This window comes from Paraburkholderia translucens (genome assembly GCF_020881035.1).
In the GTDB taxonomy this organism is placed as follows: Bacteria; Pseudomonadota; Gammaproteobacteria; order Burkholderiales; family Burkholderiaceae; genus Paraburkholderia; species Paraburkholderia translucens.
Genome location: NZ_JAJITC010000011.1, coordinates 57,028 through 169,087, shown reverse-complemented (window position 1 = coordinate 169,087; position 112,060 = coordinate 57,028). Strand labels below are relative to the sequence as shown.

106 protein-coding genes, 1 tRNA gene and 2 pseudogenes (1 of these 109 cut by a window edge) are annotated in these 112,060 nt (G+C 64.4%); 63 read left to right on the top strand and 46 right to left on the bottom strand.

The window, feature by feature from the left end; all coding sequences use genetic code 11:
- Positions 1–172: 172 nt before the first annotated feature.
- Entirely contained in the window at positions 173–1,756 is a 1,584-nt protein-coding gene (locus tag LJ655_RS20795; RefSeq protein WP_230563101.1) for a S41 family peptidase, read from the bottom strand.
- A gap of 198 nt (positions 1,757–1,954) precedes the next feature.
- Positions 1,955–2,701, bottom strand: a complete 747-nt coding sequence (gene gpmA / locus LJ655_RS20790; protein WP_230563100.1) for a 2,3-diphosphoglycerate-dependent phosphoglycerate mutase — start codon at positions 2,699–2,701, stop codon at positions 1,955–1,957.
- A 137-nt stretch (positions 2,702–2,838) separates the two neighbouring features.
- Here gpmA and LJ655_RS20785 point away from each other — a divergent pair, with 137 nt between their 5' ends.
- The 5 genes and pseudogenes from LJ655_RS20785 to LJ655_RS20765 form a co-directional block, all read left to right on the top strand.
- Positions 2,839–3,264: a rhodanese-like domain-containing protein gene (locus tag LJ655_RS20785; RefSeq protein ID WP_230563099.1), complete on the top strand. Its 426-nt coding sequence runs from the start codon at positions 2,839–2,841 to the stop codon at positions 3,262–3,264.
- Positions 3,261–3,521, top strand: a complete 261-nt coding sequence (gene grxC / locus LJ655_RS20780; protein WP_230563098.1) for a glutaredoxin 3 — start codon at positions 3,261–3,263, stop codon at positions 3,519–3,521. Before LJ655_RS20785 ends, grxC begins: the two co-directional genes overlap by 4 nt.
- A 150-nt stretch (positions 3,522–3,671) precedes the next feature.
- Complete coding sequence (gene secB, locus LJ655_RS20775) at positions 3,672–4,148, top strand: protein-export chaperone SecB (protein ID WP_230563097.1); 477 nt, start codon at positions 3,672–3,674, stop codon at positions 4,146–4,148.
- Positions 4,149–4,169: 21 nt separating this feature from the next.
- Complete coding sequence (locus tag LJ655_RS20770) at positions 4,170–5,168, top strand: NAD(P)H-dependent glycerol-3-phosphate dehydrogenase (RefSeq protein ID WP_230563096.1); 999 nt, start codon at positions 4,170–4,172, stop codon at positions 5,166–5,168.
- A 105-nt stretch (positions 5,169–5,273) separates the two neighbouring features.
- Positions 5,274–5,573: pseudogene (locus LJ655_RS20765) on the top strand (macro domain-containing protein); the annotation flags it as partial.
- On the opposite strand, the gene trmL reads toward LJ655_RS20765, so the two are convergent.
- On the bottom strand, positions 5,546–6,016 hold the full coding sequence (gene trmL / locus LJ655_RS20760; protein ID WP_230563095.1) for a tRNA (uridine(34)/cytosine(34)/5-carboxymethylaminomethyluridine(34)-2'-O)-methyltransferase TrmL: 471 nt from the start codon (positions 6,014–6,016) through the stop codon (positions 5,546–5,548). The pseudogene LJ655_RS20765 and the gene trmL sit on opposite strands and share 28 nt — an antisense overlap.
- An 18-nt stretch (positions 6,017–6,034) precedes the next feature.
- On the bottom strand, positions 6,035–6,736 hold the full coding sequence (locus LJ655_RS20755; RefSeq protein WP_268991603.1) for a phosphoribosyltransferase family protein: 702 nt from the start codon (positions 6,734–6,736) through the stop codon (positions 6,035–6,037).
- A 166-nt stretch (positions 6,737–6,902) separates the two neighbouring features.
- Here LJ655_RS20755 and LJ655_RS20750 point away from each other — a divergent pair, with 166 nt between their 5' ends.
- The 8 genes from LJ655_RS20750 to LJ655_RS20715 all read left to right on the top strand — a co-directional run bounded on the left by LJ655_RS20750 (position 6,903) and on the right by LJ655_RS20715 (position 14,237).
- On the top strand, positions 6,903–7,868 hold the full coding sequence (locus tag LJ655_RS20750) for a methyltransferase domain-containing protein (protein ID WP_230563093.1): 966 nt from the start codon (positions 6,903–6,905) through the stop codon (positions 7,866–7,868).
- Positions 7,869–8,262: 394 nt separating this feature from the next.
- Positions 8,263–8,739 (top strand): DUF2244 domain-containing protein, encoded by a 477-nt coding sequence (locus LJ655_RS20745; RefSeq protein WP_230563092.1) that lies wholly within the window; start codon positions 8,263–8,265, stop codon positions 8,737–8,739.
- 63 nt (positions 8,740–8,802) lie between these two features.
- Positions 8,803–10,410: a cytochrome c oxidase subunit II gene (coxB, locus tag LJ655_RS20740; protein ID WP_230563091.1), complete on the top strand. Its 1,608-nt coding sequence runs from the start codon at positions 8,803–8,805 to the stop codon at positions 10,408–10,410.
- A gap of 44 nt (positions 10,411–10,454) precedes the next feature.
- Positions 10,455–12,068, top strand: a complete 1,614-nt coding sequence (gene ctaD / locus LJ655_RS20735) for a cytochrome c oxidase subunit I (protein WP_230563090.1) — start codon at positions 10,455–10,457, stop codon at positions 12,066–12,068.
- 123 nt (positions 12,069–12,191) lie between these two features.
- Positions 12,192–12,326, top strand: a complete 135-nt coding sequence (locus tag LJ655_RS20730; RefSeq protein ID WP_217710909.1) for a cytochrome oxidase small assembly protein — start codon at positions 12,192–12,194, stop codon at positions 12,324–12,326.
- 42 nt (positions 12,327–12,368) lie between these two features.
- A complete protein-coding gene (locus LJ655_RS20725; RefSeq protein ID WP_230563089.1) occupies positions 12,369–12,995 on the top strand; it encodes a cytochrome c oxidase assembly protein in 627 nt (208 codons plus the stop codon).
- Between the two features lie 49 nt (positions 12,996–13,044).
- A complete protein-coding gene (locus LJ655_RS20720; protein ID WP_230563088.1) occupies positions 13,045–13,254 on the top strand; it encodes a DUF2970 domain-containing protein in 210 nt (69 codons plus the stop codon).
- 125 nt (positions 13,255–13,379) lie between these two features.
- Positions 13,380–14,237, top strand: a complete 858-nt coding sequence (locus LJ655_RS20715; protein ID WP_230563087.1) for a cytochrome c oxidase subunit 3 — start codon at positions 13,380–13,382, stop codon at positions 14,235–14,237.
- Positions 14,238–14,359: 122 nt separating this feature from the next.
- Here the strand turns inward: LJ655_RS20715 and LJ655_RS20710 are convergent, their stop codons facing one another.
- Positions 14,360–14,569, bottom strand: coding sequence for a twin transmembrane helix small protein (locus tag LJ655_RS20710; RefSeq protein WP_018434718.1), 210 nt, complete (start codon positions 14,567–14,569; stop codon positions 14,360–14,362).
- A gap of 111 nt (positions 14,570–14,680) precedes the next feature.
- Between LJ655_RS20710 and LJ655_RS20705 the strand changes: the two genes are divergently transcribed.
- The 5 genes from LJ655_RS20705 to LJ655_RS20685 are packed head-to-tail and all read left to right on the top strand — an operon-like array spanning position 14,681 to position 18,788.
- Complete coding sequence (locus LJ655_RS20705) at positions 14,681–15,397, top strand: SURF1 family protein (protein ID WP_230563086.1); 717 nt, start codon at positions 14,681–14,683, stop codon at positions 15,395–15,397.
- A 51-nt stretch (positions 15,398–15,448) separates the two neighbouring features.
- Complete coding sequence (locus LJ655_RS20700) at positions 15,449–16,123, top strand: SCO family protein (RefSeq protein ID WP_230563085.1); 675 nt, start codon at positions 15,449–15,451, stop codon at positions 16,121–16,123.
- A gap of 22 nt (positions 16,124–16,145) precedes the next feature.
- Positions 16,146–17,255 (top strand): COX15/CtaA family protein, encoded by a 1,110-nt coding sequence (locus LJ655_RS20695; protein WP_230563084.1) that lies wholly within the window; start codon positions 16,146–16,148, stop codon positions 17,253–17,255.
- Between the two features lie 5 nt (positions 17,256–17,260).
- Positions 17,261–18,166: a heme o synthase gene (gene cyoE / locus LJ655_RS20690; RefSeq protein WP_230563083.1), complete on the top strand. Its 906-nt coding sequence runs from the start codon at positions 17,261–17,263 to the stop codon at positions 18,164–18,166.
- 4 nt (positions 18,167–18,170) lie between these two features.
- Positions 18,171–18,788 carry an SCO family protein gene (locus LJ655_RS20685; RefSeq protein ID WP_230563082.1) on the top strand — a complete coding sequence of 206 codons (618 nt, stop codon included), beginning with the start codon at positions 18,171–18,173 and terminating at the stop codon, positions 18,786–18,788.
- Between the two features lie 44 nt (positions 18,789–18,832).
- Here the strand turns inward: LJ655_RS20685 and LJ655_RS20680 are convergent, their stop codons facing one another.
- On the bottom strand, positions 18,833–19,123 hold the full coding sequence (locus tag LJ655_RS20680) for a YciI family protein (RefSeq protein ID WP_230563081.1): 291 nt from the start codon (positions 19,121–19,123) through the stop codon (positions 18,833–18,835).
- A 259-nt stretch (positions 19,124–19,382) separates the two neighbouring features.
- Between LJ655_RS20680 and LJ655_RS20675 the strand changes: the two genes are divergently transcribed.
- The 6 genes from LJ655_RS20675 (at position 19,383) to nagE (ending at position 28,028) form a co-directional block, all read left to right on the top strand.
- Positions 19,383–20,195: a MetQ/NlpA family ABC transporter substrate-binding protein gene (locus LJ655_RS20675; RefSeq protein WP_230563080.1), complete on the top strand. Its 813-nt coding sequence runs from the start codon at positions 19,383–19,385 to the stop codon at positions 20,193–20,195.
- 388 nt (positions 20,196–20,583) lie between these two features.
- Entirely contained in the window at positions 20,584–21,318 is a 735-nt protein-coding gene (locus LJ655_RS20670; protein ID WP_230563079.1) for a GntR family transcriptional regulator, read from the top strand.
- A gap of 75 nt (positions 21,319–21,393) precedes the next feature.
- Positions 21,394–22,497, top strand: a complete 1,104-nt coding sequence (gene nagA / locus LJ655_RS20665) for an N-acetylglucosamine-6-phosphate deacetylase (RefSeq protein ID WP_230563078.1) — start codon at positions 21,394–21,396, stop codon at positions 22,495–22,497.
- A complete protein-coding gene (locus tag LJ655_RS20660) occupies positions 22,481–23,497 on the top strand; it encodes an SIS domain-containing protein (protein WP_230563077.1) in 1,017 nt (338 codons plus the stop codon). Before nagA ends, LJ655_RS20660 begins: the two co-directional genes overlap by 17 nt.
- Positions 23,498–23,535: 38 nt before the next feature.
- A complete protein-coding gene (ptsP, locus tag LJ655_RS20655) occupies positions 23,536–26,103 on the top strand; it encodes a phosphoenolpyruvate--protein phosphotransferase (protein WP_230563148.1) in 2,568 nt (855 codons plus the stop codon).
- Positions 26,104–26,234: 131 nt separating this feature from the next.
- Entirely contained in the window at positions 26,235–28,028 is a 1,794-nt protein-coding gene (nagE, locus tag LJ655_RS20650; RefSeq protein WP_230563076.1) for an N-acetylglucosamine-specific PTS transporter subunit IIBC, read from the top strand.
- Between the two features lie 122 nt (positions 28,029–28,150).
- Here the strand turns inward: nagE and cydB are convergent, their stop codons facing one another.
- From cydB to rpoH, 4 genes are all read right to left on the bottom strand, one after another.
- Positions 28,151–29,287 carry a cytochrome d ubiquinol oxidase subunit II gene (cydB, locus tag LJ655_RS20645; RefSeq protein WP_230563075.1) on the bottom strand — a complete coding sequence of 379 codons (1,137 nt, stop codon included), beginning with the start codon at positions 29,285–29,287 and terminating at the stop codon, positions 28,151–28,153.
- Between the two features lie 34 nt (positions 29,288–29,321).
- Positions 29,322–30,914: a cytochrome ubiquinol oxidase subunit I gene (locus LJ655_RS20640; RefSeq protein WP_230563074.1), complete on the bottom strand. Its 1,593-nt coding sequence runs from the start codon at positions 30,912–30,914 to the stop codon at positions 29,322–29,324.
- Entirely contained in the window at positions 30,904–31,164 is a 261-nt protein-coding gene (cydP, locus tag LJ655_RS20635; RefSeq protein ID WP_230563073.1) for a cytochrome oxidase putative small subunit CydP, read from the bottom strand. The genes LJ655_RS20640 and cydP overlap by 11 nt, the downstream gene beginning before the upstream one ends.
- Before the next feature lie 344 nt (positions 31,165–31,508).
- Positions 31,509–32,444, bottom strand: a complete 936-nt coding sequence (gene rpoH / locus LJ655_RS20630; RefSeq protein ID WP_230563072.1) for an RNA polymerase sigma factor RpoH — start codon at positions 32,442–32,444, stop codon at positions 31,509–31,511.
- Between the two features lie 353 nt (positions 32,445–32,797).
- On the opposite strand from rpoH, the gene LJ655_RS20625 reads away from it, so the two are divergent.
- On the top strand, positions 32,798–33,361 hold the full coding sequence (locus LJ655_RS20625) for an acyloxyacyl hydrolase (protein WP_230563071.1): 564 nt from the start codon (positions 32,798–32,800) through the stop codon (positions 33,359–33,361).
- 41 nt (positions 33,362–33,402) lie between these two features.
- Entirely contained in the window at positions 33,403–33,786 is a 384-nt protein-coding gene (locus LJ655_RS20620) for a nuclear transport factor 2 family protein (RefSeq protein ID WP_230563070.1), read from the top strand.
- 187 nt (positions 33,787–33,973) lie between these two features.
- On the opposite strand, the pseudogene LJ655_RS20615 reads toward LJ655_RS20620, so the two are convergent.
- Positions 33,974–34,954: pseudogene (locus LJ655_RS20615) on the bottom strand (2-isopropylmalate synthase); the annotation flags it as partial.
- A 379-nt stretch (positions 34,955–35,333) separates the two neighbouring features.
- Positions 35,334–36,305: a DNA-binding protein YbiB gene (gene ybiB / locus LJ655_RS20610; protein ID WP_230563069.1), complete on the bottom strand. Its 972-nt coding sequence runs from the start codon at positions 36,303–36,305 to the stop codon at positions 35,334–35,336.
- A gap of 221 nt (positions 36,306–36,526) precedes the next feature.
- On the opposite strand from ybiB, the gene LJ655_RS20605 reads away from it, so the two are divergent.
- Together LJ655_RS20605 and maiA are read left to right on the top strand one after the other, a co-directional pair.
- Positions 36,527–37,225 carry a fumarylacetoacetate hydrolase family protein gene (locus LJ655_RS20605; RefSeq protein WP_230563068.1) on the top strand — a complete coding sequence of 233 codons (699 nt, stop codon included), beginning with the start codon at positions 36,527–36,529 and terminating at the stop codon, positions 37,223–37,225.
- A gap of 34 nt (positions 37,226–37,259) precedes the next feature.
- Complete coding sequence (gene maiA, locus LJ655_RS20600) at positions 37,260–37,904, top strand: maleylacetoacetate isomerase (protein WP_230563067.1); 645 nt, start codon at positions 37,260–37,262, stop codon at positions 37,902–37,904.
- Positions 37,905–38,010: 106 nt separating this feature from the next.
- Here maiA and ftsY read toward each other — a convergent pair whose 3' ends face one another.
- A complete protein-coding gene (ftsY, locus tag LJ655_RS20595) occupies positions 38,011–39,147 on the bottom strand; it encodes a signal recognition particle-docking protein FtsY (RefSeq protein WP_230563066.1) in 1,137 nt (378 codons plus the stop codon).
- Positions 39,148–39,398: 251 nt separating this feature from the next.
- Here ftsY and rsmD point away from each other — a divergent pair, with 251 nt between their 5' ends.
- The 3 genes from rsmD (at position 39,399) to LJ655_RS20580 (ending at position 41,159) form a co-directional block, all read left to right on the top strand.
- A complete protein-coding gene (gene rsmD, locus LJ655_RS20590; protein WP_230563065.1) occupies positions 39,399–40,013 on the top strand; it encodes a 16S rRNA (guanine(966)-N(2))-methyltransferase RsmD in 615 nt (204 codons plus the stop codon).
- A gap of 109 nt (positions 40,014–40,122) precedes the next feature.
- Positions 40,123–40,632 (top strand): pantetheine-phosphate adenylyltransferase, encoded by a 510-nt coding sequence (gene coaD, locus LJ655_RS20585; protein ID WP_230563064.1) that lies wholly within the window; start codon positions 40,123–40,125, stop codon positions 40,630–40,632.
- Positions 40,633–40,901: 269 nt separating this feature from the next.
- Complete coding sequence (locus LJ655_RS20580; protein WP_230563063.1) at positions 40,902–41,159, top strand: YfhL family 4Fe-4S dicluster ferredoxin; 258 nt, start codon at positions 40,902–40,904, stop codon at positions 41,157–41,159.
- A gap of 78 nt (positions 41,160–41,237) precedes the next feature.
- On the opposite strand, the gene hisC is transcribed toward LJ655_RS20580, so the two are convergent.
- The 8 genes from hisC to LJ655_RS20540 all read right to left on the bottom strand — a co-directional run bounded on the left by hisC (position 41,238) and on the right by LJ655_RS20540 (position 48,501).
- Positions 41,238–42,317, bottom strand: coding sequence for a histidinol-phosphate transaminase (gene hisC / locus LJ655_RS20575; protein WP_230563062.1), 1,080 nt, complete (start codon positions 42,315–42,317; stop codon positions 41,238–41,240).
- A 50-nt stretch (positions 42,318–42,367) separates the two neighbouring features.
- Positions 42,368–42,973, bottom strand: coding sequence for an aminoacyl-tRNA hydrolase (gene pth, locus LJ655_RS20570; RefSeq protein ID WP_230563061.1), 606 nt, complete (start codon positions 42,971–42,973; stop codon positions 42,368–42,370).
- 150 nt (positions 42,974–43,123) lie between these two features.
- Positions 43,124–43,744 (bottom strand): 50S ribosomal protein L25/general stress protein Ctc, encoded by a 621-nt coding sequence (locus tag LJ655_RS20565; RefSeq protein ID WP_230563060.1) that lies wholly within the window; start codon positions 43,742–43,744, stop codon positions 43,124–43,126.
- Between the two features lie 163 nt (positions 43,745–43,907).
- On the bottom strand, positions 43,908–44,864 hold the full coding sequence (locus LJ655_RS20560) for a ribose-phosphate pyrophosphokinase (protein ID WP_230563059.1): 957 nt from the start codon (positions 44,862–44,864) through the stop codon (positions 43,908–43,910).
- A gap of 63 nt (positions 44,865–44,927) precedes the next feature.
- A tRNA-Gln gene (locus LJ655_RS20555) sits at positions 44,928–45,004 on the bottom strand.
- 52 nt (positions 45,005–45,056) lie between these two features.
- Complete coding sequence (ispE, locus tag LJ655_RS20550) at positions 45,057–45,938, bottom strand: 4-(cytidine 5'-diphospho)-2-C-methyl-D-erythritol kinase (protein ID WP_230563058.1); 882 nt, start codon at positions 45,936–45,938, stop codon at positions 45,057–45,059.
- Positions 45,939–46,027: 89 nt separating this feature from the next.
- Positions 46,028–46,660 (bottom strand): lipoprotein insertase outer membrane protein LolB, encoded by a 633-nt coding sequence (lolB, locus tag LJ655_RS20545; RefSeq protein ID WP_230563147.1) that lies wholly within the window; start codon positions 46,658–46,660, stop codon positions 46,028–46,030.
- A complete protein-coding gene (locus LJ655_RS20540; protein ID WP_230563057.1) occupies positions 46,660–48,501 on the bottom strand; it encodes a tetratricopeptide repeat protein in 1,842 nt (613 codons plus the stop codon). The genes lolB and LJ655_RS20540 overlap by 1 nt, the downstream gene beginning before the upstream one ends.
- A gap of 87 nt (positions 48,502–48,588) precedes the next feature.
- Here LJ655_RS20540 and mutM point away from each other — a divergent pair, with 87 nt between their 5' ends.
- Both mutM and mutY read left to right on the top strand, forming a co-directional pair.
- A complete protein-coding gene (gene mutM, locus LJ655_RS20535; protein WP_230563056.1) occupies positions 48,589–49,419 on the top strand; it encodes a bifunctional DNA-formamidopyrimidine glycosylase/DNA-(apurinic or apyrimidinic site) lyase in 831 nt (276 codons plus the stop codon).
- A gap of 7 nt (positions 49,420–49,426) precedes the next feature.
- Positions 49,427–50,560 (top strand): A/G-specific adenine glycosylase, encoded by a 1,134-nt coding sequence (mutY, locus tag LJ655_RS20530; protein WP_230563055.1) that lies wholly within the window; start codon positions 49,427–49,429, stop codon positions 50,558–50,560.
- A gap of 57 nt (positions 50,561–50,617) precedes the next feature.
- Here the strand turns inward: mutY and LJ655_RS20525 are convergent, their stop codons facing one another.
- The 11 genes from LJ655_RS20525 to kdsD all read right to left on the bottom strand — a co-directional run bounded on the left by LJ655_RS20525 (position 50,618) and on the right by kdsD (position 60,053).
- The gene (locus LJ655_RS20525) at positions 50,618–51,253 is read right to left on the bottom strand and encodes an LON peptidase substrate-binding domain-containing protein (RefSeq protein WP_230563054.1); all 636 of its coding nucleotides are present in this window, start codon (positions 51,251–51,253) and stop codon (positions 50,618–50,620) included.
- 39 nt (positions 51,254–51,292) lie between these two features.
- Positions 51,293–52,186 (bottom strand): RNase adapter RapZ, encoded by an 894-nt coding sequence (gene rapZ, locus LJ655_RS20520; RefSeq protein WP_230563053.1) that lies wholly within the window; start codon positions 52,184–52,186, stop codon positions 51,293–51,295.
- A gap of 98 nt (positions 52,187–52,284) precedes the next feature.
- On the bottom strand, positions 52,285–53,253 hold the full coding sequence (gene hprK, locus LJ655_RS20515) for an HPr(Ser) kinase/phosphatase (protein WP_008921706.1): 969 nt from the start codon (positions 53,251–53,253) through the stop codon (positions 52,285–52,287).
- A gap of 80 nt (positions 53,254–53,333) precedes the next feature.
- Complete coding sequence (locus LJ655_RS20510; protein ID WP_230563052.1) at positions 53,334–53,849, bottom strand: PTS sugar transporter subunit IIA; 516 nt, start codon at positions 53,847–53,849, stop codon at positions 53,334–53,336.
- Between the two features lie 341 nt (positions 53,850–54,190).
- Positions 54,191–54,547 (bottom strand): ribosome hibernation-promoting factor, HPF/YfiA family, encoded by a 357-nt coding sequence (gene hpf / locus LJ655_RS20505; protein ID WP_230563051.1) that lies wholly within the window; start codon positions 54,545–54,547, stop codon positions 54,191–54,193.
- 170 nt (positions 54,548–54,717) lie between these two features.
- A complete protein-coding gene (locus LJ655_RS20500) occupies positions 54,718–56,235 on the bottom strand; it encodes an RNA polymerase factor sigma-54 (protein WP_230563050.1) in 1,518 nt (505 codons plus the stop codon).
- A 185-nt stretch (positions 56,236–56,420) separates the two neighbouring features.
- Positions 56,421–57,197 carry an LPS export ABC transporter ATP-binding protein gene (lptB, locus tag LJ655_RS20495; protein ID WP_230563146.1) on the bottom strand — a complete coding sequence of 259 codons (777 nt, stop codon included), beginning with the start codon at positions 57,195–57,197 and terminating at the stop codon, positions 56,421–56,423.
- A gap of 17 nt (positions 57,198–57,214) precedes the next feature.
- Positions 57,215–57,886, bottom strand: coding sequence for a lipopolysaccharide transport periplasmic protein LptA (lptA, locus tag LJ655_RS20490; RefSeq protein ID WP_230563049.1), 672 nt, complete (start codon positions 57,884–57,886; stop codon positions 57,215–57,217).
- 39 nt (positions 57,887–57,925) lie between these two features.
- The gene (lptC, locus tag LJ655_RS20485; protein WP_230563048.1) at positions 57,926–58,513 is read right to left on the bottom strand and encodes an LPS export ABC transporter periplasmic protein LptC; all 588 of its coding nucleotides are present in this window, start codon (positions 58,511–58,513) and stop codon (positions 57,926–57,928) included.
- On the bottom strand, positions 58,510–59,070 hold the full coding sequence (locus LJ655_RS20480; RefSeq protein WP_230563047.1) for a KdsC family phosphatase: 561 nt from the start codon (positions 59,068–59,070) through the stop codon (positions 58,510–58,512). The genes lptC and LJ655_RS20480 overlap by 4 nt, the downstream gene beginning before the upstream one ends.
- Positions 59,070–60,053: an arabinose 5-phosphate isomerase KdsD gene (kdsD, locus tag LJ655_RS20475; RefSeq protein WP_230563046.1), complete on the bottom strand. Its 984-nt coding sequence runs from the start codon at positions 60,051–60,053 to the stop codon at positions 59,070–59,072. Before kdsD ends, LJ655_RS20480 begins: the two co-directional genes overlap by 1 nt.
- A gap of 216 nt (positions 60,054–60,269) precedes the next feature.
- Between kdsD and LJ655_RS20470 the strand changes: the two genes are divergently transcribed.
- From LJ655_RS20470 to purU, 5 genes are all read left to right on the top strand, one after another.
- Positions 60,270–62,267, top strand: a complete 1,998-nt coding sequence (locus LJ655_RS20470; RefSeq protein WP_230563145.1) for a monovalent cation:proton antiporter family protein — start codon at positions 60,270–60,272, stop codon at positions 62,265–62,267.
- Positions 62,268–62,347: 80 nt separating this feature from the next.
- Positions 62,348–62,914 (top strand): adenine phosphoribosyltransferase, encoded by a 567-nt coding sequence (locus LJ655_RS20465; protein WP_230563045.1) that lies wholly within the window; start codon positions 62,348–62,350, stop codon positions 62,912–62,914.
- Between the two features lie 75 nt (positions 62,915–62,989).
- Positions 62,990–63,604: a LysE family translocator gene (locus LJ655_RS20460; RefSeq protein ID WP_230563044.1), complete on the top strand. Its 615-nt coding sequence runs from the start codon at positions 62,990–62,992 to the stop codon at positions 63,602–63,604.
- A 72-nt stretch (positions 63,605–63,676) separates the two neighbouring features.
- Positions 63,677–64,543 (top strand): NUDIX hydrolase, encoded by an 867-nt coding sequence (locus LJ655_RS20455; RefSeq protein WP_230563043.1) that lies wholly within the window; start codon positions 63,677–63,679, stop codon positions 64,541–64,543.
- 69 nt (positions 64,544–64,612) lie between these two features.
- Complete coding sequence (purU, locus tag LJ655_RS20450) at positions 64,613–65,482, top strand: formyltetrahydrofolate deformylase (protein ID WP_230563042.1); 870 nt, start codon at positions 64,613–64,615, stop codon at positions 65,480–65,482.
- 276 nt (positions 65,483–65,758) lie between these two features.
- Here the strand turns inward: purU and LJ655_RS20445 are convergent, their stop codons facing one another.
- Both LJ655_RS20445 and uvrA read right to left on the bottom strand, forming a co-directional pair.
- The gene (locus LJ655_RS20445; protein ID WP_230563041.1) at positions 65,759–66,844 is read right to left on the bottom strand and encodes an AI-2E family transporter; all 1,086 of its coding nucleotides are present in this window, start codon (positions 66,842–66,844) and stop codon (positions 65,759–65,761) included.
- A gap of 34 nt (positions 66,845–66,878) precedes the next feature.
- Positions 66,879–69,752 carry an excinuclease ABC subunit UvrA gene (gene uvrA / locus LJ655_RS20440; protein ID WP_230563040.1) on the bottom strand — a complete coding sequence of 958 codons (2,874 nt, stop codon included), beginning with the start codon at positions 69,750–69,752 and terminating at the stop codon, positions 66,879–66,881.
- Between the two features lie 211 nt (positions 69,753–69,963).
- Between uvrA and LJ655_RS20435 the strand changes: the two genes are divergently transcribed.
- Positions 69,964–71,151, top strand: coding sequence for an MFS transporter (locus tag LJ655_RS20435; protein WP_230563039.1), 1,188 nt, complete (start codon positions 69,964–69,966; stop codon positions 71,149–71,151).
- 147 nt (positions 71,152–71,298) lie between these two features.
- On the top strand, positions 71,299–71,826 hold the full coding sequence (locus LJ655_RS20430; protein ID WP_230563038.1) for a single-stranded DNA-binding protein: 528 nt from the start codon (positions 71,299–71,301) through the stop codon (positions 71,824–71,826).
- A gap of 133 nt (positions 71,827–71,959) precedes the next feature.
- Here the strand turns inward: LJ655_RS20430 and LJ655_RS20425 are convergent, their stop codons facing one another.
- Positions 71,960–72,760, bottom strand: a complete 801-nt coding sequence (locus LJ655_RS20425) for a bestrophin-like domain (RefSeq protein ID WP_230563037.1) — start codon at positions 72,758–72,760, stop codon at positions 71,960–71,962.
- Between the two features lie 212 nt (positions 72,761–72,972).
- Here LJ655_RS20425 and LJ655_RS20420 point away from each other — a divergent pair, with 212 nt between their 5' ends.
- Complete coding sequence (locus tag LJ655_RS20420) at positions 72,973–74,619, top strand: methyl-accepting chemotaxis protein (RefSeq protein WP_230563036.1); 1,647 nt, start codon at positions 72,973–72,975, stop codon at positions 74,617–74,619.
- 36 nt (positions 74,620–74,655) lie between these two features.
- Here the strand turns inward: LJ655_RS20420 and LJ655_RS20415 are convergent, their stop codons facing one another.
- Genes LJ655_RS20415 through LJ655_RS20390 form a run of 6 tightly spaced genes read right to left on the bottom strand, consistent with a single transcriptional unit; the run spans position 74,656 to position 79,936 of the window.
- Positions 74,656–75,462, bottom strand: a complete 807-nt coding sequence (locus LJ655_RS20415) for a c-type cytochrome (protein WP_230563035.1) — start codon at positions 75,460–75,462, stop codon at positions 74,656–74,658.
- On the bottom strand, positions 75,459–77,084 hold the full coding sequence (locus LJ655_RS20410; protein ID WP_230563034.1) for a b(o/a)3-type cytochrome-c oxidase subunit 1: 1,626 nt from the start codon (positions 77,082–77,084) through the stop codon (positions 75,459–75,461). The genes LJ655_RS20415 and LJ655_RS20410 overlap by 4 nt, the downstream gene beginning before the upstream one ends.
- Positions 77,071–77,643, bottom strand: coding sequence for a cupredoxin domain-containing protein (locus tag LJ655_RS20405; RefSeq protein ID WP_230563033.1), 573 nt, complete (start codon positions 77,641–77,643; stop codon positions 77,071–77,073). Before LJ655_RS20405 ends, LJ655_RS20410 begins: the two co-directional genes overlap by 14 nt.
- A gap of 2 nt (positions 77,644–77,645) precedes the next feature.
- On the bottom strand, positions 77,646–77,822 hold the full coding sequence (locus tag LJ655_RS20400; protein WP_230563032.1) for a hypothetical protein: 177 nt from the start codon (positions 77,820–77,822) through the stop codon (positions 77,646–77,648).
- Between the two features lie 51 nt (positions 77,823–77,873).
- Positions 77,874–79,211 carry a c-type cytochrome gene (locus LJ655_RS20395; protein ID WP_230563031.1) on the bottom strand — a complete coding sequence of 446 codons (1,338 nt, stop codon included), beginning with the start codon at positions 79,209–79,211 and terminating at the stop codon, positions 77,874–77,876.
- Positions 79,208–79,936 carry a c-type cytochrome gene (locus tag LJ655_RS20390; RefSeq protein WP_230563030.1) on the bottom strand — a complete coding sequence of 243 codons (729 nt, stop codon included), beginning with the start codon at positions 79,934–79,936 and terminating at the stop codon, positions 79,208–79,210. The genes LJ655_RS20395 and LJ655_RS20390 overlap by 4 nt, the downstream gene beginning before the upstream one ends.
- Before the next feature lie 429 nt (positions 79,937–80,365).
- On the opposite strand from LJ655_RS20390, the gene LJ655_RS20385 reads away from it, so the two are divergent.
- The 7 genes from LJ655_RS20385 to LJ655_RS20355 all read left to right on the top strand — a co-directional run bounded on the left by LJ655_RS20385 (position 80,366) and on the right by LJ655_RS20355 (position 90,121).
- Positions 80,366–81,034: a response regulator gene (locus LJ655_RS20385; protein WP_230563029.1), complete on the top strand. Its 669-nt coding sequence runs from the start codon at positions 80,366–80,368 to the stop codon at positions 81,032–81,034.
- A 133-nt stretch (positions 81,035–81,167) separates the two neighbouring features.
- Positions 81,168–81,857, top strand: coding sequence for a response regulator (locus LJ655_RS20380; protein ID WP_230563028.1), 690 nt, complete (start codon positions 81,168–81,170; stop codon positions 81,855–81,857).
- Positions 81,858–81,963: 106 nt separating this feature from the next.
- The gene (locus tag LJ655_RS20375; RefSeq protein ID WP_230563027.1) at positions 81,964–82,608 is read left to right on the top strand and encodes a response regulator; all 645 of its coding nucleotides are present in this window, start codon (positions 81,964–81,966) and stop codon (positions 82,606–82,608) included.
- Between the two features lie 255 nt (positions 82,609–82,863).
- Entirely contained in the window at positions 82,864–83,610 is a 747-nt protein-coding gene (aqpZ, locus tag LJ655_RS20370; protein WP_230563026.1) for an aquaporin Z, read from the top strand.
- A gap of 32 nt (positions 83,611–83,642) precedes the next feature.
- On the top strand, positions 83,643–88,136 hold the full coding sequence (locus LJ655_RS20365) for an ATP-binding protein (protein WP_230563144.1): 4,494 nt from the start codon (positions 83,643–83,645) through the stop codon (positions 88,134–88,136).
- A gap of 450 nt (positions 88,137–88,586) precedes the next feature.
- Positions 88,587–89,021 (top strand): CHRD domain-containing protein, encoded by a 435-nt coding sequence (locus tag LJ655_RS20360; RefSeq protein ID WP_230563025.1) that lies wholly within the window; start codon positions 88,587–88,589, stop codon positions 89,019–89,021.
- Between the two features lie 131 nt (positions 89,022–89,152).
- Positions 89,153–90,121: an alpha/beta hydrolase gene (locus LJ655_RS20355; protein WP_230563024.1), complete on the top strand. Its 969-nt coding sequence runs from the start codon at positions 89,153–89,155 to the stop codon at positions 90,119–90,121.
- On the opposite strand, the gene LJ655_RS20350 is transcribed toward LJ655_RS20355, so the two are convergent.
- The gene (locus LJ655_RS20350) at positions 90,088–90,927 is read right to left on the bottom strand and encodes an EcsC family protein (RefSeq protein WP_230563023.1); all 840 of its coding nucleotides are present in this window, start codon (positions 90,925–90,927) and stop codon (positions 90,088–90,090) included. The two genes, LJ655_RS20355 and LJ655_RS20350, sit on opposite strands and share 34 nt — an antisense overlap.
- 141 nt (positions 90,928–91,068) lie before the next feature.
- Here LJ655_RS20350 and LJ655_RS20345 point away from each other — a divergent pair, with 141 nt between their 5' ends.
- The gene (locus tag LJ655_RS20345; RefSeq protein ID WP_230563022.1) at positions 91,069–92,664 is read left to right on the top strand and encodes an MDR family MFS transporter; all 1,596 of its coding nucleotides are present in this window, start codon (positions 91,069–91,071) and stop codon (positions 92,662–92,664) included.
- Between the two features lie 30 nt (positions 92,665–92,694).
- A complete protein-coding gene (locus tag LJ655_RS20340; RefSeq protein ID WP_230563021.1) occupies positions 92,695–93,198 on the top strand; it encodes a MarR family winged helix-turn-helix transcriptional regulator in 504 nt (167 codons plus the stop codon).
- A gap of 103 nt (positions 93,199–93,301) precedes the next feature.
- On the opposite strand, the gene LJ655_RS20335 is transcribed toward LJ655_RS20340, so the two are convergent.
- Complete coding sequence (locus LJ655_RS20335) at positions 93,302–94,579, bottom strand: amino acid deaminase (protein ID WP_230563020.1); 1,278 nt, start codon at positions 94,577–94,579, stop codon at positions 93,302–93,304.
- Between the two features lie 155 nt (positions 94,580–94,734).
- Here LJ655_RS20335 and LJ655_RS20330 point away from each other — a divergent pair, with 155 nt between their 5' ends.
- The 3 genes from LJ655_RS20330 (at position 94,735) to LJ655_RS20320 (ending at position 97,567) form a co-directional block, all read left to right on the top strand.
- Positions 94,735–95,625: a MurR/RpiR family transcriptional regulator gene (locus LJ655_RS20330; protein ID WP_230563019.1), complete on the top strand. Its 891-nt coding sequence runs from the start codon at positions 94,735–94,737 to the stop codon at positions 95,623–95,625.
- Between the two features lie 3 nt (positions 95,626–95,628).
- Positions 95,629–97,110 (top strand): N-acyl-D-amino-acid deacylase family protein, encoded by a 1,482-nt coding sequence (locus LJ655_RS20325; protein ID WP_230563018.1) that lies wholly within the window; start codon positions 95,629–95,631, stop codon positions 97,108–97,110.
- Positions 97,111–97,180: 70 nt separating this feature from the next.
- Positions 97,181–97,567: a RidA family protein gene (locus LJ655_RS20320; RefSeq protein WP_008923846.1), complete on the top strand. Its 387-nt coding sequence runs from the start codon at positions 97,181–97,183 to the stop codon at positions 97,565–97,567.
- A gap of 92 nt (positions 97,568–97,659) precedes the next feature.
- Here LJ655_RS20320 and queF read toward each other — a convergent pair whose 3' ends face one another.
- Genes queF through ilvA form a run of 3 tightly spaced genes read right to left on the bottom strand, consistent with a single transcriptional unit; the run spans position 97,660 to position 100,929 of the window.
- Positions 97,660–98,484, bottom strand: a complete 825-nt coding sequence (gene queF / locus LJ655_RS20315) for an NADPH-dependent 7-cyano-7-deazaguanine reductase QueF (RefSeq protein ID WP_230563017.1) — start codon at positions 98,482–98,484, stop codon at positions 97,660–97,662.
- The gene (locus LJ655_RS20310; protein WP_230563016.1) at positions 98,481–99,383 is read right to left on the bottom strand and encodes a 5'-nucleotidase; all 903 of its coding nucleotides are present in this window, start codon (positions 99,381–99,383) and stop codon (positions 98,481–98,483) included. The genes queF and LJ655_RS20310 overlap by 4 nt, the downstream gene beginning before the upstream one ends.
- A 22-nt stretch (positions 99,384–99,405) precedes the next feature.
- On the bottom strand, positions 99,406–100,929 hold the full coding sequence (gene ilvA, locus LJ655_RS20305) for a threonine ammonia-lyase, biosynthetic (protein ID WP_230563015.1): 1,524 nt from the start codon (positions 100,927–100,929) through the stop codon (positions 99,406–99,408).
- A gap of 542 nt (positions 100,930–101,471) precedes the next feature.
- Between ilvA and LJ655_RS20300 the strand changes: the two genes are divergently transcribed.
- The 10 genes from LJ655_RS20300 to LJ655_RS20255 all read left to right on the top strand — a co-directional run.
- Entirely contained in the window at positions 101,472–105,566 is a 4,095-nt protein-coding gene (locus LJ655_RS20300; RefSeq protein ID WP_230563014.1) for a DUF3683 domain-containing protein, read from the top strand.
- Positions 105,567–105,599: 33 nt separating this feature from the next.
- Positions 105,600–106,028 carry an HIT family protein gene (locus LJ655_RS20295; protein ID WP_230563013.1) on the top strand — a complete coding sequence of 143 codons (429 nt, stop codon included), beginning with the start codon at positions 105,600–105,602 and terminating at the stop codon, positions 106,026–106,028.
- A 95-nt stretch (positions 106,029–106,123) separates the two neighbouring features.
- Positions 106,124–106,537, top strand: coding sequence for a gamma-butyrobetaine hydroxylase family protein (locus tag LJ655_RS20290; RefSeq protein WP_230563012.1), 414 nt, complete (start codon positions 106,124–106,126; stop codon positions 106,535–106,537).
- A 66-nt stretch (positions 106,538–106,603) separates the two neighbouring features.
- The gene (ubiE, locus tag LJ655_RS20285; RefSeq protein ID WP_230563011.1) at positions 106,604–107,335 is read left to right on the top strand and encodes a bifunctional demethylmenaquinone methyltransferase/2-methoxy-6-polyprenyl-1,4-benzoquinol methylase UbiE; all 732 of its coding nucleotides are present in this window, start codon (positions 106,604–106,606) and stop codon (positions 107,333–107,335) included.
- Positions 107,336–107,372: 37 nt separating this feature from the next.
- On the top strand, positions 107,373–108,371 hold the full coding sequence (locus LJ655_RS20280; RefSeq protein ID WP_230563010.1) for a Tim44 domain-containing protein: 999 nt from the start codon (positions 107,373–107,375) through the stop codon (positions 108,369–108,371).
- Between the two features lie 174 nt (positions 108,372–108,545).
- A complete protein-coding gene (locus LJ655_RS20275) occupies positions 108,546–109,190 on the top strand; it encodes a ubiquinone biosynthesis accessory factor UbiJ (RefSeq protein ID WP_230563009.1) in 645 nt (214 codons plus the stop codon).
- A gap of 15 nt (positions 109,191–109,205) precedes the next feature.
- The gene (ubiB, locus tag LJ655_RS20270; protein ID WP_230563008.1) at positions 109,206–110,783 is read left to right on the top strand and encodes a ubiquinone biosynthesis regulatory protein kinase UbiB; all 1,578 of its coding nucleotides are present in this window, start codon (positions 109,206–109,208) and stop codon (positions 110,781–110,783) included.
- Positions 110,784–110,789: 6 nt separating this feature from the next.
- A complete protein-coding gene (locus LJ655_RS20265) occupies positions 110,790–111,413 on the top strand; it encodes a methyltransferase domain-containing protein (protein ID WP_230563007.1) in 624 nt (207 codons plus the stop codon).
- A gap of 171 nt (positions 111,414–111,584) precedes the next feature.
- The gene (locus tag LJ655_RS20260) at positions 111,585–111,905 is read left to right on the top strand and encodes an FmdB family zinc ribbon protein (RefSeq protein WP_230563006.1); all 321 of its coding nucleotides are present in this window, start codon (positions 111,585–111,587) and stop codon (positions 111,903–111,905) included.
- 75 nt (positions 111,906–111,980) lie between these two features.
- Positions 111,981–112,060, top strand: partial view of a DUF502 domain-containing protein gene (locus tag LJ655_RS20255; RefSeq protein WP_230563005.1) — the start only. The gene runs 577 nt beyond the window's last position; the window shows 80 of its 657 coding nt (coding positions 1–80); it begins with the start codon at positions 111,981–111,983; the stop codon falls past the right edge of the window.

The following is a 112,060-nucleotide window of genomic DNA, read 5'->3' as shown; positions in this document are numbered from 1 at the left end:
AGCCTGCGGCGCGTATTCGTGCTGATATTTTAATCGCGCGAGGAGGGGGCTTGCTGCGGCTCGGCGTGACATACCGCCGGCAATGCGGCGAATTGCGCCGAAACTGTTGCGGCGTGTCTTCGCAAACTATCGCGTTGCGAAGACACGCGCGGGTTAATGCTTATTCGGCTGCTTATTTGCCGGCAGGAGCCGATGCCGGTGCCGAAGCCGATACCGGTGCCGATGCGCCGGGCACCGGTTGCGTCGGCTTCACCGCGACCGGTGCGGAGGCCGATGTGCCCGGCTTGTTCTGCGCCAGACGGCGTTCCATCAACGACTTCGATTCCTGAACCGGCTTGCCTTCGAGCTTGCCGACCGCCTGTTGCAGCATGAAGTCGTCGGCCGAACCGAACTCGACCGGTTTGCGGTCGCGTTCCTTCTGGCGCTGTTCCGGCGTCTTCTTGTCGTTCTGCTCTTCGAGCTGACGCAGTTGCTCCATGCGCTCCTGTTCTCGTTGCTCGGCTTCCTTCTTCTCGTTCGGATCCTGCGTGTTCGCAAGGTGATTCGAGTAGTCGACTTCGCGGGTCACGAGTGCGTCGTCCGGATCGCCTTCTGCGTATTGATCGACCGGAAGGTCGGGGCGGATGCCCTTGTTCTGGATCGAACGGCCGCTCGGCGTGTAGTAGTACGCGGTGGTCAGGCGCAGCGCGGTTTCGGCCGTCATGGGCCGCACGGTTTGCACCGAGCCCTTGCCGAACGTCGTCTTGCCGAGGATCAGCGCGCGGTGCTGGTCCTGCAACGCCCCGGCGACGATTTCCGACGCCGACGCCGAGTACGCGTTGGTCAGCACGATCATCGGCACCGTCTTGAAGATGGCCGGGACGTCCTTCAACGGATCGCTGTCGAACGACTGCAGACGGTAGTTATCGTAGGTGTCGCGGTAGATCTGCTTCGAATCCGGAATCTGACCGTTGGTCGACACCACCACCGAATTGGGCGGCAGGAACGCGCCCGCGACGCCGACCGCGCTTTGCAGCAGACCACCGCCGTTATTCCGCAGATCGAGGATGAGGCCCTTCAGGTTCGGCTCCTGGCGCGCGAGATCCTGCAGCTTGGCCGCGAGATCGGGCGTGGTGCGCTCCTGGAAGCTCGTGATGCGCACGTAGGCGAAGCCCGGCGCAACGATCTTGCCCTTGACCGACTGCACCTTGATGATCGCGCGCGTCACGGTGAGCGGGAACGTGCGGTCATCGGTCTTGCGGAAGATGGTCAGCGTGACCTTGGTGCCGGGTTCGCCGCGCATCTGCTTGACCGCCTGGTCGAGCGTCATGCCACGCACGGGCTTGTCGTTGATACGCGTGATCAGGTCGCCCGGACGGATGCCGGCGCGGAACGCGGGCGTGTCTTCGATCGGCGAAATCACCTTGATCAGCCCGTCTTCCGACGAAATTTCGATGCCGAGGCCCGCGAAGCGGCCCTTGGTCTGCTCCTGCAGTTCCTCGTAATCGGTCTTGTCGAGGTACGACGAGTGCGGGTCGAGGCTAGACACCATGCCCTTGATCGCGGCGGTGAGGAGCTTCTTGTCGTCGACCGGTTCGACGTATTCGTGCTTGATCTGCCCGAACACTTCGGCAAAGAGCCTGAGCTGGTCTAGCGGCAGCGGGGCGGCCGCAGCGCTAGCGGGTTGCTGGGCCGAGGCGGAGAATTGCAGGGTGGCAAGGACACCGGTAGCAAGGCCCGCGGCGATCAGGCCGATATTTTTCAGGTTCTTTCGCATAGAGTCTGTTGCGGTCGGAAGCGCGTGGCAGCGTCGATAAAGATTGGACGGACAAGTATAACTGCACCCGCCCGCTGAGGGCGCGCTGCAGGCAATCGTGGTTCGACAGTACGGGAAGGTCCTGGTTCGTGCGATCCGGCTCGCATCGGGTGGCCCCGCCCGTTTTCGTGCCGCGGGGCCGCGCCTGGAAACGCGCTATCAGCCCGCCTTGCCCTGGCTGGCGACGGCGGCTTGCGCCTTCGCGATCGCGTCCTGGTCGCCGAGATAGTAGTGCTTGATCGGCTTGAGGTTTTCGTCGAGTTCATAGACGAGCGGCACGCCGTTCGGAATATTGAGGCCGACGATATCGCTATCCGAGATGTTGTCGAGGTACTTGACCAGTGCGCGGATCGAGTTGCCGTGAGCGGCGATCAGGATGCTGCGGCCCGACTTGATGGCCGGCGCGATCGATTCGTTCCACAGCGGCAGCACCCGGGCGACCGTGTCTTTCAGGCACTCGGTGAGCGGCAACTGCTCGCGCGGCACCTTGGCGTAGCGCGGATCGGCGTACGGCGCGCGCTCGTCGGTCGGCTCGAGAGCGGGCGGCGGCGTGTCGTAGCTGCGGCGCCAGATCAGCACCTGCTCGTCGCCGAACTTCGCGGCGGTTTCGGCCTTGTTCAGACCCGACAGCGCTCCGTAGTGGCGCTCGTTCAGGCGCCACGAATGCACGACGGGCAGGTACATCAGATCCATTTTGTCCTGCACGTGCCACAGCGTGCGGATCGCGCGCTTGAGCACCGACGTGTACGCGATGTCGAACGTGTAGCCGGATTCCTTGAGCAGCACGCCCGCCTGCTGTGCCTCGAGGTTGCCCTGCTCGGTGAGGTCGACGTCGACCCAGCCGGTAAAGCGGTTTTCCTTGTTCCACGTCGATTCGCCGTGGCGGATGAGAACGAGTTTGTACATGAGAATTGCCGGTCGGTAGTAAGGAAGCGGACTCGCGCTGCGCGGCGCCTCTAGCGGCGCGCCGCCATCGCGTCAAACGGTTATTTTATAATGGTCACGTTGACCTTTTCGATTTCTCTCTTTCCGGCGGATCCTCCGTGAAGTTTTTCACCGATTACACAAACCTTGTACTGATCGCAATCGTCCTTATCTCCGGTGGGTTGCTGCTGTGGCCGACCATCAGCCGGCGTGGACGTGGCGGCCTGTCCGCCGCTGAGGCCACCCAACTGATCAACCGGCGCAACGCGGTGGTCGTCGATCTGCGGCCGTCCGCCGATTACGCCAAGGGGCACCTGCCCTCGGCACGGCATTTCGAACTTGGGGAGTTGCAGGCGAAGGTCGCGCAACTCGCGAAGAACAAGAGCAACCCGGTGCTGCTGGTGTGTCAAACCGGCCAGCAGTCGAACAAGGCCGCGCGTATCGTGCAGGAAGCGGGATACGCGGAAGTCCATGTTCTCGAGGGCGGCGTCGACGCCTGGCAGAAGGCCGGTATGCCGGTCGTGAAACAAGGAGCAGCCAAGTGAATAAAGTGATCATGTACAGCACCCAGGTGTGCCCGTATTGCCAGATGGCCGAACGTCTTTTAAAGTCGCGCGGCGTCGAGCACGTCGAGAAAGTACTGATCGACAAGGACCCAGCCCGCCGTGAGGAGATGATGACCCGGACCGGTCGTCGCACGGTGCCGCAAGTGTTCATCGGCGAGACGCATGTCGGCGGCTATGATGACCTGTCCGCGCTCGATCGCGCGGGCGGTCTGACGCCGCTGCTCCAAGCAGCCTGAGTTCGCGCGTTTCGCGCCGCGCGAGCGGGCGGACCTCTCGACGAGCCGGCGCGTGCGCGTTCCTCGTGGAGTGCGCGAGCCGGCGCAACAATCCGGCGGCCCATGCGTGCATCGGCCGCCACCACGCATACCTATCAGGGAATCACCATCATGTCCGACGAGAATAACCAGCCGTTCTTCAACATCCAGCGCATCTATCTGAAGGACATGTCGCTCGAGCAGCCGAATTCACCGGCCATCTTCCTCGAGCAGGAAATGCCGTCGGTCGAAGTCGAAGTCGACGTGAAGGCCGAGCGCCTCGCCGAATCCGTGTTCGAAATTCTCGTGACGGGTACTGTTACGGCCAAGGTGTCGGACAAGGTTGCATTCCTCATCGAAGCAAAGCAGGCCGGAATTTTTGACATCCGTAACATTCCGGCCGAGCAGATCGATCCGCTCGTCGGCATCGCCTGCCCGACCATCCTGTTCCCGTACCTGCGCTCGAACATCGCCGACGCGATCACCCGCGCCGGCTTCCCGCCGATCCATCTCGCCGAGATCAATTTCCAGGCGCTCTACGAGCAGCGTCTCGCGCAAATGACCGCGGCCCAGCAGGACGGCGCCGCGCAAACCGGTGTCAAGCACTAAGTGCCGCAAGGAGTGCCGGCTATGAAGGTTGCCGTTCTCGGCGCCGGCGCATGGGGCACCGCTCTCGCCGGCCATCTGGCCTTAAGGCACGACACGGTGTTGTGGGCGCGCGAGTCCGCGCTCATCGCCGAGCTTTCCATTTCGCATGAAAACGCCCGCTATCTGGCGGGCATCGCGCTGCCGCCCGCGCTTCGCTACGAGGCGGATCTCGGCGCGGCGCTCGATCACGCGCTCGCCGACGACGCGCTGTGCGTGATCGCGACTCCCGTGGCCGGGCTGCGCGGTCTGTTGCGCGCGATGCGCGATGCGGGCAAAGTGCCCGCGCATATCGTGTGGCTGTGCAAGGGGTTCGAAGCCGATTCGCAGCTGTTGCCGCATCAGGCGGTCGGGGCGGAATTGCCCGAACATGCGAGCAACGGCGTGCTGTCCGGGCCGAGCTTCGCGCGCGAAGTCGCGCAGGGGCTGCCGGTTGCGTTGACGATCGCGAGCGCGTCGGCGGCCTGCCGCGAACGCACGGTCGCGGCGTTCCATCATGGCGCGATGCGCATCTATACCGGCGACGACGTCGTCGGCGTCGAAGTGGGCGGCGCGGTGAAGAACGTGCTGGCCATCGCCACGGGCATCGCCGATGGCCTCGGCCTCGGCCTCAACGCACGCGCGGCGCTGGTTACGCGCGGGCTCGCCGAAATGTCGCGCCTCGGCGTGACGCTTGGTGGTCGCGCGGAAACCTTTACCGGGCTGACCGGTCTCGGCGATCTGATCCTGACCGCAACTGGCGATCTGTCGCGCAACCGCACCGTGGGACTGCAACTCGCGACGGGCCGCACGCTCGACGACATCCTCGGCGGGCTCGGTCACGTGGCCGAAGGCGTGCGTTGTGCGCAGGCGGTACTCTCGATCGCACGCGCTCACGCGATCGAAATGCCGATCACGCAAGCGGTCTGCGCAGTCCTGTTCGACGGCGTCGCGCCGCGCGATGCAGTCAGTGCGCTACTGCGACGCGACTCGAAGGCCGAATAAAGCCTTTTCCCTCAGCCGTTTAGCGCCAATTCGCGTTGAACGGCTGCCTCGCCTGGCTGTCCACCTCGTTATCGAGGCTCGGATCAGCGGGGTACTCATGCCCATCCAGTGTGGCGCGGTGGCGCGCATGGCGAAGCCGACCTGCTCGCTTCGTGCTATCAGCGCTCGCTCGAAGTCGCGCACGATACGCGTTGCACGAGCATTGTCTTTCCAGCGATAAGCTGCGGCATCTACCGCTTCCCTGCCGATGCAGCGGTGTGCATCGCGGTCGCAACCGTGCTCGAAACGTTGCCGCGCACACCGGGCGTGAAGCATGTGACGTTCGCGTGTTTCGACGACGCGATGCTCGCGCGTTACGAGGCCGAACTCGAACGCCGTCAGGCGCCGCCTTCGAACCCGGCCTGACGCCACGCTTCGAACACCACGACCGCCACCGTGTTCGACAGATTGAGGCTGCGGTTGCCGGGACGCATCGGCAGGCGCACACGCTGTTCATTTGGAAAACGCTCGAGCACCGCGCCGGGCAGGCCGCGCGTTTCGGCACCGAACACGAACCAGTCGCCGGGGTGAAACGCATGGTCGTGAAAACGACCCGAGCCGCGCGTCGTGAACGCGAACATGCGCGATGGGTCGGGTGTTTCCTTTGCGATGAACGCGTCCCAATCGGCATGCACATTCATTTCCGCGTACTCGTGATAGTCGAGGCCCGCGCGCCGCATCCTGGCGTCGTCGAGTGGAAAGCCGAGCGGCTCGATCAGGTGCAGCCGGGCGCCGGTGTTCGCGCACAGGCGAATCACGTTGCCGGTGTTCGGCGGAATTTCGGGTTCGACGAGAACGACGTTGAACATAATGAGACCACATAAAAGCTAGTTTTTCGGAGTGCGCAGCGCGACGAAGTTCGTGACCCGCCGCGCGCCGGCGGCCTTCAGCGTCTGCGCTAGCGCTTCGAGCGTCGCGCCGCTCGTCATCACATCGTCGACGAGGCCGACGTGCAGGCCGCGCACCGTGCGCGTGACGCGAAACGCGCGGCTGACGTTCTGCCGGCGCGCATCGAGATGGAGGCGCGATTGCGGCGCGGTGTCGAGCGTTCGTTCGAGCAGCGTCGCGTCGCTGCGCACGCCGAGCGCACGAGCGAGCGGCCGCGCGATCTGCCAGGCCTGGTTGTAGCCGCGCTCGACGAGGCGGCGCCCGGCGAGCGGCACTGGCGCGATCACGTCGGGCCGCTCCGCCGCGTCGTGCCAGTTGTCCTCTGCGAGCCGTGCGAGTCGTTGCGCGAAGTCGCGCGCGAGCATCAGCCGCGCGCGAAATTTGAGGCCGACTGCGAGCGTATCGAGCGGCGCGCGATAGTCGGCGAGCGCGAAGCTCGCGTCGAACGACGGCGGCTCGGAAACGCAATCCGCGCAGCGATACAGCGCACCCGCGATCCAGCGTGAGGCCGGCAACGGCTCCGCGCAGACGGTACAGCGCAGGCGGTGCTCATTCCAGTAGGCCGCATCGCAACCATCGCACAAGGTCTTATGCGACAAATTGCCGCATAACGCGCACAGGTTCGGCAGCGCGGCGTTCAAGGCACGCTGCCATGCCGGATGCAGACCTCGCGCAAAGCGCGCGACCTGATTGCGACAGGACGAAGAAAATGACTGGAATCGCACGGGTGGGCGTGGGTAAAGGCCGTTCACGCTGAATGGCGGGGAGCGAACGAGTATACTTCGAGCTCACGCCAGCACGACACACATGTCCCCAACATCCGCTCAATCTGGCCGTCCGGCCTACGATTCACGGCGCCTCAGGCGCATTTTCGACCGTCGCGCCGCCACCTTCGACGAGGTTGCGTTCCTGCCGCGCGAGATCGCGCAGCGCATGCGCGAGCGTCTCGATTACATCAAGGTGGCACCCTCGAGCGTGCTCGACGCGGGTTGCGGCGCGGGCGAGGACGTCCCCGCATTGCGCGAGCGCTTTCCCGAAGCACCCGTGTTCGGCACCGACCTGTCGCACGGCATGCTCTCGCGTGCGCTGCGTCACGACGCCGGCGACACCAGTTGGCGGCGCTTTCTTCCTGCCTCGCTCGGCAAGGCGCTCGGCACACGCGGCCCGCGCTTCGCTCAGGCCGATTTCTCCGCGCTGCCGTTCGCGGCCGGCGCATTCGAATTCATCTGGTCCAACCTCGCGCTGCACTGGCACTCGCGCCCCGACCTCGTCTTTCCCGAATGGCAGCGCGTGCTGAAGGTCAACGGCCTGTTGATGTTCAGCACGCTCGGCCCCGATACCCTGAAGGAACTGCGCGGTGCCTACGCCGAGATCGAGGCCGCGCACGGCGTCGCGTCGCGCAAGCACGTGATCGACTTCGTCGACATGCACGATCTCGGCGACATGCTCGTCGAGGCGGGCTTCGAGATTCCGGTGATGGACCAGGAGACGCTCACGATTACCTACAAGTCGCCCGAGTCGCTGCTTGCGGACGTGCGCCGCTGGGGCGCGTATCCGTTCGAGCGCGACGCGCGCGACGGCGCGTTCGAACGCCGGTTGCACAAGGCCCTGCTTGCCGCGCTCGAAGCGCGTCGGCGCGCCGACGGCACGATCGCGCTGACCTTCGAGGTGATCTACGGACACGCGTGGAAGGCCGTGCCGCGCACCACGGCCGAAGGACATGGCATCGTGCGGCTCGAGGACATCGGGCGGGGTCGGGCGAAGCGTGGGTAGCAGATTGCGGCGGTGTCATCGGCTGCCTGTCGGGGGAACGATTGACGTGTTGCTGATGCGGTAAAGAGGACATCTGCCGTGCCTGGGATTTGCCCTCCAAAGGAGCCTCAAAACGCCCGGCAAAATGGCGCGAAGGCTTGTCGCATATGGCTTGCGGGCCGATCGGCGCTTGCTTGTCGATGCTATGGATCGCGCCTATAATGCGTCAGTTTGTCGCCCGAGTTTCCCTATCTGACATGGAAAACCCGAGGCGCAGGGCTGCAATATGAAGTGATGCGGTGGGAGTTGGCGCGGTCGCGAATGGTGCTGAAGGCAGGGGCACGAGCGACGGCCTCGAGATGCATCCGGAAGTAAAAGAAGGCAGGCCGGACGCGACGAATCGCAGGAGGCAGCGATGGGCGCATCAGATCATCTGCTGGCGGATTCAGAGCCGGTCCTCAGGGACTGGATCATGAAGCGCAACTGTGCGATATCGCCGCGGCAGTTCGTCTGCCTTTACGTGTCGCTTGCGTTGTTCCCGTTGGCAATTGCTTTCACGCTGGTTCTGGTCGGCGCCTGGCTGGTCTTGCCGTTCACCGGAATCGAGTTGCTGGCGGTAGGTATCGCGTTTGCAATTTATGCGCGTCATGCTGTCGATTACGAGCGCATCCGGTTGTTTCCGAACCGGCTCGTGATCGAGCAGGTCAGCGCCGAGCAGATTACACAGTTCGAATTCAATCCGCGCTGGGTGCGGATAGAGCCGGGTGCAACGCCGCGCGATCAGATCAAGCTGGTCTCGCGCGGGCAGACGATCATGATCGGGCAACATCTCGCGCAGAATCGGCGCGCGCAGTTCGCAGGCGAACTGCGTTTGTGGCTGGCACGTTGCTAGATGGTGCCGGACACGCGGCGTTCAAGGGGGCGCGCACGTTGCCAGCGGGGTCGAGGGGTTTGAATGGAAAATTTGGGTAAGGATGCTATGAAAACAATCAAGCGAGCGCTCATGAGCGTGCTGGCGACGAGCGGACTGCTTTTCGCCGGCGCCGCCCTGGCAGTGGGCGATGCTCCGGGCGGCCCTGCCGTCAACGCGATCAACCTTCAGCCGCCTGTAACGAAAATCGCCGAGGAGCTGTTCAACCTCCACATGTTCATGCTGGGCCTGTGCGCCGTGATCTTCGTCGGTGTGTTCGGTGTGATGTTCTATTCGATCTTCGCGCACCGCAGATCGAAGGGCCACAAGGCAGCCAATTTCCACGAAAGCACCACCGTCGAAATCATCTGGACGATCGTACCGTTCATCATCGTCGTGCTGATGGCGCTGCCCGCCACCAAGGCCGTCGTCGCGATGAAGGACACCTCGAACGCCGACCTCACGATCAAAGTCACCGGCTACCAGTGGAAGTGGGGCTACGACTACGTGAAGGGCCCGGGCGAGGGCATCGGCTTCCTGTCCACGCTCTCCACGCCGCGCGCGCAAACCGAAGGCCGCGAGCCGATCTCCACGCTCTATCTGCAGGAAGTCGACAACCCGCTCGTGGTGCCGGTCGACAAGAAAATCCGCATCATCACCACCGCGAACGACGTGGTCCACTCCTGGTACGTGCCGGCTTTCGGCGTGAAGCAGGACGCGATTCCGGGCTTCGTGCGCGACACGTGGTTCAAGGCTAACCGCACGGGCACGTTCCGCGGCTTCTGCACCGAACTGTGCGGCAAGGAACACGCGTTCATGCCGGTGGTCGTCGAGGTGCTGTCGACCGACGACTACGCGAAGTGGGTCGACGAGCAGAAGAAGAAAATGGCCGCCGGCCAGGACGATCCGAACAAGACCTACACGATGGCCGAGCTGATGGAGCGCGGCGGCAAAGTCTACGCGGCGAACTGCGCGGTCTGCCACCAGCCGACCGGCAAGGGCGCAGGCGCATTCCCGGCGCTCGACGGCAGCAAGATCGCCAATGGCCCGCTCGCGGGGCACGTGAGCCTCGTGCTGAAGGGCAAGAACGCGATGCCTTCGTGGGCGCCGACGCTGAACGACGTCGAGATTGCATCGGTGATTACGTACGAACGTAACTCGTGGGGCAACCACACGGGCGACATCCTCCAGCCGCGGCAGGTCGCTGACGCACGCAACGGCAAGCTGCCGGAAGGCGGCGATCATCTGGCCAACGCGGGTGCCGCGGCAAGCGGCGCCGCTGCGGGATCGGATGCGCAAGCGGCTGCCGCGCCGGCTGCGACCGACAACGCCGCGGCCACGCTGCCGGCGAGCATCTATTTCGATACCGGCAAGAGCACGCTGCCGGCCGACGCGAAAACGGCGGTCGACGCGGCCGCCGCCTACGCGAAGGCTCATCCGGATGCGAAATTCACGCTGTCGGGCTACACCGACGCAACCGGCTCCGCCGAGCTCAACGCGCAGCTCGCGAAGAGTCGTGCCGAAGCCGTGCGCGACGCGCTGAAAGCAGCCGGCATTGCCGAAGACCACATCATTTTGAAGAAGCCGGAAACGATCACCGGCGGCACGGACGCGAAGGAAGCCCGCCGCGTTCAGATCAGCCCGGCAGCCTGACGTGTTCAGGGTCAGCACCGCAGAATTCGCTCTAGGAGATTGTCATGTCTAGCATCGGACACGATGTAGTCGCGGGCCACGAACACGTGCACGGCGACCATGCCCACGCAACACCACATGGCTGGCGTCGCTGGCTGTTCGCGACCAACCACAAGGACATCGGTACGCTGTACCTGATCTTCTCGTTCACCATGTTCCTGTCCGGGGGCGTGATGGCGCTGATGATCCGTGCCGAACTGTTCGAGCCAGGTCTGCAGATCATGCGTCCGGAGTTCTTCAATCAGTTGACCACCATGCACGGGCTGATCATGGTGTTCGGCGCGATCATGCCGGCGTTCGTCGGCTTCGCGAACTGGATGGTGCCGCTGCAGATCGGCGCATCGGACATGGCTTTCGCGCGAATGAACAACTTCAGCTTCTGGCTGCTGCCGGTCGCGGCGGTGCTGCTGGTCGGTTCGTTCTTCTCGCCGGGCGGCGCGACCGCCGCGGGCTGGACGCTCTATGCGCCGCTCTCGACGCAGATGGGCCCCGGCATGGACTTCGCGATTTTCGCGGTCCACCTGATGGGTGCGTCATCGATCATGGGCGGTATCAACATCGTCGTGACGATCCTGAACATGCGCGCACCCGGCCTCACGCTGATGAAGATGCCGATGTTCGTGTGGACCTGGCTGATCACCGCATACCTGCTGATCGCCGTGATGCCGGTTCTCGCGGGCGCGATCACGATGGTGCTGTTCGATCGTCACTTCGGCACGTCGTTCTTCAACGCGGCGGGCGGCGGCGACCCAGTCATGTACCAGCACATCTTCTGGTTCTTCGGGCACCCCGAGGTGTACATCATGATCTTGCCGGCGTTCGGGATCGTCTCGCAGGTGATACCGGCGTTCTCGCGCAAGCCGCTGTTCGGCTATAGCTCGATGGTGTATGCAACGGCATCGATCGCGATCCTGTCGTTCATGGTCTGGGCGCACCACATGTTCGTGACCGGCATGCCGGTCACGGGCCAATTGTTCTTCATGTACGCGACGATGCTGATCGCGGTGCCGACGGGCGTGAAGGTGTTCAACTGGGTCGCGACCATGTGGCGCGGTTCGCTGTCCTTCGAAACGCCCATGCTGTTCGCGGTCGGCTTCCTGATCGTGTTCACGTTCGGTGGCCTCTCGGGTCTGATGCTCGCCATGGCGCCGCTCGACATCCAGTATCACGGAACCTATTTCGTGGTCGCGCACTTCCACTACGTTCTGGTGGCGGGGTCGCTGTTCGCGCTGTTCGCCGGGTGGTACTACTGGGCACCGAAGTGGACCGGCTGGATGTACAACGAAACGCGCGGCAAGATCCACTTCTGGGCGTCGATGTTCTTCTTCAACCTCGCGTTCCTGCCGATGCACTTCGTCGGTCTCGCGGGTATGCCGCGTCGCTATGCGGACTACCCGGCGCAGTTCACCGACTGGAACCAGGTGATCTCGATCGGCGCATTCGGCTTCGGTCTGTCGCAGGTCTACTTCCTGTTCGCGGTGGCCTTGCCGGCTTATCGCGGCGGCGGTGAACTCGTCGAAGCGGGCGACAAGCCGTGGGACGGCGCAATGGGCCTCGAGTGGACCGTGCCGAGCCCGGCTCCGTTCCATACGTTCGAGCATCCGCCGACCGTCGAGTAAGCCTCTCCCGACGAGGCGCCGGGTTCCGACGGCAGGAGATACCGCACCTGGAACCGGGCGCTTCGCGAGGCGACTGTCCCGAGGCGGCCTCGCCAGTCAAGAACAGTATTCAGAAAGTCGAGCATGACGCGCAATCCACAGGAAAGACGTACGCCAGAGCAGATTCGCGCGGGTAACCGGCGGATAGGGTTGGTGATGTTCGCGATTGCCGCGGTGTTTTTCGCGAGCGTCATTCTGAAGCAGTGCTGGTTCAGCTAACGCCGCCTTCGCAGTCTGTTTGCAGGTTTGTTAAGGATTCGGATGTCGACGCAACCGCCGGCCGGGGCCGACCGCTCTTTCAACCGTTCGATGCTGATCAAGCTGTGCGTCGTCGCTTTGATGATGTTCGGTTTCGGTTTCGCGCTGGTGCCGATGTATCGCGCCATCTGCCAGATCACCGGCGTCAACAATCTCGTGCAGCGCGACGTATCAGCGCGCGAGGCGAGGAATACGCAGGTCGACATGAACCGCACGATTTCGATCGAATTCGATGCGAACGCGCGCGGACTGTTGGGTTTCAAGCCGGAGCAGCGCAGTCTCGACGTGCATCCGGGCGAAGTGACGACGGTCATGTACGACGTCAGCAACGAGCGGTCGCGCCCGATCCGTGCGCAGGCCATTCCGAGCTACGCGCCGAAGCAGGCCACCGAGTACTTCAGGAAGATCGAGTGTTTCTGCTTCACGCAGCAGACGTTGAACGCGAACGAGACGAAGCGGATGCCGGTGGTGTTCGTGGTCGACCCGAAGTTGCCCAAGGACGTGAAGACGATCACGCTGTCGTACACTTTTTTCGAGTTGAACACGCCGGCGGCGGCGAGTGCGGATGACACGGGATCGAAGGCCAATGCAACGGCCAACGCGGCGGCGACTCCGGCGAAGCCGGCCTGAGGCGGGTTTGACGGCGCGAGCCGCGAACGACAGAGGAAGACGAAGCGAAATGAACGAGAACGGCGGCAGTCCGCGCAAGAGCAGTTTCGGTCAGTCGATGCGTGCGGTGTTCTGGTCGTTTTTCGGCGTGCGCAAGCGCCGCGATCTCGAAGCAGACGCCACGCAGCTCAACCCGCTGCATGTGATCGTGGCGGCGCTGATCGGCGCGGCGGTCCTGATCGGGGTGCTGATTCTGGTGGTGCGCCTCGTGGTAGGTTAGGGCAGTAGCGGGGCATGGCGGCAGGGCGGAGCCCACGAATTAGAGAGAAGCGGTGCGGTATCGACGCGTCGCCGAAGATACAGCCGGAGATTCCGGAACAACTGGACTGAAGTGGAGAATCAAGAATGAGCGGTCAAAACGAGAGCCCGTACTACTTCGTACCGCATCCGTCGCGGCATCCGATCAGCGCCGCTACCGGGTTGCTGGTCATGCTCGGATCGCTTGCGGCCTGGATCAACGACCACACGTGGGCGCCGCTCGGCGTGCTCGTCGGTCTGCTGTGGCTGCTCTTTACGCTGTGGCACTGGTTCGGCGACGCGATCGCCGAGTCGGAAGGCGGCATGTACGGCAAGAACGTCGACCGCTCGTACCGCTGGAGCATGAGCTGGTTCATCTTCTCCGAAGTGATGTTCTTCGGCGCATTCTTCGGCGCGCTGTTCTATGCGCGCGAAATCGCGATGCATCAGCTCGGCAGCCTCGACTACAAGCTGATCTGGCCGGACTTCACGGCGGTGTGGCCGAACAACGGCCCGGCCGAGCTGGTGGGCGTCTACAAGTCGATGCAGCCGTGGCCGGTGCCGACCATCAACACGGCGCTGCTGCTGTCGTCGGGCGCGACGCTGACGGTGTCGCACCACGCGCTGCGCGACAACCATCGCAGAAAGGCGATCGGGTGGCTCGCGGCGACGCTCGTGCTGGGGGTGTCCTTCCTGTTCCTGCAGGGCTTCGAGTACTTCCACGCGTACAAGGAGCTGAACCTGACGCTCGCTTCTGGCATCTACGGTTCGACGTTCTTTCTGCTGACCGGCTTCCACGGCTTTCACGTGTTCCTCGGCGGCACGATGCTCGCCGTCGTGATGGTGCGTCTGATCCGCGGCCACTTCACGCCGGAACATCACTTCGCGTTCGAAGGCGCGGCCTGGTACTGGCACTTCGTCGACGTCGTCTGGCTCGGTCTGTACGTCGTCGTGTACTGGCTGTAAAGCGCACGAGCAGCATGCAAGGCTGAATGCAGCGCCGCCCTCGACCTATCGGGGCGGCGTTTTATTTGGCGATGAGGAAAATTTGCCGCTGACGGTATCCGCCGGCGACTCATGCGCGAGCGTCAGCGCCCGTACGGAATCCCGGTCGACTGAATCCAGCCCATCCAGTACGCGAACAGGATGAACAGGAACAGGGAGATCGACAGGCCCACTCGCGTGGCGAGCGACCAGACCATCCGCTTGGTCTTGCCTTTGTCGTGCATCATGAAATACAGCGCCGACACCATGCTGGCGATGATCAGAGCAAAGGCGATGGGAACGATAATGTGCATGGAACCAACTGAAACCGGAATGCGCCGCGGCAACATGTTCATTATCGCACCGCGCGCGAGCGTCTGCCGTATGGTCTGGGGAACCCTGAACGCGATGCCGGAGCCCCTGCAATGAAGATTCGCCTGATTCCCGCGCTGCTGATCCTGCTGGTCGTCGTCGTGACGGTGCGGCTTGGTTTCTGGCAGCGCGATCGCGCGCATCAGAAGGAAGCTCTCGAGGCGCGCATGACCCAGTTCGAGAACGCGCCCGCGCTGCCGGTCAGCGCGGCGCCGCTCCCGCTGAAAGACGTCGAGTTTCATCGTGTGAAGGCGCGCGGGAGTTTCGTCGCGGACAAGGTGGTGTACCTCGACAATCGTCCATATAACGATCGGCCGGGCTTTTACGTCGTCATGCCCTTTAAACTCGCCGGCGGCGGGTACGTGCTCGTCAATCGCGGCTGGCTGCCGCGTAACCTGAGCAGTCGCGAGACCATCGCGCCGTACACGACGCCGTCGGGCGAGGTCGAAATCGAAGGGATTGCGCGCGCCGACGCGACGCGCGCGTTCGAGCTCGGAGAGGGTGGCTCGGCCCCGCATCGGCTGATCCGGCAGAATCTCGATGTCGCCGCGTACGCCGCCGAGACCGGGCTGCCGCTGCAGACGTTCGTAATCCAGCAAACCGGCGCCGCCGGCGACGGCCTGGTGCGCGACTGGCCCGCGCCGACCACAGGTGTCGAGCGCAACTACGGCTACATGCTGCAATGGTGGGGCATGGCCGCTGCCGCGCTCGGGTTCGGTCTGTATGCGGCACGCCGCGCGGGCAAAAGAGAACACGCGCCGGGCGCGTGAGGAAGCGAAGGCGCGGCGCGCCGCCGCCGAAACATTGATAGAGGTTCCGTAGTGTCGAATCAAACTCCCCGTTCGCCCGAAGTTGCCAAACCCACCGGTAAAGCCGCAGCGGCCAAAGCAATTCCCGGCCAGCCGAACGGCCCGGGCTCGTGGCGCCGCGGCCGCTGGGTGCTGCTGCTGCTCGCGGTGATCTGCGCAGCGCCGATCGCGATCTCGTACTTCATGTACTACGTCGTGAAACCGACCGGAGGCAGCACGAACTACGGCGCGCTGATCGAGCCGCAGCGGCCCATCCCCGGCTCGCTCGTGGTCACCGGCGCGGACGGCAAGCCGCTGAAGCTCGACTCGCTGCGCGGACGCTGGCTGATGATCTCGGTCGATAGCAGCGCGTGCGACAAAGCCTGCGCGACGAAGCTCTACTTCATGCGGCAAATCCGCGCAGCTCAGGGCCCGGAACGCGAGCGCGTCGTGGAAGTGTGGCTGCGCACCGATGCAGGCAAGGTCGCCGATGTGATAAAAACTGCCTACCCCAACACCGACATGCTGATCGCCGATCCGCAGCAGGTCGCCGCCTGGCTGCCGGCCGACACCGGCACGCAGATCACCGACCACATCTACCTGGTCGATCCGAACGGCAATCTGATGATGCGTTTCCCGAAAGACGCGGATCCGAGCAAGATCAAGGGCGACGTGACCAAGCTGCTCAAGTGGTCGACCATCGGCTGACGCCGCAACCTGGGTAAACAAGATGTTCGTATTGCAACTGGGCCTGATCGGCTTGTGTATCGCGTTGTTGCCGCTGTCCTACGTGTGGGTCAAGGCCGACGACAACAAATTCCGCAAGCTGGTCTGGCTCACCACCTTCCTGACACTCGATCTCGTGATGTTCGGCGGCTTTACGCGCCTCACCGACTCGGGCCTCGGCTGCCCGGACTGGCCCGGCTGCTATGGCACGTCGTCGCCGTTCATTGCGCACGCCGCGATCTCCGCCGCCTATCAGGCGATGCCGAGCGGCCCCGTCAGCATGACGAAGGCCTGGATCGAAATGATCCACCGCTATTTCGCGATGGCGATCGGCGTGCTGATCATCGCGCAGACGGTCATCGCGTGGACGGCGCGGATCAAGCGTCGGCCGCTGCACGTGTCGCCGTGGTGGCCGACCTCGCTGCTGCTGCTGATCGTCGTGCAGGGCGCGTTCGGCGCATGGACCGTGACGATGAAGCTGCAGCCGATCATCGTGACCACGCATCTGTTGCTCGGCCTCGCGCTGCTCGGCACGCTCGGCTGGCTCGCCGCGCGCTTGACGCCGCTTCCCGCCTACGAGCCCGAAACCGCGCGCTGGCGCGTCGCGGCGCTCGCGGGCCTTGCGCTGCTTGTGCTGCAGATCGCGCTCGGCGGCTGGGTCAGCACAAACTACGCGGTGCTCGCCTGCACCGACTTCCCGACCTGCAACGGTCAGTGGATCCCGCCGATGGACTTCGCGCACGGCTTCCATCTGTGGCGCGCGCTCGGCATGACCGGCGATGGCGACGTGATCACGCAGGACGCGCTGGTCGCGATTCACTGGACGCATCGCACGTTCGCGTTCGTCGTGATCGCCTACCTGGTGTGGTTCGCGTTGAAGATGCGCCGCTTCGAGTCGTTGCGCCGGCCCGCGAACGGGGTGCTGCTGGTGGTGCTGATCCAGTTCATCACCGGACTGTCGAATATCGTGCTGCAGTGGCCATTACCGATTGCGGTAGCCCACAACGGCGGGGCCGCGATCCTGCTGCTTCTGCTCGTTATGTTAAACTTTCGGATCGCTTATAGCCGTCCCGGCCACGCCGCGATTCCTGCGCGCGACGCCGCGCCAGCGTGACTCACATGGACAGCACCACACTCTCCCAGACGCCCGGAAGCCGGGTCTCCCAATATCTCGCCCTGACCAAGCCGCGCGTGACGCAGCTTGCGGTATTCTGCGCGGTCATCGGCATGTTCCTGTCAACGCCGGGCATGGTGCCGTGGACCGTGCTGATCGGCGGCACCGTCGGCATCTGGCTTCTGGCCGGTGCCGCGTTCGCAATCAATTGCCTCGTCGAGCAGCAGATCGACGCGAAGATGCGCCGCACGTCGTGGCGTCCGTCCGCGCGCGGCGAAATCTCCACCGCGCAGATCCTGCTGTTCTCGGCCGTTCTCGGCGGCCTCGGCATGTGGACGCTGTACACGTTCGCCAATCCGCTGACCATGTGGCTGACGGTGGCCACGTTCGTCGGCTATGCGGTCATCTACACGCTGTTGCTGAAGCCCGCCACGCCGCAGAACATCGTGATCGGCGGCGCCTCGGGCGCGATGCCACCGGCGCTCGGCTGGGCCGCGGTGACCGGCCACGTGCCCGGCGACGCGTGGATTCTGGTGCTGATCATCTTCGTGTGGACGCCGCCGCATTTCTGGGCGCTCGCGCTGTATCGCCGCAAAGACTATGAAAACGCCGGCCTGCCGATGCTACCGAACACGCACGGCGAGAAGTACACGCGTCTGCATATCCTGCTCTACACCTTGATCCTGTTCGCGGTCACGCTGATGCCGTTTATCTCCGGCATGAGCGGCGTCGTGTACCTCGCGTCGGCGGTGCTGCTCGGCGCCGTGTTTCTCGCCTACGCGTGGAAGATTTACCGCGAGTATTCGGACAATCTCGCGCGCAAGACCTTCCGTTATTCGATCGTCTATCTGTCGCTGCTATTCGCCGCGCTGCTGATCGACCACTACGCGCGCGTCGTGATCGGTGCCTAACGTCATGTACGAGAACCGCTTCGCGCGCGTCGCGCGCGCCGCCGTGATGGCTTGGGCGCTCGGCGGCACGCTGCTCATGGCGGGTTGCGGCAAGCAGCCGCCGGCCTTCTCGAATCTCGACATCACCGGCAATACCCAATTTGCCAGCGATTTTTCGTTGCCGGACACGTCCGGCAAGATCCGCACGCTTGCCGACTACAAAGGCATGGTCGTCGTGCTTTTCTTCGGCTATACGCATTGCCCCGACGTTTGCCCGACGACGATGGCCGAACTGTCGCAGGCGTTGCAGCAGCTTGGGCCGGAAGACGCGAAGCGTGTGCAGGTGCTGTTCGTCACCGTCGACCCCGAGCGCGATACCCCTCAACTGCTCGCGCAATACGTGCCGGCATTCAATCCGAGCTTCGTCGGTCTGCGTCCCGCCAACGAAGAACAGCTCGCCAAGGTCGCGAAAGACTTCCGCGTCTACTACGCGAAGGTGCCGGGCAAGACGCCCGACACCTACACGATGGACCACACGGCCGCGAGCTATGTGTTCGACACGGAAGGCAAGCTGCGTCTGTTCGCGCGCGATGGCCAGGGCGCGACGCCGTGGGTGCATGACATCAAGCTGCTGCTCGATTGAGGTGCCTCGCAGGCCCCCAACCCATTTCCTCTGCGCACCCGCGCTCAGTCCGGAATCGGCAGATTCAGCCCCGGCGCGAGACGCGTCGTCTTGAACTCCGTCACCTCGTAGCGCGCGAGCTGTTGCTCGGCGAACGGATCGCTCGCGAGAATCCGGTCGAGCCTGTCGCGCTCGATCCGCACCGCGAGGATGATGCCGCCATCGCGCGGCACTTTCGGGCCGGCCGCGACGAAGATGCCCGCGTCGAACTGTCTGGCGAGAAACGCGCGATGCGCGTCGAGCGCGTCGTCGATGCGATCGAGCGGGGCGGTGTAGGTCAGGTTTATCACGTACATAGTCGTTCTCATTGGAGGTTGGATGGGCCGTGTGCGGCTACGGCTCCGGATTATCGGTCAGCCGGGCAATTGCCGTCGCGCTTGCGCTGCGCATATCCATATTCGATCAGGGTATTTCCCAACTTGTCGGCCATATGAAACAATTTAGGGCTTGGCCGACGGCGTACGTTCACGAACCGGGCGCCGTCCGTTTTCATCCCGCTCCCGCATCAATCGGAGCCATCGACTTCAACAGTCGATCAGCAACAGCGAGAATCACATGCAGCGCAGAATCATCCTCAAAGCCCTCACCGCAGTCGTCGCCGGTGCGGCGATCCTGACCAGCTTCGGCGCCCACGCCGACGACAAGGTGATCAAGGTCGGCACGATCGGCGGCCCGGACGCGCAGATCTGGGAAGTCGTCACCAAGGTGGCGAAGCGCGAAGGCCTGAACGTGAAGGTCGTCGAGTTCAACGACTACATTCAGCCGAACGCCGCGCTCGACGCGGGCGACCTCGACGCAAACAGCTTCCAGCACCAGCCGTACCTCGATAGCCAGATCAAGCAGCGCGGCTACAAGCTCGTCAACGCGGGCCTCACGTACATTTCGCCGCTCGGCGGGTATTCGAAGAAGCTGAAGTCGTTGAAAGACCTGCCGCAGGGCGCGAAGGTCGCCGTGCCGAACGATCCGTCGAACGAGAATCGCGCGCTGCTGTTGTTGCAGGCGCAGGGGCTGATCAAGCTGAAGAGCGGCGCGGCCACGGGCGGCAATAACGCAACCCCGCTCGACGTCGTCGACAATCCGAAGAAGATCAAGTTCGTCGAACTCGACGCCGCGCAACTGCCGCGTTCGCTCGCCGACGTCGATGCCGCCGTCATCAACACCAACTTCGCGTTGGCCGCCGGCCTGCAGCCGACCCGTGACGCGATCGCGCTCGAAGACATCCGCAGCCCGTACGCGAACCTGATCGCCGTGCGCGCGAAGGACAAGGATCAGCCGTGGGTCAAGAAGCTGGTCGCGGCGTATCAGTCGGAAGATGTGCGCCAGTTCATCAAGACGGAGTTCAAAGGTTCGATGGTCCCGTCGTTCTAAGCGATGCGTTCCGCGCGATCGCACCCGCGATCGCATGGCATCGGCAAAGGCCCGCGCCGCACAGGCGCGGGCTTTTTTATAGCTCCATCCCCCGATCTTTCGATCAACAGATCCCGGTTGAAGCGGCGCCCCTGACGCCACGACGCAAATTGGTATTAAACAGGTATTGACCGGCGCGGCTTTTTAGATACCACCAGCTAGATAGGGTAAGTCCTGGTCCACGAATGGCGTCCCTCCGAACCTTCGAAACCGGCTTGGAGCCTTATTCGGTAAGGCTTTGAGGCTATCCAGACCACCATGGAACCAATCAATTGACTGGTATTATGTTGGTTATATAATGGGCTCTCAACTTTCCAGGCCGTACTGCTCGCGGCGTCCTTGGAGCCCCATGGAAACTCGCTGGTCCGCATTGATGCCTGACGTGCGCAACGTCACGCCGCTCTACCTGCAGCTTGCTCGCAACCTGGCGACGGCGATCCATTGCGGCGTCTGGTCGGCCGGTGAGGCGCTGCCATCCGAGCGCACGTTGTCCGACGCGATCGGCGTGTCACGTATCACGGCGCGCAAGGCGATCGAGTTGCTGGTCGAGCAGGGTCTGATCCGGCGCTCGCGTGGCGCGGGCAGCTTCATCACGCCGCGCGTCGAGGATCCGCTGTCGCGTCTCACCGGCTTCACGAAGAAGATGCAACAACGCGGGTTCCGGCCGGACTCGGTATGGCTGGAACGGAACGTGCGCGCTGCCAATCGTGACGAGCTGTTGCACCTCGGCCTGTCGCCGGGCGCGGCCGTCGCGAGCCTGCGGCGGCTGCGGCGCGCGGACGGCATCGTGATGGCGGTCGAGCATTCGGCGTTGCCGGTCTCGATCGTGCCGGATCCGCTCGCGATCGGCGACTCGCTGTACAGCTATCTCGAGCAACGAGGCGCGGCGGTCGTGCGCGCATTGCAGCACTTTCGCGCGGTCAACGCGTCAAGCGAAATTTCCGCACTGATGGACATCGAACCGCGCACCGCGCTGCTGGTCATTACCCGCATCGGTTACAGCGCGGACCAGCGCGCCATCGAACTGACCGATACCTATTGCCGCGACGACTACTACGACTTCGTCGCTGAATTGCGCAGCTGAGCCGCGCTGCCCGCGCAAGCTGCAAGTCCGGCGGACGCACCTTCGCCGAATACGTCTCACGCACCAGAGAAACTCATGCTGACCGGAAACATACTCACCACCGACGGATGGATTCACGGCACGCTCGAATTCGAAAACGGCCGCATCACGGCACTGTCCGGCGAGCGCGTTGACCCGTCGACGAACGACGCGCCGTACATCCTCCCCGGCTTCATCGATCTGCACGTGCATGGCGGCGGTGGTGCCGACGTCATGGAGGCCGGCGACGCGATCGAAACGATCGCGCGCACGCATGCGCGCTACGGCACGACGAGCCTGCTCGCCACGACGATGACCGCGCCGCGCGACGAGCTGATGAACGTGGTCGCCGGGCTCGGCCGCGTCACGCGCATGCGCACACCGGGCTGCGCGCGCGTGCTCGGCGTGCATCTGGAAGGGCCGTACATCAACCCCGGCAAGCTCGGCGCGCAGCCGGACGCGGCGGTATCGGCGGTGATGGACGAGGTGCTCAAATATCTGTCGATCGCACCGATCCGGGTCGTGACGCTCGCGCCCGAGATCGCCGGCCACATCGAGATCATTTCCGAGATGACGGCGCGCGGTGTGCGCGTGCAGCTCGGCCATTCGCTCGGCACCTACGATGACGCGGTCGCCGCGCTCAAGCACGGCGCGTGCGGCTTCACGCACCTGTTCAACGCGATGTCGCCGCTGCACCACCGCAACCCTGGCCTCGTCGGCGCGGCGCTCGCGCATGCCGAATACGCCGAAATCATTCCCGACCTGCTGCACGTGCATCCGGGCGCGATCCGCGCCGCGCTGCGCGCGATTCCGCGCCTGTACGTGGTGACGGACAGCACGTCGGCCACCGGCATGCCCGACGGCGAATATCGCCTCGGCAGCCAGCACGTGACCAAGTGCCTCGGCGGCGTGCGTCTCGCCGACGGCACGCTCGCGGGCAGCACCCTGACGATGGATCAGGCGCTGCGCAACCTTGTCTCGCTCGGCCTGCCGATCGCCGATGTATCACACCGTTTGTCGCGCTACGCCGCCGACTATCTCGGCATCGAGGACCGCGGCCGCATCGCGCGTGGTGCCTGGGCCGACGTAGTCGTGTTCGATCGCGAGCTGGCGTTGAGCGCGACATACGTCGAAGGAGAAGCCATTGTCGAATATGCTTAACGAAGCGCTCGCGTCCGCCGCAACGGTCGCCGAGCAGCTCAAGGACACCTCGCGCGTCGCGGCGCTCGCCGCGAAGCTCTCGCAACAGCCGCGCCATGTTGCGCTGACCGTCGCCCGCGGCAGCTCGGACCATGCTGCCAGCTACTTCGCATCCCTGACGATGAGCCGCATCGGCGTACCGGTGGCGTCGCTGCCGATGTCGGTCGCGACGCTGCAGCAGGCGCCGCTGCAGGTGCGCGATCAGCTTGCGCTCGCGTTTTCGCAATCGGGCAAGAGCCCCGACCTCGTCGGCACGATGATCGCGCTGCGCGCGGCCGGTGCGCTGACGGTCGCCGCGGTCAACGCACCGAACTCGCCGCTCGCCGACGCATGTGAGTGGCATCTGCCGCTCGTTGCGGGTCCCGAATTGAGCGTCGCGGCGACCAAGAGCTATATCGCGATGCTGTCGATCTCCGCGCAACTGGTCGCGCATTGGCAGAACGACGCCGAGCTGCTCGGCGCGCTCAGCGGGCTGCCGGATGCGCTGGAACGCGCGGGCCGGCTCGACTGGTCGGTGGCGGTCAACGAGTTGCGCGGCGTCGAGCGGATGATCGTGATAGGCCGCGGTCTGGGTCTCGCGATCGCGCAGGAAGCCGCGCTGAAACTGAAGGAGACCTCCGGCATCCAGGCTGAAGCGTTTTCGAGCGCGGAAGTGCGTCATGGTCCGATGGAACTGATCGACCGCGACTATCCGCTGCTCGTGTTCGCGCCGCGCGGACCCGAGCAGGCGGGGCTGCTGCAGCTCGCGCACGACATGCGCGCACGCGGTGCGCGCGTGCTGCTCGCCGCGCCGGACGACGTCGCGCAGGCCTCGCTGCCGCTCGTCGCCACCGCGCACGCGGCGCTCGATCCGATCGCCGCCATCCAGTCCTTTTACGTGATGGCCGCGGATCTTGCCGCCGCGCGCGGGCGCAATCCCGATGCGCCGCGCCATCTCAACAAAGTCACCGAAACTCATTGATGAGAATGACGATGCGACGTGTCGAGAAGTCCAATCTGATGAGCTATTCCGAAGATCACATTGTTTTGTTCGCACCTCTGACGGGTCCGGTCGTGCCGCTCGCGAACGTGCCGGACCCGGTGTTTTCGGGCGGCATGTTCGGCGACGGCATCGGCATCGACCCGCTCGAGGGGCGGCTCGTCGCGCCCTGCGACGGTGTCGTCACGCACGTCGCGCGCACCGGCCACGCGGTGACGCTCGAGAGCGCCGAGGGCGCGCAGGTTCTGCTGCACGTCGGCATCGACACGGTCGGGCTGAACGGCAAGGGCTTCGCGCCGATGGTCGAGCAGGGCGCGCAGGTTCGCGCGGGCGACGTGCTGATCGAGTTCGACCAGGACCAGATCGCGTTGAACGCACCGAGCCTCGTGTCGGTGATCGCGATTGCGAATTCGGATGCGTTCGAGGTGATCGAGCGCGCGCCGGCCGGTCTGGCGAAGACGGGCGAAACACCGCTGCTGGTGCTGCGCGCGCGTGACGGCGTCAACAAGGACGCCGCGCGCGAGGCGGGCACCGCGCAGGTCATGGACGAAGCGCGCCGGCTCATCACGTTGGCGCACGCAGGCGGTCTGCATGCGCGGCCGGCGGCGCGGGCACGCGAAGCGGCGCGCGGCTTCGACGCGCGCGTCGAGGTGCGCTACGACGGGCGCAAGGCGCCGATCGAAAGCGTGGTGGGTCTGCTGGGATTGGGCGCCGGCGAAGGCGCGAGCGTCGAGCTGCTCGGCGTCGGTCCGCAGGCGCAGGCGGCCGTCGATGCGATCGCCGACGAGTTGACGCGCGAAGCGCACGGCGAAGTCGAGCAGAAGCCGGCGCGATCGGCGACAACGCCGCCCGCGGTCGTTGCAGCGCCCGCGGCTGGCGAACCGCTCGCGTCGAATACGCTCGCCGGCGTGTGCGCGTCGCCGGGCGTCGCGGTCGGCAAGCTGGTGCGCTGGGACGACGCGGACCTCGATCCGCCGCAGCAGGCGAGTGGCACGTCGGCGGCGGAGAGCCGTCTGCTCGACAAGGCGATCGCGGTAGTCGACGCCGATCTCGACGCCATCGTGCGCGACGCGTCGCAACGCGGTGCGGTCGGCGAGGCGGGGATTTTCGCGGTGCATCGCGTGCTGCTCGAAGACCCTACGCTGCTCGACGCCGCGCGCGATCTGATCAGCCTCGGCAAGAGCGCCGGTTTGGCGTGGCGCGAGGCGATCCAGGCGCAAATCGGGATTCTGAGTAACGTGGAGGACGCGCTGCTCGCCGAGCGGGCCGCGGACCTGCGCGACATCGAAAAGCGCGTGCAGCGCGCGCTCGGCTACACAAGCACCGCGGCGCGCTCGCTGCCCGACGAGGCGGTGCTCGCGGCGGACGAATTCACGCCGTCGGATCTGTCGTCACTCGATCGTACGCGGGTGACCGCGCTCGTGATGGCGCGCGGTGGCGCGACCTCGCACGCGGCGATTCTCGCGCGCCAGGCGGGCATTCCCGCGCTCGTCGCGGTCGGCGACGCGTTGCATGCAATTCCCGACGGCACTGAAGTGGTGGTGAACGCGAGCACTGGCCGCCTCGAATTCGCGCCGACCGAACTCGACGTCGAGCGCGCGCGCCGCGAACGCAGCCGTCTCGCCGACGTGCGCGAAGCGAATCGGCGCACGTCGCAGCAGGCTGCGGCGACCTCCGACGGACGCGCGATCGAAGTGGCCGCCAACATCGCCACGCTCGACGACGCGACGGCCGCCGTCGACAACGGCGCCGACGCGGTCGGCCTGCTGCGCACCGAGCTGCTGTTCATCCATCGCCCGGCCGCGCCGAGCGCGGACGAGCATCGTCAAAGCTATCAGGCGATCGTCGATGCGTTGCGTGGCCGTACCGCGATCATCCGTACGCTCGACGTCGGCGCGGACAAGGAAGTCGACTATCTGACGCTGCCACCCGAGCCGAATCCCGCGCTCGGCCTGCGCGGCGTGCGCCTCGCGCAGGTGCGCCCCGATCTGCTCGACGATCAGTTGCGCGGCCTGCTCGCGGTGCGTCCGGCCGGCGCGGTGCGCATCCTGCTGCCGATGGTCACCGATGCGGGCGAGCTCGTGCGCATTCGCAAGCGTATCGACGAGCTTGCGCGCGAAGCGGGCAACACGGAGCCAATCGAAGTGGGCGTGATGATCGAAGTGCCGTCGGCTGCCCTGCTCGCCGACCAGCTCGCGCAGCACGCGGATTTCCTGTCGATCGGCACCAACGACCTGACGCAATACACGCTTGCGATGGACCGCTGCCAGCCCGATCTCGCGGCGCAAGCGGACGGCCTGCATCCGGCGGTGTTGCGCCTGATCGCGGCGAGCGTCGAAGGTGCGGCGAAGCATGGTAAATGGGTCGGCGTGTGCGGCGCACTCGCTGGCGACCCGCTCGCGACGCCGCTGCTCGTCGGGCTCGGCGTGACCGAGCTTTCGGTGGACCCGGTATCGGTGCCGGGCATCAAGGCACGCGTGCGCACGCTCGACTATCACTTGTGCCGCCAGCGCGCGCGCGACGCCCTCGCGCTCGACTCGGCGCAGGCAGTCAGAGCCGCAAGCCGCGCGGCCTGGCCGCTCGATTAGAGCTCAACGAACTGGAGAACCCGCACGCCGTGCGCCCGGCAGCACGTCTGCCTTCGCGCGCGCAGCGATTCGCCCCCCGGCTGCACCACTCAACCAAGACGTACCCCTACGAGACAAAACTGGAGATACCGATGGATGGAAATCCGTTTCTGAAGATTCAGCGCCTGGGACGCGCGCTGATGCTGCCAATCGCCGTGCTACCGGTCGCCGGATTGCTGCTGCGGCTCGGCCAGCCCGACGTGTTCAACATCAAGATGATCGCCGATGCGGGCGGCGCGATCTTCGACAACCTGCCGCTCCTTTTCGCGATCGGCGTGGCGGTCGGCTTTGCGAAAGACAATAACGGCGTCGCGGGTCTCGCCGGCGCGATCGGTTATCTGGTGCAGATCGCAGTGATGAAGGACATCAACGATAAGCTCAACATGGGCGTGTTGTCGGGGATCATCGCGGGGATCGTCGCGGGGCTGCTGTACAACCGCTACAAGGACATCAAGCTGCCCGACTACCTGGCGTTCTTCGGCGGCAAACGCTTCGTGCCGATCGTGACAGGCGTGGTCTGCGTGGTGCTGGGCATCCTGTTCGGGCATGTGTGGGAACCGGTGCAGAACGCGATCGACGTGGCCGGTCACTGGCTCACGACGGCCGGCGCGCTCGGCGCCTTCGTGTTCGGCGTGCTGAACCGCTTGCTGCTCGTTACGGGCCTGCATCACATCCTCAACTCGCTGACGTGGTTCGTGTTCGGCACCTTCACGCCGGCGGGCGGCGTGCCGGTCACGGGCGATCTGCACCGCTTCTTCGCCGGGGACCCGACCGCGGGCACCTTCATGACCGGCTTTTTCCCGGTGATGATGTTCGGCCTGCCCGCCGCGTGTCTCGCGATGTATCACGAGGCGCCGAAGGAGCGTCGCGCGATGGTGTTCGGCCTGCTGTTCTCGATGGCGCTCACGTCGTTCCTGACCGGTGTGACCGAGCCGATCGAATTCAGCTTCATGTTCCTCGCACCGGTGCTGTATGCGATCCACGCGCTGTTGACGGGGCTGTCGCTCGCGATCTGCTCGGCGCTCGGCATTCACCTCGGCTTCACGTTCTCGGCGGGCTTCATCGACTACGTGCTGAACTTCGGCCTGTCGACGAAGGGCTGGTGGGCGATTCCGATCGGCATCGCGTACTCGGTCGTGTACTACGGTCTGTTCCGCTTCTTCATCCGCAAGTTCAACATGGCGACGCCGGGCCGTGAGCCCGCCGCTGCCGACGAACAGGTCGAGTCGTTCGCGGCGGGCGGTTTCGTCGCGCCGGCGGCCGGCGCGGCCGTGCCGCGTGCGCAGCGTTACATCGCGGCGCTGGGTGGCGCGGCGAATCTGTCGGTCGTCGATGCGTGCACGACGCGTCTGCGTCTGTCGGTCGTCGATGCGGGCAAGGTCTCCGAGAGCGAGCTGAAGTCGATCGGCGCGCGCGGCGTGCTGAAGCGGGGTACGAATGACGTGCAGGTGATCATCGGACCGGAGGCGGACATCATCGCTGACGAAATGCGTGCGGCGATCGCGCAAGGCGGCGCGAGTGCGGGGAGGGCGGCGGGTGCTGCTACGGCTGCCGCGCCGGTCGCGCAGAACGCCGCGCATGCTGTACAGGCTCACGACGCGCGAGGCGGTCCGCTCGATCCCGATCCGCTGCGCTGGCTCGCCGTGCTCGGCGGCGCGGGCAACGTGGTGTCGCTCGACGCGGTCGCGGCGACACGTCTGCGAGTGGTCGTGCGCGATCCGTCGGCGGTCGATCGTCAGCGCCTCGCTTCGCTCGACACCGCCTGGGTGTCGACGGACACGTTCCATATCGTCGTCGGCGAGGCCGCGCAGCGCTATGCGCAGAGGCTGGCCGAGCACCTGTCGTCGCACGGCGGCGGCGCGAATGCGGCGCCGGTGCCGGTGTGATCGGTTGACGTCGCAAGGCGGCCATCACGCAGCCATGGCACGACTGCAATAAGAGAGCGGCGCCTTGTCCCAAGGTGCCGCTTTTTCATGAACGCCTGTTTCCTGTCGAAGCGCCGTGCCGGTCAGTACATCGAATGGTGATTTTCCTCGATTGCCGCGGCGGTCACCTTGCCGCGCATGACGCGATACACCCAGCCCGTGTAGAGCAGGATGATCGGCAGGAACACGATTACTGCGACCAGCATGATCTCGAGCGTCATGCGGCTCGATGTCGAATCCCACATGGTCAGGCTGCTGCGGCCGTCGAGCGACGAAGGCATGATGAATGGGAACATCGAGAAGCCCGTGGTCAGAATGACCCCGATGACCATCAGCGATGTCGACAGGAACGCCGTCGCCTCGAAGCGCGAACGCGCGAGCAGCACCGCGAGCACACCGCCGAGCAGAACCGCGAGTGGCGCAATCATCATCCACGGAAATAGCGCGTAGTTGGTCAGCCACAAACCCGGCGCGCCGATCACGGTCTTCATCAGCGGATTGGAGACCGCGTCGAGCGGTGGCATGTCGACGATCTGATAGCCGCCGATCATCGTCGCGACGAGCGCGCCTGCCACGAGGAACAGCACCACCGTGCACAGCGCCGCGAGCCGCAACGCTTTCGAGGCACGCTCGTGGATTACGCCATCTGTCTTCCACTTGACGAAGGCGGCGCCATGCGCGGCCAGCATCGACACGCTGACGAGACCCGTCAGCAGCGCGAACGGATTGAGCAGGCCGAAGAAGCTGCCGTGATAGGTGACGCGCAGATCGGTATCGATCGAGAACGGCACGCCTTGCAGCAGATTGCCGAACGCGACGCCGATCACCAGCGCCGGCACGAAGCCGCCGATGAATAGGCCCCAGTCCCATGCGTTGCGCCAGCGCGGATCGTCGCGCTTGCCGCGATAGTCGAAGCCGACCGGGCGGAAGAACAGCGCGAACAGCACGAGCAGCATCGCGAAGTAGAAGCCCGAGAACGATGCCGCGTAGATGAGCGGCCACGCCGCGAACATCGCGCCGGCCGCGGTCACGAACCAGACCTGGTTGCCTTCCCACGTCGCGCCGACCGTGTTCACGACGATGCGGCGCTCCGAGTCGGACTTCGCAATGAACGGCAGCAGGATCGCCGCGCCCATGTCGAAGCCGTCGGTGAGCGCGAAGCCGATCAGCAGTGTGCCTATCAATACCCACCAGATCAGTCTGAGAGCTGCGTAGTCCATATCGGATATTCCTCGGAAGCGGTGCGGCGGCGTGTCACGCGGCCGGGTTCGACACCGGCTGCGCCACCGGCTGGCCGTTCTCGTGGTGATAGCGGCCCGTATGCAGCGACGATGGGCCGAGCCGCGCGTACTTGAACATCAGCATGATCTCGATGATGAACAGCACCGTGTAGAACAGCACGAAGCCGCCGATGCTCAGATACAGGTCGCGCGACGTCAGCGTCGACGCGGCCAGGTTGGTGGGCAGAATGCCCGCGATGCTCCACGGCTGGCGGCCCATTTCCGCGACGATCCAGCCAAGCTCGGCGGCAAGCCACGGCAACGGAATCGCCGCGACCGCCCAGCGCAGGAACCAGCGACGCTTTCCGAGCAGCAGCGTGCGCTGCGCACAGAACCAGAACGCGAGCACGAAGGTCGCGAGGAACAGCAGGCCAAGGCCGACCATCATGCGGAAGCAGAAGAACAGCGGCAGCACCGGCGGGATCGTGCTTCTTGCCGCGGCGGCGATCTGCTCAGGCGTCGCGTCGGTCACGTTCGGTGCGAACTGCTTGAGCAGCAGGCCGTAGCCGAGATCGGCCTCGTACTTGTCGAACTCGGCATGCGCTTCGTCGCTCGAGTCGCCTGCCTTCAATCTCTGCAGCGCCGAATAAGCGACCATACCGTTCATGATGCGTCCTTCGTTTGCGGCGATCAGGTCGCGCAGACCGACCACGGGTTCGTCGAGCGAGCGGGTGGCGATAATGCCGAGCGCGAACGGCACACGAATCGCGAAGTCGGTGCGTTGCTCCTCCTGATTCGGAATGCCAAATACCGTAAATGGTGCCGGTGCGGGCGCGGTCTCCCATTCGGATTCGAGCGCGGCAAGTTTGACTTGCTGCACCTCGCCAGTGCGGTAGCCCGATTCGTCGCCGAGCACGATCACGCACAGCGCCGACGCGAGGCCGAAGCCGGCGGCGATCGCGAACGAGCGCAGCGCGAACTCGGTGTCGCGGCGCTTGAGCAGATACCACGACGACACACCGAGCACGAACATCGCCGCGGTCACATAACCGGCCGACACCGTGTGCACGAACTTCACCTGTGCGACGGGGTTGAAGATCACCGAGAAGACGCTGTCGAGCTCCATGCGCATCGTCTGATAGTTGAACCTCGCGCCGACCGGATTATTCATCCAGCCGTTGGCGACCAGAATCCACAGCGCCGACAGGTTCGAACCGAGCGCAACACAGAACGTGACAATCAGATGCTGGATTTTTGACAATCTGTTCCAGCCGAAAAAGAACAGGCCCACGAAGGTCGATTCGAGGAAGAACGCCATCAACCCTTCGACGGCGAGCGGCACGCCGAATATGTCGCCGACGTAATGCGAGTAGTACGCCCAGTTGGTGCCAAACTGAAATTCGAGCGTAAGGCCGGTCGCGACGCCCATTGCAAAGTTGATGCCGAACAGCTTGCCCCAGAACTGGGTCATGTCCTTGTAGATCTGCTTGGCGGTCATCACGTAGACCGATTCCATGATCACGAGCAGCCAGGCGAGGCCGAGCGTGAGCGGCACGAACAGAAAGTGATAAAGCGCCGTGATGGCGAACTGGAGGCGCGACAGCTCAACGACTTCGCTAGCGGGCATGTTGATCACCTCCAGACGGATGCGGGGCGGGCACCGACAGCAGCGCCTGCGCGACCTGCTCAGGCGGGAGCATCACGTGCTCCGCCTGTGGATGATTGAAAAAAGTGTACTTGAGCGCCATCAGCAGTGCGAACTTGATGGCGAGAACGATGGCGAGATCGCGCGCCAGCGTTGGACCGCGCACCCACTGGGTGAACCGGCCGCGCCAGCGTGACCGGAGAGTGCTGCTGCGATTGAGGGCTATGGTCATGATCGGTCGAAGACGACTTCACGCCGGTGAGTCCGGCTGGATCCAGACGACCTGGCTATCAGGCAGTCTGGCGAATGCATGCCGATTGCTGGAATCGAACCTCGCGCGCTCAGGATTAGCTCATGCGGAATCAAGTCGCGAAACTTGCCGCATTTGTGCAGTATTGCTACTGGACTTGCGATACGTCAAGAAAGGTTACGGGCATCGCCTGGCCGGGACGTGGGTGAGCGGGAGGCGAATGTGCGGCCGCGACGACGTAAGAATGGAAAGAAAATGAAAAGCCCCGCCGTCTTACGAGGGCGGGGCTTGCGCGACACCGTCTACACGCGCATGGTCTTGACGCTTTAAGCGTATTCGGCCAGCGCGCCGCGCATCTTCTTCATGGCGCTGGCTTCGATCTGGCGGATCCGTTCGGCCGAGACACCGAACTCGTCGGCCAGCTCGTGCAGCGTCGAGCCGCCCGAGCCGTCGTCGGCGACCTTCAGCCAGCGCGCCTCGATGATGCGGCGGCTGCGCGGATCGAGCGCATCCAGCGCGCTCGCGATGCCGTCGCTTTGCAGCCGGTCGCGCTGACGCGAAGCCAGCACGGCGGTCGGCTCGCTGTGCGAGTCGGCCAGATAGGCGATCGGCGCATACGACTCTTCGCCGTCTTCGACCTGACCTTCGAGCGCGATGTCGCCGCCCGCCAGACGCGTTTCCATCTCCGTGACCTCTTCGCGCTTCACGTTCAGTTCTCGGGCGAGACCGTCGATCTCGTCCGGCGTGAACGCGCCGAGACCCTGTTTATGGCTGCGCAGGTTGAAGAACAGCTTGCGCTGCGCCTTGGTGGTGGCGACCTTTACCATCCGCCAATTGCGCAGGATGTATTCGTGGATCTCCGCCTTGATCCAGTGCATCGCGTACGATACGAGGCGCACGTTTTGCTCGGGGTCGAAGCGCTTGACCGCTTTCATCAGGCCAATGTTGCCTTCCTGAATCAGGTCGGCGTGCGGCAGCCCGTAACCGAGGTAATTGCGTGCGATGGACACGACGAGCCGCAGGTGCGACAAAACGAGGCGGCGGGCCGCCTCCAGATTGTCGTGTTCGCGCAATTCGGTGGCGAACTGGCGTTCTTCCGCCGCCGTCAGCATTGGAATCCGGTTGACCGCCTGGATGTAAGCGTCGATGTTGCCCAGTTGACCGGACAGCAGCGAGGAATGCGAAAGCGCCAATGCACCTGCCGAAGCGGCCTTAGCCGACGACGGGCTCAAAGTACTCGCAAGGGTCATTGCATGGCTCACGTGTGAAGCTCCTTTGGAATCAGACAATAGCGTACTCAGTAAACGACTCCAGCGATGGATGTTAGCACTCTGATCTACTGAGTGCTAATGCTTAGATGTCGCGGGGCTGTGCGAGTTCCACAAATCCTATTGATTTTCCGTCCTTGATAGCATCATACGCTGAATTTGATCCGCCTGCCGACGCTGTAGAAACTACCGATTGGCGCGCTGATGCTCGCAATAAATTACCGATATCTTCTTGTGTTGGGCCAATAATTGCGCAGTCGGCGCGTTATTCATAAGCTCCTGCTGTTCAGGTTGCGCTTGGAACTACCAGAGCGGTTCTGCTTATTCCTCGCCAGGACGGGTGCCGGATGAACAAGAACAAGGTTGTTTCGCGTGGACTTACTCTAAACGGCGTGCTCGCCGTTGTGCTGCTGGGAGCGGCAAGCGTGTCCCACGCCGATCAGTTCGGCGTGCAGATGGCCGTCGGCGTCGGCGATCATCACATCACGAAGCTCGATCTCGGTATGGTCTGGGATCCGAACCTGAGCTGGTGGCAGATCGGCGACTGGCATTTCGCGCTGATCGGCGAGGCGCACGTCGCGTGGTGGCACACCGATGAAGGAAACGTTCACCCTAACATCGGCGAGATCGGTGTGACGCCGGTGATCCGCTTCGTCAAGGCATCGGGTTCCGTGCGGCCTTTCATCGAGGTGGGGGCTGGCGTCAGGCTGCTGACCAGCCCGCGAATTTCTACCGACGTCACGTTGGGCACCGCGTTCCAGTTCGCCGACATGGCGGGCGTCGGGCTGCAGTTCGGCGATCATCAGCGGTACGTTGCGGGCTACCGCTTTCAGCATGTCTCCAACGGCGGTATCAAAGAGCCGAATCCTGGTATAAATTTCAGCCAGCTATATTTGCAATATGTCTTCTGACCGTGGCCGCCTGCGGCTCGCGGTGTTCGAGGGGCTCTGCAATGGCGGCAAAGATGATCGAAGCGATTCGCGGGCTCGAGCGGGAGCGTTTTCGCGCGATGGTCGACGGCGACGGCCAATTGCTCGACGCGCTGCTCGCGGACAACGTCAGCTACGTTCATACGAACGGCAAGCGCGAGACGAAGCGGCAGTTCATCGATGGGATCATCGCGGGGCGCCGCCGGTATCGCCAGATCGAAGTGCAGTCGCAGGACGTGTTGCCGGCCGGGCGAGAGACCTACGTGGTCACGGGTCGCGCGCTGATCGAGATGGAGGCGAATAACGGGGCGCTGCTGTTTCCGATTGCCTATACGGCGATTCATACGCATGAAGACGGGCAGTGGCGGCTGATCGCATGGCAGGCGACGCGTTGCGCGCTGGAGTGAAATTTTTTTGTGCGCGCGCCTCGTGAGCGCGTCCGCGGCGCAAGCGCAATGCGGGTTGCGCACTGCGCTGCCGAAATCTCAATCTTCGGGTGTTTCACGCGGTCACGCATTCGTCCGCTTTATCGCGCCTGTCTGCGCCGTGCTCGTCCGGGTTGCGAGCTTCGCGTGCGCCATGCATCGCTACACGTCCCCCATACGGATGCCGCACCGACACCGGAATCCGTGTGCAACGCTCGGCCACGCGCTTGATCGTTGCGAGATCAGAAAAGTCCAGACCGCTGGCGATGCCCATCGCGTCGAGATTCATCGCGAGCGTGACGAGATCGACGTTGCCGGTGCGCTCGCCGTTGCCGAACAGGCAGCCCTCGATGCGATCCGCGCCCGCGAGCAGTGCGAGTTCCGCCGCGGCGACCGCAGTGCCCCGATCGTTGTGAGGATGCACCGACAGCACGATGCTGTCGCGATAGCCGAGGTTGCGGTGCATCCATTCGATCTGGTCGGCGAACACGTTCGGCGTGGCCGCTTCGACGCTCGCCGGCAGGTTGACGATCATCTTGTGCTCGCGCGTCGGCCGCCACGTCTGCGCGACGGCGTCGCACACCTCGCGCGCGAACGGCAGCTCGGTCATGTTGAAGGTCTCGGGCGAGTACTGGAAGGTCCAGCGCGTGGCCGGGCGCGCCTGCGCGTGCGCCTTGATCAGGCGCGTGCCTTCGACCGCGAGCGCCTTGGTCTCGTCCTTCGACTGATTGAACACGAGGTGCCGGAACGACGGGCAGAGCGCGTTGTACAGGTGCACGATCGCGCGCGGCGCGCCTTCGAGCGCATCGAACGTGCGTGCGATCAGCTCCGCGCGCGACGGAACGAAGACTTCGAGCGTGACGTCGTCGGGAATGCGCCGCTCGACGATCAGCTTGCGCACGAAATCGAAATCCGTCTGCGACGCCGAGGGAAAGCCGACTTCGATTTCCTTGAAGCCGATCGCGACCAGCATCTCGAAGTACTCGAGCTTCTGCGCGGGGTTCATCGGTTCGATCAGCGCCTGGTTGCCGTCGCGCAGGTCGGTGCTCATCCAGACGGGGGCGGCGTCGATCGTGCGACCCGGCCATTTGCGGCCGGTCAGCCGCACGGCGGGAAAGGGCCGGTACTTTTCAGCGGGATTGCGCAACATGGTGAGATGCCTCATTCGTGGCGTCGCCGGCGGAGGAGGGGGCGTCGAGCGGTTGGCCGACTGCCACGCCTGCATGTTGCGGACACTGCTCATGCAACGTGCAGTTGATCCTCTCGCTTCGTTCGCGCTGTACGCGGACGAATGGAAACGACGACTGGTTGTGGAGAACTACGACAGGGGTGAAACGAAACTGCGGGAACTACGGGGAGGACCGCCTACGGCAACCGAAGCTGCCACTGCGCGGCGCTACGCGTGACTTACGCCAGGCGTAGCGATAGGGGCCGCGCTAGGCGGCCGGAAATAATTCGGAGGGTGTTCGGAAGGAAACGCATGGCGCGAAATTTATGACGGTATGCCCGGGTCTGTCAACCCGCGGCTGTCAGGCCGCCGTCTTCGCGATATCGACGATCAGCTCGACCTGCCGCTCGATCGCGCCAGGCACCGGGGCTTCGCCGCGCAGTACGGCGTCGATCCAGACGGCCGTGGTCGCCGCGTCGCGCGCCTCGGGCAATTCGACTTCCGGCCCATCGGGCGACGAGCGTTCGTGCGGCAGCCGCGTCTCGCAGATGCCGTCGTGCAGCCAGTCGACCTGGACCTGGCGGCGCGTATCGGCGACCGCCTCGCCTTCGGTGCCGCGCGCGAGCAGCGCACCGCCCGTGGCCGCATCGGGGTGCGTGATGAACAACTGCGTGAGACTGTCGCGATACGGCGGATGCGTGTAGTTCACGAGACGCAGTCCCGCGGGCGCGAATGGCTGCAGCAGCTTCACCAGTGTGTGCGTCGAATTGCGCACGCCCATGCGCCGGCGCAGCGCAAGCAGGCGCGCGAGCTTGGGCGCGAGCACGTCGATCGATGCGAACGCGACGCGGCGCTCGGCGAGTCCGGCTTCGATCTCCGCGTGCGACTGCGCATGGGCGATGCGCAGATGCGTGAAGATTTCCGCGCTCGTCACGCGACCCGGATCCTCGGTGACGCCGTGCACGAGCACCGGCACGCCTTCGCGGGCGAGCAGCAGCGCGAGCAGCGGCACGAGGTTCGGCTGCTTGCGCGCGCCGTTGTACGACGGAATCGACACCGGCCGAAACGCCCCGTGCGGCAGCCGGACCGGCTCGAACGACGTATGCGCGGCGGCCAGCATCGCGGCGAGCTCGTCGGCGGTCTCGCCTTTCACGCGATACGCGAGCAGCACCGCGCCGAGCTCGAGATCGTCGACGCGGCCGTCGAGCATTGCGGTGTAGAGCGCGCGGGTATCGGCAGCCGTCAGCGCGCGGGCGCCGTTCGGGCCGCGGCCGATTTCCTTGATGAATCGGGCGCAAGGGAAGGGGGAAAGGGTATCGGTGGAGTCGGTCATCAGGCGCAAGGGGCGGGTGGCGTGCCGCGCTGGGCGGCTCGCGACGGCATTCGGGGAGCTATTCGGTGGAGTATCGCATCTATCGGGAGCGCGCGAACGGATCGCAGCGGGCACGCAGTGACGCGAGAGGGCCCGCCTGGCGCGCTCCCGCGCCGTGCCGCGCGTTACACTCGACCTTTTCTCGCCGCCTCGGCGGCGCCCATCGGAAAACGGAGAACAGGATGAGTTACGTATTTGCGCCCGCACCACAGGTCGCGGTGCCGGTCGTCGGGTCGAGCGAGCAGTTCGCGGTGCGGCGTATCTACTGCGTGGGGCGCAACTACGAGGCGCACGCGCGCGAAATGGGCCACGACCCGGACCGCGAACCGCCGTTCTTCTTCACGAAACCGGCCGATGCGGTCGTCTACGTCGCGCCGGGCACCACAGGCGAATTCCCGTATCCGTCGCAGACGAAGAACGTCCATTTCGAAATGGAAATGGTCGCGGCGATCGGCAAGGGCGGCAAGGACATCTCCGTCGACAGCGCGCTCGACCACGTCTACGGCTACGCGCTCGGTCTTGACATGACGCGCCGCGACCTGCAGGGTGAAGCGAAAAAGATGGGACGTCCGTGGGATACCGGCAAGGGCTTCGATCACTCCGCACCGCTCGGGCCGATCCATCCGGCCGCCACGGTTGGTCACATCGGCAAGGGCGCGATCTGGCTGTCGGTCAACGGCGAGGAGAAGCAGCGCGCGGATGTGTCGCAACTGATCTGGTCGGTGGCGGAGACGGTCGCGTATCTGTCGACGCTGTTCGAACTGCGGCCCGGCGACCTGATTTTCACCGGCACGCCGGAAGGCGTTGGCGCGGTCGTGCCGGGCGACCTGATGACGGGCGGCGTGGATGGGCTCGGCGAGTTCAGTGTGCGCGTCGGCTGAGACGGCTTGCGGGCAGGTGGAGGAGGAAGACAACATGAAGCTCTACAGCTATTTCCGTAGCTCGGCGTCGTATCGCGTGCGCATCGCGCTGAACGTGAAGAACCTCCCGTACGATTACATGCCCGTGCACCTCGTGCGCGATGGTGGTGAGCAGCTCAAGCCCGAGTATCGCAAGATCAACGCGGACGGCATCGTGCCGACGCTCGTCGACGGCAGTCACGTGCTGCCGCAGTCGCTTGCGATCATCGAGTATTTGGAGGAGACGCATCCCGAGCCGCCACTGCTGCCGAAGGCGCCGCTCGATCGCGCGTATGTGCGCTCGGTGGCGTTGCAGGTCGCCTGCGAGATTCATCCGCTGAACAATCTGCGCGTGCTGCGGTATCTGAAGCACACGCTGTGCGTCGATGACGACGCGAAGGACGCCTGGTACCGGCATTGGATCGACGCCGGCTTCGCGACGCTGGAGACGCGCCTCAAGGCCGACGCGCACACCGGCAAGCTGTGTTTCGGCGACACGCCGACACTCGCGGACGCGTGCCTGATCCCGCAGGTGTTCAACGCCCAGCGCTTCAAGGTCGACACGGCAAAGTTTCCGACGATCCAGCGCATCTACGATCACGCGACGCAACTCGACGCGTTCGCGCGCGCGGCGCCGGGCGTGCAGCCGGATACGGAGTGAGCGCGTGATGGCGTGACACGTTGACTGCGGCTTGAAACGAAAAAAGGGCACTGCGCGGAGTGCCCTTTTCGATATGTTCGCCGCGAGCGCTGCGGCAATCGCGCGATCAGCCGCCCAACAGCGCGTCCGAAAATTCCTCGGCGCTGAACGGCTGCAGATCCTCGACCTTTTCGCCGACGCCGATGAAATACACCGGAATCGGCCGTTGCCGCGCGATCGCCGCGAGAATGCCGCCCTTCGCTGTGCCGTCGAGCTTGGTGACGATCAGGCCGGTGAGGCCGAGCGCGTCGTCGAACGCCTTGACCTGGGTGAGCGCGTTCTGGCCGGTGTTCGCGTCGATCACGAGCAGCACTTCGTGCGGTGCGCCGTCCTGCGCTTTGCCGATCACGCGCTTCACTTTGCGCAGCTCTTCCATTAGATGCAACTGCGTGGGCAGACGGCCGGCCGTGTCGGCCATCATCACGTCGATTTTCCGCGCCCGCGCGGCGCCGACCGCGTCGAAGATCACCGCGGCCGGATCGCCGCTCTCCTGCGCGACCACGGTCACATTGTTGCGCTGGCCCCACACGGCGAGCTGCTCGCGTGCGGCGGCGCGGAACGTATCACCGGCGGCGAGCAGCACCGACTGGTCGAAGCTTTGCAGATGCTTCGCGAGCTTGCCGATGCTGGTGGTTTTGCCCGCGCCATTGACGCCGGCGATCATCATCACGAGCGGTTGCGCACGACCGAGCATCAGCGATTTTTCGAGCGGCTTGAGCAGCTCGACGAGCAGCGTGCGCAGCGCGGTCTTGACCTGTTGCGGGTCCGTCAGCCGCTCGCTGCGCACCTTCTCACGCAGCGATTCGAGCAGGAATTCGGTCGCCTCGACGCCGGCATCGGACATCAGCAGCGCGGTTTCGAGTTCCTCGTACAGCTCCTCGTCGATCTTCGTGCCGACGAAAATGCCTGTCAGGCTCGAGCTGGTTTTCGACAGGCCGCTCTTCAGGCGCGTCAGCCACGTGCGCTTAGCACCGGCGTCCTGTACGGGCGGTGGGACGATTTCGATGGTGTCGAGCGCGGCGTCTTGCGGCGCGGGCTCGGGCTGCTGCGGTTCGATGATGGTCGAGGTCGCAGGCGGAACGGCGGCCTCGGCAGACGGGACAGGCGCGGCCTCAGGCGCCGCAGCGTCTTGCGCGGCAAGCGACTCATCTGCGGCGGAATCGGACTCTTTCGAACCCTTGAATCGTTTGAAAAAGCTGAACATGATCTGGCGTATTGGAGAGCGCGCCGATGCGCGCAGCCGGTATGGGACCGGCGAAGCGGAGGGCAGCGCCGGCATGCGAAAACGCGGGGGCGCTGGCAGCCGCACATTTTATCAGGCGTACCCGGGCGCGTCGTATCGGCCACCCGGCCGGACTGGACGCGCGTCGCCCCTGTGGTAACGTGGGCGCTCCGGCCCGCGCGCACCAACGCCGCGGGCGTGTTCATCACCTAGCTGACACCGCACGATACCGCATGCCTCGTTTAGCACCTTCACGCGCCACCGGCGCTTCGTCCAAAAGCGGCAAGCCGCATGCCATTCGCATCATCGGCGGCGACTGGAAACGCACGCCGTTGCCTGTGCTCGATCTGGACGGCTTGCGCCCGACGCCCGATCGCGTCCGCGAAACGCTGTTCAACTGGCTCGGCCAGCGTCTGGATGGCCAGCACTGCCTCGACCTGTTCGCCGGCAGCGGAGCCCTCGGTTTCGAGGCCGCGTCGCGCGGCGCGGCTCGCGTGCTGATGGTGGAGCGCAATGCGCGCGCCGCTGGCCAGTTGCGGGCCATTCAGCAGCGGCTGGATGCGCGCATGATCGAAATCGCCGAGGCGGACGGTCTGCGACTGGCGGCGAGTCTCGCGCCGGGCTCGTTCGACGTCGTATTCCTCGATCCGCCGTTCGATGCCGACCTGCTCGGCAAGGCGCTCGCGGTGGCCGTGCCGCTCTTGCGCGCCGACGGCTATCTTTATGTAGAAGCCGGTGAAGCGCTCGAACCGGCCGCTCGCGACCCGCTGGCGGGCTGGGAGGTCATACGGCAGGGCAAGGCGGGCGCTGTCCACTTTCATTTGCTGCAGCGCGAAAATAAGGAATAATGCGCGTTCCCAAAAAGGGGCGGGCGGTTTATCGTCCCGCGCGGCCGGTGCCAAACGCGTCGCGTGGACGCTTTGACGTGCCCTTTTGTCTGAAAAGAGGAGAAGTCTCATGGTAGTCGCCGTGTACCCGGGCACGTTCGACCCGCTGACGCGCGGTCACGAAGACCTCGTTCGGCGCGCGTCGAGCATTTTCGACACGCTGGTCGTGGGGGTCGCCGACAGCCGTGCCAAAAAGCCGTTCTTTACGCTCCAGGAGCGCCTCGCCATTGCGCATGAGGTGCTCGGCCACTACCCGAACGTCCAGGTGATGAGCTTCAAGGGGCTGCTCAAGGACTTCGTGCGGAGCAACAACGCGAGGGTCATTGTCAGAGGGCTGCGCGCGGTGTCGGACTTCGAATACGAGTTCCAGATGGCGGGTATGAACCGTTATCTGCTGCCCGACGTCGAGACGATGTTCATGACGCCGTCCGACCAGTACCAGTTCATTTCAGGCACGATCGTGCGCGAAATCGCGCAATTGGGCGGCGACGTCAGCAAGTTCGTGTTCCCGTCAGTCGAAAAATGGCTGAAGGAAAAAGTCGCCTTGCTGGATCCGCAAAACGGCGCGCAGGCGACATAAGCCTCAGCCGCCCGAACGGCCGGTTTCGACGGATCGGGACCGGCAGCGACCGGCATAAGCCCGGAACAGCATGGCCTCGGCGACTCGTAAGGAGCACATCGGTTGGTTGTTCTAAGTAACGTGCCGGTGCCCGAGAAATCCAACGATTCCGTCGCCGGCAACTCGCGAAGCGGCGACATTGCGCGGCACGCCGCGGGGAATTCTGCATGGCCGCGCCGCAGACGGAAGGTTTATAATGTATTGTTTTTAAACGGGAAGTTGGTGAAAGCATGGCCCTGATGATTACCGACGAGTGCATCAATTGCGACGTCTGCGAGCCCGAGTGCCCGAACGACGCGATTTCGATGGGCCCGGAAATCTATGTGATCGACCCGAAGAAGTGCACTGAGTGCGTCGGTCATTTCGACGAGCCGCAGTGCGTTCAGGTTTGTCCGGTGGAGTGCATCCCGCGTGACCCGAACCACCTGGAAACACCCGAAGGATTGATGGCGAAATATCACGCGTTGCAGGCCGCCAAGGGCGCCTGAAGTTTGCGGGGTGGCGCGTAAAAGGAAACGGCGAAGGCTTGTGGGCCTTCGCCGTTTTTTCTTGCGGCGGCGTCTCTGTTATCCGGCGTAAGCGCTGAAAATGTCGCGCAGCGCGTCGAGCAGGATGTCGCATTCGGCGTCGGTACCGACTGAGATCCGCAAATGTTGGTCAATTCGCGGTGCGTTGAAATGACGCACGAAAATTTCCTTCTCCCGCAGCCGCAATGCGAGTGTCGCCGCGTCGTACCCTTCATGTCGCGCGAACAGCAGATTCGCGGCCGACGGTATCACCTTGAAGCCGAGCGCGGTCAATTCCGCCGCCAGCCGTTCGCGGCTCGCGATCACCTTCGCGCAGCATGCGCGAAACCACGCGTCGTCTTCATAGGCAGCGGTGGCCGCGGCTTGCGCCAGGCGGTCGAGCGGGTAGGAATTGAAGCTGTCCTTTACGCGATTGAGCGCATCGATAAGAGCGGTATGGCCAAACGCAAACCCGACGCGCATGCCGGCGAGTGAGCGGGACTTCGACACGGTCTGCACGACGAGCAGATTCGAATAGCGGCCGATCAGCGCGATCGCCGACTCGGCGCCGAAGTCGACATAGGCTTCGTCGATCACCACGACCGAATCGGCATGGCTCGCGACGAGGCGTTCGATCTCCGCGAGCGGCAGCGGCCGGCCGGTCGGCGCGTTCGGATTCGGAAACAGGATGCCGCCATTGGGCACCGCGTAGTCGTCGACGTTGATCGCGTAGCTGTCGTCGAGCGGAATGGTCCGGTAGTCGACCTCGAACAACTTCGCGTAGGTCGGATAGAAGCTGTATGTGATGTCGGGGAACAGCAGCGGCTTGTCGTGCTTGAGCAAAGCCTGGAACGTAAGCGCGAGCACTTCGTCCGACCCATTGCCTGCGAATACCTGTTCGGCGCGGATGCCGTGATACGCGGCGACCGTTTCGCGTAGTTTGCGCGCGCTCGGATCCGGATAGCGGCGCAGCGCGTCGGCCGTGTCGCCGAGCTCGCGGCGAATCGCGTCGAGCACGCGCGGCGACGGCGGATACGGATTCTCGTTGGTGTTCAGCTTTACCGGATGCGCGAGCGCAGGCTGCTCGCCCGGCACGTACGGCGTCAGACGGTGAACGATGTCGCTCCAATAGCGGCTCAAGCGATTCTCCTCGCGGGGTCGGTTGCAGGTGTCGATAGATGTGGCGCGCGTCAACTGTTGTTGCGATGCAGCTGCATCATCGCGCGCTCGAGTTCGCCCTTGATGACCTGCGGCATCACCGCGAGCGCACGCTCGATCGACGCGTCGATGACCTCCTGCTCTTCGCGCCGGGGCGGCTTCAGCACATAGTTCGCGACGTCGGGTTTCGCGCCGGCGCGCACGCTTTCGGGAATCAGATCGCGCGGATGGCCGATGCCGATGCGCAGCCGCCAGTATTGCTGTGACGACAGATGCGCGCTGATGTCTTTCAGTCCATTATGCCCGCCGCTGCCGCCGCCGAGCTTCAGCTTGACGCTGCCGGGCGGCATGTCGAGCTCGTCGTGCGCAACGAGGATTTCGTCGGGCAGAACCTTGAAGAACTGCGCGAGCGCGACGACCGATTGGCCCGAGCGGTTCATATAGGTCTGCGGCTCGAGCAGATGCACCTCCTCGCCATGCAACCGCGCCTTCCCGTAAAAGCCGTGGAAGCGCCGCTCGTCGCGCAGCGTCGTGCCTGCCTCGCGTGCGAGTTGATCGACCAGCCAGAAGCCGGCGTTGTGACGCGTCGCGGTGTATTCGGCGCCCGGATTGCCGAGCCCGACGATCAGCTTGATCATGATTGCGTGAGTCCATCAGGTCCGGAGGTGAAACGTAGCCGGACTAATAAAGGCCGAAAAAAAACCCGCCAGGGCGAACCTCGGCGGGTCACATCGACCGTTTCATCGGAAACGGATCGAGAGGATTGCTTGCTTCGAACCGGAAGGCTCTTACGCAGCCGGCGTTTCGCCGCCTTCAGCGGCAGCAGCAGCGTCTTCAGCGATTGCGCCAGCCGGGATCGTGGCAGCGGCGACCACCGGGTTCTCCGCGTCGACGTGAGCGACGAGCGCGACACCTGCCGGCAGCGGGATGTCCTTCGCGTGAACCGACTGACCTGCTTCGATCTTCGCGAGGTCGACTTCGATGAACTCCGGCAGTGCCGACGGCAGGCACTCGATTTCGATTTCGTTGAGGATGTGCGAGATCACCGCGCTCGACAGTTTCACTGCCGGGTTGGTTTCCTGGTTCATGAAGTGCAGCGGCACCTTGGTGTGCAGCTTCTTCGATGCATCGACGCGCTGGAAGTCAACGTGCAGCACGAGCTGACGGAACGGATGGTATTGCACGTCGCGCAGCAGAACTTGTTGCGACTTGCCTGCCACTTCCAGATCGAGGATCGACGAGTGGAAAACTTCTTTCTTAAGCGCGTGCCACAGGGCGTTGTGATCGAGTTCGATCAGTTGCGTGTCAGCACCAGCGCCATAAACGATACCCGGCGTCTTGCCCGAGTTACGCAGGCGGCGGCTCGCACCCGTACCTTGCTGGGAACGCTCGAAAGCGACTACTTTCATTTTGAATCTCCAATGCACTGCCCGCGACCAGGCAGTAAAAACAGGGCCTCGAAGCCATAATGGCTGAGGCCCGGGATCGCGGCATGAGCCTTCGTCCGCTCATGCCGATTGTGCAAAAACGCCGCGTGTCGCATCGAGCGGCACGCGGCGCTTCCGCAAATGCTTAACTTTCAGCGAACAGCGACATCACCGAGTCGCCGCGACGAATCCGCGAGAACGTTTCGGCAAGCAGGCCGGCGCTCGTCAGCGAGCGGATCTTCGCGCACGAGCGGGCTTCCTCTCCCAGCGGGATCGTGTCCGTGACCACGAGTTCGTCGAGCGCGGAAGCGGCGATGCGCTCGCCCGCGCCGCCCGACAGAACCGGGTGAGTAGCGTACGCGAACACCTGCTTTGCGCCACGTTCCTTCAGAACCTGCGCGGCCTTGCACAGCGTGCCTGCGGTGTCGACCATGTCGTCCATGATCACGCAAGTGCGGCCTTCGACTTCACCGATGATGTTCATCACTTCCGCGACGTTTGCCTTCGGGCGACGTTTGTCGATGATCGCGAGGTCGCAATTGAGTTGCTTCGCCAATGCGCGGGCGCGCACCACGCCGCCGACGTCCGGCGAAACAACCATCAGGTTGTCGTAGTTCTGCTTGCGAAGATCGCCGAGCAGTACGGGTGTTGCGTAGATGTTGTCGACCGGGATGTCGAAGAAGCCCTGAATCTGGTCGGCGTGCAGATCCATCGTGATGATCCGCTCGACGCCCGCGATTTCCAGCATGTTCGCCACGACCTTCGCCGAGATGGCGACGCGTGCGGAACGCGGTCGACGATCCTGACGGGCATAACCGAAGTAGGGGATGGCTGCGGTGATCCGGCCTGCGGATGCGCGCTTGAGCGCATCGACCATGATCATCAATTCCATCAGATTGTCGTTGGTCGGTGCACACGTGGATTGCAGGACGAAGACATCCTTGCCGCGCACGTTTTCCTGAATCTCGACCTGGATTTCACCGTCCGAGAAACGGCTAACCATTGCTTTGCCGAGGGGAATACCGAGGGTTTTGACGACTTCCTGTGCCAGCGCGGGATTCGCGTTGCCAGTAAAAACCATCAGGCCGTCATGGCTGCTCATCGTGCACCTACTTCAGGCTGGGGCGGGAGAGAAATGTGAACTACAGCGAACTACGAGAATTTTTGGCAGGGGAGAAAGGATTCGAACCTTTGCATGCCGGAATCAAAATCCGGTGCCTTAACCAGCTTGGCGACTCCCCTACACTAACTTTGAGCCCCGCCGAACGTGGAGTTTCGTTCGACGATGCAAAACTTATGACGCGAAAGCAAAGAGTGGATGCTGATCCAGGCCCGCTGCTACTGCGCTGTTCCATTCACCTGGCAGCTGGGCTTGAACCGCTTCTGCTTCGGCTTTACTGTGGAACGCCACAAAAACACTGGCACCCGATCCGGACATCCGCGCTGGCGCGATGTTTTCAAACCACCGCAACACTTGCGCTACTTCCGCGTACTTTCCCACGACAACCTGCTGCATGTCATTCCGGCCGAAGCTTTCTGGCCATTCAGTGTTGCAGCTGTGTTCTGCAGGAAAGTCCGTAATTATGAGGGGCTTTGTATCTCTTGTCAACGTTTTTTCGGAAAAAATCGCTGCAGTCGGAACCTGCACCCTCGGCGTCACTACCAGGAAGTAACGCGGCGGCAATTGTACAACGTCTAACGATTCTCCAACACCCTCCGCGAACGCATTTTTTCCAAATACAAAGAAAGGCACATCGGCGCCGAGCTTCAGCGCAAGATCCTGCAACTCCTGACGCGGCAGATCGAGCTTCCACAGGCGATTGAGCGCGAGCAGCGTTGTCGCCGCGTCGGAGCTGCCGCCACCGAGTCCCGCGCCCATTGGCAGACGCTTGTCGATCTCGATATCCACGCCTTCGCGGCTGCCAGTATGTGTCTTCAGCAGCGTCGCAGCACGCACCGTCAGATCGTGCTCGGGCGGCACGCCAGTGATTTCGGTGCGCCGCGTGATAAGACCGTCGTCGCGTCGCGTGAAGTGCAGCGTGTCGCCCCAGTCGAGCAACTGGAAGACCGTTTGCAGCGTGTGATAGCCATCCGGCCTGCGGCCGGTGATGTGCAGGAAGAGATTGAGTTTCGCTGGCGCGAGGCAGTCGCGCAGAGAATCGGTTGTTTCGATCATGAGTGAAGGCTACATGCGCCACACTGGCGCAAAACGGCTAGCGAGGTTACGTGAGCGGACGCCGGGGCGAAAGCCCCGGCAAGGACGACTCACTGATCCAGCACGAGCTTGATGTCGAGCGGCGGCTCCGCTCGACTCAGGTTGAGGCGCTTCACGCCGCTGGCGGGCGCATCGGCGTACGCGAGATAGTCGATCGTCCAGCCGTCCTGGGTGATCTGCTTCAGGCGCGACGGTTGCTCGGGATCATTCTCAGTTTCCGCGCGTGACGTCGGCGCCGGCGAAGGCTGCAGCCAGTAGCGCAGCCCTTCGACCGGCAGCGCGAAGCCGAGTGCGTTCTGCATTAGCGTAGACACATTATCCGCGGTCAGCGGCGGGCGGTTCGGTAACTCGAGCGTGGCCGAAGCCGGCGAAGAGGTCACGATGGCCAGCGTCTGGCCGAGCGGATTGCGCAATTGCAGCGTGACGGTCTCGCCCGTTTCCTGCCACGAGAAATTGCCGTAAGCATTGCGCTGCTGGCCGTTCTGGTCGTTGTACTGGACCGCGAAGCGGCCCTGATACGAGCGGCTCGTCTGAGCGGTGACTTCAGTCGCGGCGTTCGACGTGGACGGCCCCCGAGGTTTCACCGACGCACAGCCCGCCAGCACGACAAACGCTGCCGCTGCAAAGCCGATCGCCAGGCCGCGCGGCGCTTTGGAACAAGTAATCAAACGGGAAAGACGTATCAAAGATCGTTTACCTGAAGACGTTGCAACGTTTTGACGAGAGTCTCGTTGTCGGGTTCGAGCTTGCGCGCTTCGCGGAATGCTGCGCGCGCCTGTTCCTGCTCGCCGGCCTTCCACAACACCTCGCCGAGGTGCGCGCCGATTTCGGCGTTCGGCTGGAGGCTGTACGCCTTGCGCAACAGCTTGATCGCATCGGCCGTGTCGCCCATCCGGTATTTGACCCACCCCACGCTATCCATGATGAACGCATCGTTCGGTGCAAGCGACGATGCCTTCTCGACCAGCTTATCCGCCTCGGTCAGGCGTTGGTTGCGATCGGCCAGCGAATAGCCGAGCGCGTTATACGCCTGCGGGTTGTCCGGTTGCGTCTGGATCAGCTTGCGCAACTGCGCTTCCATGATGTCGTAATGGCCGGTTTTTTCGGCGGCCATCGCATAGTCGTACGTGAGGTCGGGGTCGTCGGGGAAGTTCGCCGTGGCTTGCTGCAGGCGCTCTTCGGCCTCTGAATAGCGTTTCGCGTCGAACAGGATCGCCGCGTCGGTGCGCGCGATCAGGGCCACGTCGCGCGGATCAGAGGTCTGCAGATTGGCCAACAACTGGCGCGCCTCGTCGGTCTTGCCCTGTTTGGCGAGCAGTTGCGCGCGCGTGATCTGCGCGGCCATGTATTGCTGGCTCGCCGGCGAAATCTTGTTCAGCCAGTCGTTCGCGGCCGCTTCATTCTTCTGTTCGAGCGCCAGCTGCGCGAGATAGATGTAGGCCTGGCCCGCGTCGGCGCCCGGTGTCTTCTCGGCCTGCTGCGCGTACTGCGTCAGATACGTCTGCGCTTCGGCGAGATTCTTCTGCTGGATCTTGATCAGCGCGAGGGCCATCAGCGGCGTCAGGTCGTTGGAGTTGGCCTTGCGCATGATCTCGAACTGCTTCTGCGCGTCGTCGAGACGGTCGCTCGCGAGATACATCTGCGCAAGCGCGAGCCGCGCGTCGTGCGATTTCGGATTCTGCTGCACGTACTTTTCAAGCGACGCGATGCCTTCCTTGCGCTCTTCCGGACCCATCTGCGACAGCATCAGCGCGGCCGGCAGATAGTCGGGCTTGATCGTCAGCGCCTGTTCGAGCGACTTGCGCGCACCCGGCGCGTCGTCGGCCAGCAGCTGCTGGCGCGCGATTGCAAGTTGCGCTTCCGGCCGGTTCATATCGTTCTTCAGCAGGTCCTGCAACACATGCAGGCCGCCGACGCGGTTCGGGCCGTGCGACAGCAGCAATTGCAGTGCGAGAACCGCGCTACCGCGATTCTCGTCAGGTACTTTCGCGAGTTCTTGCGACAGGATCGGTGACGCATCGTCGGGCTTGCCCGACAGCACGAGCAGCGACGCGTCGAGCTGCGCGGCGCGCTCGGAGCTGGGCGCGTACTGTTGCCACAGCTGCGCGGCGGCCAGTGCGTCCGACGGACTCTGCGCGGCCAGCGCGATTTCAGTGGCGCGCTGCGCCATACGCGGGTCGTGGGTATCGCGTGCGAGCGCGAGATAGGTCTGGTAGGCGGGCGCCGGCTGGTCGCGTTGCAGCGCAATTTCGGCGGCCAGCACCTGGAAGACGATCTGGCTCGACAGCGGCACGTCGGGCAGCGACTTTTCTTCTTCCGGCGTCGAGGGGCCCAGCGAGTCCGGCATCGTGACCGACGTGTCGTCGGAATCCGGTGACGGGTCCTGCGCATGCGCGGGCACGGCGGCTAGCGCCCACAAGGCGAGCGCGGCCGCGCCGAGCATCCGGCGCGCGGATACGGCGAGCGGCACGTTGGACACGCGCGCGCGGCGCTTTGAATGCAGCTTCACGAAGGACACGTTCATGGAAATCCGTTCAATGTTTCGGTCGATTGTAACGCGCTCGCTACAATACGCGCACAACCACCCACGCAAGCAGCAGACCAATCAGACATGCCAGAGTTGCCAGAAGTCGAGGTTACCCGACGAGGGATCGAACCGTATGTGTCCGGGCGAAGAGTTGAGCGCGTCGACGTGCGGACGGCCGCGCTGCGCTGGCCGATTCCGGCCGACCTCGCGAAAACCTTGCGCGGGCATGTGGTCCGCAAGGTCGAGCGGCGCGGCAAGTACCTGCTGTTCGAAATCGACGCGGGATGGCTCATCGTGCACCTCGGCATGACGGGCACGTTGCGCGTGCTGCGTCATGTGCCGCATCCGCCGGCCGCGGCGAAGCACGATCACGTCGACTGGATCTTCGACGACTTCATCCTGCGCTATCGCGATCCGCGTCGGTTTGGCGCCGTGCTGTGGCATCCGCGAGAAGCAGGCGACATTCTCGAACATCCGCTGCTCGCGAGCCTTGGCGCCGAGCCTTTCTCGCCGGCGTTTTCCGGCGCGCTGCTGTATCGGTTGACGCGCGGGCGCAAGGTGTCGGTGAAGCAGGCGCTGCTGGCGGGGGAGATTGTCGTCGGCGTGGGCAACATTTACGCGTCGGAGAGTCTTTTTCGCGCGGGCATTCGGCCGACCACCGCGGCGGGCCGCGTATCGCTCGTGCGTTACGAACTGCTGGCCGATGCCGTGCGCGTCACGCTCGCCGCCGCGATCGACAAGGGCGGCAGCACGTTGCGCGATTTCGTCGGCAGCGATGGCGAAAGCGGCTATTTCCAGCTCGACTACTTCGTCTATGATCGCGCGGGCCTGCCATGCCGCGTGTGTGGAACCCCAATCAAACAGATCGTGCAGGGACAGCGCTCCACGTACTACTGTCCTACCTGCCAGCGCTAGATTCCCGATGCCTTCCCGCCTGACTCCAACGACCAAAGCGCGCTCCGGCGCGTCCGACGCTACACCCGCATTTCCTCCTATGCCCGATTTTTCCGCGCGCCTGATCGCGTGGCAACGCCGGCATGGCCGCCACGATCTGCCGTGGCAAAACACGCGCGATCCGTATCGCATCTGGCTGTCCGAAATCATGCTGCAGCAGACCCAGGTCTCGACGGTGATTCCGTACTACGCGAAATTTCTCGCGCGTTTCCCGCATGTCGCCGCGCTCGCCGCTGCGCCGTCCGATGACGTGATGGCGCTGTGGGCCGGCCTTGGCTACTACACGCGCGCGCGCAATCTGCATCGCTGCGCGCAGGTCGTGGTCGAGCGGCATGGCGGCGCGTTTCCGGCGTCGGTCGAGGAACTCGCCGACTTGCCCGGCATTGGTCGTTCGACGGCTGCGGCGATCGCGTCGTTCGCGTTCGGCGCGCGCGCGACGATCCTCGACGGCAACGTGAAGCGCGTGCTTGCGCGCGTGTTTGGCGTCGAGGGTTTTCCGGGCGAGAAGAAAGTCGAGAACGCGATGTGGACGCTGGCGGAATCGCTGCTGCCGTCGAATGCGCCGAACGCGGACGTCGGCGCGTACACGCAGGGTTTGATGGACCTCGGCGCGACCTTGTGCGTACGCGGCAAACCCGACTGCGCGCGCTGTCCGTTCGCGCCCGACTGCGTCGCCAACGTCACCGGACGGCAGCGCGAATTGCCGGCCGCGCGGCCGAAGAAAGCAGTACCGACGCGCCGCACATGGATGCTGGTGCTGCGCGACGGCAACGCGGTGATGCTCGAGCGGCGTCCGCCGTCGGGCATCTGGGGCGGTCTGTGGAGTCTGCCCGAAGCCGCCGATGAAGCTTCGCTCGCCGAGCGGGCGCGGGCGTTCGGCAGCGACGGCGATGTGTCTGCGCTCGCGTCGTTTTCGCACGTCTTCACGCATTTCAAGCTGGATATCGAACCGCGGCTCGCCGAACTCGATCGCGGTGTCGGCGCACTGGCCGCGCTCAACGATACGGACACCGCGTGGGTTGCGCTCAGTGATCTGGATTCGTTCGGTGTGCCAGCGCCGGTGCGCAAGCTGCTCGCCAGCCTGGGTGGTTCGTTGATCTAGCGGGAACAGGCGGCGTTGCGTGGGCGACGTGCGTTGTGTGCGGCCGCCACTAACACTTCACAGCAACTGATGCTGCTGCATGTAGTGATGCACGACGTCGATGCGCGCGCCGGCATCGGTCAGTTCCATCAGCTTTTGCCGCGTGCGCAGCGCAATCGGCAACACCTCGGCGAGACGGTTCGATACCCAGGAAGGGTCGTCGAGCCGGAATGGCTCCGCGAACGGCAGGCTGTCCGGAGCTCGTTCGCGGATCGTTGCGATGATCCGCTCCAGCACTTCCGCGCACGCGCCGAATTTGGCCAATAGCTCGTTGCCTTCGAGCGGCAAGTCGTCGGCTAGCGGCTCGGCCATCCCGACCAGCAGTCCGCTTGCTTCGACGCGATGCGACAGCAGACGAAAGCGCTTTGTGCCGCGCGCGCGGATCAGCAGCATGCCGAACGCCTCGACGTCGCATTCTTCGATTTCGGCGAGACAGCCGATCGTTTCGGGCACCGAAGGTTCTTCGTCCCGCGCGACTTCAGCGCCGCTTTTCAGCAAGCACACGCCGAACGCCGTCTTTTCGCGCAGACAGTCGCGCGCCATGTCGAGGTAGCGTGCTTCGAAGATTTTGAGCGGCAGCAAGCCATCGGGAAACAGCACCGTGTGCAGCGGAAACAGCGGCAAATCGGCGTACACGGTAGGCGTAGAGGACATGGCGCAACGCTTCGGGTTAAGGCCGCGCGATGCGGCCGGTTAAGCCACCAGCTTCGATGAATCGCCGACGTCGACCGGCGCATCGCGGTGCCGCACAATCACATTCGCCGATGTTGCAAGACGCGCGGCAAGCGTCTCCGCGATGAATACCGAGCGGTGCTGGCCGCCTGTGCAGCCGATTGCGACGGTCAGGTAGCTGCGATTGTCGTCGCGGAAATGCGGCAGCCACTTGGACAGATACTTCTCGATGTCGTCGATCATCTCGTGGACAACAGGCTGCGCATCGAGAAAATCCATCACCGGTTTGTCGAGGCCGGTGAGCGGCCTCAATTCATGATCGTAGTATGGATTCGGCAGCGTGCGCACATCGAATACGAAATCCGCGTCGAGCGGTATGCCGCGCTTGAAGCCGAACGACTCGAACATCAGCACGAGCCCCGCATCCTCCTGTTCGATGAAGCGCTTGACCCACGCGCGCAGCACGTTCGCGCGCAGATTGCTCGTGTCGATCTGATGGCCGAATTCCGCCAGGCCCGCGACTAGTTCGCGCTCGCGCTCGATCGCTTCGGCGAGCGACGTGAGCAGGCCCACGTCTGCGTCGTGCGCGGGCGAGCCGGATAGGGGATGGCGGCGACGCGTTTCGGAAAAGCGTTGAATCAGCGACTGCGTGCTCGCGCTGAGAAACAGCACACGCACGTCGTGCGAGCGCTTGAGGTCGCGGATCATCGCTGGCATTTCGTCGAGCGACGAACCGGAGCGCGCGTCGATCGCGACCGCGAGACGATCCTGGCCGTCCGCGGCGAGGTAGGTAGCGAGTTGCTGCAGAAAACGCGGCGGCAGATTGTCGACGCAGTAATAGCCCGCGTCTTCGAGCGCGTTCAGGGCAACCGACTTGCCGGAGCCGGATATACCGGTGATCAGAATTATGCGCATGGAGTCGTCGAAAGCGTAGATTTCATCATAGCATCTGGGGCTCCGTGCGCGTGCCCGCGGCCGGCCTTCTACGGGCGCTTCATGGCGCTGCGGCTGGCTTAGATCAGTTTGCCGGGAAACTGGCTATCGGGATCTTGCATCGCGAGACGTTGCCGATCCATGAAGTCGCGCAGCGTGTCGATGCCGCGCAGCTGGAGGATCGTGTTGCGCACGGCCGCTTCGACCAGCACCGCGAGGTTGCGGCCCGCGGCCACCTGGATCGTCACCTTGCTGATCGGCAGGCCGAGCACGTCGACGGTCTGGCTTTCCAGCGGCAGCCGCTGGAACTCGCCGTCGGGACGGCGCACCAGTTGCACGATCAGCTTGAGCTTCATTTTCCGGCGTACCGCCGTTTCGCCGAAGATCGTTTTGATGTCGAGCAGACCCAGGCCGCGCACTTCGAGCAGGTTCTGCAGGAGCGGCGGACAGCGTCCTTCGACGAAGTCCGGGCCGAGGCGCACGAAGTCGACCGCGTCGTCGGCGACGAGACCGTGGCCGCGGCTGATCAGCTCGAGGCCGAGTTCGCTTTTGCCGAGTCCCGAGTCGCCGGTCAGCAGCACGCCCATGCCGAGGATGTCCAGAAATACGCCATGCAGCGTCGCGCGTGGCGCGAGAATGCGCGACATGTAAAGACGCAGGCTATCGATCACCGCGGCCGCCGAGGTCGGCGTCGTGAACAGTGGCGTCGACGAGCGCGTGCAGCGCAGCACCAGCTCCGGCGGCGCGGCGACTCCCCCCGCAACGACGAGAAACGGTGGCTCGAGCGCGATCAGCTCCGCCATGTGGCGCGAGCGGTCTTCATCGGTCTGACGTTTGTAGTAGTCGATTTCAGCGTCGCCGAGCACCTGGATCCGGTTCGGGTGGATCAGGTTCAGGTGGCCGACGAGATCGGCGCTCGAGGTGGCATTGGCGACCGATTCCGAAGAAAAGCCGCGCTCCCAGCCTTCATGCCCCGTGAGCCAGCTGAGCTTCAGCATGGCGGCGTTGTCGTCGAAAATGCTCTGGGCGTTGATGCTGGACGTATCCATGAGTCAGTGACTCCAGTTTGAGCCGCTTGCCGGGCCTTACTTGCGTGCGTGCGCGCGTACGAACGACCGCCGCCGTTGCATCAAGGTTGCCACTGAGTGAGCAGGCGATGCAACGATTCGCGGTCTTCTTCAGTGTGCAACCGCTCGCGGGCGTCGCGATCGGAAAGCAGCTGCGCGATCTCGGAAAGAATTTCGAGGTGCTGTTGAGTGGCCTGTTCGGGGACCAGCAGGAAGATCAGCAGCGCTACCGGCTGGCCGTCCGGTGCTTCGAAGGGGATAGGTTCGGCGAGTCTGACGAATGCGGCGAGCGGCTGCTTGAGGCCCTTGATCCGCCCGTGCGGAATCGCGACGCCTTCGCCGAGCCCGGTGGAGCCGAGTCGTTCTCGCGCAAAAAGATTGTCAGTGACGGTACTGCGGGCGATGCCGTTCTGGTTCTCGAAGATCAGGCCCGCTTGCTCGAACACGCGTTTCTTGCTGGTGACCGATAGTCCGATGACGACGTTCTCGAGGGGAAGAAATTTGGCTAAACGATTCATTTTGACAGGCGAAAACGTGGCCTGAGTTCTCCCCACCGGGGCGGTTGAGTGGCGTTCCATTCGTTCGATGCTGGCGAAGACTGGCGGTGAGAGTCGATCGCAAAAGCGTGCGACTTTGGCCGGCCATACTTCATCAGAACTGGCTTGACCCCGATGGCAACTGGAACATTATAGATCAGGGTGACAGCCGATGGTGCGGCGCGCCATCCATGCATATCAGGTTTTTGCCGCTTGCGAAGCGGCGCATGTCGCGCTGCGCAAACGTGTGCGGGAAACGGTCGAAAGCGGCCTCGACAAGGCGCGGCGGCGGTGAGCGCAAACCGCGGGCCGAAACGAAAAACCGCCCGGTCGCGGGCGGTTTGACGAGCTCAGGGGAAATGAGGAATTCCCTCTAATTTCTCCTATTGCGGCGGCACCTCTTGTGGGGTCGCCGGCTGATATTTGATCGCTTCGTGCTGATGGCCTTGCAGACGATCCTTGTGGCGTATCACCTGCCTGTCGAGCTTGTCGATCATCAGATCGATCGCAGCGTACAAATCGCTGTCACAACTCTCGATGAAGATATCCTTACCCTTCAGGTGGAGGTTGATTTCCACCTTTTGACGCTTCTCCTTTTCCTTATGGTTGTCGACCGAGAGGACCACACTGCCGTCGATGACCTGATCGAAATGTCTTAGCACCCTGTCCAGTTTGGTGATCACGTATTCGCGCAACGCAGGCGTTACTTCGAGGTGGTGTCCACTGATCTTGAGATTCATAGTGCTTCTCCAAGCTAATGGCCGCTTGGTCCGCACAATGACAAAGGTCCGGTCGATCTGACGGCTTGCCTGTGTCGCCCCCCGGTGACGGACATCTGGCAGGTCGCAGCGGCCGGCCTGTCCGCCAGGTGCGGAGCGGCCGGTAAATGCCCGCTGCAAAACGCGACGGGCTACAGAGACTTGCGCAGGTTGACTGCCGGGATCTTGAGCGCCTCACGGTATTTCGCAACGGTACGACGTGCGACCACGAAGCCCTGTTCCGCCAGCAGTTCGGCTATGCGACTGTCTGAAAGAGGCGATTTCGGGTTTTCCGCTCCTATCAGTTGTTTGATCAGCGCTCGAATGGCCGTGGAGGAGGCCGCGCCGCCGGTGTCTGTCGAAACGTGCGAGCCGAAAAAGTACTTGAATTCCAGCGTCCCGAATGGGGTCAGCATGTATTTACCGGTTGTCACACGCGAGACAGTCGACTCGTGTAGGTCCAGCGTATCAGCTATTTCCCGCAAAACCAAGGGGCGCATGGCGATTTCGCCATGCACAAAAAAGCTCTTTTGACGCTCGACGATAGCCTGCGCAACTCGCAGGATCGTCTCGAATCGCTGCTGGATGTTTTTGATCAGCCAGCGTGCTTCCTGAAGTTGCTGGCGCAACGAACCGCTGCCCGGATCGCCGCGGTTATTGCGCAGAATATTCGCGTACAGATGGTTGATGCGCAGCTTCGGCACCACCTCGGGATTCAGTTCCGCTTGCCAGCCCTGTGCTGTTTTGCGCACCATGATGTCGGGCACCACGTAGTCCGCTTCGGCCTTGCCGTAGGCGGCGCCCGGAAAGGGTTCGAGCGAACGGATGAGCACGTGCGCATCACGCAGTTCGTCGTCGCTGGCCTTCAGGTGCTTGCGCAAGCGCGTGAAATCGCGCGCGGCAAGCAGCTCCAGGTAATGGCCGACAATGTCTAGCGCGAGTGTGCGCGTGGGCGATGGATCGAGCCGCAGCAATTGCAGCTTCAGACATTCGGACGCGGACCGCGCGCCGACTCCCGGCGGGTCGAAGCTATGCAGCAGCGCAAGCGCAGCATTCAGTTCGTCGACATCGACTTCGAGTTCTTCGGGCAGGTCAGCCAGCACTTCTTCGAGCGTCGCGGCGAGATAGCCGTCGTCGTCGAGCGATTCGATCAGGAACGTGATGAGCGCGCGGTCGCGCGGGCTCGCCTGGGTGACGCGCAGTTGCGCCATCAGGTGATCTCGCAGCGACGTGCTCGATTCGTGGATTTGCAGGGGAGGCAGGTCGTCGTCGTCTGACGCGTTGCCGGATCGGCCGTAGTCGTCGAGGTTCCACTGCGACGAATCGCCGCCGCCGTCGCCGCCGAGGCCGTTGTATTCGTCGACACTCTGAGGTTCGCCGCTTTCGGCGCGCTCGCCGGAGCTCTCGGGCGACGCCGAGCCGTTGCCGGCCATCGGATCGACCGGCGCTGAGGAGCCTGGCGTCTGGGCGATCACGGAACCGTCGGCCGCCACTCGCAACGGGCTCGCTATCCACTCGTCTTCGTTTTCCAGGAGCGGATTCTGCGAGATCGCCATGGCGACTTCCTGCTGCAATTCGAGCGTCGACAGCTGCAGCAGCCGGATGGACTGTTGCAGTTGCGGCGTCAGCGCAAGATGCTGCGATAGGCGGAGTTGGAGGCTGGCTTTCATGGCAAGTTGAGATTCATTGTAGAGAGTTTGCCACGACCGCGATACCTTGCGGCACTCGCAATTTGCAGATACGCCCAATCGGCGCGCGGCGCCAGCCTGCGCCGCCTGAAAACGGGATGTGCGGGTGCCGCAAAAACGGCGTCCCCGGCCCCGCGAGCTTGCGGCACGGGGGACGCCGTGCGTGCTTACATGCGGAAGTGCTCGCCCAGATAGACGCGTCGCACGCTCTCGTTTTCGATGATGTCGCTGGGCGCACCGGCGGCCAGCACGCTGCCGTCGCTGATGATGTACGCGTGGTCGCAGATGCCGAGCGTTTCGCGCACGTTGTGGTCGGTAATCAGGACGCCGATATTGCGCTGCTTCAGAAACTTGACGATCTTCTGGATTTCCAGAACCGCGATCGGATCGACGCCGGCAAACGGCTCGTCGAGCAGAATGAAGCTCGGGTTGGTTGCCAGCGCGCGCGCAATTTCAACCCGGCGACGCTCGCCGCCGGACAGCGACAGCGCCGGATTTTCACGCAGATGCGCGATCTGCAGTTCGTCGAGCAGCGCTTCGGTGCGTGATGTAATCGCCTCTTTGCTGAGGCGCTTGCCGTTTTCCTCGTGCTGCAGTTCCAGCACCGCGCGAATATTCTGCTCGACGCTTAGCTTACGGAACACCGACGCTTCCTGCGGCAGATACGACAGGCCGAGCGACGCGCGTTTATGAATGGGCAGCAGGCTGATCGATTTGCCGTCGAGATCGATTTCGCCGGCATCGAGAGGCACGAGGCCGACGATCATGTAGAACGACGTGGTTTTGCCGGCGCCGTTCGGGCCGAGCAGACCGACCACCTCCCCGCTCTTCACGTCGAGCGACACGTCCTTGACGACCGTGCGCGACCCATAGCGCTTCTTCAGATTGCGCACGACCAGCGAGCTGCTGGTGCCGGCCGGCTTGCGGTGGGGGAGGGGCGCGATGGTGCTGCTGATGGTGCTCACTCGTTCGGCACTCCCTGGATCGAGTTGGACGGCGTGAGCGCGGCCGACGCGCCGGTCAGCGGCGCGGCGCCGGCGTTGCGGGGTGTCAGCATCGCGCGCACGCGCCCGGTCGGGTTGCCCGGACCGGCGACGTCCTTGCCCGCCTTCGCGGTATAGAAGTCATTCTGGCCGTCGTAGGTGATTACGCTGCCGTGCACCTGGTCGAGCAGCGTCGTCATGCTCTGCAGGCGGCGCACAGTCGCGTTGGTGGTCAGCGTGGTCAGATCCCGCTTGCCGTCGTAGTCGATACGGACGGCCGTACCTTCGATGTATTCGTCGAGCCCTTCGCGCTTCTGGCGGAAATACGACAGATTGCTGCCGCTGGAGGTGCCGGTCGCGAACTGGTAGCCCTGCGGGTCTTGCGACACTTCGACGCGATCGGCCTTGATCAGGATGGTCCCTTTGGTCGCGACCACGTGGCCGGTAAAGACGCTGACCTGCCGCAGGTCGTCATAAGTCATGTTGTCCGCTTCGATGTTTAGCGGCTTGTCCTTGTCGGCGCGGTCTGCGTGCGCGAGCGGCGCGAAGCCGACGAGCGGCAGCGCGACGACGAGCGCAGCGAGTCCGGCGCGGCACGCGGACAGCGCGCGCGAGCGGCCGGTATCAAAACGGAGGAACGATTGGTTCATGCAGTCACGCCTGGAATGGATTACCCGGTATGCGCTGGATCAGTGGCCGGAATCGGACGCGGCGATTGCGCCTCTTACATTGCCGAACAGCTGCATAAACCGGGTGACATTGTTGTATTTCATGCCGCTGGCAGTCATCACCGACATGCCGCGCTGAAGTTTAACTGGCTTTTCAGTCTCGATCACATCGTCGTTGACGAGGACCCTGAAATGCTCGGAATCGGCTTGCATCTGCGGATCGCCACCACCGGGCGCGCGCAGGATGCGCGCATTCTCGTACAGATTGACGATCGAAGCGTCGGCGTTGACCGTGCCGGTGTCGCCGGTCGCGGTGACGATCGGCTTGCCGGGCTGGAACGCGCGCATCGCCGGCTTGACGAGATCGCTCATTTCGTCGTCCTCATAGTGGATCAACGACTGTGCGGTCAGCCGGTACTGCGTCGTGCCCGACTGGTCGAGTTCGGACACGGAGAAGTTGTCGGCGAAGTAGTCCGGCGTGTGCTCCTTCGGGCGGATCTCGTTGTCGGTCTTGCGCGGCATGGTGGCTTGCAGCAGCCACCACGTGATGCCGGCGAGCGCCGCCATTGCGATGAGCGGGATCAGCGAAGTCAGGCGAAACTGGTTCATCCCACGAGACCTCGTTGCTCGCCGCTACACGCCGCCGCAAGCAGTGCTTCATATTTGTGCTGTGCGCGCAGCAGCGTGTCGCACACTTCGCGCGCCGCGCCGTGGCCGCCGCGCGCCTCGCTGACCCAGTGCGCGCGCGCGATCACCTCGGGATGCGAATTAGCCGGCGCGGCCGCAAAGCCGACGCGCAGCATCACCGCGAGATCGACCCAGTCGTCGCCCATGTAGCCGCAGTCCTCGGCGGTGAGGCCGGTTTGCTGCAGCAGGTCGGCGAATGCCGCCGGCTTGTCCTGCACGCCCTGGTACACGTGCGCGATGTTCATTTCTTTCACCCGCGCCGCCACGATGCCCGACTTGCGCCCGGTGATGATCGCCGTTTCGATGCCTGCCTGGCGCAACAGCTTCATGCCGTGGCCGTCCATCGAGTTGAAGCCTTTCATCGTGTCGCCTTCCGCGGTGAACAGCAGGCCGCCGTCGGTCAGCACGCCATCGACGTCGAAAATCATCAGCTTCACGCGGCTTGCGCGTTCAGTAGCGGTAGGAGGGGCAACGGCCATCAGATCACCTTCTTCGAAAACAGGTCGTGCATGTTGAGCGCGCCGATCAGCGTGCCCTTTTCGTCGACGACCAGCATCTGATTGATGCGATAGCGCTCCATGAGTTCCACGGCTTCGACCGCGAGATGGTCTGGACCGATCGTACGCGGGCCGGCGGTCATGACCGAGGCAATCGGCAATTGACGGAAATCGCCGTCGCGTTCAAGCACGCGGCGCAGGTCGCCGTCCGTGAAGATGCCCGTCACACGGCCCTCGCGGTCGACGATCGCGGTCATGCCCATGCGCTTGGCCGTCAGCTGAAAGAGGGCATCGCGAACGGTCGCCTCGGGTGTGACCTGCGGCAACTGGTCGCCGGTGCGCATGACGTCGCGCACGTAGGTCAGCAGGCGCCGGCCGAGCGCGCCACCGGGATGCGAGCGAGCGAAGTCGTCACGGCCGAAGCCGCGCGCGTCGAGCACCGCGACCGCAAGCGCGTCGCCGAGCGCGAGCGCGGCGGTAGTGCTGGCGGTGGGCGCGAGATTCATCGGGCAGGCTTCCTTCGCGACGCCGGAATTCAGATGCACATCGGCGAGCCGCGCGAGGCTGGAGCCCGGGCGGCCCGTCATCGCGATCAGCTTTGCGCCGATCCGCTTGATGAGCGGCAGGATCGCCATCAACTCTTCGGTTTCGCCGGAATTGGATAGCGCGAGGAAGACGTCGTCGGCGGTGACCATGCCGAGGTCGCCATGACTCGCTTCCGCGGGATGCACGAAGAACGCGGGCGTGCCGGTGCTCGCCAGCGTGGCCGCGAGCTTGCGGGCTATGTGGCCGGACTTGCCGATGCCGGAGACAACCACGCGTCCACGGCAACTCAGGATGTGATCGACCGCACCGACGAAATCGCCGTCGAGCTGGTCGCGAAGCGCGCGCACAGCGTCCGCTTCGATATCGAGCACGTCACGCGCAAGCGCGAGTGCCCTGTCGCCATTGATTTTCGCTATCATGCGCGGAGTATAGCAAAGGCGCCTGTTCGCCGCGCCGGGCCTACAGCGCTGAGCCAGCGCTGGGCCGCTGTCCGCATCGGCCTGTCGAGAATCCCATTTTCGGCCGCTTTGCCGCTCTTTAGCGGCTTTTTGCCGGCCCCATCAACCAAGTCGCACGGCGTTCTCGTGCGTGATTCCGCTGACGAACGAGGACGCTTCACCCATGCGTTTTTGCCGATGATTTCCCCGCTCGAAATGACGCTGTTTCTGCTGCTGGCATCGGTAGTGGGCGTGGTGATCTTTCGCTTCCTGAATCTGCCGCCGATGCTCGGCTACCTGACGGTCGGCATCGTCGTCGGGCCGCATGCGCTCGGACTGGTTCCCGATTCGGGGGGCGCGCAGAATCTCGCTGAATTCGGCGTCGTATTCCTGATGTTCTCGATCGGACTCGAGTTTTCGCTCGCCAAGCTGCGCACGATGCACCGGCTCGTATTCGGACTCGGCTTGCTGCAGGTGCTCGGCACTGTCGCGGTGGCGGTATCGCTCGGGTTCGTGCTCGAGCGCTGGGTGCATATCACCTGGCAGGCGTGTATCGCACTCGGCGGCGCGCTGGCGATGTCATCGACGGCGATCGTCAGCAAGATGCTCGCGGAGCGGCTCGAAATCGAAACCGAGCACGGCCGCAATATCTTCGGCGTGCTGCTGTTTCAGGATCTGGCGGTCGTGCCGCTCTTGATCATCATTTCGGCGCTCGGCGGCCGCTCGGAGAATCTGGTCAGCGCGCTCGGCGTCGCGGCGATCAAGATCGTCGTGGCGCTCGCGCTGCTCCTGATCGTCGGGCAGAGCGTCATGACGCGCTGGTTCAACGTGGTCGCGCGGCGCCGCTCGCAGGAGCTGTTCGTCCTCAATCTGCTGCTGGTGACGCTCGGCGCCGCGTTCATCACCGACAAATTCGGGCTGTCGCTCGCGCTCGGCGCGTTCATCGCCGGCATGCTGATCGCCGAGACGCCGTACCGGCATCAGGTGGAGGAGGACATCAAGCCGTTTCGCGACGTGCTGCTCGGGCTCTTCTTCGTGACGACCGGCATGCTGCTCAACCCGCGCGTGATCTGGGAGCATCCGCTCGTCGTGCTGGCCTTTTTCATCGGCCCCGTGCTGCTGAAGGCGGTGATGATCACCGGCCTCGCGCGGCTTTTCGGCGCGACGCCCGGCGTCGCGATGCGCACCGGCATCGGTCTCGCGCAGGCGGGCGAGTTCGGCTTCGTGCTGCTGAACCTGATTCTCGACCGGCATCTGGTCGACGCGACGCTGTTGCAGGCGATTCTCGCCTCGATGCTGCTATCGATGCTCGCCGCGCCGTTCATGATCCAGAACGCGGACCGCGTCGTGCTGCGGCTTTCGTCGACCGAATGGATGATGCAGTCGTTGCAGATGACGCGCATCGCCACGCAAAGCCTCAAGCAGAGCGGCCATGTGATCATCTGCGGCTATGGCCGCGCCGGGCAGAACCTCGCGCGCATGCTCGAGCACGAAGGGCTCTCCTATGTCGCGCTCGACCTCGATCCCGACCGTGTCGCGGCGGCCGCGGCGGCCGGCGAATCGGTCGTGTTCGGCGACGCGGGTCGGCGCGAGTCGCTGCTGGCCGCGGGCTTGCATCGCGCCGGCGCGATCGCGATCACGTACGCGAACACGCCGTCGGCGATGCGGGTGCTGCACAACATTCACGACATGGAGCCGACGCTGCCGGTGATCGTGCGCACCGTCGACGACGCCGATCTGGAGAAACTGCTCGCCGCCGGCGCGACGGAGGTGATTCCGGAGATCGTCGAGGGCAGCCTGATGCTCGCGTCGCACACGCTCGTCGTGATGGGCGTGCCGATGCGGCGCGTGGTGCGGCGTGTCGAGGAGATGCGCGACGAACGCTACTCGCTGCTGCGCGGCTATTTCCACGGCGCCGACGACATCGACGACGACGACGGCCATGAGCAGGTGCGGCTACAATCGGTGCCGGTCGACGAGAGCGCCGACGCGGTGGGCCGCACGCTCGCCGAACTGGGTCTGTTCGAACTCGGCGTCGAAGTGACCGCGATCCGCCGGCACGGAATCCGCGGTGTCGAACCGGACCCGTCGACGAAACTGCGCGCGAGCGACATCGTGGTGCTGCGCGGTCTGCCCGAGCAACTGGCGCAAGCCGAGGAGCTGCTGTCGAAGCATCGCCGCGCCGCCGCGGCCTGAGCCCTGACGCGGGCCCGTTCTGCCGGGCGGCTCTGATTCAAGCTTTTCACCGGACCTGTCGAGGTCCATCCGGAGACATCATGTCCAACGCGCTCGCGAGCGCGCCGCTCGATGCGGCCGACTACATCAGAAGTCACATTCGCACGGTGCCCGACTGGCCGCAGCCGGGTGTGCAGTTCCGCGACATCACGCCGCTGCTGCGTGAGCCGAAGTCGCTGCGCGTGATGATCGACCTGTTCGTGCAGCGCTATATCGACGCGAAGCTCGACTACATCGCCGGGCTCGATGCGCGCGGCTTCATCATCGGGCCGATCGTCGCGCATGAGCTGAGTCTCGGCTTCATCCCGATCCGCAAGGCGGGCAAGCTGCCGTACAAGCGGATCTCGCAATCGTATGAACTGGAATACGGTACCGCGACTGTCGAGATTCACGAGGATGCGTGCGAGCCGGGCGACCGCGTCGTGATCATCGACGATCTGATCGCGACCGGCGGCACGATGATGGCCGGCAAACTGCTGCTCGAGCGGCTCGGCGCGGTCGTCGTGGAAGGCGCGGCGATCGTCGATCTGCCCGAGCTGGGCGGCTCGAAGCTGCTGGCCGACGGCGGCCTGCCGCTCTATACGGTGACGAGTTTCGACGGTCATTGAGCCGGGACGTCCTACGGCGCGGCGCAAGCTTTTGCGCTGTACGAGCAGCAAAAGTCCAACCCAAAGATCACAACCATGCCCAACTTCCTGCTGTTCCTCGCCACCTCGATCGCGATCACCGTGGCGCCCGGCCCGGACAATCTGCAGGTGCTCGCGCGTGGCATCTCGCAGGGCCGCGCGGCCGGCCTCGTCGCCGCACTCGGGTTCGCCGCCGGCATCACGTTTCACACGACGCTCGCCGCGCTCGGCGTCGCCGCGTTGCTGCGTTCGTCGCCGTTCGCATTCGAAGTGATCAAGCTCGCGGGCGCCGCATATCTGGTGTGGATCGGCGTCAAGGCCTTGCGCAGCCAGGGGCTCGCGACCGCGCACGAGCGTGCGCCGCAGCCGCTTGCAACGGTGTTTCGCCAGAGCGTGCTCGGCAATCTGATGAACCCGAAGGTCACGCTGTTCTTCGTCGTGTTCCTGCCGCAGTTCGTGCAGCCGCACGGCGCGCAAAGCGTGACCGTGCAGATGCTGGAACTCGGCGCGTTGTTCATGTTGCAGACCGTCGTCGTGTTTTCGCTGTTCGGCGTGTGCGCGGGGATCATCGGCGGCTGGCTCAGACGGCGGCCGCGTGTGGGCGCGTGGCTCGATCGCGCGGCCGGCGCGACGTTCATCGCGATCGGGATTCGCGTCGCATTGCGCGACTGAAAGGTATCCCGCAACACACCTGCTAGTGCTTTACCCCGCTTCGCCGCGACGGCGGACAGTCTGGAGTTTTCGATGACATTGCCTTGCATCACCGCCGCGCGCCGCTTCGACGCGACCGCCCATCGGCCGTTTCTGATCGGCGTCGAACAGGTCGGCTGGATTCGCGAACGCGACGTGCAGCAGCTCGCGCGTTGGCCCGACGTGTTCGAGATTGCGAACGGCGGCGTGACGCTCGCCGCGAGGTTCGATACCGTCGATCTGCGCAGCGCGGCGCTTGCTTCCGTGATCGGCGCGCTGGCCGCCGATGGCTGCATCCCCGGCTGGCGCAATGAAACCTATGCTATCCGCAACGCGTTCGACGCAACGCCGCTCGCCTATATCGAGCGCGCGGCGTCGCGCTTCTTCGGCACGATGACCTACGCGGTGCATCTGAACGGCGTCGTAGAATACGCGCATGGCGGCGCGCCCTTTGGCGGGCCCCCGCAATTGTGGATCGCGCGCCGTAGCGACACGAAAGCGACAGATCCCGGCATGCTCGACAATGTCGTTGCGGGCGGGATCGGCTGGGGCTTGGGCATCGCCGAGACGATCGTGAAGGAATGCTGGGAAGAAGCGGGCATTCCGGCGGAGATCGCCGCGAGCGCGGTGGCGGGCCGCACCGCGCACGTGTTGCAATCGCTGCCGGAAGGCACGCAGGCCGAGCAGATTTTCATCTACGACCTCGCGCTGCCCGCCGACTTCGCGCCGCACAACCAGGACGGCGAAGTGGGTGAACACCGGCTCGCACGCATCGACGAAGTCGCGCGCTGGATCGAGGAGGGCGCGCTGACCGTCGATGCCAGCCTCGCGACGCTCGATTGCCTGCTGCGCCGCCGCTGGATCGACGAGGACGCGTGCGCGGGCATCGACGCGCTGTTCGCGCCGCCGCCGCTGGGCTAGCCCGGGCTGTCCCCGCAGCCGGTACACACTGGAACAAACCACGCATTGAAGAAGGGAGTCACCGAGGTCATGTCGACCGATCACAGCTTTATCCTCAAACTGTCGTGCGCCGACCGGCCCGGCATCGTTCACGCCGTGTCGGGCTTTCTGTTCGAACGTGGCAGCAATATTCTCGACTCCGCGCAGTTCGGCGACAGCGGCACCGGCGAGTTCTTCATGCGCGTGCATTTTCAGCAGGTGGGTGGCGATCCGGGCCTCGACGCCCTGCGCGCATCGTTCGTGACGCTCGCCGAACAGTTCGGCATGAGCTGGGAGTTGCACGACGCGAGCGTGAAGCCGCGCGTCGTGATCATGGTGTCGAAGATCGGTCACTGCTTGAACGATCTGCTGTTCCGCTATCGCACCGGTCAGCTCAATATCGAGATCCCGGCGATCATCTCCAACCACAAGGAGTTCTACCAGCTCGCCGCGAGCTACGACATCCCGTTCCATCATTTCCCGCTGCTCGGCGGCACGCCGGATGCGAAAGCCGCACAGGAAGCGCGCGTGCTCGAAGTGATCAACGAGCACCAGGCCGACCTCGTGGTGCTCGCGCGCTACATGCAGATCCTGTCGCCGAAACTGTGCGAGGCGCTGGCCGGCCGCGCGATCAACATCCATCACTCGTTCCTGCCGAGCTTCAAGGGCGCGAAGCCGTATTACCAGGCATTCGATCGCGGCGTGAAGCTGATCGGCGCGACCGCTCACTACGTGACGACCGATCTCGACGAAGGTCCGATCATCGAGCAGGAAGTCGAGCGCGTGGACCACAGCATGACGCCGGATCAACTGACGGCGATCGGCCGCGACGTCGAGTGCGTGACGCTCGCGCGCGCGGTGAAGTGGCACGTCGAGCATCGCGTCGTGCTGAACGGCAGCAAGACGGTCGTGTTCCGCTAAAAGCCGCGCCGGAAAGCTGCGTTACGAGCGCGCCGCCGCGCCGCCCGTGCTTCTCGCGAGATTCGCGTTTTGCGCGGAACGGCGGCGCCCATTCGGCCTGTTCAGTCAGATCAGCGGGTCCGTGAGGTTCGGCACGGCCACCGCAATCCCCACCGCACCGATCAGAATCCGCTCTCCAGGAGCGAGGATGCGCCGCGTTTCAGCCGGAGCGTGAACGACCTGCGCGAGGCAGAGCGCTAGTGAGTGCTGACTCTTTGCTGCCCGGCTTCCACCCCCTCACACCAACCGCAAATAAATCAGCTCCCGCTTGATATATGCATAAAAGATCGGCGCCGCGATCACCCCGGCGACGCCGAACGCCGCTTCCATGACCAGCATCGCGATCAGTAGCTCCCATGCGCGCGCCTCGATCTGACCACCGACGATCCGCGCATTCAGGAAGTATTCGAGCTTGTGAATCAGGATCAGGAACACGAGCGACATCATCGCCGCCGCGAAACTCACCGACAGCGCGACCGCGACGATGATCGTGTTCGAGATCAGATTGCCGATCACCGGCAGCAGACCCACGATGAACGTGACGAGCACCAGCGTCTTCGACAGCGGCAGCCGGTCGTGAAAGACCGGCAGGATCACAAGCAGGAAGATCGCCGTGAACACCGCATTGAGCGCGGAGATCTTCACCTGCGCGAACACGATTCGGCGAAACGCGTCGGCAAAGCGCGTGACGCGCGTGACGAACGCGGTGGACAGCGGCAGCCGCTGGGTATGTTTCTGCGCGCCGACCGCGATGATCGCGCCGATGATCATGCCGATCAGGACGTGCGTGAACGTGCGCGCCGCGGTCGTGCCGCCTTGCTGCAGCATGTTCGCGTGGGTGTGCATCAGTTCCGCGGCCTTCGTCTTCATCTGCTCGGTGTCGACCGGCAGGGAGTTCGCGATGAATTGGGGAATCCTGCCACGCGCCTGGTCGATTAGCTGCATCGCCTGATCGAGCAGCGCCTGCACGCTCGGCACGTCACTCTCGAAATGCGAGATGATGCCGAGCGTAAGACCCGTCAGCGCGCCGACGATCACCGTGGACAGGATCACCACCGCGAGCCAGCGCGCCCGCTTGCTCGACATGTGACGTTCGATGCGCGGGGCGATCGTATGCACGAGCTGAAACACCAGCATTCCGGCGAGCAGCGCGCCGAGCAGCTTCAGTTCGATGACCGCCCACATGCCGAACAGCATCACCGCATAGCTGCCGATTTCGACCGCCGACAGCTTCGGCAGGCTCATGTCGCTGGTCAGCCTGACCGGGCGCGGGCGCAGGTCCTGCACCCGTTCGTCTTCGCGCGCCTGATTACGCTTGGTCATGGCTTATTCCGTCTCCAACTTCAGTTGTGCAGCGTTACTTTACGCTGGCGGTGCGCTTGAGCAGCGGCGCCAGGTACTTGCCGGTAAAGCTTGCCTTCGACTTCGCGATCTGCTCAGGCGTACCTTGCGCGATGATCTGGCCGCCGCCGGCGCCGCCTTCGGGACCGAGATCGATGACCCAGTCCGCAGTCTTAATTACATCCAGATTATGTTCGATGATCACGACGGTATTACCCTGGTCGCGCAACCGGTGAATGACTTCCAGCAGCAGCGCGATATCGTGAAAGTGCAGCCCGGTGGTCGGTTCGTCAAGAATGTACAGCGTGCGACCGGTATCGCGCTTGCTCAGTTCCAGCGACAGTTTCACGCGCTGCGCCTCGCCGCCCGATAGCGTGGTGGCCGACTGGCCCAGGCGGATATAGCCGAGGCCCACGTCCAGCAAGGTTTTCAGCTTGCGCGCGACGACCGGCACGGCCTTGAAGAACTCATACGCGTGTTCGACCGTCATGTCGAGCACTTCGCTGATGTTGCTGCCTTTGTACTGGATGTCGAGCGTTTCGCGGTTGTAGCGCTTGCCGTGGCAGACATCGCACGGCACGTACACGTCGGGCAGGAAGTGCATTTCGACCTTCAGCACGCCGTCGCCCTGGCACGATTCGCAGCGGCCGCCCTTCACGTTGAACGAGAAGCGGCCCGGATCGTAGCCGCGCTCCTTGGCGGCCGGCACACCCGCGAACAGTTCGCGGATCGGCGTAAAGAGTCCGGTGTAGGTCGCCGGATTCGAGCGCGGCGTGCGGCCGATCGGCGACTGGTCGACGTTGATGACCTTGTCGAAGTGCTCGAGGCCCTCGATCGACTCGTACGGCGCCGGCTCCGTAGCCGAGCCGTACAGATGGTGCGCGACCGCGTGATACAGCGTGTCGTTGATCAGCGTCGACTTGCCCGAGCCGGACACGCCGGTCACGCAGGTCAGCAGACCCACCGGCAGATCGAGCGTCACGTGGTGCAGATTGTTGCCGTGCGCCTCGACGATGCGCAGGCGCCGCTCGTCGGGCTCCTTGCGCTCGTCGGGAAATTCGATCGTGCGCGCGCCCGACATGTACTGGCCGGTCAGCGACGCCGCGTTCCGTTGCACCTCTTTGGGCGTGCCTTCGGCGATCACCATGCCGCCGTGCTCGCCCGCGCCGGGGCCCATGTCGACCACGTAGTCGGCCATGCGGATCATGTCCTCGTCGTGCTCGACGACGATCACCGAGTTGCCGAGGTCGCGCAGATGCTTGAGCGTCGAGATCAGCCGGTCGTTGTCGCGCTGATGCAGACCGATCGACGGTTCGTCGAGCACGTACATCACACCGGTGAGCCCCGAGCCGATCTGCGAGGCGAGGCGAATGCGCTGCGCTTCGCCGCCAGAGAGCGTTTCCGCGCTGCGTTCGAGCGACAGGTAATCGAGCCCGACGTTATTGAGGAACATCAGACGCGCGACGATTTCCTTCACGACCTTGTCGGCGATCTCGCGCTTCGAGCCTTCGAGGCGCAGGGTCTGGAAGTAGCCGAGCGCGTCGCGCAACGGCCAGCCGCTGATCTCGAAGATGCCACGCGCGTCGCTGTCCGCTCCGATACGCACGAAGCGGGCTTCACGACGCAGCCGCGTGCCCGCGCACGCCGGGCATGGCTGGTTGTTCTGATACTTGGCGAGCTCTTCGCGCACCGCGGACGAATCGGTCTCGCGATAGCGCCGCTCCAGATTCGGGATGATCCCTTCGAACACGTGCTCGCGCACCGACGTGCGGCCGCGCTCGTTGATGTACGAGAACGGAATCTCCTGCTTGCCCGAACCGTACAGCAGGATCTTGCGGACTTTCTCCGGCAGGTCTTCGAACGCGGTGTCGATGTCGAAGTCGTAGAACGCCGCGAGGCTCTGCAGCATCTGGAAGTAGAACTGGTTGCGCCGGTCCCAGCCCTTCACCGCGCCCGCGGCGAGCGACAGCGACGGATGCGCGACCACCCGCTTCGGATCGAAGAACGTGATCTGGCCGAGGCCGTCGCATTCGGGGCACGCGCCCATCGGATTGTTGAACGAAAACAGGCGCGGCTCGAGTTCCGGCAGCGAATAGGAGCAGATCGGGCAGGCGAACTTCGAGCTGAACAGGTGCTCCTTGTCCGTGTCCATTTCGAGCGCGATCGCGCGGCCGTCGGCGAGACGCAGCGCCGTTTCGAACGACTCGGCGAGGCGCTGCTTCATGTCCGGGCGCACGCGCAGACGGTCGATCACGACGTCGATCGTGTGCTTGTCGTTTTTCTTCAGCTTCGGCAGCGAGTCGACTTCGTAGATTTTCGCGGCGCCTTCGTTGGCGGTGCCGCCGCCCGAGCGCACGCGAAAGCGGATGAAGCCTTGCGCCTGCATGTCCTCGAACAGATCCGTGTGCTCGCCCTTGCGATCGGAGACGACGGGCGCGAGGATCATCAGGCGGGTCTCCTCGGGCAGCGCGAGCGCCGCGTCGACCATTTGCGACACGCTTTGCGCTTCGAGTGGAATCTCGTGATCGGGGCAGTAGGGCGTGCCCACCCGCGCGAACAGCAGCCGCAGATAGTCGTGGATTTCGGTGACGGTGCCGACCGTCGAGCGCGGATTGTGCGAAGTCGCCTTCTGTTCGATCGAGATGGCGGGCGACAGACCTTCGATCAGGTCGACGTCCGGTTTTTCCATCAACTGCAGAAACTGCCGCGCGTAGGCGGACAGACTCTCGACGTAGCGCCGCTGTCCTTCCGCATATAGCGTATCGAACGCCAGCGACGATTTGCCGGAGCCCGAAAGCCCCGTGATGACGACGAGCTTGTGACGCGGTAGGTCGAGGTTGACGTTCTTCAGGTTGTGGGTGCGAGCCCCACGAATACGGATTTGTTCCACGGATCTATTCCATGAACTGCGGAAAGGGAGACAGGCCAAACCTGCTACTATAACGACTTTTCCAGACCGCCGTTACGGCTTCCTGACAGCGGAAACGAGGCGCGGGGGCAGGTCCGGGGTGAGCTGCAAAGCGGCGCTTTCGCGCTGCTTGTGCCGGCAGCCAAAGCTGTCCCCACGGGCTCTCCGCCCGGTTCATTCAAACAACGCTTCGATGTCCAATCCGTCCGCCATCTCCACACGCATGAGCGCGCCCGAATTGCGCGCGACCGTATCGCTTGCCGCCATCTTCGCGCTGCGCATGCTGGGTCTCTTCATGATCATGCCGGTGTTCTCGATCTACGCGAAGACCATCCCCGGCGGCGAGAACGTGCTGCTCGTCGGGATCGCGCTCGGCGCGTACGGCGTCACGCAGTCGATGCTCTACATCTTCTACGGCTGGATTTCCGACAAGATCGGCCGCAAGCCGGTGATCGCCACGGGCCTGCTGATCTTCGCGATCGGCAGCTTCGTCGCGGCGGCCGCGCACGACATGACGTGGATCATCGTTGGCCGGGTGATTCAGGGGATGGGCGCAGTATCGTCGGCGGTGATCGCGTTTATCGCCGATCTGACCGCGGAGGAGCATCGCACCAAGGCGATGGCGATGGTCGGCGGCAGCATCGGCGTGTCGTTCGCGGTGGCCATCGTCGGCGCGCCGATCGTGTTCCACTGGCTCGGCATGAGCGGGCTCTTCACGCTGGTCGGCGTCTTCGCGATTCTGGCGATCGGCGTCGTGCTGTGGGTCGTGCCCGACGCGCCGAAGCCTGTGCACGTGCGCGCCCCGTTCGCCGAAGTGCTGCACAACGTCGAGCTGCTGCGTTTGAATTTCGGCGTGCTCGTGCTGCACGCGACGCAAACCGCGCTGTTTCTGGTGGTGCCGCGCATTCTCGAGGCGGGCGGGCTGCCGGTCGCGTCGCACTGGAAGGTATATCTGCCGGTGATGGGGCTGTCGTTCGTGATGATGGTGCCGGCGATTATCGCCGCCGAGAAGCGCGGCAAGATGAAGATCGTGTTGCTGTCGGCGATCGCCCTTATCCTGATCGGCCAGTTGTTATTGGGCGTTGCTCCGCATACGATTCTGAGTGTGGCGGCGATTCTGTTCGTGTACTTTCTCGGCTTCAATATTCTCGAAGCCTCGCAGCCGTCGCTGGTGTCGAAGCTCGCGCCCGGCACGCGCAAAGGAGCCGCGGCCGGCGTGTACAACACCACGCAGTCGATCGGTCTTGCGCTGGGCGGGATGATCGGCGGCTGGCTGCTGAAGGTGAACGGCCAGAGCGCGGTATTCTTCGCCTGCTCCGGGCTGGTATTTTGCTGGCTTATAATCGCCGCCAAGATGAAACAGCCGCCGCGCAAGGCATAGCACAGCGTACTCGGGGCACGGTCCCGAATCATCCAGAACTCACCCGGCGGCGGGCAGAGGCGCTCTTCTGGTCTCGGGCCTGCCGGGCGTGAGACGCGAACCGCGTAGTGCCGCGCCGCCCGCAACAGGAATCAACAGGAGAAACTCATGGCATCCGTGAACAAGGTCATTCTGGTCGGCAATCTCGGCGCCGATCCGGAAGTCCGCTATCTTCCGAGCGGCGACGCAGTGGCGAACATCCGCCTGGCGACGACGGACCGCTACAAGGACAAGGCGTCGGGCGAGATGAAGGAGGCCACCGAGTGGCACCGCGTCGCGTTTTTCGGCCGCCTCGCGGAAATCGTGTCGGAATATCTGAAGAAGGGCTCGTCGGTGTACCTCGAAGGACGCATCCGCACGCGCAAGTGGCAGGCACAGGACGGCACCGATCGCTACTCGACCGAGATCGTCGCGGAGCAGATGCAGATGCTCGGCGGCCGTGGCGGCGCGTCGATGGGTGGCGGCGATGAAGGCGGCTATAGCCGTGGCGAGCCGTCGGAGCGTAGCGGCGGCGGTGGTCGCGCGATGTCGCCGGCTGGCGGCTCGCGTGGCGGCAGCGGCGGTGGCGGCGCGAGCCGTCCGAGCGCCCCGGCTGGCGGTGGGTTCGACGAAATGGACGACGATATTCCGTTCTGATCCTCGCGGCTCAATGCCGACCCGGCCAGCTTCCCGCTGATCGGCACATCAGGAAAGGCCCGCTCTCAAGAACGCGGGCCTTTCTGTTTTTTGGGCCTTTTCCCGTCTCACGCGCGGAGCGTTCTTCAAAAGCTCAACGCCTCAAATGCTCCAACGTCTCCCGCAACGGCATACTCGAAATCACGATCGGCCCGGTAAACGGCGAATCCAGGTCGACGATCACATAAATCGCCGACGCAATCGACAGCGCGCCGAGCAATATCGTCACTAGCGCCAATGCATTGCGCGGCGCGATCAACCCGAAGCTCAGAAAAATCACGCCTAGCCAGAACGTCAGCGTCTTGAAGAACGGCCGCGAAATCGAGCTGTGCGCTTCCTCGATGAGCTTCCAGCGCGCATCGATGACGCGCCGGTACTGCGTCAACGCGTCATCGAGCGAACGTTGCTGCAATGAATCCTGCGTCCGCAGTTGCCGCAATTGCTGGCCCACCGCGGTCAGCATGTCGCCAAGCCGCACGCTTTCGAGTTGCCGCGGATTGTCCGGCCCGCGAAGGTCGCGCGGATAGTCGCCGCTCGGCGCGGGCTCCCGCGGCCACGTCGATGCGATCGCCGCCGCGGTGTACTGGCGCAACAGGCGCCGCGATTCGTCGGCCGCGCTGCCAAGCTCGCGCAGCGTCGTGTCGAATTCGATCAGCTCGGCCGCATAGGTGCGCATATCGTTCGACGCGGTATCGAAGCTCGCTTTCGCCGATGCCGTCATCAAACCCAGCACCAGCGCCGCGAACGTCACCAGCATGCCGATCACGAGTTGTACGAGCTGCACGGTCTCGTGCGCCTTGTGCTCCTCCGGCAGCAGCGGCCGCACCCCGACGCCGACGGCAGTAGCGATCAGCAGCAGCGCGAACACGAGTACGGCCGAAACGATTTCCGACATGCGAACGCTCCGGGCAGAAAGGGGCTTCGAGGCATTATTGATTTAACGCAAGCGGCGCACGCGATCAACCATAAAGTTTTGGTGGGACGCGCCGTTGTTCCTCAATGCGGTGTTTGCTTAATTTTCAGCCAGGTTGCGGACCGGGCCAATCGGCGTGGGCGCAGCATGCGCGGCCGGCACCATCGGCCGGGCAACCCATGGAGACCAGTTCGATGTTGAAAAATCTGTCGATTCGCACCAGCCTGACCCTGATGATCGTGTCTTTCGGCATCGTGCTGCTGCTCGGCGCGGCCGCGGGATTGTTGTCGCTGCGCTCGTCGAACGCGTCGCTGCAACAGATGTACACGGTCGACACCCCAGCCGTTGCCGACCTCGAAGGCAGCTCTGGCCAGTTGCTGCGCCTGCGGCTCGCGCTCGCGACGTACGCGTCGCTCGTCGCGCTGAACGATCAGGACGGCGCGAACGCCGTGCTCAAGCGCTTCGATCAGTACCGCAAAGCCTCCGACGAGCGGCTCGCCAACTATCTGAGCCATGCGGGCACGGCTGCCGCCGAACAGCGCCTGATCGCCGATATGGAGCACCAGCGCGACGCGTTCCTGCACGATGGCGTCGAGCCGGCGCTCGCCGCGCTGAAGTCGGGCGACACCAACGCATTCCAGCAATTGCAGGCGCACAAGCTGCCGTCGTTGTACAGCGCATACGAGAAGGCCATGCTCGCGCTCGAGCAGTTGCAGCTCGATCACGGCGCGCGGCGCTATAAGGATGCACAAGACCTGTTCTACGCCATCAGCACGACGGTGGCGATCGGCATGGTGTTGTCGCTGATCGGCGGCTTGCTCGCCCGCTTCGTGCTCGTGCGTTCGATCGTCACGCCGGTGGATGCGACGATCGCGCAGTTCGAGCGTATCGCGAACGGCGACCTGAGCGGCCGCGTCGAACTGCACGGCGACAACGAAATGGGCCGCCTCGCAGCCGCGCTGCGTAAGATGCAGGAGTCGCTGATCGCGACGGTGAACGCAGTTCTTCGAGGCACCGAATCGATCGATACCGGCGTGAGCGAGATCGCGGCCGGCAATGCCGACCTGTCGCAGCGCACGGAGGAACAGGCCGCGGCGCTGGAGCAAACGGCCGCGAGCATCGGGGAACTGACCTCGACGGTCAAGCAGACGGCCGACAACGCGAAAGAGGCGAGTTCGCTCGCGCAGGGCGCCTCGACACTGGCCGCGCGGGGCGGCGAGCTGACCGGGCAGGTGGTCGGCACGATGCACGGCATCGTCGACGATTCGCGGCGGATCGCCGATATCGTCGGCGTGATCGAGGGGATCGCGTTCCAGACCAACATCCTCGCGCTCAATGCCGCAGTCGAAGCAGCGCGCGCGGGCGAGCAGGGACGCGGCTTCGCGGTCGTCGCGAGCGAAGTGCGCTCGCTCGCGCAGCGCAGCGCGGCGGCGGCCAAGGAAATCAAGGGCTTGATCGAGGCGTCGACCACCCGCGTGGAGCAGGGCGCCCAGCTCGTCGAGCGCTCGGGCTCGACGATGAACGATATCGTCGGCGCGATCGCGCGCGTCAGTTCGATCATGGGCGAAATCGCGGCGGCGGCGCTCGAACAAAGCACCGGCATCGATCAGGTCAATCGCGCGGTTGGTCAGATGGACGAAGTCACGCAGCAGAATGCGGCGCTCGTCGAGCAGGCGGCCGCGGCGGCGAGCTCGCTGGAAGATCAGGCGCGGCGCCTGTCGGCGGCGGTGGCGGTGTTCCGGACCGGGAGCGAGTCGCGTGGCGGTGCTGCGGCGCGCGGCGCGAAGCTGGCGCGCGTGGCCGGTGAGCGGCGAGTGGATGGCGAGTTTGCCGCGGCGTGACGCGAGCCGTGGCGCCGCGCCACCCTTCACCGCCCGCTATTGCATGGCCGCGTAGTACCGCGCTACGGCGTCGATTTCTTCGGGCGTCATCTGCCGCGCGACATTGCGCATCTGCTCGTTGATGTCGTTGTGCCGCTCGCCCGACGCGAACGCGCGCAACTGCGCGGCCAGGTAGACCGCCGATAGTCCGCCGAGCCACGGCGCCGCGCCCTTGCGGTCGATCTCGCCATGACATGCGGCGCACGGCGCGATATTGCGTTGCGGATCGCCCTGCATCACGAGCCTGAGCGCAACCGGATCGGGGCCTTCGCCGGCCCGGGCTTTCTCGATCGGAGCAGCGCGCGGCAGCGACGCGTAGTAAGCAGCCAGATCGTGCAGATCCTGGTCGCTGCGTGCCGCGATGATCGGCTGCATGACCGCGCTCGGCCGCTGGCCGCTCAGAAAGTCGCGCATCTCCTTATAGATCACATCGGCGTACTGCCCGGCGAGCGGAGGTGCGGTGACCTGCCCGTTGCTGAGTACACCGTGACACATCGAGCAGTGCTGCGTCGCGAGCGTTGCGCCGCGGCCGATCGAATCCAACATCGGGCGATCCCGGCCCGAAGGCGGCAACACGACGACGTCGCTCGGCACCTGGCTCTGCGCGTTGCCGCTGTACCAGCTCGACGGCACGCCGGCGGCGCCGCAAATTCTCGCCCACAGGCCGAGGTCGCCGAACGCGCTGCTCGCCGACGGCAGCCACACGAAGCCGATCAGGATCGAGACGATCGCGATCGCGATAGTCCCGCCGACGCTCCACACGAACCACGGATTGCGCAGGGTGATCAGGCGTTCGTCGTTCATCGCTGTGCTCCGATGACGACAGCCGGCACTGATGTCTGCGGCAATCTGAGCATCTGGACGATCGGGAAGCTGTAATTGACGACGGTAAGCCCGATCATCAGCGCGACCCAGAGGCCGAAGCTGTTGAGCGCGACGGGCACGCGCTCGACCGGGTGCGCCGGGCTCGCGAAGCGGAACGCCGGCGGCACTTCAACGGGTCCGAATTGCGACTTTGCGAGGATATAGACGAACAGCAGGCCGGACACCAGCAGGATCAATCCGCCGATCGCGGACACGACGACCAACAGTCCCTGCCCCTGCATGCCTGCCATGGCGTAGTCGTAATAGGCCATGCGGCGCGGCGCGCCGAGCAGGCCGACCCAATGCCACGGTATCGTGACCACCATCATGCCGATGAACCACAGCCACAATTGCGTGCGCACCAGTTTCGCCGAAACGATCGCGCGGCCGGTCAGTTGCGGCCACAGTTCGTACGCGATCGCGAAGTACATGATGACGATCGCGCCGCCGAAAATCAGGTGGAAGTGGCCGGTCACCCACTGCGTGTTGTGCACGGTCGAGTTCAGCTGATAGCTCATGTTGATGAGCCCGCCCGCGCCGCCGAAGCCGAGCATCACGAACGAGAACGCGAGCACCAGCATCATCGGATTGCTCCAGGGCAACGCGGTGAGCCAACCGAGCGCGCCCTTGCCGCCGCGCAGCCGGCCCGCGATTTCCACCGATGCGCAGATCGTGAACACGGTCAGCAGCGTCGGCACCGACACCATGCCGGTGAACACCGCGTGCACGAACTTGAAGCCCGCGCCGACCTGCGGATCGACGAACAGGTGATGGATGCCGATGGGCATCGCGAACACGAGGAACAGGATGAACGACACGCGCGCCATCGAATCGCTGTAGAGCCGTCCGCCGATCGCGCGCGGCACCAGCGTGTAATACGCGATGTACGCGGGAATCAGCCAGAAGTAGACGATCGCGTGCAGCGTCCACGAGAACAGCACGCGAGCGAGTCCTGCGTCGATCGTGTGGGCGAAGCCGAGCGCGACCGGCAGGATCTGGAACAGGATCTCGAGCGCCGCGCCGATCGCGGTCCATGCCCACAGGTACGCGCCCGCCACGTTCGCGAACATCGCGAGCGGTACGGGCTTGCCGGGATTCGCGCGCTTCCAGATGCGCAGGTTCACGTGCATCAGCGCAACCCAAATCCACGAGCCGACCACCACGAGCACGACGCCGAGGTAATAGAACGGGCTGCCGATCATCGGCGGATAGAACGTGAAGAGCACCGAGGCCTGGCCGAGCGCGACCGGCACCATCGCCATCACCGCGCCGACCACCAGCGTGATGAGCGCGGCCCACGCCCATTTGAGGCCGACGAGGCGCTGCGCGAGTGCGAGCTCGACGATCGCGTAGCCGAAGCCCATCGCGACCAGCGTCGGCAGCACGTAGGCCATCACGGTGCCGTGCGCGGTCACCGATCGATAGTAAAGCTCGGGATCGCCGACCCACGGCAACAGGGGACTGCGCACCAGCATCTGCCACGCGCCGAGGCACAGCGCGATCGCGAACGAGATGAAGGCGAGCCAGAAATGCGCGAGTACGAGTCGCTTAGCGTGGAACACAGCTCAGTCTCCGTGATTGTCGGGCCTGTTCGAAAAAGGCGGCTTTGTCGATCACCTTCACGTGCGCCCACATGGTCTGATGGCCGAAGCCGCAGTATTCGTGGCACGGCATCGTGTGATCGGCGGGTTGGTCGAACTCGGTATTGAGCGTCGCGACGTAGCCGGGCACGACCATCGTGTTGATGTTGGTGCCGGTGACGAGCAGGCCGTGTATGACGTCGGCGCTGGTGGTGCGGATCGTGACTCGGGTATCGGCGGGCACGAGCAGGCATTGCGGTGTGAACGAGTACTGTTGCGCGATGAAGCGCACGATCACCGAGCCGTCCGGCTGCACCGCGCTGCCGAGATTGTCCTCGGCGAATTCGCCGGAAAGCTGCAAGCGCGACGGGTCGATGGTCTCGACGCGCGATGGCGGCATCATCGCCCAATGCACGCCCGAGAAGACGATCACGGCGAGCATCAGCACGATCAGCGCGACCGCGAAGATCGCCCAGCGCCGCTCGGCGCGCAATGCGACCGCGTGGCCGCTACCGGGTTGATGAGTAGAGTCGGTCGACATGGTCAGTGGATGATGCCGCGCGGCAAAAACGCAAAAAAGTAGAAGGCCACCCAGATCGCCATCACGATCACCGTGGCGACGCCAGCCAGGGCGATCGCGCCGCGCGGACCGGCCGCGACGACGTGTTCGACTTCGTCGTCGCCCGGCGGGGAGACGCTGTGCGGGTCGTTCGCTTTCATGTCGAGTGATCTCCTATGCGGCGCTTCGGTGCGGCGCTTGGGTGCGGCAGCTCAATGCAGTGGCGCCTTGCGCAGCTCGTTGACCTCGTGGGCCGTCACCGGCAGGCCGTGATTACCCCATGCGGTGCGGATGAACGTGACGACGGCGGCCGCCTCGGTGTCGTTCAGCTCCTGGCCGAACGGCGGCATGCCGAACGGCTGCGGATTGCGGATCGTGCCTGGAGGAAAGCCGCCGTTCAGCACGATGCGGATCGGATTGACGTTCGAATCCATTTCGATCGACTGGTTGCCCGCGAGCGGCGGGTAATGCGGCAGCTGTCCCTCGCCATTGTCGCCGTGGCAGATCGCGCATTTGTCCGCGTAGATCTGCTTGCCGAGTGCGAACACCTTGGGGTCCGGCGTCGCGCTCGGGCCGCTCTTGCGGCCTTGAACGTCGGGCAGTGACTTCAGGTAGACGCCGATCGCGCGGATGTCCTCGTCCGCCAGGTATTGAAGGCTGTGATAAGTGACTTCGGCCATCGGACCGTAGACGGCGCCGCGCCTGGAGATGCCCGCTTGCAACAGATCGACGATGTCCTCGATGCTCCAGTCGCCGAGCCCGCCGTCCTTGTCCGAGGTCAGCGACGGCGCGTACCAGTTCTGCACCGGAATCAGGCCGCCGGCGAACTGCTCGCGCGGCGACGAGCCGCCCAGCATGTTGATGCGCGTGTGGCACATCGTGCAGTGCCCGAGCCCTTCGACCAGATACGCGCCGCGATTCCATTCGACCGATTTGGCCGGATCGGGCTTGAACTCGCCCTCGCGGAAATAAAGGGTGCGCCAGCCGTACAGCAGATCGCGCTGATTGAACGGGAAGCGCAGCGTGTGCGGCCGGTTCGGCTGACGCACCGGCTCGACGGTTTTCAGAAACGCGAAGATCGCATTCGAATCCTCGCGCGTAACCTTCGTGTACTGGGCGATCGGCATGGCGGGATAAATCAGCGCGCCGTCCGGTTTCTTGCCCGTGCGCATCATGTTGAAGAAGGCTTCCTCGCTCCAGGTGCCGATGCCGTACTGCGGGTCCGGTGTGATGTTCGGCGAGTACAGGGTGCCGAACGGCGTTTCCATCGCGAGGCCGCCGGCGAACAGCCTGCCGCGCGGCGCGGTGTGACACGCGATGCAGTCGCCCGCGCGCGCGAGGTATTCGCCGCGTTTGACGATGTCGGGGCGGGTGTCGGCATTGGCTGTGGTGGCGGCCGTTTCGGTGCCTTGGGGGGCGGCGGTGGCGGCATGCGCCGTCGTGGCAAACGGTGCATGGACCAGCAACGCCAGCGCGAGGCTGCCGGTCGCAAGGACGCTGGCCATGCTTGCCAGGCGCATCCAACCGGACGGGCGAAGTGTCGGCTTCATTGCGGTTGGCTCCCGCAAGCGAGGGGCAGCCGCGCGGCGGATGCCGGTGCGGGCCGAGGATCGTCGGGACGCGGCTGGCGCGCGAGCCAGTTCGATACCGCGGCAATGTCGCTGTCGTTCAGCTTGAGCGCGATCGTGTGCATGCAGTCCGGTGCGGGCGCGTGGCGCGTGCCCGAACGCCAGGTGCCCATCTGTCCGGCGATGTAGCTCGCGTGCAACCCGAGCAGACCCGGAATGCCGGGCTGAGTGCCGGTCATGCGCGCACCGTGACAGGCGATGCACGCCGGTATGCCGCGCGCCGAGTCGCCATGCTCGACGAGCTTTTCGCCGGCGGCGAGCAGTTTCGGCGGTACGGCGGCGTGATCGGATTCGGGGTAAGGCGGCTGCAGGGCCGCGAAATACTCACTGATCTGATGCAGGTAGTCGTCGGGCAGGAACGCGAGCAGATAGCCCATCGGCGGATACGTGCGGCCGCCGTCGCGAAATGCGATCAGCTGATTGAACAGGTACTCGGCCGGCTTGCCGGCGATGCGTGGAAAGTAGTCGTTTCTGCGGCCCTGGCCTTGCACGCCGTGACACGACGTGCAAGCGCGCACGCGCTGGTCCATCGCCGTGGGCATCGCGCCCGCTGCTGCGTCGGTGGCCGCGAAAGCGACGCCGCTCCACAACGCGTGAAGCGCGCATAACACCAACAGCACCGCAAAGCCGATAGTTTTGCGATACACACCGGGCCTCGTTGGGGAACGTTCTTATTGCTCGATTTATTTACCCTGCGCGCGTGTGCGGATTGCCTGATGAATCCGCAACGGGCTTGTTCGGGAACGCGAACTACTGAGGCGCAATGATGAGGCAATTGCCAGGCCAAAACTTTGATCTGCGACAAGGATGCGCGCCGGATGCGCCTCGGGCGGCGGCTTTCGGCTGGCAACGAACGAGCCGCGAGGTGCTGAAACAGAGCGCGATGCGGATTGCTTTGTAGAGCTGCGAATAATCCCAATGCTCGAGCCGGATTCGGAAGGCTCCGATTGTCGTGATTGTATGAGGGTGATGAGATGTCCTTTGCGGCAGTCGCTTGAGTGCCGCGACGCGGGCCGACGCATGCATGGCAGTTCCTGCGGCTGCACCCACCACTCATATGACGAGCGAAATCAATCGTGGCGAATCTTCGAATCATTCTGGCGGACGATCATCCTTTCGTCCTGCTTGGCCTGAAATCGACACTGAAGCGGTGCGAGGGACTGTCTGTCGTCGGTGAGGCGCGCACGCCCACCGCGTTGATAGCCATGCTGCAACGCACGCCGTGCGATGTGCTCTCCGTCGATCTTTCCATGCCGGAGCCCGCCGGCGAAATCGGCGACGGCATCGCCATGATCCGGCGCATCCGCCGCGCGTGGCCTTCATTGCGCGTTGTCGTCGTGACCGCGCAGACGGACGCCGCGATGTTGCGCGTCATCGCCTCCGATGGCGCCGTCAGCGTGATCGGGAAAACCGATTCGCTCGACGAACTGCCGCGGGCGATCACCGAAAGCGCGCGCGGCGCGCGCTACCTGGGCCGCTCGGTGGCCGAAACGCTTGCTCGTTCGAAGCAGGATAACGGTGTGCTCGTGTCGGCACTGCTGTTGTCGAAGCGGCAGACCGACATCCTGCGCAGGCTGGTGAACGGCGAATCCATCGCGCAGATCGCGATGGCGCTCGGCTGCAATCGCCGCACCGTGAGCCGGCAAAAACGCGAAGCGATGGCGCGGCTCGGCGTCACCGACGACCCCGCGCTTTTCGCCTGTGTGCGCGCCTGCGGCACGCTTTTGCTGGAACCCGAAAACTGAATCGGGAAAACGTCATTCGGTCGATTTCAGAGCGTTCTTACGTTTGGCGCAAAAGAAATGCTCGACCATTGTGTGAGCGCCGGTCATACATAACAAGGTGTGGGGAAATGAAAGTATCGTGGAGCGCTAGACGATGAACCTCATGGCTGCATCAGGCACGCCTGTTCGAACGATCATCGCGGACGATCATCCGTTGGTTCTGCTGGCTATCGAAAATCTGATTGGCAATTATCCCAACCTGAAGGTGGTTGGCCGCGCGGCAGACGTGGCCGAACTGTTCATCGAGGCCGACCGCAGTCCCTGCGATCTCGTGCTGATGGACCTTTACATGCCGGGAGGGCACAACGACAACGGGTTCGAAGCCGTGAGGCAGTTCAAGTCGCGCTATCCCAACGTCGCGCTCGTCATTTTGACAATGGAAACGGAGGCCGCGACGCTGCGCAAGGTCATGTCGCTTGGCGTGGATGGATTGCTGAGCAAGCGCGACCGCATCGATCTGATTCATGTGGCGGTGGTCATGGCGCTGGCGCGCGAGTGTTATGTCGGTCCGGCGGTGCGCGCCATGCTCGCCGACGTCACGCTGACGCAACGGCGCGACTACGTGCGCGCCACATTGTCTCGCCGCGAGTTCGAGGTATTTGCGCAGTACGCGTCGGGGCTCGGGGTCACGGAAATCGCTCTGCAGCTCGGGCGTAGTGTGAAGACGATCAGCGCGCAAAAGTGCATGGCCATGCGCAAGCTGTCGCTGAACAGCGACGCTGAATTGTTTCGTTTCGCGGTCGAGTATGGAGTAGTGCCCGAAGGGCATCGTAGCAACCGCTAACGGGGCGGCAACCTGCTGCGCGGGCGCGCAGCGAATGTATCGGCATGACCGGGGACACATTTCGTGCGGTATGCCGATCGACAATATAAGAAAGCCACGGAAAAGAATGACAAACAAGATTTACGTCGTCGTGGCGGACGATCACGACTGCGTCCGTGAGGGCGTCCGATCTCTGCTGCTCGACAAGCCGAATATCGAAATCGTCGGCGAGGCGGCCGACACCGATGGTCTCGCGAAGCTGCTCGACGCCCGCGCATGCGACGTCGTCGTGTCGGACATCGGCATGCCGGGACTCGACGGAGACAGCAGTGCGGTGCCGCTATTGCGTCGCCTGCTGCGGCGCAAGTCGCATCCGCACGTGGTCGTGCTGACCATGATCGAGCGAGCGCACATGTTGTCGGGCTTACGCAATATCGGCGTAACCGGAATCGTCGACAAGCGAGACGCCGCGAGCGCCCTGATCGACGCAATCGAAGCCGTTGCCGCCGGGCGCATTCATCTATCGGAGCAGGTCACGGCGGCGCTCGCGGCTGCCGAGCCTGCGGCGCCCGGGCGCGGCGGAGCGATGAGCGCGCGCGAGTGGGAGGTGTTTCAACTCTATGCGCGAGGCCTCGCGGTGCACGAAATCGCCACGCGTCTGCGACGGAGCGACAAAACCATCAGCACGCAAAAGCGCAGCGCGATGCGCAAGCTCGGACTGGAAACGGAAGCCGATCTGATCGGTTACGCCGCCCAGATCGGGCTGATATGAGGCGCTGCGATTCTCAAAAATTCTTGTTCCTGAAGACTTCGAAGTGTCCGATATAAGAATGTTCTGATTGGTGCTGCGTTGGGGACACGTAATAATTCGGGCCGCGGCCAGTGGTTGCGTGCCTGGCACTGGCACTGGCACTGTCCCCGTGGTCATTTCGTCATCCAGATTACTGATGGTTCAAAGAAATCCTGTGCAGACGTCTTCTTGCGATCGTTCGGCGGCTATGCCTTGTATTCGACGGATGGGATAGAGATGGTGGCCTTGAGCAAGCGATTGTGGAGCGAGGGCGTCGGTACGGCATGGCTCGTGTTCGTCGGCTGTGCCAGCACGGTGCTGGACACCACGAGCGTGCTGCAGGCTAGCGGTGCGCTGCAAATGTCTTTGGCGTTCGGTCTCGCGCTCACTACCGCCAGCTACGCCTTCGGCAAAATTTCCGGCGCGCATTTCAATCCAGCCGTCACCATCGGCCTCACGGTCGCTCAGCGTTTTCCGGTGCGTGATCTGTTGCCCTATATTGCCGCGCAAATCGCGGGCGCAATCGTCGGAGCAGCGTTTCTTGCGTATCTCGCCTGCGGCCGGCCCGGCTTCGAACTTGCCGCGAGCGAATTCGCGGCGAACGGCTTCGGCGCGCATTCGCCCGCCGACTATCCGTTGCATTCGGCGCTCGTCATGGAGTTCGTGCTGTCGTTCGTGTTCGTCGCGGCCTGCTTGCTGGTCGTCGTTCGAGAAGAGCTGGCAACGGCTGCGCCGTTCATCACCGGCGCATGTCTGATGCTCGTCTATCTGGTGTCGATTCCGGTCACCAATGGATCGGTGAATCCCGCCCGCTCGACCGCGCAGGCGCTATTCGTCGGCAATTGGGCGCTGGACCAGTTGTGGCTGTTCTGGGCCGCGCCGTTGGCCGGTGCGATTGCCGCCGGCGTGCTGTTTTCGTTTTTCGACGGCCATGCTGATGCGTCCACAGCGTCGCCGGCGGACGGGCAGGGTGACGTTTCGTGAGCGCCGGGCGTCACTCGCTGCGCCACTCATTGATGCACTGGCTCGCGTTAGGTCTGCTAGCCGCCGCGCATGCGATCTGCCCGGCCGCGCCAAACGGCGTCGAGTCGGGGGCGCCCGCGATCGCCTCTGGCTGGGCGGCCTCCGCAGTGCAAGTCCGCTCTCTAGCCTCGTCTCCCGCTGCCTTTCCCGACAGATTGACCGTCGGCATGCTCGAAGGCGGCTGGCCGCCGTTCGAAATCCAGCAGGACGGCCGGCCCGCCGGCGTCAGCGGCGACCTGTTGCGCGCGCTCGTGGGGCCGCACGTCATCATCGAGACGAAGACCTATGCCGATATGGCCAAGCTGATCGAGGCCGCTTGCTCCGGCCAGGTCGACCTGCTGATGAGCATGGCACGCACGCCTCAGCGCGAACGCTGCCTCAATTTCACGGCTCCGTACTTCCGCGGGTTCGCGTCGGCTGTCGTGCGTCGCGACGAGAACCGTTATGCCAACTCCGCCGACCTCGCCGGTGCGCGTATCGCGATCGAGCGAGGTTTTGCGCGTGAGCGTCTGTTGCGCGATGGTTTTCCGCACGCGCGGATCGTCTCGTTTGCGAGCACGCAAGAGGCGCTGACGGCCGTCCTGCACGGCGATGCCGACCTATACATCGGCTTCGCGCCGGTCGTGCAATATGAACTGGCCACGGAGGCTTATCGCGGCCTGCGCGTGGCCTTCGAGCCGGTTGGCAAGGCGCTTGACCTGCGCTTTGCCGTCGCGCCTCGACAGACTGCATTGCGTGATCAATTGAACCGCGCGCTCGTTTCGCTGAACCCGGCCGAGGCGGCCGAAATACGCGAGCGCTGGCTGTCCGGCAACTTCAACACGGTGCCCGCACCGGATGCGTCGGGCTTCACGCTAACGCCGGAAGAACAGAATTGGCTGCGTTCACTGCCGCCGTTGCGGATCGGTTTCGACAAAGACTGGGCGCCGTTCAGCTATGTCGACGACGCCGGCCGCCCCCTCGGTCTGACCGGCGACTATCTCGCGTATCTGAGCAGCACGCTGGGCATCGTGCTCAACCGCTCGCGCATGGCGGACTGGCCCGCCACCGTCGAAGCATTCCAGCGCGGCGACCTCGCGATGCTGGCCACCGCGTCGAGCCACGGTTCGCTTCTCGAAGGCGCCGAGCATACGCGCGTGTACGAGCGCGATCCGCTGGTGATCGTGGGGCGTAGCGGCGTGCCGCCTGCCTGCTCCTTCGACGACTTCACGTCGTGCCGTATCGTGATGTCACCGCATGTGGCGGGTTCGGTGCCGCTCGCGTTCGAAGCGGTGCCGGTCGATCACATCGCCGTCGCGGCGAGCCTCGACGATGCGCTGCGCAAGGTCGCGAGCGGCGAGGCCGACGTGGCCGTCGGCAACGCGGCCGCGATCAACGCGCAGTTGCGGCAGCACTACACTGGCGCACTCCGTGTGCTCGGCACGCTCGGCGAATCGGACTCGTTGTATTTTGCCGTGCGCGAGGATCTGAGCCCGCTCGTCAAGCTGATCGATCGAGCGTTGCAGGCGATGCCGGCGGCTGAGAGGGAGCGCATCCGCCGCAAGTGGGTCAGGCCCGCCGCACCGGACACCGCGATCTTGAGCGTGACCGCGGTGCGGCTGCTGCCGGTGCTGATCGGTATCGGCGTCGTGCTGCTGGTCACGTTGCGCGCCTACGTGCTGCTGCAGCGAGAAGTCCGGCTGCGCAAGCAGACCGAGCGCGAGCTTGCACTGCAACTCAGCTTCCAGGAAACGATGATGCAGACGGTGCCGTATCCGCTCACCGCGAAAGGCCTGGACGGACGGTACATCGCGATCAACGAAGCCTATGAGAAAGCGTGCGGGCTCGACCGGGAGGCCGTGCTCGGGCGCACGACGGCCGAGGTGGGCGCGTGGGGCGACACGAACAGCCGCATGCTCGACGACATGACGCGCGAGGTTCTGCGCGGCGGCGGCAGCGCGAATGTCGAGTTGCAGTTCGAGGACGGCGCGGGCGAGTCGCGGCATGGGCTTTTCTGGACGAGAGTCTGCAAGGGCACCGACGGACAGCCGGCGTTCGTACTCGGCACGATGGTCGACATCACCGATATCCGGCGTGCCGAAATGCGCGCGCGAGAGACCGAACGGCGCCTGTTCGACGTCACGCGCTCGTTGCCCGCCGTCGTGTTCCAGTTGCGGCGCTCGCCGGCCGGTGCGTATTCGTTCCCGTACATTGGCGGCGACACGCGCCATCTGCTCGGCGGGGGAGATGGCGCCGACGACGCGTCGCCAGGGCTTGCGCGGGTCGATTTCCAGCGCGTGTCGGAGGTGGATCGGCCGCTCGTGCTTGGTGAGCTGGAGCGTTCCGCTAGCCGTACCACGCCCGTGCATATGGAATTCCGCCTGGAAAGCGCCGGTACGCCGAAGTGGGTGCGGGCCGAGTTGGTGCCGCGGCGCGAAGCCGATGGCAGCATCGTGTGGAGCGGCTATGGGGTCGACGCGAGCGCCGAGCGCGCGCGTGCGGAGGAACTCGCGCGGGCACGCGATGTGGCCGAGGCGGCCTCGCGCGCGAAAGACCACTTCTTCGCGATGATGAGCCACGAAATCCGCACGCCGATGAATGGCGTGCTGGGTCTCGTCGAAGTGCTCGAACGCACGCCGCTCAGTACCGACCAAAGCGAAATGCTCGGCATGATCCACGAGTCGGCGGGCGCGCTGCTGCAGATTCTCGATGACCTGCTCGACTATTCGAAGATCGAGGCTGGGCGGCTCACGCTCGAAGCCGAACCGATCGATCTGCGCGAGCTCGTCGATAACGCGGTCGGCCTGCTGGCCGGGCGTGCCCACGAAAAAGGTCTGAAAGTGCGCGTGGACATCGCGGCCCTCGTCGCTGCGACGCTGCGCAGCGACAGCGTGCGTCTGCGGCAGATTCTGTTCAACCTGCTCGGCAATGCGATCAAGTTCACCCCGAAGGGCGAGGTGGGGGTGAGCGTATCGATCGTCGAAGATCGCGCGGATTCGCAGACCCTGGACCTGACCGTGCAGGACACCGGCATCGGCATTGCACCGGACGTGCAGGCGGGGTTGTTCGAGCCGTTCGTGCAGGCGGAATCGTCCACCACGCGGCGCTTCGGCGGCACGGGCCTCGGGCTGACGATCTGCCGCAAGCTGACCGAACTGATGAACGGCACGCTCACGCTGCGCAGCGAAGTGGGCCGCGGCACGAGCATGATCGTACGGCTGACGATGCCGGTCGTCGCGCGGCGCTATCCGGTCAATGGTCTGCGCGGCAAACTCGGCGTGGTAATCACGCCTGATCCTCGCATCGGCCACGCTCTCGTTCAGTTCGGCGAGGCGCTGGCTCTCGAAGTGCGCGGACTTGCACCCGATGCGGCGACGCCGGGCGACGTTGCCACACTCAGCCGCGCGGATCTGCTGTTCGTCGGCGAGGACGTCACGTTGCCCGTGCGTATCGGCGCCAATACGCGCGTCATCACGCTGACCGAAAAACCGAACCCGACGGGTTACCGCATCCTCGACGACAAGGTGCGCGTGTGCATCAACCCGATCTCGTGGCGCGGTCTCGGCGCCGCGTGCGCCGCGGCGATAACGGGGCTGCCATCGATGACCCCGGCGGCGTCGCGCGCGGCAGGCGTGCCGTTCACGACCGAAGGCGTCGCGCCGCCGCCCGATCGTGAGCGCGCCATTGCGAGCGGGCGGCTGATTCTTGTCGCGGAAGATCATCCGGTCAATCAGGAGTTGATCCGCCATCAACTCGCACTGCTGGGTTTCGCGTGCGACGTCGCGAACGACGGCGCCGAGGCGCTCGCCGCGCTGGAGCGCACGAACTATGGTTGCCTGATCACCGACTGTCACATGCCGAACCTGTCGGGCTACGAACTGACCCGCCGTATCCGCGAAGCAGAGACCAGTTGCGGCGGCGCGCAGCGTCTGCCCATACTCGGCATCACGGCCAATACCGCGCCCCACGATCTGAGTCTGTGCCGCGAAGCCGGCATGGACGACAGTCTCGTCAAGCCGACCCGGCTCGCCACCTTGCGCGACTGCCTCAGCCGCTGGTTTGGCACCGACAGCGTGCGGCAGGCTGCGCCGGCGGGAACGTCCGGCCGCACGTCGTCGGCGCCGCCCGGCGAGCGGCCGGTCCCGCAGAGCGTGGGCGCCGGACCGTTCGTGCCGATCGAACTCTCGCACATGACGCAGTTGTGGGGGAGCGAGGCGACGGTCAAGGCCTTGCTCGGCTCGTTCGTCTCGTCGATGCGCGACGATCTCGACGCGCTTGCGACGTTACTCGAACGCGCCGACGCAGGGCGGTTGCGCGAGTGGCTGCATCGCGCGACCGGGGCGGCGAGCGTGGTGCAGTATCCGCCGCTCGTGCGAGCGCTCAAAGCCTACGGCTGCGGCATCACCGCGAAATCGCCTGAACAGTTACGTGACGAGGGGCATGCGCTGATCCTCGAATGCGAGGCGATGCTCGACGGCATCGAGCAGCAGGCTGCGTTGCTTACCTGATGTGAGCGCGCTGTGATCCCGCGCAGACGCGCGAGCGATTCAAACGGTCGGGGAAAAAATCGGGACGAAAAAAAACGCGGCCGAAGCCGCGTTAAACATTTGGAGACATCCTTCGATGAAGGAGTCACTTCTCGCGGAAAGGATAATACCGAAAATGGCGTCACTGATTCATTACAATTCGCGCAATTAACTTTTCGACCAAATCGATTAAAGCGGTTTCACGATACGCTTTCTGCCTGCATTTCAGGCACATTCGGCGAACACTGATACGCATTGCACACTGTGCCACGTCGAGCATTGCGTTTGGATGACGGTCCGGTTCGAGCCGAACCGGCATCGGCAAAGGACCGCCCCAGCCTCACCGGCTTCGAACGATTTTGCACTAGTATGGGGAGGCTCCGCGCGGCCGACAACGGCGCCGCCGGGGCGCGTCAATGTCCGGAGAAGATCATGATTTCGCAGCGAAAATTAAATCTGGCCGTGGTGTTATGGGCCCTCGCTTCGGGCGCTGCATTCGCGGATACGGTGGCGTTGAAGGCTAATCTTCAGCCGTCGAGCGAAGTGCCGCCACGCGTGAGTCACGGGCACGGCACGCTGGATGCCACCTTCGACACGTCCACCCAATCGCTGCAGTGGACCATCACTTATGAGGACTTGAGTGGTCCGGCCACCGCCGCGCGTTTCCACGGTCCCGCGCCGGTCGGCCAGAACGCGAAGGTTCAGGTGCCGATCGACAGGCATGCGCTCGCGAGCCCGATCAAAGGCACGGCAAAGCTGACCGAGCAGCAGGTCACGGATCTGATGGCGGGGCAGTGGTACTTCAACGTTTATACCGCGCAGAATCCGACGGGCGAGATTCGTGGGCAGGTGTTGCCGGCGAACTGAGCGCGGCGCTCGCATGTGCCTCGCGCGCATGCCGCGGCGCACGCACACCGTCACGCGATGGGAACCCGCTAACCACCGGCGCCCCCCAACCTACGTACCATGACGGGACTTCAACGAAGGAGCATGTCCCGATGAGCTGGCAAAACGCGCTCGCGTGCTGGTATTTGCGCAGGCGGTTCCGGCCTGAAACCCTCAAGCCGTTAATCGATGTCGAACGGGCGCGCGCGCTGACTTCGACGCGCGTGTGGTCGCCGCGCGTGCCGCGCGGCTGGCATCTGCGCGAAACGTATGGCGCGAGCGACGCACCGCTCGTCGGCGAATGGCTGGAGCGTGTGGTCGGCGGCACGGCCGGCGGCGCGGAGCCTACGGTGCTGTATTGCCACGGCGGCGGCTACTACTTCTGCTCGCCCCGTACGCATCGGTCGCTGACGTTCGCCCTCGCGACGCGCGCCGACGCGCGGCTCTTCTCGCTCGACTACCGTCTCGCTCCCGAGCATCGTTTCCCGGCCGCGCTCGACGACGCCACCGCGGCCTATCGTCAGTTGCTCGCAATGGGTATTGCACCCAGATCGATCGTGATCGCCGGCGACTCGGCCGGCGGCGGCCTCGCGCTCGCCACGCTGGTCGCGCTGCGCGACGCCGGCGCGCCGATGCCCGCAGGCGGCCTGCTGTTCTCGCCGTGGACCGATCTCGCGACGACCGGTGCAAGCCTGCGCACCAACGACAACGTCGATCCGATGTTCTGCGGCGCCTCGATCGGGCGCGCGGCCAAGGTCTATCTCGGCGACGCGCCGGCCACGCATCCGTACGCATCGCCGGTCTATGCGGACCTGCACGGTCTGCCGCCGCTGTTCGTGCAGGCGGGCAGCACCGAGGTGCTGCTCGACGACGCGCGCCGCGTCGCCGACAACGCGCACGCGGCAGGTGTCGATTGCGAATGCGAGGTGTGGAAGGACGTGCCGCACGTGTGGCCGATGTTCGCGCCGTTCATGCCGGAGGCGAACCGCGCGCTCGACCGCGCGGCCGCGTTCGTGCGACGCGCGACGAGCCGTGCCGCGAACCGGGCTCAGGCGTCGAGCGCGACGTCGAGCGTCCGATAGACGGCTTCGATCGTTTGCTGGCCGTATTGCCGCTCGAGCCGGCGCACGGTGAAATGCCCGTGCGCAACCTGCTGGAAGTGATCGATGAAGACGGTGTTGACCATGGCGCCGAGCACCGCGCCGATCGCCGGAATCGATTTGGCCGCGATCTGCTCGCTGACCTGTACCGAAAAGCGCGCGGCGATCGCGTTGAGCAGCCGCAGCAGCGCCGCCGACCCGTGCGCGGTAAAGCCCTTGCTGGCGACTTCGGACGACGCCTTCGACACCGCCTGCGCGAGCGCGCCGCGCATGAAGAAGTAGCCGAGGTCGGCGGAGTCGTCCTCGCTCGACGTGCCGCCCATGCCGAGCACGCTCAGGCACTGAAGCTGCGTTTCGACCGAGTTCAGGTTCTCGCCCTCGCTGCGCGCGATGTCGCAGATCGAGCGGAACATCAGCGTGGTCGTGACCGGCAGCTCGACCGGCAGCGCGAGCAGGCCGAACGCGCCGCCGGCCGCGCCAGTCGTCGCAACGGCGAACTTGTGCAGCAGGTTGTTCGGCTTCTCGGGTGCGAGCGGCTTCGTGTCGTCGCGGCGGCCGAGCGTTCGGAGCGCGATCGACAGGCATTTGCGCAACGCGGCCTGCGTCGCATCGGCCACTTTTTCGTTGGCGAACGTGGGAATGCGTGACAGCAGCTTCTCGATCGGCGCGCCGACGACGCTCGCGAGCTTCATCGCGAGCGCGGGGCTTTCGAGCTGGTGTTTCGCGCGCCGCAGCGCATTCAAATCCTGCTCCGATAAGGATGGTGCTGCGAGCGAACTCGGCTGCATGGGCCTCCCTGGCATGTCGTGTCGTGGCTGGTTCAGGTCAGTCTACCTGCGCGCCGCAAGACGCGTTCCGTCCAGGTTAGAGCGCCACGCCGTGCTATGATTTCAAATCTTTTGACAAGTCAACTTTTGCGCCCGTCAAGAATGGCTGTCCACACCGCCGCCCACCATTCGAGTGGGCAAGTCTTACCGTTCCGCGAATCCCTGCTGGCCATGCTCGGCATCTCGTTCGTCACGATGCTGGTCGCGCTCGACCAGACCGTGGTCGGTACCGCTCTGCCCACCATCGTGTCCGAACTTCGCGGCTTCGAGCTGTACGCATGGGTGGCCACGTCGTATCTGCTGAGCTCGGTGATCACCGTTCCTGTCTTCGGGCGGCTCGGTGACTACTACGGGCGCAAGCCGTTCGTGATCGCGTCGATCGTCGTATTTACCGGCGCATCGGTGTTGTGCGGCGCGGCCAACAGCATGCTGTTTCTCGTGCTCGCGCGAGGGCTGCAGGGCATCGGTGGCGGCATGCTGGTCGGAACCGCGTTCGCCTGCATTCCCGATCTGTTCCCCGATTCCGTCGTGCGGCTGCGCTGGCAGGTGATGATGAGCTCGGCGTTCGGCATCGCGAATGCGATCGGCCCGTCGCTCGGCGGTTTTCTGACGCAGTACTACGGCTGGCGTTCGGTGTTCTACGTGAATCTGCCGGTCGGGCTGCTGTCGCTATTTTTCGTCTGGCGTTTCCTGCCGCATCTGCGGCACGTCGAGCATACCGCCAAGATGCGGCTCGACTGGCCCGGCGCGCTGCTGATCGCAATTGCGCTCGGCTCGCTGCAGTTGTTCGTCGAATTGCTGCCGAAGCACGGTATCACGCTAAGCGCGCTTGCGTTGCTCGGGTTGAGCGTCGCGTCGGCCGTCTCGCTGTGGAAATGGGAAAAGCGCTGCCCGACCGCGATCCTGCCGGTCGACATGTTCCGCAACCGCAGTCTCGCCGCGCTGTTCACGCTGGCCGTGCTCGGCGGCTTCACGATGTTCTCGCTGCTGTTCTATGCGCCGCTGCTGTTCCAGGGCGGCTTCGGCATGTCGCCGAAAGAGGCGGGCATCGTGATTACGCCGCTCGTCGTGTTCATCACGATCGGCAGCATCACGAACGGGCGCGTCGTGTCGCGAGTGAAGAATCCGAACCTGATGCTGTACATCGGCTTTGCGATGGTCGCTCTGTCATGCCTTGGCGTCGTCGTGGCGACCCGCTCGATGCAGCAATGGGTGTTGATGTCGTTCATGATCGTCGGCGGCCTCGGGCTCGGCTTCGTGATGCCGAACCTGACGATCTTCGCGCAGCAGACCGCCGGCCGCGAGCACCTCGGCATCGCGACCGCGCTGCTGCAGTCGCTGCGGATGATCGGCGGCATGATCGGCACGGCGCTGACCGGCACGCTCGTGACCCATATGTACAGGAGCGGCGTGCGCAATGCGCTCGAAGGCGCGGGCGCGTCGCACTGGTTCGCCGATCTCGGCGATCCGCAGATCCTGATCAACCGCGACGCGCAGACCACGCTCGTCGGCCAGTTGACGCACGCGGGCCACAACGGCGCGATGCTGCTCGAAAGCGCGCGCGAGGCGCTGGTCGCGGCGATTCATCTGGGGCTCGCGATAGCCGCGGCGATCGCCGTCGTGTCGGTGTGGCAATCCAGCCGGGTGCCGCCGATCAAGCTGAGGCGCAGGCTCGAACCCGTGACTCACGCGGACTGATTTTTGGACTTGATGTTGGACAGGCAGAACATGGAAGAACAGGATCGCGTCGCCGTCGTGCAGCAATTTGGCCGCACGTATCGGTCGTTCATGTCGGCATTCGAGGCCCAGGTCGGGCATCCGTTGCCACGCTGGCGCATTCTGCTCGAGCTACGCGAGCAGGACGGCGAGTCGTCGCAGAAGCGGCTCGTCGAGCGGCTGCGCGTCGATCCGGGCGCGCTCACGCGGCAGTTGAAGACACTCGAAGGCATGGGCTGGATCGCACGAAGCATGGATACGCGCGATAACCGCGTGACCAACGTGCGCCTGACCGAAGCGGGCTACGCCGCCACCGAGGCAAGCCTGCCGCGTCGCAATGCGTTTTTGCACGACACGATGGCGGCATTGCCGGACGAGGTGCTTGGGGCCTTGTCGAGCGCGTTGAAAATGCTGGAGACGCGCATCGGTGAAGTGATGTCCAATGCGGGCGAAGCGGCCGTGGCCGCCGCGGCGGCGCAGGAGAGCCCGGGAGACGGGGCCGGGCAGCGCGCGTAATTCTTGCTGCGTGCGGGCGATAAAAAAGGCTGGGCGCCTTTGGGCGCCCAGCCTTTTTTTATGGCGGCAAAGCCGGCGTTTCAGTCAGCGCGGCGCGATCCACTCAGAAGAACGTCTCGATCACTTCCTTCACGCGATACTGCGGATCGACGACCAGCACCTGCTTCCACTTGTCGAACGTCAGGCACGGATGCGAGATGTCGAACGCGATCATGTCGCCGACTTTCAGATCGGCGCCGGCGGGAATTCGCAGATACGCGTGCTGGTCCATCAGGCCGAAGATTTCCCACCCCTCGCTCGCGGCGATATCGCGCGGCGCTTCGTTGCCCGGCCGATAGTGGCGCGCCGGTTCAGGCATGCCGGCGTCGAACGCGGAGTCGCGTTTGCCGAGGCCGATGATCGCGCGATCCGGCTCCGGAATGGACTGCACGTACGCCCACAATTGCAGCGCCGGCAACAGCCCTTCGCCCATTTTCTTCGCGACCGGATTGCGCTTGAAGATGTCGGTCTGCGCCTTGCGATAGATGCCGACGTCATGCGTCAGGTAGCAGCCCGGGCGCAGCACGACCTCGACCTTGCCGGATTGCGTCGCCTGCGCGAACTCTTCGGCGACCACGTCGTACCACGCCGAGCCCGCGCCCGATAGCACCGCCGGCGAGCGCGCGAAACGACCCTGCTCGACGAGCTCGCGCGTCACCGCGACCGCGCCTTGCAGGAACGCGCGCACCTCGGGTTCTTTCTTCAGCACGCCTTCGTACAGCTCGACGCCCGCGAGCTTCAACACGTCCGGATAGCGGGCGATCGCATCCAGCACGGCATTGCGCTGCGCTTCATCGCGCACGCCGGTGCGCCCGCCCGGCACGCCGAGTTCGAGCAGCACCTGCAGCTGCTTCTTCGCCGACGTGAAGAATTCGCCGAGCTGTTCGACGCCTTCGGCCGAATCGACGAGGCAGAAGAACTCGAACTCCGGATCGGTGAGCAATTCGGCGATCATCATCATGTTGTGGCGGCCGACCAGCTGGTTCGCCATCAGGATGCGGGACACACCCCCGTGGTACGCCGCGCGCACCTGGTGGGCCGTGGCGAGCGTGATGCCCCACGCGCCGGTTTCGAGCTGACGGCGAAACAGTTGCGGCGCCATCGTGGTCTTGCCGTGCGGCGCGAGCTTGACGCCATATTCGGCGACGAACGCCTGCATCCACTTCAGGTTGTGCTCGACGCGATCCTCGTACAGCACGGCGGCCGGCAGGCTGACGTCCTCGGCGAGCAGGTTCCATTCGAGGCGCGCGGCGTCCTTTAGCTGGACGCTGGTGCCCGGAACCATGCCCAAGCCCTTGCTAAAAGGATCAATCGTCGCGCCCTGATAGTTTGTAACTTTCATGTCTCCGTGCTCCATCGTCCGGTTAAATTGCATCAGATTTGACTTTACCATGTTACCGAAAGTACGATGTCTGGAGATATGTTATTTAGTACCACGGGTTTCGAAGGCTGCCGCAAAGGCCCGCGAAAGCCCTGTCGCCAACTCCACCGTCCGCCATGAACAGTAGCGCCGAACCGCTCGCATTCGACATCGTTGCGCGCATCGCCGAATGCGCGCCAGAGTTGCGTTCGGCGGAACGCAAGGTCGCCGCGCTGATCCTCGACGATCTGACCGGCGCGTCGCGCGCCAGCATCGGTGCGCTCGCGCAGCAGGCCGAGGTGAGCGTCGCGACCGTCACGCGCTTCGCGAAGGCGGTCGGCTGCCGCGACGTGCGCGAACTGAAGCTGCGGCTCGCGCAGGCGGCCGCGGTCGGTCAGCGTTTTCTCGCGCGCGAGGTGCCAAGCGGCGGACCCGAGCCGATCGCCACCCGCGTATTCGACGAACTGCAAACCGCGCTCGCGCGCAACCACCAACTGCTGCGCCAGGCGCCGCTCGCCGAAGCGGCGGCCGCGCTGCGCGCCGCGCGCATGATCTACGTGTTCGGCATGGGCGGCGGCTCGACCGCGCTTGCCGACGAGATGCGTTTCCGGCTCGTGCGTCTTGGCCGCCCGGTCGCGACGTATCAGGATGCGCTGTTGCAGCGTATGGTGGCGAGCACGGTTTCGCGCGACTGCACGGTCGTCGTGCTGTCCGCCACCGGCCGCGTGCCCGAGATGGTCGAGAACTGCAAGATCGCGCGCAGCTACGGCGCAACCGTAATCGCGCTGACCGCGCCCGCGTCGCCTTTGGCGAAGCTCGCCGACTGGCTGATCCCGATCGTCGCGTTCGAAACCGATTTCATCTACAAGCCGTCGTCATCCCGTTACGCGATGATGATGGCGCTCGATGTGCTCGTCACCGAGCTGGCCGTCAGTCAGGGCGACGAGAGCCGCGAATTGCTGCGCCGTATGAAGCACGCGCTCGACGCGCACCGCGGCGGCGGTGATCGACAACCGTTAGGAGATTGATCCATGCATTCGCATCCAGAAGCCGCCGATACCCTGATCGTCGGCGCGCAACTCTACGACGGCACGGGTGCACCGCCCGTCGAGCGCGACGTGGCAATCCGCGACGGGCGCATCGCCGCGATCGGCAATCTGTCGAACTGGCTTGCCGAAGAGGTGATCGAGGCCGAGGGTCGCGCGCTCGCGCCGGGCTTCATCGACGTGCATACGCACGACGACACGCACGTGATCCGCTCGCCGCAGATGCTGCCGAAGATCACCCAGGGCGTGACGACGGTGATCGTCGGCAATTGCGGGATCAGCGCGTCGCCGGTGTCGCTGAAGGGCGATCCACCCGATCCGATGAACCTGCTCGGCGAGCGCGACGCATTCCAGTACCCGACCTTCGCCGACTACGTGAACGCAGTGAATGTCGCGCGGCCGGCGGTGAACGTCGGCGCGCTGATCGGCCACACGGCGTTGCGCAACAACCAGATGGACCGGCTCGATCGCGCGGCGACTCCGCAGGAAATCGACGGCATGCGTGCGCAGCTCGAGGAAGCGCTCGCGCACGGCGCATTGGGTCTCAGCTCGGGGCTCGCGTATGGTTCGGCGTTCGCCGCGCCGACCGAGGAAGTGATGGCGCTCGCCGAGCCGCTCGCCGCCGCGGGCGCGCTGTACACGACGCACATGCGCACCGAGTTCGACGCGATTCTCGATGCGATGGACGAGGCGTACCGCATCGGCCGTCATGCGCGTGTGCCGGTGGTGATCTCGCATCTGAAGTGCGCGGGGCCGTCGAATTGGGGGCGCAGCGTCGAGGTGCTGAAGTCGCTCGAAGGTGCGCGCGGCTCGCAGCCGGTCGGTTGCGACTGCTATCCGTACAACCGCAGTTCGTCCACGCTCGATCTGAAGCAGGTGACAGGCGACATCGACATTACGATTACCTGGTCGGAACCGCATCCGGAGATGGCGGGCAAGCTCATCAAGGAGATCGCGGCCGAGTGGGGCGTCTCGCAGCAGGAAGCGGGCAAGCGTCTGCAACCGGCGGGCGCGGTCTATCACAACATGTCCGAAGACGACGTGCGGCGCATCCTGTCGCATCCGGCGACGATGGTCGGCTCGGACGGCCTGCCGAACGATCCGCTGCCCCACCCGCGTCTTTGGGGCGCTTTTCCGCGCGTGCTCGGCCACTACGTGCGCGATGCCGCGCTGCTGCCGCTCGAAGAGGCGGTGCGCAAAATGACGAGCCTGTCCGCGCGCCGGTTCGGTCTCGCGCAGCGCGGCGAGGTGCATATCGGCTATCACGCCGATCTCGTGCTGTTCGATCCGGCGAAGGTGCACGATGCGGCAACGTTCGACAAACCGCAGCAGCCGGCAGCCGGCATCGACGCGGTATGGGTCAACGGCGTGCTGTCGTATCGCGATGGCGCGGTGACGGGCGAGCGCGCCGGCCGGTTGCTCACGCGCGGCGCGCCGTCGAAGGGCGATGCGCAAGGCGCGTTCTGATTTTTATCGATTGATGGCGGCATGCGCGGCGAGGGCGCCGCGCGTGCCCGACTTTTTGAGGAGTGTGACGATGAAGCGATATGGCGTGGAAGGCGGAAAGGGAACGGGCGGTCAGGTGATGCCGTTTGCGCGTGCGGTCGAGGCGGACGGCTGGCTGTTCGTGTCGGGCCAGACGCCGATGGAAAACGGCGAAGTGATCAACGGCGGCATCGTCGAGCAATCGCACAAGGCGATCCAGAATGTGTTCGCGATCCTGAAGGAAGCGGGCTATGGCGCCGAGCACGTCGTTCGTTGCGGCGTGTGGCTCGACGATCCGCGCGACTTCGCCTCGTTCAACAAGGTATTTCGCGAGTACTTTGGCGAGAATCCGCCGGCGCGCGCGTGTGTGGTGTCGTCGATGGTGATCGACTGCAAAGTTGAGGTGGATTGCGTCGCTTACAAGAAGCCGGCGGCCTGACCGCCTTGACGGCTTGCATATGACGAGGGCGCCGCAGCCAGTGATGGTCTGCGGCGCCCTCGTCGCGTTTACCGCTGTGCGTTTCGCGTGCGTTACTGCCGCGCAAGTCGCATGTTGTCCGGCATCGGCAGGTTGTAGTTGGTGCGGAACGGATTGATGTCGAGCCCGCCGCGGCGCGTATAACGCGCGTACACCGCGAGCTTCAGCGGCTTGCACATCTTCATGATGTCGACGAAGATCCGCTCGACGCATTGCTCGTGAAAGCCGGTGTGATTGCGGTACGAGATGATGTAGCGCAACAGTCCAGCATGATCGATCTGCGGGCCGGCGTAGTGGATCTGCACGCTGCCCCAGTCCGGTTGACCGGTCACTGGGCAGTTCGACTTCAGCAGGTTCGAGAACAGTGTTTCCTCGACCGGCGCTTCGTCGTGCGCCGCGCTCAGTAGCGACGCGTCCGGCTGATAGATGCTCGCCTCGAGATCGAGCCGGTCCAGAGACAGGCCGTCGAACTCTTCCATCTTCAGCTTGCCGAATTCGTGCGGTGTGCTCAGATGCACCGAGACCGTCGCGCCGCACGATGCTGACACGTCGCGCCTGATCGTGTCCCGCACGCTTTCGGGGGAGTCGAAAGCGGTCTGCGCGAACGAGCCGAGATAGAGCTTGAACGATTTCGATTCGACGATGTTCGGGGAGTCGGCCGGCACGAAGAACGTCGCGACCGCGATCTGCGGCTTGCCGCGCGCGTTGAGCCACGACAGCTCGTAGGCGTTCCAGATGTCGGTGCCGAAAAACGGCAGTCGCGCCGTGATGCCGATCGCTTCGCGCGCATTGCTGCGCGCAATCGGAAACAGCAGCCTCGGATCGTATTGTTCGGAGTAAGTCGAGGACTTACCGAGCGGGGATTGTTCGGGTGTCATGATGCGTTCACGATGCCACTCAGCACGTGCCCGGTCGCCGTTACGACACGGGCCGATTCGCAGTGGCCAATCTGGTCGTCGAAGAAAAAGTCGGGCTCGAACTCGCGCAAGAATGCGCTCTTGTCGAGGCCGCCGAGGAACATCGCTTCGTCGATTTCGATGTTCCATGCCATCAGGGTGCGGATCGCGCGCTCGTGCGCGGGCGCCGAGCGTGCGGTGACCAAAGCGGTACGAATGCGCATCGGGGCGGCCGCGTCCGCGAGTTTTTGCAGCCGATGCAGTGCTTCGAGCAGCGGCTTGAGCGGACCGTCCGCGAGCGGCAGATGCTTGTTGTCGATCTCGTGACCGACGAACGCGCGCAGGCCGTCCTTCTGGAAGATGCGCTCGGCTTCATCGGAAAACAGGACCGCGTCGCCGTCGAACGCAATGCGGATTTCGTCCGGGTATTTACTCGCCATTTTCGTCGATTCCGGCAACACGCGTGCGGCCGGGAAACCGGCGGCGAGCGCATCGCGCACGTCCTGCTGATTCGCCGACAGAAACAGCGACGCGTTCAACGGTTTCAGATAACCGAACGGCGCGCGGCCGCGCGTGAACACACCGCGCTCGATCGCGAGCCCGTGTTCGCGGCACGAATGAAACGCGCGCAGGCCGCTGATCGGATCGCTGCGCGACAGGATCACCACTTCGACGCGATGACCGCCGGCGTTCAGCGCGAGCAGCTTGCGGATCAGCGCAAACGCGACGCCCGGTTTCGCGGGCACGTTCAGACGCTCGCGCTGCAACGCTTCGTAGGCCTTCAGGTCGCCCGCCTCGTACACGCGGTTCTCTTCCTCGAAGTCGAACAGCGCGCGCGACGAGATTGCGACCACCAGTTTGTCGGCAAGCGAAAGCGCCATCGTTTCGTTCTATCCGGAGAGATCAGGCGAGGAAGAGGCGGTAGACCGGATTTCTCGTCTCTTCCCAGCACGGATAGCCGAGCGTTTCGATGAAGCGCTCGAACGCCTGGTGATCGCTTTCCGGCACCTGGATGCCAACCAGAATCGAGCTGTAGTCCGCGCCCTGGTTGCGATAGTGGAACAGGCTGATGTTCCAGTTCGGCGCCATCGACGACAGGAATTTCATCAACGCACCCGGGCGCTCCGGAAACTCGAAGCGGAAAAGTCGCTCATCGCGCGCGAGCGGCGAGCGGCCGCCGACCATGTAGCGGATGTGCTGCTTCGACAGTTCGTCGAAGGTCAGATCGACGGTGGCGAAGCCGTGCGCTTCGAAGGCGCCCGCGATCTGCGCCGATTCGCTGCGATTGCGGGTCTGCACGCCGACGAAGATATGCGCCGAGTTCGCGTCGGCGATCCGGTAGTTGAATTCGGTGACGCTGCGCGTGCCGACCAGTTCGCAGAAGCGCCTGAAGCTGCCGCGCTCCTCGGGAATCGTCACCGCGAATACCGCCTCGCGCGCTTCGCCCACCTCCGCGCGCTCGGCGACGAAGCGCATGCGGTCGAAGTTCATGTTCGCGCCCGAGGTGATCGCGATCAGCGTCTGGTTCTCGATGCCTTCGCGCTCGGCATACTGCTTGGCGCCCGCCACCGCCAGCGAGCCCGCCGGTTCGAGCACGCTGCGCGTGTCCTGGAATACGTCCTTGATGGCGGCGCACAGGGCGTCCGTATTCACGAGCAGCACTTCGTCGAGATATTCGCTGCACAGGCGGAACGTTTCTTCGCCCACGAGTTTCACCGCGGTGCCGTCGGAGAACAGGCCCACTTCGTTCAGCGTCACGCGCTCGCCCGCCTTCAGCGAGGCAGCCATCGCGCACGAGTCATCGGTCTGCACGCCGATCACCTTGATCTCCGGGCGCACCGATTTCACGTACGCAGCGACACCCGCCGCGAGACCGCCGCCGCCGATCGGCACGAAGATCGCGTGAATCGGGCCCTGGTGCTGGCTGAGGATTTCCATCGCCACCGTGCCCTGGCCGGCGATCACATAGGGGTCATCGAACGGATGCACGAAGGTCAGCCCGCGTTCTTCCTGCAGCTTGAGCGCGTGGCCATAGGCGTCGCTGTACGACTCGCCGAACTGCACGACCTCGACCGTTGGCCCGCCGTGCGTGCGGATCGCGTCGACCTTGAGCTGCGGCGTCGTCACCGGCACGACGATGATCGCCTTCACGCCCATGCGTGCGGCGGACAACGCCACGCCCTGCGCATGATTGCCCGCCGAGGCGGTGATCACGCCGCGTCCGAGCGCCTCGGCCGGAATATGCGCCATCTTGTTGTACGCGCCGCGCAGCTTGAACGAGAACACCGGCTGGTTGTCCTCGCGCTTCAGGTAGACCGGATTGCGCAGCCGCGCCGACAGGTTCGGCGCGCGTTCGAGTTCGGTCTCGCGCGCCACGTCGTAGACGCGCGCGGTCAGGGTCTTTTTCAGGTAATCGTGGGAAGCCATGCGGGTTGCGCGGTGCGCTGTATAAGACGGGAAAGGGTCAATGATAGCGCCAACGGTGCCCGCTCTGGCCGCTCTCCGCGTTTCGCGGAAAGGCGCCATGCTTTTGGCCGACGGCTTTGAATTGCGTGATCGAGTTTCGCCCGACCGCCCGGTCGGTCGATCGGCGGGGCGCGAAACGCCCCCGGATTCGTCTCCAAAACCTGCCAGCTCCCGCCGCTGCCGTGATTCCCGCCGTCAACGCGGGGCGGAATGATGCGGTAGAATTTCGTTTTGGAATAAGGATCGGAAGATGCACTGGCAGCCTCGGATCGCCCATTTGATGCCCGTCCCGCGCGAATCCTGCCCCGCGGCGGAGCGGCATGTCCGCCACGCACGATCGTGTAGCTGTCTCTGAGTGCCGCGAAGCGACCGCCGTGAGTTGGCCGCCGGTCGTGCTCGCTCCCCTGGAAGCCCTAGAAGATTTCAAGCATTGCGCCCCACGCGCATTGTCGGCCGACGCCTCGTGACGAGCGCGTCGGGCCGACCTACCGAGTCGTCCAAACATGAACGCACCTCAAGTTTTCGATCCGCACGGCGCCGCCGCCGCGGTGGCCGCCGATCCCGAAGCGCGTCTGCGCGAAATTCCCTATAACTACACGTCGTTCTCGGACCGCGAAATCGTCATCCGCCTGCTCGGCAATGCCGCCTGGGACGCGCTCGCCGAACTGCGCGCCGAACGCCGCACCGGCCGCTCGGCGCGCATGCTGTATGAAGTGCTCGGCGATATCTGGGTCGTGCGCCGCAATCCGTATCTGCAGGATGACCTGCTCGACAACCCGAAGCGCCGCGCGCTCCTGATCGAGGCGCTCAATCACCGTCTCGCCGAAATCGAGAAGCGCCGCCGCGCCGATCTGCGCGAACACGGCGACGAAGCCGGCGTCGATCGCGCGGCGCGCGTCGAAAAGCTCGTGCAGGCCGCGCGCCGCGCGATCGACGAATTCGCCAGCGAATTCCAGCAGACCTACGACCTGCGCCGCCGAGCCACGCGCGTGCTCGGCAAGGTCACGCAGAAAGACAACATCAAGTTCGACGGCCTGTCGCGCGTCGCGCACGTGACCGACGCGACCGACTGGCGCGTAGAGTACCCGTTCGTCGTGCTGACTCCGGACTCGGAAGCCGAGATCGCCGGCATGGTCAAGGCCTGCTTCGAACTTGGCCTGACGGTGATTCCGCGCGGGGGCGGCACCGGCTACACGGGCGGCGCGGTGCCGCTCACGCCGTTCTCGGCCGTCATCAACACCGAAAAGCTCGAGCAGCTCGGCCCGGTCGAAATGACCGAGCTGCCCGGCGTCGATCGCAAGGTCGCGACGATTTTCTCGGGCGCGGGCGTCGTCACGCGCCGCGTGACCGAGGCGGCCGAGCAGGCCGGCTTCGTGTTCGCGGTCGATCCGACTTCGCTCGACGCGTCCTGCGTCGGCGGCAACGTCGCGATGAACGCAGGCGGCAAGAAGGCGGTGCTGTGGGGCACGGCGCTCGACAACCTCGCGTGGTGGCGCATGGTCGACCCGGAAGGGAACTGGCTCGAAGTCACGCGTCTCGAGCACAACATGGGCAAGATCCACGACATCGAAGTCGCGCGGTTCGAGCTGAAGTGGTTCGACGGCAACTACGCGCCGGGTGAGAAGCTATTGCGCACCGAAGCGCTGGACATCAAAGGCCGCGTGTTCCGCAAGGAAGGTCTCGGCAAGGACGTCACCGACAAATTCCTCGCCGGCCTGCCGGGCGTGCAGAAGGAAGGCTGCGACGGGCTCATCACGTCCGCGCGCTGGGTGCTGCACAAGATGCCCGCGCATACGCGCACCGTCTGTCTCGAGTTCTTCGGCCAGGCGCGCGAGGCGATTCCGAGCATCGTCGAAATCAAGGACTATCTGTTCGAGACCTCGCGCCAGGGCGGCGCGATTCTGGCCGGTCTCGAGCATCTGGACGAGCGTTATCTGCGCGCGGTCGGCTATGCGACCAAGAGCAAGCGCAATGCGTTTCCAAAGATGGTGCTGATCGGCGACATCGTCGGCAACGATGCCGACGCGGTCGCGCAGGCCACTTCGGAAGTCGTGCGCATGGCCAACGGCAAGAGCGGCGAAGGCTTCGTCGCGGTCAGCGCCGAAGCCCGCAAGCGCTTCTGGCTCGACCGCAGCCGCACCGCCGCAATCGCGAAGCACACCAACGCGTTCAAGATCAACGAAGACGTCGTGATTCCGCTCGACCGCATGGGCGAGTACACGGACGGCATCGAGCGCATCAACATCGAGCTGTCGCTGAAGAACAAGCTGCAACTGGTCGACGCGCTCGAAGCGTTCTTCAAGGGCGGCAAGCTGCCGCTCGGCAAGAGCGACGACGCGAACGAGATCCCGAGCGCCGAACTGCTCGAAGACCGCGTGCAGCAGGCGCTCGATCTGCTCGCGCGCGTGCGCACGCGCTGGGAGTTCGTGCGCGACAAGCTCGACCTGTCGCTGCGCGAGGCGCAGCACTATCTGGTCGGCCTCGGCTACGAATCGTTCGCCGAGAAGTTCGCCGATCGCGTCGACGCGCAACCGGACGCGACCGTGTTCCACCTTGCGCAGGACCGCACGATCCGCGTGTCGTGGAAGCAGGAAATCCGCGCCGAATTGCGGCAGATTTTCAACGGCGGCGAGTTCAAGCCGATCCTCGACGAAGCCCAGGCGATCCACAAGCAGGTGCTGCGCGGCCGCGTGTTCGTCGCGCTGCACATGCATGCGGGCGACGGCAACGTCCACACGAACCTGCCGGTCAACTCCGACAACTACGAGATGCTGCAGGACGCGCACGTCGCAGTCGCGCGCATCATGAAGCTCGCACGTTCGCTCGACGGCGTGATTTCCGGCGAGCACGGCATCGGCATCACGAAGCTCGAATTCTTGACCGACGACGAGATCGGCGAATTCCGCAAGTACAAGCAGCGCGTCGATCCGCACGGCCGCTTCAACGCGGGCAAGCTGCTCGAAGGCGCGGACCTGCGCAACGCGTACACGCCGAGCTTCGGCCTGATGGGCTACGAATCGCTGATCATGCAGCAGTCCGATATCGGCGCGATTTCCGAATCGATCAAGGACTGCCTGCGCTGCGGCAAGTGCAAGCCGGTCTGCGCGACGCACGTGCCGCGCGCGAACCTGCTGTACAGCCCGCGCAACAAGATTCTCGCCACGTCCCTGCTGGTCGAGGCGTTCCTGTACGAAGAGCAGACGCGCCGCGGCGTGTCGATCAAGCACTGGGACGAATTCAACGACGTGGCCGATCACTGCACCGTCTGCCACAAGTGTGTGACGCCGTGTCCGGTGAAGATCGACTTCGGCGACGTGACGATGAACATGCGCAACCTGCTGCGCAAAATGGGCAAGAAGAAGTTCAACGCGGGCAACGCGGCGGGCATGTTCTTCCTGAACGCGACCAATCCGCAGACCATCAACCTCGCGCGCACCGCGATGATGGGCGTCGGCTACAAGGCGCAACGTCTCGGCAACGAGGTGTTGAAGAAGTTCGCGAAAAAGCAGACCGCGCATCCGCCCGCCACGGTCGGCAAGCCGGTGGTCACGCAGCAGGTGATCCACTTCATGAACAAGAAGATGCCGGGCAACCTGCCGAAGAAGACCGCGCGCGCGTTGCTCGATATCGAGGACAACAAGATCGTCCCGATCATCCGCAATCCGAAGACGACCACCGCCGACACCGAAGCGGTGTTCTACTTCCCGGGCTGCGGCTCCGAGCGGCTGTTTTCGCAGGTCGGTCTCGCGACCCAGGCGATGCTGTGGGAAGCGGGCGTGCAGACCGTGCTGCCGCCGGGCTACCTGTGCTGCGGCTATCCGCAGCGGGGTTCGGGCCAGTACGACAAGGCCGAGCAGATCGTCACCGACAACCGCGTGCTGTTCCATCGCGTCGCCAACACGCTGAACTATCTCGACATCAAGACGGTGGTGGTGTCCTGCGGCACGTGCTACGACCAGCTCGCCGGTTACGAATTCGAGAAGATCTTCCCGGGCTGCCGGATCGTCGACATTCACGAGTATCTGCTCGAGAAGGGCATCAAGCTCGACGGCGTGAACGGCGTGCGCTACATGTATCACGACCCGTGCCATTCGCCGATCAAGACGATGGATCCGGTCAAGCTCGTCAATCAGCTGATGGGCTCGGAGAAGGACGGCTACAAGATAGAGAAGAACGATCGTTGCTGCGGCGAATCGGGCACGCTCGCGGTCACGCGTCCCGACATCTCCACGCAGGTGCGCTTCCGCAAGGAAGAGGAGATCCGCAAGGGCGCGGCGAAGCTGCGCGGCATTCCGGTCCTCGCCGAAGCGGGCGCGAATGCGATCAACGCAGCCAATGCATCGGCCGGCGCCGCCGGCGCGCCGAACGGCTCGGTGCTGAAGGCTGGCGACGGTCCGCAACCGAACGGCGCAACCGACGTGAAGATCCTTACGAGCTGCCCGTCCTGCCTGCAGGGGTTGTCGCGCTACAACGAAGACGCGGGTACCGAGGCGGACTACATCGTGGTCGAAATGGCGCGCCACGTTCTGGGCGAGAACTGGATGGCGGACTACGTTCAACGGGCGAACAATGGCGGTATCGAGCGCGTGCTGGTTTAATGGCACGACCAACGTTTTTTGCCGAGGACGACGATGGACTGCGTTTTTTGCCGTGAAGATGGCGGCGATGTGCTGTGGCAGGACGACTCGCTGCGGGTCGTCCTCGCCGACGAACACGATTACCCGGGCTTTTGCCGCGTGATCTGGAATGCGCACGTCGCGGAGTTTTCGGACCTGTCGGCCGCCGAACGGGATCACGTGATGAAGGCCGTGTACGCGGTCGAGCGCGCGCAGCGGCGCGTGATGCAGCCCGCCAAGGTGAATCTCGCGAGCCTCGGCAACCAGGTGCCGCACGTGCACTGGCACGTAATTCCGCGTTTCTCGAACGACGCGCATTTCCCCCTGCCAATCTGGGCGCCGCGCCAGCGCACGGTGTCTGAAGCGATGCTGTCGTCGCGTCGGGCGCACGCCACGCTGCTGCGCGAAGCGGTGCGGCAGGAAATCGAACAGGCGCTGGGCTGAGCGTCGCTGAATCGGTCGCCCGCGTCGCCGGACTCGCGCCGGCGCACGCGGCGTCTGACCGTCGTTACCACCCGCCGTTATCTGATGAGGCCAACATGAGCGGATTGACTCCCGAGACTCCAGTGCCGACCGGCGTGGTCGTGCATTCGAAGTCGCGCGTGCTCGAACTGCAGTACGCGAACGGCGAAGCGTATCGCCTGCCGTTCGAGCTGCTGCGCGTATATTCGCCGTCGGCGGAAGTGCAGGGCCACGGGCCCGGCCAGGAAACGCTGCAGACCGGCAAGCGCGAGGTGACGATCACGATGATCGAAGGCGTCGGCAACTACGCGCTGCAGCCGACCTTCTCCGACGGACACTCCACCGGCATCTACTCGTGGGACCTGCTGTACGACATGGCGGTGCGTCAGGATGAACTCTGGCGCGCGTACCTCGCCAAATTGGCAGCGGCCGGCCTCGACCGCGATACGCCGATGGTGCCCGCCGCCGCTGCGCATGGGCACTGTCACTGATACGATTCGCCCCCGAACGCCGCTCGAGCGGCGCAACATTCAAGAACACGCGAAAGGACGAGCGCGATGAGCAAAACCCACTTCGGCTTTCAATCGGTCGACGAACAGGACAAGGCGCGGAAAGTGGCGGGGGTGTTCCACTCGGTGGCCGCCAACTACGACCTGATGAACGACCTGATGTCGGGCGGATTGCACCGGGCGTGGAAGGTCTTCACGATCGCCCAGGCGAACGTGCGGCCGGGTTACAAGGTGCTCGACATCGCGGGCGGCACGGGCGACCTGTCGAAGGCGTTCGCGAAACAGGCGGGCGAAACGGGCGAGGTCTGGCATACCGACATCAATGAATCGATGCTGCGCGTGGGCCGCGACCGGCTGCTCGACAAGGGCATCATCACGCCGACACTGCTCTGCGACGCCGAGAAGATCCCGTTTCCGGACAACTACTTCGACGTCGTGACGGTCGCGTTCGGCCTACGCAACATGACGCACAAGGATATCGCGCTCGCCGAGATGCGGCGTGTGCTGAAGCCGGCTGGGCGCCTGCTCGTGCTGGAGTTCTCGAAGGTCTGGGATCCGCTGAAGAAGGTCTACGATGTGTATTCGTTCAAGGTGCTGCCGTGGCTCGGCGAGCGCTTTGCCAACGACGCGCAGAGCTATCAGTACCTGGCGGAATCGATCCGCATGCATCCGGATCAGGAAACCCTGAAAACAATGATGGAACAAGCTGGTCTCGACGGCGTCAAATATTACAATTTGTCAGCTGGCGTGGTAGCTTTGCATGTGGGGACCAAGTACTAGGGTTCCTAACCCATCGATTTTTAAAGGAAAGCGTGAAATGTCCGATTCGAATTTGTTATCTACTCGTAAAGTCAAGGGGTCGCTCGCGAGGAGAATCGGACTGATCGCGATGGTCGGTCTGTTGATGGCCGGCACCCTTGCCTCCCTCGACGCCGAAGCACGCCGCATGGGCGGCGGTCGCAGTATCGGCCGTCAATCGAACACGGTGCAGCAGCGCCAGGCCACGCCGCCGACCCAGCCGACGCAGAACAACCAGGCCACGCAGCAGCGCGCGCAACCGGCGCCCGCGACTACGCCCACGCCGCCCGCCGCGCCGAACCGCAATCGCTGGCTCGGACCGATCGCCGGTCTCGCGGCCGGTCTCGGCATTGCCGCGTTGCTATCGCATTTTGGGCTTGGCGAGGCATTCGCCGGCATGCTCGCCAACGTGATCGTGCTCGCGTTGATCGCGGTGGTCGTGATCTGGCTGATCCGCCGCTTCACCGGCCGCAAGCGCACGACCTCGCAGCCGGCGTATGCGGGCACGGCGCCGTCGCTGAACACGAATGCCACCGACTATATCCAGGAGCCGCGTTACACTGCGCCGCCCACCGGCGCGTACCTCGAGCCGCAAGGCAATCCACTGACCACGCCGTCCGTCGGCGCGCCGCCGCCGGTGCCCGCCGGCTTCGATTCGGAAGCATTCCTGCGCAACGCGAAGGTCTACTTCGTGCGTCTGCAGGCTGCATGGGACGTCGGCAATGTCGAGGACATCCGCGAATTCACTACGCCGGAAATGTTCGCCGAAGTGCGCGTCGATCTCGCGTCGCGCGGCACGCAGCCCAACCAGACCGACGTCGTGCAGTTGAACGCCGAGCTGCTCGGCGTCGAGGAGCGCGCGAACGAACACTTCGCGAGCGTGCGCTTCTCCGGTCTGATTCGCGAGCAGCCGGGCGCGGCGGCCGAGCCGTTCGTCGAAGTGTGGAACCTGTCGAAGTCGAACCGCGCTGGCGAAGGCTGGCTGCTTGCAGGCATCCAGCAGGTGGAGCGGCACTGACATGCCGAAGACTCGGATCGGGCTTGCCTCGAATAGCGCGGGCCACGGCAGAGCGATTCCTGACTTCGCGCATGGCTTAGGCCGTTCGGCATAGCAGGCCGCGAAGCGAACGGACGTTACAATGGGAACCCGCCCAAGCACCTCGCTCGCGCGGGTTTTTTCTTGCCACTTTCGATGACCCTCGCCGCCAAGCCCTTCGCTGCTGCCGTCAATCATCTGCTCGCCCGCGAATCGTGGGCTCGTGAGCGCCTCGCTCCGTACGCGGGCAAGACCGCTCGCCTGTCATGTCCGCCAGTTGTGCTCGCGCTGCTCGTGCAGCCCGACGGTTACCTCGGCACGCTCGACGAAGCCGATGCGCCTCGGTTCGACGTGACGATCTCGGTGCCGTCCGATGCACTGCCGGCCTTCCTGCAAGGTGGTCAGGCGGCGGTGATGAAGCACGTCAAGATCGAGGGTGATGCCGAGTTGGCGACCGTGATCGCGAAGCTCGCCGAGCATCTGCGCTGGGAGCCGGAGGAAGATCTCGCCAGGCTGATCGGCGATGGACCCGCGTGGCGCGTCACGTCGCTCGTGCGCTCGGTTGGCGAGCATGTGCAGCGCACCGGCCGTAACCTGCTCGACACCGCCGCCGAGTATCTGCTCGACGAGAATCCGCAGCTGGTGCGCCGAACCGCGCTCGCGGACTTCAACGCAGAGCTCGCTCGCGCGCGCGATTCGCTCGCGCGCATCGAGAAGCGCATCGAGCGTCTCGAACAGAAGGTCGAAGCCCGCGGCGCGCATGCGCCGGGCGGCGCCGCCACGTCGCGCGGCACGCGCTAGTCAACGGGTTCAGTCATGCGTTTTCTGCGTTTTCTCAAGATATTTTTTACGGTCATCCGCTTCGGCCTCGATGAGATGATGCTGAGCCGCATCAACGACCGGCGCGTGCGTCTGCTGCTGCGTATCACGACGCTCGGCCGCAACTTCGATGCGCCGCCGGGCGTGCGGTTGCGGCTCGCGCTCGAAAGCCTCGGGCCGATCTTCGTGAAGTTCGGCCAGGTGCTGTCCACGCGTCGCGATCTGCTGCCGGTCGATATCGCCAATGAAGTCGCGAAGCTGCAGGACCAGGTGCCGCCGTTCGATTCGGCGGTCGCGATTGCGCTCGTCGAGAAGTCGCTCGGCGCACCGGTCGACGTGCTGTTCGACGAGTTCGAGCGGGTGCCGGTCGCGAGCGCATCGATCGCGCAGGTGCACTTTGCGAAGGTGAAGGCCGGGCAGCACGCGGGCAAGGCGGTCGCGGTCAAGGTGCTGCGCCCGAACATGTTGCCGGTGATCGATTCCGACCTCGCGCTGTTGCGTGACATCGCCGTGTGGGCGGAACGTCTGTGGGCCGACGGCAAGCGTCTGAAGCCGCGCGAGGTGGTCGCCGAATTCGACAAGTACCTGCACGACGAACTCGACCTGATGCGCGAAGCCGCTAACGGCAGCCAGCTGCGGCGCAACTTCCACGGGCTCGACCTGCTGCTCGTGCCCGAGATGTACTGGGAGTTCTGCACGCCCACGGTGCTGGTGATGGAGCGCATGGTCGGTGTGCCGATCAGCCAGGTCGATACATTGCGCATGGCGGGCGTCGACATTCCGAAGCTCGCGCGCGAGGGTGTCGAGATTTTTTTCACACAGGTGTTCCGCGACGGCTTTTTCCACGCCGACATGCATCCCGGCAATATCCAGGTGAGTCTCGATCCCGCGCACTTTGGCCGTTATATCGCGCTTGACTTCGGCATCATCGGCGCGCTGTCGGACTTCGACAAAAACTACCTCGCGCAGAACTTCCTCGCGTTCTTCAAGCGCGACTACCATCGCGTCGCGACACTGCATCTGGAGTCGGGCTGGGTGCCGCCGAGCACGCGAGTCGAGGAGCTCGAAAGCGCGATCCGCGCGGTCTGTGAACCGTACTTCGATCGGGCGCTGAAGGACATTTCTCTCGGCCAGGTGCTGATGCGCCTGTTTTCGACGTCGCGCCGCTTCAACGTCGAGATCCAACCGCAGCTCGTATTGCTGCAAAAGACGATGCTGAACGTGGAGGGTCTCGGCCGTTCGCTCGATCCCGAACTGGACCTGTGGAAGACCGCGAAGCCTTACCTCGAGCGCTGGATGAACGAGCAGATCGGCTTGCGCGGCTGGTACGAGCGTCTGAAGATCGAGGCGCCGCAGTGGAGCAAAACGCTGCCGCAGTTGCCGCGCCTCGTCCATAACATGCTGGCCGAGCGTCACCATCCTGTCGGCGGCGCGAACGATGACGTGATCCGCCAGATCCTGCTCGAGCAGAAGCGCACCAACCGTCTGCTGCAAGGTCTGCTGCTGTTCGGCGTGGCGGTGGGCGTCGGCGCGATGCTCGCGCGGGCGTTTCTGGCGCTAGCTTACGGTGGATAGCATCCGATGAGCGATCCGACCCAACCCTCCGTACCTGATTTCGCGACCCGCGATCCCAACTCGCCCGAGTTCTGGGACGAACGCTTCGAGCGCCGCTTCACGCCATGGGATCAGGCGGGCGTGCCGTCCGCGTTTCGCGCATTCGCTGCACGGCACCGGGATGCCGCCGTGCTGATTCCGGGCTGCGGCAGCGCACACGAAGCGGTCTGGCTTGCGCGTCAGGGTACCCCGGTGCGCGCGATCGACTTCTCGCCGGCAGCCGTTGCGGCGGCGCGTGAGCAGCTCGGCGCGCAGCACGCGTCGCTCGTCGAGCAGGCGGATTTTTTCACTTATGCGCCGCCGTTCGCTCCGGCGTGGATCTATGAGCGCGCGTTCTTCTGCGCGCTGCCGCCGGCGCGCCGCACGGACTACGCACAGCGCATGGCCGAGCTCCTGCCGGCCGGCGCGTTGCTCGCGGGCTTCTTTTTTATGGGAGCGACGCCGAAGGGACCGCCGTTCGGCATCGAGCGCGGCGAGCTCGACGCGCTGCTCACGCCGCACTTCGAGCTGATCGAAGACGAAGCCGTGGACGACTCGATCGCCGTGTTCGCCGGGCGCGAGCGCTGGCTCACCTGGCGGCGGCGCGGGTAACGGCGCGCGCCGCTCTTGAGGGGGGCGCGGGTTGCCCCCATCTGGCGTGGTGGCGGGCGCAACATGCGCTCGCTTCCCCGAAATCCGGGGAACGGACATCGTTTGCGGCTATAATTCAAGGCTTTGCAAGCGTTTACAAGATTTCAGTAGCGATTTGGAGTAGGAAAGATCATGCCGATCTACGCTTATCGATGCGGGTCTTGCGGTTTCGGGAAGGACGTGCTCCAGAAGATGAGCGACCCCCAGTTGACGCAGTGTCCCGAGTGCGGAAAAGACACCTTTAGCAAACAACTCACCGCCGCCGGCTTCCAGTTGAAAGGTTCAGGCTGGTACGTGACCGATTTCCGCGGCGGCAACGGCGGCGCGAGCGCGCCGGCCTCGCCGGAAGCGAAGTCAGAGCCGGCCGCGGCAACCGCCCCGGCCGCAACTGCCGCCCCGGCCGCGCCCGCTGCGCCCGCCGCCGCGAGCCCGAGCGGTCCCGGCAGCGCCTAGTGGGACTGCCGCCCCGCGCGGGCGGCATATCTACCGCGCATGGGCTTTAGCCCGCGCAGCTTTCTGGCGGTACACATGACGACGAAGAAATTCACGCTCAAATCGGTGTTTCTGACCGGCCTGCTGGTGCTGGTGCCTCTGGCCATCACCCTGTG

What these genes read in the sequence shown, in the direction of transcription:
- LJ655_RS20795 (WP_230563101.1), bottom strand. Translation starts at nt 1,756, where the DNA reads ATGCGAAAGAACCTGAAAAATATCGGCCTGATCGCCGCGGGCCTTGCT.
- gpmA (WP_230563100.1), bottom strand. Translation starts at nt 2,701, where the DNA reads ATGTACAAACTCGTTCTCATCCGCCACGGCGAATCGACGTGGAACAAG.
- secB (WP_230563097.1), top strand. Translation starts at nt 3,672, where the DNA reads ATGTCCGACGAGAATAACCAGCCGTTCTTCAACATCCAGCGCATCTAT.
- LJ655_RS20770 (WP_230563096.1), top strand. Translation starts at nt 4,170, where the DNA reads ATGAAGGTTGCCGTTCTCGGCGCCGGCGCATGGGGCACCGCTCTCGCC.
- trmL (WP_230563095.1), bottom strand. Translation starts at nt 6,016, where the DNA reads ATGTTCAACGTCGTTCTCGTCGAACCCGAAATTCCGCCGAACACCGGC.
- LJ655_RS20750 (WP_230563093.1), top strand. Translation starts at nt 6,903, where the DNA reads ATGTCCCCAACATCCGCTCAATCTGGCCGTCCGGCCTACGATTCACGG.
- LJ655_RS20745 (WP_230563092.1), top strand. Translation starts at nt 8,263, where the DNA reads ATGGGCGCATCAGATCATCTGCTGGCGGATTCAGAGCCGGTCCTCAGG.
- coxB (WP_230563091.1), top strand. Translation starts at nt 8,803, where the DNA reads ATGGAAAATTTGGGTAAGGATGCTATGAAAACAATCAAGCGAGCGCTC.
- ctaD (WP_230563090.1), top strand. Translation starts at nt 10,455, where the DNA reads ATGTCTAGCATCGGACACGATGTAGTCGCGGGCCACGAACACGTGCAC.
- LJ655_RS20730 (WP_217710909.1), top strand. Translation starts at nt 12,192, where the DNA reads ATGACGCGCAATCCACAGGAAAGACGTACGCCAGAGCAGATTCGCGCG.
- LJ655_RS20725 (WP_230563089.1), top strand. Translation starts at nt 12,369, where the DNA reads ATGTCGACGCAACCGCCGGCCGGGGCCGACCGCTCTTTCAACCGTTCG.
- LJ655_RS20720 (WP_230563088.1), top strand. Translation starts at nt 13,045, where the DNA reads ATGAACGAGAACGGCGGCAGTCCGCGCAAGAGCAGTTTCGGTCAGTCG.
- LJ655_RS20715 (WP_230563087.1), top strand. Translation starts at nt 13,380, where the DNA reads ATGAGCGGTCAAAACGAGAGCCCGTACTACTTCGTACCGCATCCGTCG.
- LJ655_RS20710 (WP_018434718.1), bottom strand. Translation starts at nt 14,569, where the DNA reads ATGCACATTATCGTTCCCATCGCCTTTGCTCTGATCATCGCCAGCATG.
- LJ655_RS20705 (WP_230563086.1), top strand. Translation starts at nt 14,681, where the DNA reads ATGAAGATTCGCCTGATTCCCGCGCTGCTGATCCTGCTGGTCGTCGTC.
- LJ655_RS20695 (WP_230563084.1), top strand. Translation starts at nt 16,146, where the DNA reads ATGTTCGTATTGCAACTGGGCCTGATCGGCTTGTGTATCGCGTTGTTG.
- cyoE (WP_230563083.1), top strand. Translation starts at nt 17,261, where the DNA reads ATGGACAGCACCACACTCTCCCAGACGCCCGGAAGCCGGGTCTCCCAA.
- LJ655_RS20685 (WP_230563082.1), top strand. Translation starts at nt 18,171, where the DNA reads ATGTACGAGAACCGCTTCGCGCGCGTCGCGCGCGCCGCCGTGATGGCT.
- LJ655_RS20680 (WP_230563081.1), bottom strand. Translation starts at nt 19,123, where the DNA reads ATGTACGTGATAAACCTGACCTACACCGCCCCGCTCGATCGCATCGAC.
- LJ655_RS20675 (WP_230563080.1), top strand. Translation starts at nt 19,383, where the DNA reads ATGCAGCGCAGAATCATCCTCAAAGCCCTCACCGCAGTCGTCGCCGGT.
- LJ655_RS20670 (WP_230563079.1), top strand. Translation starts at nt 20,584, where the DNA reads ATGGAAACTCGCTGGTCCGCATTGATGCCTGACGTGCGCAACGTCACG.
- nagA (WP_230563078.1), top strand. Translation starts at nt 21,394, where the DNA reads ATGCTGACCGGAAACATACTCACCACCGACGGATGGATTCACGGCACG.
- ptsP (WP_230563148.1), top strand. Translation starts at nt 23,536, where the DNA reads ATGAGCTATTCCGAAGATCACATTGTTTTGTTCGCACCTCTGACGGGT.
- nagE (WP_230563076.1), top strand. Translation starts at nt 26,235, where the DNA reads ATGGATGGAAATCCGTTTCTGAAGATTCAGCGCCTGGGACGCGCGCTG.
- cydB (WP_230563075.1), bottom strand. Translation starts at nt 29,287, where the DNA reads ATGGACTACGCAGCTCTCAGACTGATCTGGTGGGTATTGATAGGCACA.
- LJ655_RS20640 (WP_230563074.1), bottom strand. Translation starts at nt 30,914, where the DNA reads ATGCCCGCTAGCGAAGTCGTTGAGCTGTCGCGCCTCCAGTTCGCCATC.
- cydP (WP_230563073.1), bottom strand. Translation starts at nt 31,164, where the DNA reads ATGACCATAGCCCTCAATCGCAGCAGCACTCTCCGGTCACGCTGGCGC.
- LJ655_RS20625 (WP_230563071.1), top strand. Translation starts at nt 32,798, where the DNA reads ATGAACAAGAACAAGGTTGTTTCGCGTGGACTTACTCTAAACGGCGTG.
- LJ655_RS20620 (WP_230563070.1), top strand. Translation starts at nt 33,403, where the DNA reads ATGGCGGCAAAGATGATCGAAGCGATTCGCGGGCTCGAGCGGGAGCGT.
- ybiB (WP_230563069.1), bottom strand. Translation starts at nt 36,305, where the DNA reads ATGACCGACTCCACCGATACCCTTTCCCCCTTCCCTTGCGCCCGATTC.
- LJ655_RS20605 (WP_230563068.1), top strand. Translation starts at nt 36,527, where the DNA reads ATGAGTTACGTATTTGCGCCCGCACCACAGGTCGCGGTGCCGGTCGTC.
- maiA (WP_230563067.1), top strand. Translation starts at nt 37,260, where the DNA reads ATGAAGCTCTACAGCTATTTCCGTAGCTCGGCGTCGTATCGCGTGCGC.
- ftsY (WP_230563066.1), bottom strand. Translation starts at nt 39,147, where the DNA reads ATGTTCAGCTTTTTCAAACGATTCAAGGGTTCGAAAGAGTCCGATTCC.
- rsmD (WP_230563065.1), top strand. Translation starts at nt 39,399, where the DNA reads ATGCCTCGTTTAGCACCTTCACGCGCCACCGGCGCTTCGTCCAAAAGC.
- coaD (WP_230563064.1), top strand. Translation starts at nt 40,123, where the DNA reads ATGGTAGTCGCCGTGTACCCGGGCACGTTCGACCCGCTGACGCGCGGT.
- LJ655_RS20580 (WP_230563063.1), top strand. Translation starts at nt 40,902, where the DNA reads ATGGCCCTGATGATTACCGACGAGTGCATCAATTGCGACGTCTGCGAG.
- pth (WP_230563061.1), bottom strand. Translation starts at nt 42,973, where the DNA reads ATGATCAAGCTGATCGTCGGGCTCGGCAATCCGGGCGCCGAATACACC.
- LJ655_RS20565 (WP_230563060.1), bottom strand. Translation starts at nt 43,744, where the DNA reads ATGAAAGTAGTCGCTTTCGAGCGTTCCCAGCAAGGTACGGGTGCGAGC.
- LJ655_RS20560 (WP_230563059.1), bottom strand. Translation starts at nt 44,864, where the DNA reads ATGAGCAGCCATGACGGCCTGATGGTTTTTACTGGCAACGCGAATCCC.
- ispE (WP_230563058.1), bottom strand. Translation starts at nt 45,938, where the DNA reads ATGATCGAAACAACCGATTCTCTGCGCGACTGCCTCGCGCCAGCGAAA.
- LJ655_RS20540 (WP_230563057.1), bottom strand. Translation starts at nt 48,501, where the DNA reads ATGAACGTGTCCTTCGTGAAGCTGCATTCAAAGCGCCGCGCGCGCGTG.
- mutM (WP_230563056.1), top strand. Translation starts at nt 48,589, where the DNA reads ATGCCAGAGTTGCCAGAAGTCGAGGTTACCCGACGAGGGATCGAACCG.
- mutY (WP_230563055.1), top strand. Translation starts at nt 49,427, where the DNA reads ATGCCTTCCCGCCTGACTCCAACGACCAAAGCGCGCTCCGGCGCGTCC.
- LJ655_RS20525 (WP_230563054.1), bottom strand. Translation starts at nt 51,253, where the DNA reads ATGTCCTCTACGCCTACCGTGTACGCCGATTTGCCGCTGTTTCCGCTG.
- rapZ (WP_230563053.1), bottom strand. Translation starts at nt 52,186, where the DNA reads ATGCGCATAATTCTGATCACCGGTATATCCGGCTCCGGCAAGTCGGTT.
- hprK (WP_008921706.1), bottom strand. Translation starts at nt 53,253, where the DNA reads ATGGATACGTCCAGCATCAACGCCCAGAGCATTTTCGACGACAACGCC.
- LJ655_RS20510 (WP_230563052.1), bottom strand. Translation starts at nt 53,849, where the DNA reads ATGGAACGCCACTCAACCGCCCCGGTGGGGAGAACTCAGGCCACGTTT.
- hpf (WP_230563051.1), bottom strand. Translation starts at nt 54,547, where the DNA reads ATGAATCTCAAGATCAGTGGACACCACCTCGAAGTAACGCCTGCGTTG.
- LJ655_RS20500 (WP_230563050.1), bottom strand. Translation starts at nt 56,235, where the DNA reads ATGAAAGCCAGCCTCCAACTCCGCCTATCGCAGCATCTTGCGCTGACG.
- lptA (WP_230563049.1), bottom strand. Translation starts at nt 57,886, where the DNA reads ATGAACCAATCGTTCCTCCGTTTTGATACCGGCCGCTCGCGCGCGCTG.
- lptC (WP_230563048.1), bottom strand. Translation starts at nt 58,513, where the DNA reads ATGAACCAGTTTCGCCTGACTTCGCTGATCCCGCTCATCGCAATGGCG.
- LJ655_RS20480 (WP_230563047.1), bottom strand. Translation starts at nt 59,070, where the DNA reads ATGGCCGTTGCCCCTCCTACCGCTACTGAACGCGCAAGCCGCGTGAAG.
- kdsD (WP_230563046.1), bottom strand. Translation starts at nt 60,053, where the DNA reads ATGATAGCGAAAATCAATGGCGACAGGGCACTCGCGCTTGCGCGTGAC.
- LJ655_RS20470 (WP_230563145.1), top strand. Translation starts at nt 60,270, where the DNA reads ATGATTTCCCCGCTCGAAATGACGCTGTTTCTGCTGCTGGCATCGGTA.
- LJ655_RS20465 (WP_230563045.1), top strand. Translation starts at nt 62,348, where the DNA reads ATGTCCAACGCGCTCGCGAGCGCGCCGCTCGATGCGGCCGACTACATC.
- LJ655_RS20460 (WP_230563044.1), top strand. Translation starts at nt 62,990, where the DNA reads ATGCCCAACTTCCTGCTGTTCCTCGCCACCTCGATCGCGATCACCGTG.
- LJ655_RS20455 (WP_230563043.1), top strand. Translation starts at nt 63,677, where the DNA reads ATGACATTGCCTTGCATCACCGCCGCGCGCCGCTTCGACGCGACCGCC.
- purU (WP_230563042.1), top strand. Translation starts at nt 64,613, where the DNA reads ATGTCGACCGATCACAGCTTTATCCTCAAACTGTCGTGCGCCGACCGG.
- LJ655_RS20445 (WP_230563041.1), bottom strand. Translation starts at nt 66,844, where the DNA reads ATGACCAAGCGTAATCAGGCGCGCGAAGACGAACGGGTGCAGGACCTG.
- LJ655_RS20435 (WP_230563039.1), top strand. Translation starts at nt 69,964, where the DNA reads ATGTCCAATCCGTCCGCCATCTCCACACGCATGAGCGCGCCCGAATTG.
- LJ655_RS20430 (WP_230563038.1), top strand. Translation starts at nt 71,299, where the DNA reads ATGGCATCCGTGAACAAGGTCATTCTGGTCGGCAATCTCGGCGCCGAT.
- LJ655_RS20425 (WP_230563037.1), bottom strand. Translation starts at nt 72,760, where the DNA reads ATGTCGGAAATCGTTTCGGCCGTACTCGTGTTCGCGCTGCTGCTGATC.
- LJ655_RS20420 (WP_230563036.1), top strand. Translation starts at nt 72,973, where the DNA reads ATGTTGAAAAATCTGTCGATTCGCACCAGCCTGACCCTGATGATCGTG.
- LJ655_RS20415 (WP_230563035.1), bottom strand. Translation starts at nt 75,462, where the DNA reads ATGAACGACGAACGCCTGATCACCCTGCGCAATCCGTGGTTCGTGTGG.
- LJ655_RS20405 (WP_230563033.1), bottom strand. Translation starts at nt 77,643, where the DNA reads ATGTCGACCGACTCTACTCATCAACCCGGTAGCGGCCACGCGGTCGCA.
- LJ655_RS20400 (WP_230563032.1), bottom strand. Translation starts at nt 77,822, where the DNA reads ATGAAAGCGAACGACCCGCACAGCGTCTCCCCGCCGGGCGACGACGAA.
- LJ655_RS20395 (WP_230563031.1), bottom strand. Translation starts at nt 79,211, where the DNA reads ATGAAGCCGACACTTCGCCCGTCCGGTTGGATGCGCCTGGCAAGCATG.
- LJ655_RS20380 (WP_230563028.1), top strand. Translation starts at nt 81,168, where the DNA reads ATGAACCTCATGGCTGCATCAGGCACGCCTGTTCGAACGATCATCGCG.
- LJ655_RS20375 (WP_230563027.1), top strand. Translation starts at nt 81,964, where the DNA reads ATGACAAACAAGATTTACGTCGTCGTGGCGGACGATCACGACTGCGTC.
- aqpZ (WP_230563026.1), top strand. Translation starts at nt 82,864, where the DNA reads ATGGTGGCCTTGAGCAAGCGATTGTGGAGCGAGGGCGTCGGTACGGCA.
- LJ655_RS20365 (WP_230563144.1), top strand. Translation starts at nt 83,643, where the DNA reads ATGCACTGGCTCGCGTTAGGTCTGCTAGCCGCCGCGCATGCGATCTGC.
- LJ655_RS20360 (WP_230563025.1), top strand. Translation starts at nt 88,587, where the DNA reads ATGATTTCGCAGCGAAAATTAAATCTGGCCGTGGTGTTATGGGCCCTC.
- LJ655_RS20355 (WP_230563024.1), top strand. Translation starts at nt 89,153, where the DNA reads ATGAGCTGGCAAAACGCGCTCGCGTGCTGGTATTTGCGCAGGCGGTTC.
- LJ655_RS20350 (WP_230563023.1), bottom strand. Translation starts at nt 90,927, where the DNA reads ATGCAGCCGAGTTCGCTCGCAGCACCATCCTTATCGGAGCAGGATTTG.
- LJ655_RS20345 (WP_230563022.1), top strand. Translation starts at nt 91,069, where the DNA reads ATGGCTGTCCACACCGCCGCCCACCATTCGAGTGGGCAAGTCTTACCG.
- LJ655_RS20340 (WP_230563021.1), top strand. Translation starts at nt 92,695, where the DNA reads ATGGAAGAACAGGATCGCGTCGCCGTCGTGCAGCAATTTGGCCGCACG.
- LJ655_RS20335 (WP_230563020.1), bottom strand. Translation starts at nt 94,579, where the DNA reads ATGAAAGTTACAAACTATCAGGGCGCGACGATTGATCCTTTTAGCAAG.
- LJ655_RS20330 (WP_230563019.1), top strand. Translation starts at nt 94,735, where the DNA reads ATGAACAGTAGCGCCGAACCGCTCGCATTCGACATCGTTGCGCGCATC.
- LJ655_RS20325 (WP_230563018.1), top strand. Translation starts at nt 95,629, where the DNA reads ATGCATTCGCATCCAGAAGCCGCCGATACCCTGATCGTCGGCGCGCAA.
- LJ655_RS20320 (WP_008923846.1), top strand. Translation starts at nt 97,181, where the DNA reads ATGAAGCGATATGGCGTGGAAGGCGGAAAGGGAACGGGCGGTCAGGTG.
- queF (WP_230563017.1), bottom strand. Translation starts at nt 98,484, where the DNA reads ATGACACCCGAACAATCCCCGCTCGGTAAGTCCTCGACTTACTCCGAA.
- LJ655_RS20310 (WP_230563016.1), bottom strand. Translation starts at nt 99,383, where the DNA reads ATGGCGCTTTCGCTTGCCGACAAACTGGTGGTCGCAATCTCGTCGCGC.
- ilvA (WP_230563015.1), bottom strand. Translation starts at nt 100,929, where the DNA reads ATGGCTTCCCACGATTACCTGAAAAAGACCCTGACCGCGCGCGTCTAC.
- LJ655_RS20300 (WP_230563014.1), top strand. Translation starts at nt 101,472, where the DNA reads ATGAACGCACCTCAAGTTTTCGATCCGCACGGCGCCGCCGCCGCGGTG.
- LJ655_RS20295 (WP_230563013.1), top strand. Translation starts at nt 105,600, where the DNA reads ATGGACTGCGTTTTTTGCCGTGAAGATGGCGGCGATGTGCTGTGGCAG.
- LJ655_RS20290 (WP_230563012.1), top strand. Translation starts at nt 106,124, where the DNA reads ATGAGCGGATTGACTCCCGAGACTCCAGTGCCGACCGGCGTGGTCGTG.
- ubiE (WP_230563011.1), top strand. Translation starts at nt 106,604, where the DNA reads ATGAGCAAAACCCACTTCGGCTTTCAATCGGTCGACGAACAGGACAAG.
- LJ655_RS20280 (WP_230563010.1), top strand. Translation starts at nt 107,373, where the DNA reads ATGTCCGATTCGAATTTGTTATCTACTCGTAAAGTCAAGGGGTCGCTC.
- LJ655_RS20275 (WP_230563009.1), top strand. Translation starts at nt 108,546, where the DNA reads ATGACCCTCGCCGCCAAGCCCTTCGCTGCTGCCGTCAATCATCTGCTC.
- ubiB (WP_230563008.1), top strand. Translation starts at nt 109,206, where the DNA reads ATGCGTTTTCTGCGTTTTCTCAAGATATTTTTTACGGTCATCCGCTTC.
- LJ655_RS20265 (WP_230563007.1), top strand. Translation starts at nt 110,790, where the DNA reads ATGAGCGATCCGACCCAACCCTCCGTACCTGATTTCGCGACCCGCGAT.
- LJ655_RS20260 (WP_230563006.1), top strand. Translation starts at nt 111,585, where the DNA reads ATGCCGATCTACGCTTATCGATGCGGGTCTTGCGGTTTCGGGAAGGAC.